95 protein-coding genes, 2 tRNA genes, 2 rRNA genes and 1 riboswitch (1 of these 100 running past the window's edge) are annotated in these 115343 nt (G+C 60.4%); of the genes, 48 read left to right on the top strand and 51 right to left on the bottom strand.

Annotated elements, in window-relative coordinates:
- The 5 genes from ACJ8QI_RS17545 to csrD form a co-directional block, all read right to left on the bottom strand.
- On the bottom strand, nt 1-8 hold the beginning of the coding sequence (locus tag ACJ8QI_RS17545; protein ID WP_004936921.1) for a Maf family protein. 577 nt of this gene lie to the left of the window's left edge; 8 of the gene's 585 nt are visible here — the first part of the coding sequence; it begins with the start codon at nt 6-8; its stop codon lies beyond the left edge, outside the window.
- A gap of 10 nt (nt 9-18) precedes the next feature.
- Complete coding sequence (gene mreD / locus ACJ8QI_RS17540; RefSeq protein ID WP_004936918.1) at nt 19-507, bottom strand: rod shape-determining protein MreD; 489 nt, start codon at nt 505-507, stop codon at nt 19-21.
- The gene (gene mreC / locus ACJ8QI_RS17535; RefSeq protein WP_442532874.1) at nt 504-1523 is read right to left on the bottom strand and encodes a rod shape-determining protein MreC; all 1020 of its coding nucleotides are present in this window, start codon (nt 1521-1523) and stop codon (nt 504-506) included. The genes mreD and mreC overlap by 4 nt, the downstream gene beginning before the upstream one ends.
- A 94-nt stretch (nt 1524-1617) precedes the next feature.
- Nucleotides 1618-2661, bottom strand: a complete 1044-nt coding sequence (gene mreB, locus ACJ8QI_RS17530; RefSeq protein WP_003855260.1) for a rod shape-determining protein MreB — start codon at nt 2659-2661, stop codon at nt 1618-1620.
- A 413-nt stretch (nt 2662-3074) separates the two neighbouring features.
- On the bottom strand, nt 3075-5009 hold the full coding sequence (csrD, locus tag ACJ8QI_RS17525; protein ID WP_442532873.1) for an RNase E specificity factor CsrD: 1935 nt from the start codon (nt 5007-5009) through the stop codon (nt 3075-3077).
- A gap of 204 nt (nt 5010-5213) precedes the next feature.
- Between csrD and acuI the strand changes: the two genes are divergently transcribed.
- The 16 genes from acuI to fis all read left to right on the top strand — a co-directional run bounded on the left by acuI (nt 5214) and on the right by fis (nt 21238).
- On the top strand, nt 5214-6191 hold the full coding sequence (gene acuI / locus ACJ8QI_RS17520) for an acrylyl-CoA reductase (NADPH) (protein WP_102985337.1): 978 nt from the start codon (nt 5214-5216) through the stop codon (nt 6189-6191).
- Between the two features lie 155 nt (nt 6192-6346).
- Nucleotides 6347-7348 carry a protein-methionine-sulfoxide reductase catalytic subunit MsrP gene (msrP, locus tag ACJ8QI_RS17515; protein WP_442532872.1) on the top strand — a complete coding sequence of 334 codons (1002 nt, stop codon included), beginning with the start codon at nt 6347-6349 and terminating at the stop codon, nt 7346-7348.
- Nucleotides 7349-7948 (top strand): protein-methionine-sulfoxide reductase heme-binding subunit MsrQ, encoded by a 600-nt coding sequence (msrQ, locus tag ACJ8QI_RS17510; protein ID WP_047729766.1) that lies wholly within the window; start codon nt 7349-7351, stop codon nt 7946-7948.
- Nucleotides 7949-8235: 287 nt separating this feature from the next.
- Nucleotides 8236-8688: a type II 3-dehydroquinate dehydratase gene (gene aroQ / locus ACJ8QI_RS17505; RefSeq protein WP_004936891.1), complete on the top strand. Its 453-nt coding sequence runs from the start codon at nt 8236-8238 to the stop codon at nt 8686-8688.
- A gap of 32 nt (nt 8689-8720) precedes the next feature.
- Nucleotides 8721-9188: an acetyl-CoA carboxylase biotin carboxyl carrier protein gene (gene accB / locus ACJ8QI_RS17500; protein WP_038879746.1), complete on the top strand. Its 468-nt coding sequence runs from the start codon at nt 8721-8723 to the stop codon at nt 9186-9188.
- A 12-nt stretch (nt 9189-9200) separates the two neighbouring features.
- Nucleotides 9201-10550 carry an acetyl-CoA carboxylase biotin carboxylase subunit gene (gene accC / locus ACJ8QI_RS17495; protein WP_004936886.1) on the top strand — a complete coding sequence of 450 codons (1350 nt, stop codon included), beginning with the start codon at nt 9201-9203 and terminating at the stop codon, nt 10548-10550.
- 419 nt (nt 10551-10969) lie between these two features.
- On the top strand, nt 10970-12037 hold the full coding sequence (locus tag ACJ8QI_RS17490; protein WP_033631991.1) for a cupin domain-containing protein: 1068 nt from the start codon (nt 10970-10972) through the stop codon (nt 12035-12037).
- A gap of 25 nt (nt 12038-12062) precedes the next feature.
- On the top strand, nt 12063-13016 hold the full coding sequence (locus ACJ8QI_RS17485; RefSeq protein ID WP_004936876.1) for a lactate/malate family dehydrogenase: 954 nt from the start codon (nt 12063-12065) through the stop codon (nt 13014-13016).
- Entirely contained in the window at nt 13016-15247 is a 2232-nt protein-coding gene (locus ACJ8QI_RS17480; RefSeq protein WP_442532871.1) for a hypothetical protein, read from the top strand. The genes ACJ8QI_RS17485 and ACJ8QI_RS17480 overlap by 1 nt, the downstream gene beginning before the upstream one ends.
- 47 nt (nt 15248-15294) lie before the next feature.
- Nucleotides 15295-16500 carry an MDR family MFS transporter gene (locus ACJ8QI_RS17475; RefSeq protein ID WP_004936868.1) on the top strand — a complete coding sequence of 402 codons (1206 nt, stop codon included), beginning with the start codon at nt 15295-15297 and terminating at the stop codon, nt 16498-16500.
- Nucleotides 16501-16696: 196 nt separating this feature from the next.
- Nucleotides 16697-16773 (top strand) — tRNA-OTHER (locus ACJ8QI_RS17470).
- A gap of 218 nt (nt 16774-16991) precedes the next feature.
- A complete protein-coding gene (locus ACJ8QI_RS17465) occupies nt 16992-17234 on the top strand; it encodes a YhdT family protein (protein WP_004936865.1) in 243 nt (80 codons plus the stop codon).
- A complete protein-coding gene (gene panF / locus ACJ8QI_RS17460) occupies nt 17224-18669 on the top strand; it encodes a sodium/pantothenate symporter (RefSeq protein WP_442532870.1) in 1446 nt (481 codons plus the stop codon). Before ACJ8QI_RS17465 ends, panF begins: the two co-directional genes overlap by 11 nt.
- An 11-nt stretch (nt 18670-18680) precedes the next feature.
- Nucleotides 18681-19562, top strand: coding sequence for a 50S ribosomal protein L11 methyltransferase (gene prmA / locus ACJ8QI_RS17455; protein WP_033636181.1), 882 nt, complete (start codon nt 18681-18683; stop codon nt 19560-19562).
- A gap of 393 nt (nt 19563-19955) precedes the next feature.
- The gene (gene dusB / locus ACJ8QI_RS17450; RefSeq protein WP_442532869.1) at nt 19956-20960 is read left to right on the top strand and encodes a tRNA dihydrouridine synthase DusB; all 1005 of its coding nucleotides are present in this window, start codon (nt 19956-19958) and stop codon (nt 20958-20960) included.
- The gene (fis, locus tag ACJ8QI_RS17445) at nt 20942-21238 is read left to right on the top strand and encodes a DNA-binding transcriptional regulator Fis (RefSeq protein WP_000462905.1); all 297 of its coding nucleotides are present in this window, start codon (nt 20942-20944) and stop codon (nt 21236-21238) included. The genes dusB and fis overlap by 19 nt, the downstream gene beginning before the upstream one ends.
- Before the next feature lie 127 nt (nt 21239-21365).
- On the opposite strand, the gene ACJ8QI_RS17440 is transcribed toward fis, so the two are convergent.
- Nucleotides 21366-21707, bottom strand: coding sequence for a hypothetical protein (locus tag ACJ8QI_RS17440; protein WP_016930249.1), 342 nt, complete (start codon nt 21705-21707; stop codon nt 21366-21368).
- Nucleotides 21708-21955: 248 nt separating this feature from the next.
- Between ACJ8QI_RS17440 and lpxO the strand changes: the two genes are divergently transcribed.
- From lpxO to ACJ8QI_RS17420, 4 genes are all read left to right on the top strand, one after another.
- Nucleotides 21956-22861, top strand: a complete 906-nt coding sequence (lpxO, locus tag ACJ8QI_RS17435) for a lipid A hydroxylase LpxO (protein WP_442532868.1) — start codon at nt 21956-21958, stop codon at nt 22859-22861.
- A gap of 295 nt (nt 22862-23156) precedes the next feature.
- A complete protein-coding gene (lpxP, locus tag ACJ8QI_RS17430; RefSeq protein WP_442532867.1) occupies nt 23157-24077 on the top strand; it encodes a kdo(2)-lipid IV(A) palmitoleoyltransferase in 921 nt (306 codons plus the stop codon).
- Nucleotides 24078-24193: 116 nt separating this feature from the next.
- A complete protein-coding gene (locus tag ACJ8QI_RS17425; RefSeq protein ID WP_442532866.1) occupies nt 24194-24889 on the top strand; it encodes a CTP synthase C-terminal region-related (seleno)protein in 696 nt (231 codons plus the stop codon).
- Between the two features lie 703 nt (nt 24890-25592).
- Entirely contained in the window at nt 25593-29531 is a 3939-nt protein-coding gene (locus ACJ8QI_RS17420; protein ID WP_442532865.1) for a non-ribosomal peptide synthetase, read from the top strand.
- Nucleotides 29532-29572: 41 nt separating this feature from the next.
- Here ACJ8QI_RS17420 and ACJ8QI_RS17415 read toward each other — a convergent pair whose 3' ends face one another.
- Both ACJ8QI_RS17415 and ACJ8QI_RS17410 read right to left on the bottom strand, forming a co-directional pair.
- On the bottom strand, nt 29573-30262 hold the full coding sequence (locus tag ACJ8QI_RS17415; protein ID WP_004936833.1) for an LrgB family protein: 690 nt from the start codon (nt 30260-30262) through the stop codon (nt 29573-29575).
- A complete protein-coding gene (locus ACJ8QI_RS17410) occupies nt 30255-30677 on the bottom strand; it encodes a CidA/LrgA family protein (protein WP_004936830.1) in 423 nt (140 codons plus the stop codon). The genes ACJ8QI_RS17415 and ACJ8QI_RS17410 overlap by 8 nt, the downstream gene beginning before the upstream one ends.
- A 140-nt stretch (nt 30678-30817) precedes the next feature.
- On the opposite strand from ACJ8QI_RS17410, the gene ACJ8QI_RS17405 reads away from it, so the two are divergent.
- Nucleotides 30818-31705 (top strand): LysR family transcriptional regulator, encoded by an 888-nt coding sequence (locus tag ACJ8QI_RS17405; protein WP_025304429.1) that lies wholly within the window; start codon nt 30818-30820, stop codon nt 31703-31705.
- A gap of 73 nt (nt 31706-31778) precedes the next feature.
- Here the strand turns inward: ACJ8QI_RS17405 and ACJ8QI_RS17400 are convergent, their stop codons facing one another.
- From ACJ8QI_RS17400 to ACJ8QI_RS17380, 5 genes are all read right to left on the bottom strand, one after another.
- On the bottom strand, nt 31779-33428 hold the full coding sequence (locus ACJ8QI_RS17400) for a Na+/H+ antiporter (protein ID WP_025304430.1): 1650 nt from the start codon (nt 33426-33428) through the stop codon (nt 31779-31781).
- Nucleotides 33429-33625: 197 nt separating this feature from the next.
- A complete protein-coding gene (locus ACJ8QI_RS17395; protein WP_004936819.1) occupies nt 33626-34987 on the bottom strand; it encodes an NCS2 family permease in 1362 nt (453 codons plus the stop codon).
- A gap of 332 nt (nt 34988-35319) precedes the next feature.
- Nucleotides 35320-35727 carry a VOC family protein gene (locus tag ACJ8QI_RS17390; protein ID WP_149571916.1) on the bottom strand — a complete coding sequence of 136 codons (408 nt, stop codon included), beginning with the start codon at nt 35725-35727 and terminating at the stop codon, nt 35320-35322.
- Nucleotides 35728-35774: 47 nt separating this feature from the next.
- Nucleotides 35775-36443: a glutathione S-transferase family protein gene (locus ACJ8QI_RS17385; RefSeq protein ID WP_049201475.1), complete on the bottom strand. Its 669-nt coding sequence runs from the start codon at nt 36441-36443 to the stop codon at nt 35775-35777.
- Nucleotides 36440-36883, bottom strand: coding sequence for a lipocalin-like domain-containing protein (locus ACJ8QI_RS17380; RefSeq protein ID WP_033636188.1), 444 nt, complete (start codon nt 36881-36883; stop codon nt 36440-36442). The genes ACJ8QI_RS17385 and ACJ8QI_RS17380 overlap by 4 nt, the downstream gene beginning before the upstream one ends.
- A 196-nt stretch (nt 36884-37079) precedes the next feature.
- Here ACJ8QI_RS17380 and bhsA point away from each other — a divergent pair, with 196 nt between their 5' ends.
- Nucleotides 37080-37340 (top strand): multiple stress resistance protein BhsA, encoded by a 261-nt coding sequence (bhsA, locus tag ACJ8QI_RS17375; protein ID WP_025304435.1) that lies wholly within the window; start codon nt 37080-37082, stop codon nt 37338-37340.
- Between the two features lie 55 nt (nt 37341-37395).
- On the opposite strand, the gene ACJ8QI_RS17370 is transcribed toward bhsA, so the two are convergent.
- Nucleotides 37396-38313 carry a LysR family transcriptional regulator gene (locus ACJ8QI_RS17370; RefSeq protein ID WP_049201481.1) on the bottom strand — a complete coding sequence of 306 codons (918 nt, stop codon included), beginning with the start codon at nt 38311-38313 and terminating at the stop codon, nt 37396-37398.
- 132 nt (nt 38314-38445) lie between these two features.
- Here ACJ8QI_RS17370 and ACJ8QI_RS17365 point away from each other — a divergent pair, with 132 nt between their 5' ends.
- Nucleotides 38446-39195 (top strand): 3-oxoacyl-ACP reductase family protein, encoded by a 750-nt coding sequence (locus tag ACJ8QI_RS17365; RefSeq protein ID WP_060425175.1) that lies wholly within the window; start codon nt 38446-38448, stop codon nt 39193-39195.
- Between the two features lie 63 nt (nt 39196-39258).
- Here the strand turns inward: ACJ8QI_RS17365 and ssb1 are convergent, their stop codons facing one another.
- Nucleotides 39259-39789 (bottom strand): single-stranded DNA-binding protein SSB1, encoded by a 531-nt coding sequence (gene ssb1, locus ACJ8QI_RS17360; RefSeq protein WP_004936793.1) that lies wholly within the window; start codon nt 39787-39789, stop codon nt 39259-39261.
- 277 nt (nt 39790-40066) lie between these two features.
- On the opposite strand from ssb1, the gene uvrA reads away from it, so the two are divergent.
- The 3 genes from uvrA (at nt 40067) to ACJ8QI_RS17345 (ending at nt 45065) form a co-directional block, all read left to right on the top strand.
- Nucleotides 40067-42895 carry an excinuclease ABC subunit UvrA gene (gene uvrA, locus ACJ8QI_RS17355; RefSeq protein ID WP_049201484.1) on the top strand — a complete coding sequence of 943 codons (2829 nt, stop codon included), beginning with the start codon at nt 40067-40069 and terminating at the stop codon, nt 42893-42895.
- A 329-nt stretch (nt 42896-43224) separates the two neighbouring features.
- On the top strand, nt 43225-44031 hold the full coding sequence (locus ACJ8QI_RS17350; RefSeq protein WP_204276035.1) for a MipA/OmpV family protein: 807 nt from the start codon (nt 43225-43227) through the stop codon (nt 44029-44031).
- Nucleotides 44032-44267: 236 nt separating this feature from the next.
- Nucleotides 44268-45065: a M48 family metallopeptidase gene (locus tag ACJ8QI_RS17345; RefSeq protein ID WP_442532864.1), complete on the top strand. Its 798-nt coding sequence runs from the start codon at nt 44268-44270 to the stop codon at nt 45063-45065.
- A 15-nt stretch (nt 45066-45080) separates the two neighbouring features.
- Here the strand turns inward: ACJ8QI_RS17345 and maa are convergent, their stop codons facing one another.
- The 5 genes from maa to ACJ8QI_RS17320 form a co-directional block, all read right to left on the bottom strand.
- A complete protein-coding gene (gene maa, locus ACJ8QI_RS17340) occupies nt 45081-45638 on the bottom strand; it encodes a maltose O-acetyltransferase (protein ID WP_442532862.1) in 558 nt (185 codons plus the stop codon).
- Nucleotides 45639-45789: 151 nt separating this feature from the next.
- A complete protein-coding gene (locus ACJ8QI_RS17335) occupies nt 45790-46143 on the bottom strand; it encodes an MmcQ/YjbR family DNA-binding protein (protein WP_038874311.1) in 354 nt (117 codons plus the stop codon).
- A gap of 4 nt (nt 46144-46147) precedes the next feature.
- Nucleotides 46148-46564: a secondary thiamine-phosphate synthase enzyme YjbQ gene (locus tag ACJ8QI_RS17330; protein WP_004936779.1), complete on the bottom strand. Its 417-nt coding sequence runs from the start codon at nt 46562-46564 to the stop codon at nt 46148-46150.
- Between the two features lie 126 nt (nt 46565-46690).
- Nucleotides 46691-47884 carry an amino acid aminotransferase gene (locus tag ACJ8QI_RS17325; protein ID WP_060440949.1) on the bottom strand — a complete coding sequence of 398 codons (1194 nt, stop codon included), beginning with the start codon at nt 47882-47884 and terminating at the stop codon, nt 46691-46693.
- A gap of 80 nt (nt 47885-47964) precedes the next feature.
- Entirely contained in the window at nt 47965-48438 is a 474-nt protein-coding gene (locus ACJ8QI_RS17320; RefSeq protein ID WP_049201491.1) for an Lrp/AsnC family transcriptional regulator, read from the bottom strand.
- A gap of 215 nt (nt 48439-48653) precedes the next feature.
- On the opposite strand from ACJ8QI_RS17320, the gene ACJ8QI_RS17315 reads away from it, so the two are divergent.
- Nucleotides 48654-49421: a transporter substrate-binding domain-containing protein gene (locus ACJ8QI_RS17315; protein ID WP_060425160.1), complete on the top strand. Its 768-nt coding sequence runs from the start codon at nt 48654-48656 to the stop codon at nt 49419-49421.
- 44 nt (nt 49422-49465) lie between these two features.
- On the opposite strand, the gene alr is transcribed toward ACJ8QI_RS17315, so the two are convergent.
- Entirely contained in the window at nt 49466-50545 is a 1080-nt protein-coding gene (gene alr, locus ACJ8QI_RS17310; protein ID WP_060425158.1) for an alanine racemase, read from the bottom strand.
- Nucleotides 50546-50562: 17 nt separating this feature from the next.
- Complete coding sequence (gene dnaB / locus ACJ8QI_RS17305; protein ID WP_025160134.1) at nt 50563-51987, bottom strand: replicative DNA helicase; 1425 nt, start codon at nt 51985-51987, stop codon at nt 50563-50565.
- Nucleotides 51988-52154: 167 nt separating this feature from the next.
- On the opposite strand from dnaB, the gene ACJ8QI_RS17300 reads away from it, so the two are divergent.
- A complete protein-coding gene (locus ACJ8QI_RS17300; protein ID WP_060425029.1) occupies nt 52155-53138 on the top strand; it encodes a quinone oxidoreductase in 984 nt (327 codons plus the stop codon).
- A 300-nt stretch (nt 53139-53438) separates the two neighbouring features.
- Here ACJ8QI_RS17300 and pspG read toward each other — a convergent pair whose 3' ends face one another.
- The 3 genes from pspG to ACJ8QI_RS17285 all read right to left on the bottom strand — a co-directional run bounded on the left by pspG (nt 53439) and on the right by ACJ8QI_RS17285 (nt 55509).
- Nucleotides 53439-53657 carry an envelope stress response protein PspG gene (pspG, locus tag ACJ8QI_RS17295; protein ID WP_025304448.1) on the bottom strand — a complete coding sequence of 73 codons (219 nt, stop codon included), beginning with the start codon at nt 53655-53657 and terminating at the stop codon, nt 53439-53441.
- Between the two features lie 157 nt (nt 53658-53814).
- Entirely contained in the window at nt 53815-54825 is a 1011-nt protein-coding gene (gene dusA / locus ACJ8QI_RS17290) for a tRNA dihydrouridine(20/20a) synthase DusA (RefSeq protein ID WP_087762599.1), read from the bottom strand.
- 111 nt (nt 54826-54936) lie between these two features.
- Nucleotides 54937-55509, bottom strand: a complete 573-nt coding sequence (locus tag ACJ8QI_RS17285) for a sugar O-acetyltransferase (RefSeq protein WP_064290486.1) — start codon at nt 55507-55509, stop codon at nt 54937-54939.
- Between the two features lie 245 nt (nt 55510-55754).
- On the opposite strand from ACJ8QI_RS17285, the gene zur reads away from it, so the two are divergent.
- Entirely contained in the window at nt 55755-56267 is a 513-nt protein-coding gene (zur, locus tag ACJ8QI_RS17280) for a zinc uptake transcriptional repressor Zur (RefSeq protein WP_015379223.1), read from the top strand.
- Nucleotides 56268-56369: 102 nt separating this feature from the next.
- Here zur and ACJ8QI_RS17275 read toward each other — a convergent pair whose 3' ends face one another.
- From ACJ8QI_RS17275 to ACJ8QI_RS17260, 4 genes are all read right to left on the bottom strand, one after another.
- On the bottom strand, nt 56370-56579 hold the full coding sequence (locus ACJ8QI_RS17275) for a CsbD family protein (protein ID WP_004936743.1): 210 nt from the start codon (nt 56577-56579) through the stop codon (nt 56370-56372).
- A gap of 315 nt (nt 56580-56894) precedes the next feature.
- Entirely contained in the window at nt 56895-58232 is a 1338-nt protein-coding gene (gene dinF, locus ACJ8QI_RS17270; RefSeq protein WP_442532861.1) for an MATE family efflux transporter DinF, read from the bottom strand.
- Nucleotides 58233-58333: 101 nt separating this feature from the next.
- Nucleotides 58334-58942: a transcriptional repressor LexA gene (lexA, locus tag ACJ8QI_RS17265; RefSeq protein ID WP_025160136.1), complete on the bottom strand. Its 609-nt coding sequence runs from the start codon at nt 58940-58942 to the stop codon at nt 58334-58336.
- A 102-nt stretch (nt 58943-59044) separates the two neighbouring features.
- Entirely contained in the window at nt 59045-59413 is a 369-nt protein-coding gene (locus ACJ8QI_RS17260) for a diacylglycerol kinase (protein ID WP_015379225.1), read from the bottom strand.
- A 149-nt stretch (nt 59414-59562) separates the two neighbouring features.
- Here ACJ8QI_RS17260 and plsB point away from each other — a divergent pair, with 149 nt between their 5' ends.
- Entirely contained in the window at nt 59563-62028 is a 2466-nt protein-coding gene (gene plsB, locus ACJ8QI_RS17255; protein ID WP_442532860.1) for a glycerol-3-phosphate 1-O-acyltransferase PlsB, read from the top strand.
- 66 nt (nt 62029-62094) lie between these two features.
- Here plsB and ubiA read toward each other — a convergent pair whose 3' ends face one another.
- Both ubiA and ubiC read right to left on the bottom strand, forming a co-directional pair.
- On the bottom strand, nt 62095-62967 hold the full coding sequence (gene ubiA, locus ACJ8QI_RS17250) for a 4-hydroxybenzoate octaprenyltransferase (protein WP_049201503.1): 873 nt from the start codon (nt 62965-62967) through the stop codon (nt 62095-62097).
- 17 nt (nt 62968-62984) lie between these two features.
- Nucleotides 62985-63500: a chorismate lyase gene (gene ubiC / locus ACJ8QI_RS17245; protein ID WP_038874327.1), complete on the bottom strand. Its 516-nt coding sequence runs from the start codon at nt 63498-63500 to the stop codon at nt 62985-62987.
- A gap of 392 nt (nt 63501-63892) precedes the next feature.
- On the opposite strand from ubiC, the gene ACJ8QI_RS17240 reads away from it, so the two are divergent.
- The 3 genes from ACJ8QI_RS17240 to ACJ8QI_RS17230 are packed head-to-tail and all read left to right on the top strand — an operon-like array spanning nt 63893 to nt 67306.
- Nucleotides 63893-65275: an MFS transporter gene (locus ACJ8QI_RS17240; protein WP_187321813.1), complete on the top strand. Its 1383-nt coding sequence runs from the start codon at nt 63893-63895 to the stop codon at nt 65273-65275.
- A 24-nt stretch (nt 65276-65299) separates the two neighbouring features.
- Nucleotides 65300-66301 (top strand): LacI family DNA-binding transcriptional regulator, encoded by a 1002-nt coding sequence (locus ACJ8QI_RS17235; RefSeq protein WP_110158515.1) that lies wholly within the window; start codon nt 65300-65302, stop codon nt 66299-66301.
- A gap of 21 nt (nt 66302-66322) precedes the next feature.
- Nucleotides 66323-67306 (top strand): nucleoside hydrolase, encoded by a 984-nt coding sequence (locus ACJ8QI_RS17230; protein ID WP_442532859.1) that lies wholly within the window; start codon nt 66323-66325, stop codon nt 67304-67306.
- A gap of 55 nt (nt 67307-67361) precedes the next feature.
- Here ACJ8QI_RS17230 and malM read toward each other — a convergent pair whose 3' ends face one another.
- The 4 genes from malM to ACJ8QI_RS17210 form a co-directional block, all read right to left on the bottom strand.
- Nucleotides 67362-68267, bottom strand: a complete 906-nt coding sequence (gene malM / locus ACJ8QI_RS17225) for a maltose operon protein MalM (protein WP_038874335.1) — start codon at nt 68265-68267, stop codon at nt 67362-67364.
- A gap of 100 nt (nt 68268-68367) precedes the next feature.
- A complete protein-coding gene (locus ACJ8QI_RS17220; protein ID WP_049288181.1) occupies nt 68368-69660 on the bottom strand; it encodes a maltoporin in 1293 nt (430 codons plus the stop codon).
- Between the two features lie 29 nt (nt 69661-69689).
- Complete coding sequence (malK, locus tag ACJ8QI_RS17215; RefSeq protein WP_038874339.1) at nt 69690-70799, bottom strand: maltose/maltodextrin ABC transporter ATP-binding protein MalK; 1110 nt, start codon at nt 70797-70799, stop codon at nt 69690-69692.
- Entirely contained in the window at nt 70792-71763 is a 972-nt protein-coding gene (locus ACJ8QI_RS17210; RefSeq protein ID WP_060425181.1) for an alpha-amylase family glycosyl hydrolase, read from the bottom strand. Before ACJ8QI_RS17210 ends, malK begins: the two co-directional genes overlap by 8 nt.
- Nucleotides 71764-72121: 358 nt before the next feature.
- Between ACJ8QI_RS17210 and malE the strand changes: the two genes are divergently transcribed.
- The 3 genes from malE to malG all read left to right on the top strand — a co-directional run bounded on the left by malE (nt 72122) and on the right by malG (nt 75977).
- Entirely contained in the window at nt 72122-73315 is a 1194-nt protein-coding gene (gene malE / locus ACJ8QI_RS17205) for a maltose/maltodextrin ABC transporter substrate-binding protein MalE (RefSeq protein ID WP_019453233.1), read from the top strand.
- Nucleotides 73316-73497: 182 nt separating this feature from the next.
- Nucleotides 73498-75075, top strand: a complete 1578-nt coding sequence (malF, locus tag ACJ8QI_RS17200) for a maltose ABC transporter permease MalF (RefSeq protein WP_308344833.1) — start codon at nt 73498-73500, stop codon at nt 75073-75075.
- Between the two features lie 11 nt (nt 75076-75086).
- Nucleotides 75087-75977, top strand: a complete 891-nt coding sequence (malG, locus tag ACJ8QI_RS17195) for a maltose ABC transporter permease MalG (protein ID WP_049273304.1) — start codon at nt 75087-75089, stop codon at nt 75975-75977.
- Between the two features lie 155 nt (nt 75978-76132).
- Here the strand turns inward: malG and psiE are convergent, their stop codons facing one another.
- Nucleotides 76133-76540: a phosphate-starvation-inducible protein PsiE gene (gene psiE, locus ACJ8QI_RS17190; protein ID WP_004936694.1), complete on the bottom strand. Its 408-nt coding sequence runs from the start codon at nt 76538-76540 to the stop codon at nt 76133-76135.
- Nucleotides 76541-76765: 225 nt separating this feature from the next.
- Between psiE and ACJ8QI_RS17185 the strand changes: the two genes are divergently transcribed.
- Nucleotides 76766-78199 carry a capsule assembly Wzi family protein gene (locus ACJ8QI_RS17185; RefSeq protein WP_102985349.1) on the top strand — a complete coding sequence of 478 codons (1434 nt, stop codon included), beginning with the start codon at nt 76766-76768 and terminating at the stop codon, nt 78197-78199.
- Between the two features lie 61 nt (nt 78200-78260).
- Here the strand turns inward: ACJ8QI_RS17185 and pgi are convergent, their stop codons facing one another.
- On the bottom strand, nt 78261-79907 hold the full coding sequence (gene pgi / locus ACJ8QI_RS17180; RefSeq protein WP_033639258.1) for a glucose-6-phosphate isomerase: 1647 nt from the start codon (nt 79905-79907) through the stop codon (nt 78261-78263).
- Between the two features lie 229 nt (nt 79908-80136).
- On the opposite strand from pgi, the gene ACJ8QI_RS17175 reads away from it, so the two are divergent.
- The 5 genes from ACJ8QI_RS17175 (at nt 80137) to ACJ8QI_RS17155 (ending at nt 91665) form a co-directional block, all read left to right on the top strand.
- Complete coding sequence (locus ACJ8QI_RS17175) at nt 80137-81945, top strand: cation:proton antiporter (RefSeq protein WP_089186514.1); 1809 nt, start codon at nt 80137-80139, stop codon at nt 81943-81945.
- Nucleotides 81946-81997: 52 nt separating this feature from the next.
- A riboswitch (Lysine riboswitch) is annotated at nt 81998-82192 on the top strand.
- Between the two features lie 108 nt (nt 82193-82300).
- The gene (lysC, locus tag ACJ8QI_RS17170) at nt 82301-83668 is read left to right on the top strand and encodes a lysine-sensitive aspartokinase 3 (RefSeq protein ID WP_219228871.1); all 1368 of its coding nucleotides are present in this window, start codon (nt 82301-82303) and stop codon (nt 83666-83668) included.
- A 138-nt stretch (nt 83669-83806) separates the two neighbouring features.
- A complete protein-coding gene (panS, locus tag ACJ8QI_RS17165; RefSeq protein ID WP_197834575.1) occupies nt 83807-84724 on the top strand; it encodes a ketopantoate/pantoate/pantothenate transporter PanS in 918 nt (305 codons plus the stop codon).
- Nucleotides 84725-85109: 385 nt separating this feature from the next.
- Nucleotides 85110-86789 carry a ShlB/FhaC/HecB family hemolysin secretion/activation protein gene (locus tag ACJ8QI_RS17160; protein WP_412008531.1) on the top strand — a complete coding sequence of 560 codons (1680 nt, stop codon included), beginning with the start codon at nt 85110-85112 and terminating at the stop codon, nt 86787-86789.
- A gap of 49 nt (nt 86790-86838) precedes the next feature.
- Entirely contained in the window at nt 86839-91665 is a 4827-nt protein-coding gene (locus tag ACJ8QI_RS17155; protein WP_442532858.1) for a hemagglutinin repeat-containing protein, read from the top strand.
- A 47-nt stretch (nt 91666-91712) separates the two neighbouring features.
- Here ACJ8QI_RS17155 and ACJ8QI_RS17150 read toward each other — a convergent pair whose 3' ends face one another.
- The 6 genes from ACJ8QI_RS17150 to ACJ8QI_RS17125 form a co-directional block, all read right to left on the bottom strand.
- Entirely contained in the window at nt 91713-93362 is a 1650-nt protein-coding gene (locus tag ACJ8QI_RS17150; protein WP_049201530.1) for a Na/Pi cotransporter family protein, read from the bottom strand.
- A gap of 240 nt (nt 93363-93602) precedes the next feature.
- Nucleotides 93603-94595 (bottom strand): ABC transporter ATP-binding protein, encoded by a 993-nt coding sequence (locus ACJ8QI_RS17145; protein ID WP_442532857.1) that lies wholly within the window; start codon nt 94593-94595, stop codon nt 93603-93605.
- A 4-nt stretch (nt 94596-94599) separates the two neighbouring features.
- Nucleotides 94600-95385, bottom strand: a complete 786-nt coding sequence (locus tag ACJ8QI_RS17140) for an ABC transporter permease (RefSeq protein ID WP_049201534.1) — start codon at nt 95383-95385, stop codon at nt 94600-94602.
- 17 nt (nt 95386-95402) lie between these two features.
- Nucleotides 95403-96248 carry an ABC transporter permease gene (locus ACJ8QI_RS17135; protein ID WP_016930298.1) on the bottom strand — a complete coding sequence of 282 codons (846 nt, stop codon included), beginning with the start codon at nt 96246-96248 and terminating at the stop codon, nt 95403-95405.
- Nucleotides 96245-97054, bottom strand: coding sequence for an alkaline phosphatase family protein (locus tag ACJ8QI_RS17130; protein ID WP_060660189.1), 810 nt, complete (start codon nt 97052-97054; stop codon nt 96245-96247). The genes ACJ8QI_RS17135 and ACJ8QI_RS17130 overlap by 4 nt, the downstream gene beginning before the upstream one ends.
- An 11-nt stretch (nt 97055-97065) precedes the next feature.
- Entirely contained in the window at nt 97066-98127 is a 1062-nt protein-coding gene (locus ACJ8QI_RS17125) for an ABC transporter substrate-binding protein (RefSeq protein ID WP_100397035.1), read from the bottom strand.
- 193 nt (nt 98128-98320) lie between these two features.
- Between ACJ8QI_RS17125 and ACJ8QI_RS17120 the strand changes: the two genes are divergently transcribed.
- A complete protein-coding gene (locus ACJ8QI_RS17120; RefSeq protein ID WP_060425131.1) occupies nt 98321-99031 on the top strand; it encodes a UTRA domain-containing protein in 711 nt (236 codons plus the stop codon).
- A 37-nt stretch (nt 99032-99068) separates the two neighbouring features.
- Here ACJ8QI_RS17120 and metH read toward each other — a convergent pair whose 3' ends face one another.
- Nucleotides 99069-102764 (bottom strand): methionine synthase, encoded by a 3696-nt coding sequence (gene metH / locus ACJ8QI_RS17115; RefSeq protein WP_442532856.1) that lies wholly within the window; start codon nt 102762-102764, stop codon nt 99069-99071.
- A 196-nt stretch (nt 102765-102960) separates the two neighbouring features.
- On the opposite strand from metH, the gene iclR reads away from it, so the two are divergent.
- The 5 genes from iclR to ACJ8QI_RS17090 all read left to right on the top strand — a co-directional run bounded on the left by iclR (nt 102961) and on the right by ACJ8QI_RS17090 (nt 108518).
- Nucleotides 102961-103791, top strand: a complete 831-nt coding sequence (gene iclR, locus ACJ8QI_RS17110) for a glyoxylate bypass operon transcriptional repressor IclR (protein ID WP_004936648.1) — start codon at nt 102961-102963, stop codon at nt 103789-103791.
- 252 nt (nt 103792-104043) lie between these two features.
- Entirely contained in the window at nt 104044-104583 is a 540-nt protein-coding gene (gntK, locus tag ACJ8QI_RS17105; RefSeq protein WP_038874371.1) for a gluconokinase, read from the top strand.
- The gene (gene gntU / locus ACJ8QI_RS17100; RefSeq protein WP_442532855.1) at nt 104580-105917 is read left to right on the top strand and encodes a gluconate transporter; all 1338 of its coding nucleotides are present in this window, start codon (nt 104580-104582) and stop codon (nt 105915-105917) included. Before gntK ends, gntU begins: the two co-directional genes overlap by 4 nt.
- A 98-nt stretch (nt 105918-106015) precedes the next feature.
- Nucleotides 106016-107830: a phosphogluconate dehydratase gene (gene edd / locus ACJ8QI_RS17095; protein ID WP_087762607.1), complete on the top strand. Its 1815-nt coding sequence runs from the start codon at nt 106016-106018 to the stop codon at nt 107828-107830.
- 46 nt (nt 107831-107876) lie between these two features.
- Nucleotides 107877-108518: a bifunctional 4-hydroxy-2-oxoglutarate aldolase/2-dehydro-3-deoxy-phosphogluconate aldolase gene (locus ACJ8QI_RS17090; protein ID WP_060440936.1), complete on the top strand. Its 642-nt coding sequence runs from the start codon at nt 107877-107879 to the stop codon at nt 108516-108518.
- Nucleotide 108519: 1 nt separating this feature from the next.
- On the opposite strand, the gene aceK is transcribed toward ACJ8QI_RS17090, so the two are convergent.
- The 7 genes from aceK to rrf (ACJ8QI_RS17055) form a co-directional block, all read right to left on the bottom strand.
- On the bottom strand, nt 108520-110274 hold the full coding sequence (aceK, locus tag ACJ8QI_RS17085) for a bifunctional isocitrate dehydrogenase kinase/phosphatase (RefSeq protein WP_060425122.1): 1755 nt from the start codon (nt 110272-110274) through the stop codon (nt 108520-108522).
- Nucleotides 110275-110343: 69 nt separating this feature from the next.
- Entirely contained in the window at nt 110344-111651 is a 1308-nt protein-coding gene (aceA, locus tag ACJ8QI_RS17080) for an isocitrate lyase (protein WP_004936630.1), read from the bottom strand.
- A gap of 41 nt (nt 111652-111692) precedes the next feature.
- Entirely contained in the window at nt 111693-113291 is a 1599-nt protein-coding gene (gene aceB, locus ACJ8QI_RS17075; protein ID WP_049201549.1) for a malate synthase A, read from the bottom strand.
- 374 nt (nt 113292-113665) lie between these two features.
- A complete protein-coding gene (metA, locus tag ACJ8QI_RS17070) occupies nt 113666-114595 on the bottom strand; it encodes a homoserine O-acetyltransferase MetA (protein ID WP_049201551.1) in 930 nt (309 codons plus the stop codon).
- A 381-nt stretch (nt 114596-114976) separates the two neighbouring features.
- Nucleotides 114977-115092 (bottom strand): 5S ribosomal RNA (gene rrf / locus ACJ8QI_RS17065).
- Between the two features lie 45 nt (nt 115093-115137).
- A tRNA-Thr gene (locus tag ACJ8QI_RS17060) sits at nt 115138-115213 on the bottom strand.
- Nucleotides 115214-115227: 14 nt separating this feature from the next.
- Nucleotides 115228-115343 (bottom strand): 5S ribosomal RNA (gene rrf, locus ACJ8QI_RS17055).

The following is a 115343-nucleotide window of genomic DNA, read 5'->3' as shown; positions in this document are numbered from 1 at the left end:
GAAGTCATTGAGATACCCTTACTGTACGGCGAACTGACGGCGGATTTTGCGCATCAACAGGAACAACCACGGCCACAAAATGCCGTTTACCACACTACTCCAGAACACCTCTGGGCGGAAAGAGACGTTGATCACTAAAAACTCAGCCCAGAACACCACCACGTCCATCGACAGCGACAGCAGCACGACGATCAGCGCCTGTTGCCACAGCGCCATATTGCGGAACAGTTGGAATTTGAACGCCACCAGGTAGGCGATGATACCCAGCGCCAGCGCGCGCACGCCCAGCGTGGAGCCGAGGATCAGATCCATGATCAGCCCCAGCACGAAGCCGGTGCCGACGTTGACCCGGTGCGGCAAGGCCATTACCCAGTAGATCAGGATCAACACCAGCCAGGAAGGCCGGAACATGTAGATTTGCTCCGGCCACGGCATGATTTGCAGCACCAACGCCACCAGGAACGACAGCCAGATTATCCAGCGCCCGTGGCTGCGGTAGCTGTTCATTGCACCACTCCCGCCGCAGCAGGCTGGGCAGACGCCGGAGCGGCGGTTTGCGGCGCCACGCCGGTAGCCGGAGCCGGAGCCGGCAGCTGAGGCCCGACCGAACCGGCAGGCGGCAGCACCTGCGGCATCATCTGCATCAGGCGTTCATTGGCCACGCGGTGCACTTCGTCCGGCGGCAGCGGCATGTCGCCGTTGCGATCGGCGCCCCACAGCAGCAGCAGGTAGCGCAAGCGCTGAAGACCGGCGGTCGGCCGCGCCTGAATCACGGTGTAAGCGCGCTGGTTGTCGACCTTGACCGAGGAGACCACCGCCACCGGATAGCCTTCCGGGAAACGGCCGCCGAGGCCGGAGGTCACCAGCACGTCGCCAACGCGGATATCGGTGTTGTTCGGCAGGTGTTCCAGCTGCAGATCGTCGGCGCAGCCGCTGCCTGCGGCGATCACCCGAATATCGTTGCGCAGCACCTGGATCGGCAGCGCGTGCGAGGCATCGCAGATCAGCAGCACGCGGCTGGTGACTTTCGCCACCGCCACCACCTGACCGACCACGCCTTTGTCGCTGATCACCGGCTGGCCTTCATAGACGCCGTTGTCCGACCCTTTGTCGATCACCACCTGATCGCTGTAGGGATCGGAACCGGTGGAGATCACCTGGGTCACCATCTTGTGTTCGTCCTGGCGCAGCGGAGAACCCAGCAGCTCGCGCAAGCGGGCGTTTTCCTGCTTGAATTGGCCAAGAAGAAGAATATCGCTGTTTTTCAGCAGCAGTTCCTGCCGCAGAGCTCGGTTTTCCAGCTCCAGCTGTTGGCGGGTGGCCAGCGTTTCTGACACGCTGTCCAAAACTTTACGCGGCCCGTTGGCCAGAAAATAGAAAGGGCTGACTGCGGTGTCCATGTAGTTGCGTATCTTCACGAACGTGCCGAGCCGGCTGTCAGCAACGATCAGGCCAATGGCCGCGATCACCGCCAAAAAAAGTCGCAGTTGCAGGGAAGGCCCCCTGCTAAAAATCGGCTTCATAAATTATGCGAGTTCCTCGACAACAGAAAGAGGAACCGTACCCGATTTTCGCTGTGCGCATTCATCCGATACGATTCCTCCTTCCAGGGGCTGACTATTCTTCGCTGAACAAATCGCCGCCGTGCATGTCGATCATTTCCAACGCCTTGCCGCCACCGCGCGCTACGCAGGTCAACGGATCTTCCGCCACCACGACCGGAATACCGGTTTCTTCCATCAGCAGACGATCGAGGTTGCGCAGCAGCGCGCCGCCGCCGGTCAAGACCATACCACGTTCGGAAATGTCGGAGGCCAATTCTGGCGGGCACTGCTCCAGCGCAACCATCACCGCGCTGACGATGCCGGTCAGCGGCTCTTGCAGGGCTTCGAGGATTTCATTGGAGTTCAGGGTAAAGCCGCGCGGTACGCCTTCGGCCAGGTTACGGCCGCGGACTTCGATTTCGCGCACTTCGTCGCCCGGATAGGCAGAACCGATTTCGTGCTTGATGCGCTCGGCGGTCGCTTCGCCGATCAGCGAGCCGTAGTTACGGCGCACATAATTGATGATGGCTTCATCGAAGCGGTCGCCGCCGATGCGCACGGAAGAGGAGTACACCACGCCGTTCAGCGAGATCACCGCCACTTCCGTGGTACCGCCACCGATATCCACCACCATGGAACCGGTCGCTTCGGAAACCGGCAGGCCTGCGCCGATCGCCGCCGCCATCGGCTCTTCAATCAGGAACACTTCACGCGCGCCGGCCCCTTGGGCGGACTCGCGGATAGCGCGGCGTTCAACCTGGGTTGCGCCGACCGGCACACAGACCAGCACGCGCGGGCTTGGGCGCATGAAGCTGTTGCTGTGAACCTGTTTGATAAAGTGCTGCAGCATTTTTTCGGTCACGAAGAAGTCGGCGATCACGCCGTCTTTCATCGGGCGAATAGCCGCGATGTTACCGGGGGTGCGGCCCAGCATCTGTTTGGCGTCATGACCGACGGCCGCTACGCTCTTTGGGGAGCCGGCACGATCCTGGCGAATGGCAACCACCGAAGGTTCATTCAGTACGATGCCTTGCCCTTTAACATAAATCAGGGTATTGGCGGTACCCAAGTCGATGGACAAGTCGTTGGAAAACATGCCACGAAATTTCTTAAACATAACGAAAGGATAATCCTGCAAGCTGGGGGCGGAAAATAAAATCCGCCTACTTTACCAACCACACGAAGCAGCGACAAGGCGCAAAAACGTTCTACTTCGGTGAAAAATAGTCTGTATTGTTTCTGCTCGAATGCACGGAAATTGGATGAGGCCTGAATTCCCTGAACAAAGGCTCAGTTTACCACCCTGTCAACGCACGAAACGGCGTAACACAGCTCATAAAATCTAACATATTCCCTGATTGCCGCCGATGGTAAGCACCTACCAACGTCAACCAGATAAAAGCTGACAAGAGCCTATCTCAAATAGGCGTCGTTGTCGCAGGCAGATTGGAGAAAACTCCAAAATGACGGGTGACATGGCCCAGATGGATCCGGCACTCATTCTACGTCAATTTTTGTCCGGCAATCAGCTTAAACACGATAACGACGTGAATATTTTTTACGCCCCACGTCGATCGGTTCCGGCGATGCGAAAAAGTCGCCCTGCCCGCCGTGGATACCACGCTCTTTCAGCGTCTGCCACTCGTTGCGCGTGCGTACGCTGGCGGCGAACACCTGCGCGTGCGTGCCCGCGCAGGCGCCCGTCAGGCTCTGCACGAACAGCTGATTTTCGTCCCGCTTATCGATGCTCCGCACCAGCCCCGGGTGGAGCTTGACGATCTCCACCTGCAACGACTTGATATAGGACGTACTGACCACGGTTAAACCCGCTTTGGACACCGCGAGGCGGCAGCCCAGCCCTGACAGCAACTTCAGTACCGGACGCAAACGGTCGATATGTTGACACACATCTGCCTCCGCAAGTTCAATCAGAATTCGCCTACGCTGACTTTTTTCGCACTGCAACAGCGTATCGCGCAGCCAGCGCTGGAAAGAACGCTGCAAAATCGAGTCGACGCACAGCGGAAACGCCAGCGTTTCCTCAGGCCATTGCGCCAGCAAGGGGATGATGCGGCTCACCTGTTGGCGATCGTAACTCTCCGCCAACCCCAGCTGCTGCACCAGCGGCATATATTCCGCCGGCAACAACTCCTGGGAGCCGTCATAAATCCGGCTCATGATCTCAAGATGGTGTACCTCGCCTGCCACGGTCACCGCCGGTTTCTGATACAGCCGCGGGCCGCCGCGCGCCAGTACCTGTTCCAGCAACGTGCGCCACTTGACGCTGCCGCGCCCCTTTTCCGGCACCTGGCTGTCGTACACATACCAGCCGTTTTCTCCCTGCAGCGTCGCGTGGCGCGTCGCCTGCTCCGCGTAATCGATCACCTGCTCCGTGGTTTGCCCGCTGCGGTACGCCACGATGCCGATGTGCAGGAAGGCCTCACGATCGATCAGCGCCGTGGAAGGCAAGGCATCGATGGCGTTGACCAGCTGTGACGCGATGCCGTCGGCCTCCTTCAGGGTTCGATGCGGCAACAGCACGGTAAAATCGCTGTGGAAATAGCGCGCCAGCAGCGCCGAGGGGTAGCGCATCACAAAGGTAGACAGCAGGTTAACCAGCGAATACATCAGCTCCTGGACCGCCACGCTGCCGTGCGTGTCGCGCAGGGTCTCGAAATCGGGCAGCCGCACCATCATCACGATGCCGTGCGAACCTTCGTCTTCCAGCTGAGTGGTCAATTGATTATCGAAGAACAGGCGATTATTCAGCCCGGTTTTGGCGTCCTGCGCGGCGAAGGCGCGGATCAGCGTATCGACCCGGCTGCGCTCTTCCCGCGCTTCCGCCAGATCGGCCAGCAGGCGATCGAGCGCGCCGCTGACGTTGGCCGGCCACTCACGCACGTCGCCCTGCATGACGTTTTCACGCTCGCCGTTCAGAATGCGCCGCGCGCGGCGTTCCAGGCGATCTTCACCGTCGGCCTGCTCACGCAACCAGCGCAGGCTGAACAGCAAAACCACCACCATGACGACGATCGACAGCGTGACGGCGGCGGTGGACTGCAACGTGCGCACGTCGCTGGCGAAGGGATCGAGGTAAGTGATGTACAGCGTGCTGCCCGGATGTTGCAACAGGGGGCGCGAGACCTGACGATAGCCGTTCAGCGTATCCCAGGGCTCTTTTTTCAGCGTCGGCAATTTATAGTTGAGAAACTGGCTGGTGCCGGCCTCTACGCGGATCGACACGATGCCGAGCGGGCGCATGACGATCGGCAACCATTTCTCCTGATCGCGCGGCGATTCGTGCAACATGGTCTGATCGAGAGAGGTAACCAGCGAATCAAAGCGACGCTCCTGGCGATCCTGGGTAACGTAAAAGAAGCTGTATGAGCATCCCATCAGCATCAAAAACATCGCCAGCGCGACCAACAGAGTGATCAATGCAGAGAGTTTGGTGGTAAATCGCATCCCTGTGCCTTGTCCGCTATGGTTAAGTGAGTGTTCACCCTTTAGCTAAAAGGGGCCGTCCAACCCTAACAAGCCTTGCTGAAGAATTAAACCTGCAAGCGCCGTTTTTGTCCTTTATCAGGACTTGGGCCGCTTATTATGCATATAGTCAAATAAATGTGATTCAGCCATTGATAGAAAAGTGTAAACGAGAGGAAGAGTGACATGCGTGCACTGTTATTGGAACAACAAGACGACCAAACTCTGGCTCAAATCAAAGATATCGGCAGCGACCGGTTGCCGGAAGGCGATGTCACCGTCGACATCAACTGGTCCAGCCTAAATTATAAGGATGCGCTGGCGATCACCGGCAAAGGCAAGATCGTGCGCAACTTCCCGATGGTGCCGGGCATCGACTTCGCCGGCACCGTGCGCCACAGCCGCGACGATCGCTTCAAAGAGGGGCAAAGCGTGGTGCTCACCGGCTGGGGCGTGGGTGAACATCACTGGGGCGGCCTGGCCGAGCAGGCGCGCGTCTCGGGCGAATGGCTGGTACCGCTGCCGAACGGCCTGGATGAGCGCAAGGCGATGATCATCGGCACCGCCGGCTTTACCGCCATGCTGTGCGTCATGGCGCTGGAGGAAGGCGGCGTGCACCCGGACGACGGCGATATTCTGGTTACCGGCGCCAGCGGCGGCGTGGGCAGCACCGCCATCGCCCTGCTGGCGGCGTTGGGCTATCGGGTGACCGCCATCAGCGGCCGCGACAGCAATACCGAGTACCTGAAAGCGCTCGGCGCCAAAGAGGTGATGTCGCGCGATGGCTATATCGACACGCCGCGCCCGCTGGAGAAACAGCTGTGGGCCGGCGCGGTGGACACCGTCGGCGACAAACTGCTGGCGCGGGTGCTGGCGCAGATGAACTATAACGGCACCGTCGCCGCCTGCGGCCTGGCGGGCGGTTATCAGCTGCCGACCACCGTGATGCCGTTCATTCTGCGCAACGTGCGTCTGCAGGGCGTGGATTCGGTACATACGCCGCTGCACCGCCGCCAAACCGCCTGGGAGCGGCTGGCCGGTATTCTGCCGGACAGCTTCTATCAGCAGGCCACGCATGAAATCACACTCGAGCAGGCGCCGGCCACCGCCGCCGCGCTGCTGAACAACCAAATCACCGGCCGCACCCTGGTGAAAATCCGCTGACCTTCTCCCCCCGGCAACGGGGGTTCACCCGCTTCTGCGAAATTTCATATTTTCCCGCGTCCCCTCGCTTCCGGCCGGCTTTAGCGCCATGCTTATTTCATGGAGACCCGTTAGCCGCTCGCAGGCGGCGGGAATCAGTCGCGGAGAACATAAGCATGAACAAACACCCGAAATTGACCGAGGCCGACGTCACGCCGGAGAGCGTGTTCCACCAGCGGCGCAAAGTGCTGCAGGCGCTCGGCATCACCGCCGCTACGCTGGCGCTGCCTACCGGCGCACGGGCGGACCTGCTGTCGTGGTTCAAAGGCAACGATCGCCCCAAGGCGCCGCCGGGCAAAGCGCTGGAATTCAGCAAGCCGGCCGCCTGGCAGGCGCAGCTGGCAATGACGCCGGAAGACAAGGTCACCGGCTACAACAACTTCTATGAATTCGGCCTCGACAAAGCCGATCCGGCCGCCAACGCCGGCGGGCTGAAAACCGAAGGCTGGAAAGTGCGCATCGACGGCGAAGTGGCGAAGCCGATAACGCTGGATATCGACGATCTGATGAAGCGTTTCCCGCTGGAACAGCGCATTTACCGCATGCGCTGCGTCGAGGCCTGGTCGATGGTGGTGCCGTGGATCGGTTTCGAACTGGGCAAGCTTCTCAAGCTGGCCGAGCCGAACAGCAACGCACGCTACGTGGCCTTCCAGACGCTGTACGATCCGGAGCAGATGCCCGGCCAGAAAGATCGCTTTATCGGCGGCGGCCTGAAATACCCCTACGTCGAAGGGCTGCGGCTGGACGAGGCGATGCATCCGCTGGCGCTGCTGACCGTCGGCGTGTACGGCAAAACCCTGCCGCCGCAAAACGGCGCGCCGCTGCGGCTGATCACACCGTGGAAATACGGCTTCAAAGGCATCAAATCGATCGTGCATATCCGTCTGGTGCGCGATCAGCCGCCGACCACCTGGAACCAATCCGCGCCGAACGAGTACGGTTTTTATGCCAACGTGAACCCGCACGTCGATCATCCACGCTGGTCGCAGGCCACCGAGCGTTTCATCGGCTCCGGCGGCATTCTCGACGTCAAACGCCAACCGACGCAGCTGTTCAACGGCTATGCCGATCAGGTGGCGTCGCTGTATCGCGGCATGGATTTGCGGGAGAATTTCTAAGTGCGCCTGACGCCTGTTCATATCAAATGGCTGAAAGCCGCCCTGCATCTGGCGGCGTTTTTGCCCTTTCTGTGGTTGGTGCTGGCGGTAGATCAGGGCTGGTTCAGCGCCGATCCGTCCAAGGACATCCAACATTTTACCGGCAGGATGACGCTGAAACTGCTGCTGGCCACGCTGATGATCGCCCCGCTGGCGCGCTACGCCCGCCAGCCACTGCTAATCCGCTGCCGCCGTCTGGTGGGGCTGTGGTGCTTTGCCTGGGGCACGCTGCACCTGATAAGCTACTCCACGTTGGAGCTGGGGCTGAGCAACCTCGGCCTGCTGGGCAGCGAGTTGGTGAACCGACCTTACCTGACACTCGGCATCCTCACCTGGCTGATCCTGCTGGCGCTGGCGGCCACCTCGACGCTGTGGGCGATGCGCAAACTGGGCGCCAAATGGCAAATGTTGCACAACTTCGTCTATCTGGCAGCGATCCTCGCCCCCATCCACTACCTGTGGTCGGTCAAAACGTTTTCCCCCCAGCCGTTCATCTACGCGCTGCTGGCGGTGGCGCTATTGGGCCTGCGTTACAAGAAATTCCGCGCCTGGTGGCGCTGAATCACGCGGCGGCGCGCGTTATTGTCGTTGAAAAACACGCGCCGCCGGCCGGAACTTTTTCTGTGTTCCAGCGCTCATATTCCTGTCACGGATCCCCGAGTTCGTCGATTTGGGGTTGAATATCTTCGCTGATAAGACCAGTATTTAGCTGCGAATTGCTACGATATCGTTATAATGCCCGACCTTGTTTCTGTTCTCAGGGTGAATTGGCCCCTTAACAGGTGACAAATCGATAACATCGGGTTATTTTCTACGATGATGGTTTTATTGCCGGAGATACCAGCACAATGGCGGATAAGTTTCACATTTTGCTTCTGAACGGCCCCAATCTCAATCTGCTGGGGACGCGTGAGCCGGAGAAGTACGGCAGCACGACGCTGACAGAGATTGTTAACGGATTGGAAAACCAGGCATCCGCATTGGATATTACCCTGAGCCATCTGCAATCCAACGCCGAGCATCAGCTGATCGATCGCATTCATCAGGCGCGCGGCAACACCGATTTCATTCTGATAAACCCGGCGGCGTTCACGCATACCAGCGTGGCGCTGCGCGATGCGTTGCTGGCGGTGCAGATCCCGTTCATCGAGATCCACCTGTCCAACGTGCACGCCCGCGAACCTTTCCGCCATCACTCCTATCTCTCAGACGTGGCGGTAGGCGTGATTTGCGGCCTCGGCGCGGATGGCTACGCTTTCGCTTTACAGGCAGCGGTTAACCGTCTGTCGAAAACCCACTAATTGCTCCACAAAAAGAGTACGGAATCACACTCATGGATATTCGTAAAATCAAGAAACTGATCGAACTGGTTGAAGAATCAGGCATTTCTGAACTGGAAATCTCTGAAGGCGAAGAATCGGTTCGCATCAGCCGTGCCGCACCGGCGCAGGCTTACCCTGTCATGCAGCAGGCCTATGCGATGCCGGCACAGCAGCAGCCGGCCCTGGCTGCCGCCGTTGCTACCGCACCTGCGGCAGAAACCCCGGCGGCACCGGCGGCCATGAGTGGCCACGTCGTTCGTTCGCCAATGGTAGGCACCTTCTACCGCACCCCAAGCCCGGACGCGAAAGCCTTCGTGGAAGTGGGCCAGAAAGTGAACGCCGGCGATACCCTGTGTATCGTTGAAGCCATGAAAATGATGAACCAGATCGAAGCGGACAAGTCCGGCGTCGTGAAAGCCATCCTGGTGGAAAACGGCCAGCCGGTCGAATATGACGAGCCGCTGGTCGTCATCGAATAACGAGGCGCCCCCATGCTTGATAAAATTGTTATCGCCAACCGCGGCGAGATCGCGCTTCGCATCCTGCGTGCCTGTAAAGAACTGGGCATCAAGACCGTTGCGGTTCACTCCGCGGCCGACCGCGATCTGAAACACGTGCTGCTGGCCGACGAGACCGTCTGCATCGGTCCTGCGCCATCGGTAAAAAGCTACCTGAACATCCCGGCCATCATCTCGGCGGCGGAAATCACCGGCGCCGTGGCGATCCACCCGGGCTACGGCTTCCTGTCCGAGAACGCCGACTTCGCCGAGCAGGTTGAACGCTCCGGCTTCATCTTCATCGGCCCGAAAGCCGAAACCATCCGCCTGATGGGCGACAAGGTTTCCGCGATCAACGCCATGAAGAAAGCCGGTGTGCCTTGCGTACCTGGCTCCGACGGCCCGCTGACCGACGACATGGATAAAAACCGTGCCTTCGCCAAGCGCATCGGTTATCCGGTGATCATCAAGGCGTCCGGCGGCGGCGGCGGTCGCGGCATGCGCGTCGTGCGCAGCGACAAAGACCTTGAGCAGTCCATCAACATGACGAAAGCGGAAGCCAAAGCGGCTTTCAACAACGACATGGTGTACATGGAAAAATACCTGGAGAATCCGCGCCACATCGAGATTCAGGTATTGGCCGACGGCCAGGGCAACGCCATCTATCTGGCCGAGCGCGACTGCTCCATGCAGCGCCGCCACCAGAAAGTGGTCGAAGAAGCGCCGGCACCGGGCATCACCAGCGAAATGCGCCGTTACATCGGCGAGCGCTGCTCGAAAGCCTGCGTGGAAATCGGCTACCGCGGTGCGGGTACCTTCGAGTTCCTGTATGAAAACGGCGAGTTCTATTTCATCGAAATGAACACCCGTATTCAGGTCGAGCACCCGGTTACCGAAATGATCACCGGCGTGGATCTGATCAAAGAACAGCTGCGCATCGCTGCCGGTCAACCACTGTCGATCAAACAGGAAGAAGTGAAGATCCACGGCCACGCGGTAGAATGCCGTATCAACGCCGAAGATCCGAACACCTTCCTGCCGAGCCCGGGCAAGATCACCCGCTTCCACGCGCCAGGCGGTTTCGGCGTGCGTTGGGAATCTCATATCTACGCCGGTTATACCGTACCGCCGTACTATGACTCCATGATCGGCAAACTGATCACCTTCGGCGAAAACCGTGACGTGGCGATTGCCCGCATGAAGAACGCCCTGGCTGAACTGATCATCGATGGCATCAAAACCAACGTTGAGCTGCAGCAGAAGATCATGAACGACGAAAACTTCCAGCACGGTGGCACCAATATCCACTATCTGGAGAAGAAGCTGGGTCTGCAGGAAACCTAAGGCAGCCACGCAGCATCGTCTGACGAAAGGCCGGTTAATCACCGGCCTTTTTCTTTTCTCGCGCCCGCCTGATTTTTTCGTTCAACCGCGCAAAATAGAATCAAATCTTCACAGATAACTTTCTCTTCACATTCATCCAACCCGCCACCCACATCACCACACAAAAAATAAAAATATGTTTTTAAACAAAAAATATTTAACTCATAGCTTACAAATAAATATTAGCAAGGAAAAAACTCAATCCATCGCATTTTTACACGCCACAAGCTTTAACAAAATTAACGTATTAATTACAAAGCTTGACCCCGATCACATCCGCTCGGTGATAGCCCGTGCTATTGTCGCCGTCGATCGAATGCAGCGCGCTCTTTTTCTCTTTTTATTTATCCTTTTTATTGACTTAGATGAGTAATGTCTTAATGAGCCATGTAACTGAATACGACCGTAAGCCCGTGTTTTCCCTGTACCACCGTGCTGACATGGAAACCATAAAAAGCATTAAGGAAAACGGGATTGAGAAGCTTTTGGGCGAAGTGAAGAATTTCCGCGCCAATGAGGAAATGAACCGCTTTATTCCCGAACGGGCACGCCTGGCAGTAAGCTGGGTGCGTCTGGCGAAAAACGAAAAGCTGGATGTGCATGTTCATCCAATATCTTCGCTGTATATCATTTGTGAAGGGGAAGCGATCCTGCTGGGAGACGGCGTTGACCGCCGGGCCGTTCCAGGCGATGTCATCTGCATTCCGCCAGGCGCGGATCACGGCTTCATCGGCGCAGGCGACAACGGCTACTGGGGGCTGTCAATCCAGTTTGAGGAGCGCGGGCTCTATGAAGATCCCAGCAAGCCGCTGGTGACTTTCGATCAAGATCCCTACGCTTACTACCATCAGCTTAAAGCGCATAACGCCCGCTACATCGAGCGCTACCAGGACAACCCGATCTTTACCGCATTCGCCAAGGATAAAACGTTCTCCGAGGCGAAAAAATCCTTGTTCCTGGACTACCTGCAGATCCTGTCCGATCAGTTCCAAAAAATGGTGCTGCTGCGTAGCGCACTGTGTGAAGACGTTCGCTTCTCGCGTTTCTTCAGTGAACATCTGAAAGAAGAATTCGGCCATGACGAGGTGCTGCGCAACAGCCGCGACAACCTCCAGGTTCGCGAAGACGCGATCTTTGAAGCACTGTGCATCTGGTTCAACCACCAGATGATCACGCTGGATAATCTGGAACAGGCTATCCTGGTGCACTTTGTCATCGAAGGTTCGGCTTTCGTGTTCTATAACAACATCAAACACGTGTTCGATCCGAGCAAACAGAACCATTTCGAGGATCACTCCGAATTCGATGGCGATCATCAAGAAGTGGATAAAGCGTTCTTCAAGGGGATGACCGAAGAACAATTCCAGCGTGTCAAAGCCGTACTCGATAAAGGGTGGAGTATGGTTGAGAAGCAGTATGCAAGACTGGCCGAACTGATCGAAGCATAAGCCGGGCAGGTCATCAGGAGCGGTCATGAAAATTGTTTTATTGGGATTCGGCGGCATTGGGCAAGAGACGCTAAACGCGCTGTTAAGTACGACCGAGCGACGTGGCAGCGTCAATGAAGTCGTGATCATCTGCCGAAATACCGAAAAGTATTCAGCCGTTTGCGAAGATATTCTTGATGGCCTGCTGGCGGAAGCGCTCTTCTCACGCCATAACCGAACGTCTTTACCCAAGATTGTTGTGACGGATGACTACCGCTACATCGACGGGGCTGACGTGATCCTCTGTTGCTATGGCGTGCCTTCAACCTTTCCGATGCATGACCGCCAGGCGTTGCTGGACGATCACGTACGGCTCAGCGAGGCCATTTTTAGCCGAGCCAAACCCTTCATTGCTCCCGGCTGTCACATCATCAATGCGGTCAATCCGGTGGATAGCATCAGCTATTACATCGATAAAATCCTGCTCGACTCTCGCTGCCGGGTGATAGGCATCGGCGCCGCGCACAACACCGCCAGGCTGCTGAAAAGCATCTGCCGCATTTCCGGGATCGACATGCAGCGCATCGACGCGCGTAGCCTGACAGTCTGCGGCGAGCACGGCGCCGGGTTGGTGCCCTTGCTCAGCCAGGTAACAACCGACGAGGGACCGCTGAACCAGCTACTTTCGGCGCAGGCGCTGGCGCAAATCGTCACCGATACCCGCAATCAAGGGTTGGACATATTTCACAAAATGCGGCGCCCTCCTAAATATGGCCCGGCCGCCTCCATTCTTATCTTGCTTGAGCGCATCATCCAACGGGACGAAACCCCCTGCTGCGGTTCGGTCTGGCTGCCGGAACTGGGCGTGTTCATGTCCTGGCCGCTGGCTCTGCGCGACGGCGTCTTTACGCCGCTGTCGCTGATGCCCAATCAGGATGAGCAACAACAAATCCACCAGGCGGCGCTCAAGTTAAAAAACATCATCCAAGGTTTTAGCTGATGACGACCGATCAAACCAGACAGATTTTCCGCGATCTCTACATGCCGTTACGCCCTGAGTATCGTTTTCTTTCGCCACTGTACGGGGTGCTGTGGTGCAACAACGAACTCGCGGAAAAGTATTACCGTTTTCTTGGCGCCGAACACCCGATCGGCCAGGTGGCGCGCGCGTTGTTCTACCGTACTGACCTGGTCGAGTTTGACGTAAGCAAAGAGGTGAAGAATCCGTTCACCTGGTTTTCCCCCTCTACCCTTGCACGGCTGGTGGCTTTCATGAGCAGCCCGCGTTTCACCGACAATGATATCGCCTCGTTATATCAGCATGTACGAGATGAAACGGACTTTCACGCTGCCATTGAGCAGCAACATCGGCTTTCTGTGCAAATACGCCGGCTTTGCGACAGCGTACTGCAACAGTTCGAGGACACAAAAGCGCAGATCGCTGCCGCAGAACGCGAAGCGCTCTCCCTCGGCGCCCATTTGAAAGCGCAAGAAAAAGCGCTGAATCAGATCCTGCAACAGGCGGAAAACGCCGTTAAAGCACAGCAGGCGCCGATCCAACAATGTCGAGCCGCGATCGCCGCGCTCAAAGCCGGCAAAAAAACGCTGGGCAAGAGCGCTGCTGAGAATAAAGAGGCGCAGCTGCTGGCGCTCAATGCCGAAATCACCGAGCTGGAAGCACGCCTGAATGCGGCGCAGCAAGAAGCCGTGCATCAAGCCGGCCTGTTCCCCGCCTGGCAAAACGCGCAGGCCGCCGTCGAACATGCCCGCCAGCAAAAAGATGAAGCCACCTTGCGCGCCAGCATGCTGGCGGAAAATTTTACCGAAAGCACCGTCGCACGGCTGCAAACCGAGGGATTCAGCGCTGACTTCATTGCATTGCATCTGCCTTTCAACAAGTATCACCGCTATCTGCCGCGACGTGTGCAGGATTACGTCGGTATCCACTGTGCCGATCGCGACAGCTTGCTGGCCGAGTTGCACAATTTATGTCGTTTACTGATCGCGGCCAGCCGCACCGCCGAGCACGACAGAGAGGTGTTTCATTTGCTCAACGCGGCGCTGTGGCTGAAATGCAAGGGTAACTTCGGCAAATTGACCGCCTACATGCAGCAACTGCGGGAACTGAGCGGGGAGCTGTTCGGCGAAACGGCGACGGGCGAGACGCACTTCCCCGATCGCTGCCATGACTATTACGATCGCGAAGTGTACGGCCGCTATTTTCCGCCGCTGTGCATCACCAAAACCTGCCGCCCCGCGCCGGATTCTGACGTCTCGTTCTCAGATTGCGGGGAGAGTTCGCTGCGCAACTTCATCAATGTCCTGGTGAAAAACCAAGCAAGCGCGCAGCTTGACGCCGGAATACTCAAACGCAGCGGCCTGGCTGTCGATCCGCGCGTCATCGCGTTCTATGAAAAAAACCCTCGTTTGGAAACGATCAGAAGCCAGGAAGTACATAACCAGTGGGCTGAAATTGCCTCATCACTCAATGCGCGCGACAACCGAATCAAATACCTGACGCCAGGTAAAGACGCCTATTGCGAGTTGGCCGCCGGCGGCAACAACATGCAGCATATGCTGCAAGCGCTATTGGGCGAAGCTGATATCACCACCATTTGCCGCCGAATCGCCTCCTCTTCCGGCATCGATATTCGTTGCGATCTCAGCGACTTCCACCCGGAACGGCACGATCTGGAAGACTTCACCAACGTTGTTCGCCTCGAATTCGACGGCAAATATGTCTTTCACTGGTATTTCCTCAAACAGCATTTCCGCTGCGCTTCGGCAGATCTGTTCAACGAAGAGGAAAATTATGTACGCCACGCACTCGCCATGCTGAATGACGAGATGAAACAGGGCCGTCTGAATCGCGACCAGTTCCGCGCACTGCTCAGTTTCCATCTGAAAGAGAAGCCCGTGGCGCAAGTCAAAATGATATTCGACAGCCTTGGCGCTACCCTCGTCGGAGATGAAATGACGTTCTTGATGTTGGGTAAATTGAACTCCGTCGACTCCATGTTCGAATACTGCATGAACGTTCTGGCGATTCCAACGCTGGCGCATAGCGCGCCAGTCTCGGCGACTGTCGCCGCGATTATTCAAGGCATCAGCCCGCATCCGGTTATCTTCGATCAGCGGAAAAATCTCATCGCGAGAATTAGAGAAGCCGGAGTGACGCCGTTACTCACTCTGGCTAACCGATGGGAAAAGGAAAGTTTGGAAAAGGTGTAATACACTCGGTTCAACAGACGACGAGCAACATTTAAGGAGAAACCGCCTTGAGGTCAACATTCATCCCTTATTTCCCAAAAGAAATATGGGTTATCTTTATCGGGACGTTTTTGACGCGCGCCTGCTTTTTCATGATTTGGCCATTCATTACCATTCTCATGAGAAATAACTACGCGATGACTCCGGTGGAAATCGGCGTCATGATGAGCGTATCACTTATCGTGTCTATTTCTTTCGGCTATCTCTTCGGTGGCGCATCAGACAAATATGGCCGTCGCACGTTGATTATTCTCGGTGCAATTGCCGCTATTATTTCATTTAGCGTACTTGCGTTGGCCAACTCACCGGCGTGGTATTTTGTCGGTATTTTACTCAATGGCATTTCGCGCTCATTGATCGAACCCGCCAGCAAAGCGGTGATCGGCGATATTCTCCATGACAGGCAAGAGCGAGAACGCGCGTTGAACATCCGCTACTTCCTGATGAACGTGGGCGCAGCCGTAGGCCCATTAGTGGGTGTCGCTCTCGGGCTGACCGCGCAGAAGGCCACCTTCTTCGTCACCGCATTGTCGTTCCTTTGCTATTTGCTGCTGGTGCTCGCGGTATTCAAAGCGGGGCACGGTAAAGAAACGCGCAACGCCACCTTCTCGTTCATTGGCTCTTTGCGGATTATCTGGAACGATCAGGCGTTCAAGGTGTTGGTAGTCGCCAACATTTTGGTGATGCTGGTCTACGGGCAGATCGACGTGACGCTGCCGCAATACCTCATGATCAGCCAGGTGTATAACCCCGAATACCTGCTCAGCGTGCTGATATTCATCAATGCAGCCACGGTGATAACGCTGCAGTATTTCACCGAGCGCTTTACCCGCCGCATGTCATTGGCACTGAAAACCAGCCTGGGCGTGTTCTTTCTCGCGCTTTCACAAATTGTCTTCCTGCTGGTTTCCAGTGAAAGCTGGCTGCTGTGGTTGGTCGCCATGTTCCTGCTCAGCCTCGGCGAAGTCATCCTGTTCCCTACGCTCAATATACAAATTGATCGTATGGCGCCGGCTAACCTAAAAGGGGCTTACTTCGGTGCCGCCACGTTTTACGAATTTGGCCTGGCGCTCGCCCCTTTTGTCGGCGGTTTGCTGTTAAAACAAGGTGGCGGTGGCGCCCTGTATGCCGTGATGTTCTTTTTATGCATCGGCGTCATCGTTCTTTATACTATTTCGGAAAGAATATCTGAGAAAAGAACGATAACCGCGTGACATTGTTAACCCGCTAATTAACGCCGCCCTTGTTTAAACGTATTAACGGGGCGGCTTTATCGTGATATTAATCACAGTAAATAACTAGCGAAGGATATGCGGGTCATTATTTAATCGAACGATTTATTTAATGCTAAAAAATAAAAGAAATCTATTTACATGAATGATTAGGAGATGTTATAAATTTGTTTATTGCAGGCGTGTAGCTCAGTGGTAGAGCGCTGTGTCATACTTCACAGAGGTCACCTGGTTCGATTCCGGTTGCGCCAACCAATATAAAGACCATTTCTTTCCTATTCGCTTTAATTATTTTCTCATCGAAATAAACCGGCAAAAATTTATATATTTACCCCCTCTTTTCTTTCCATCGCTCCGTTGCGTTCACCGGAAAGGTGAATAATTTATTAGCCAAACGCCGCACATTCCGTACAATCCTGTTCCTTCATCTGTTCTTGTCACAAGCCATCATCGTAAACCTATGGGGGACACTGATGGACAAACGCTTTATTCAGGCGCACCGCGAAGCGCGCTGGGCGCTGGGGCTGACGCTGCTCTACCTGCTGGCCTGGGGGCTGGCGGCCTACTTGCCGGACAGCGCCATCGGCGTCACCGGCCTGCCGCACTGGTTCGAAATGGCCTGCCTGCTGGTGCCGCTGCTGTTCATCGGCCTGTGCTGGCTGATGGTGCGCACAGTGTTCCGCGACATTTCGCTGGAGGACCGCGATGCAAACTGAAGTGATCCTGCCGCTGGTCGCCTACCTGTTGCTGGTGTTCGGCCTGTCGGTGTACGCCTATCGACGCCGCCAGAACGGAAACTTCCTCAGCGAATATTTCCTCGGCAACCGCTCGATGGGCGGCTTTGTGCTGGCGATGACCCTGACCGCCACCTACATCAGCGCCAGTTCGTTTATCGGCGGGCCGGGCGCCGCCTACAAATACGGCCTGGGCTGGGTGCTGCTGGCGATGATCCAACTGCCGGCGGTGTGGCTGTCGCTCGGCGTGCTGGGCAAGAAATTCGCCATCCTGGCGCGGCGCTACAACGCCATTACTCTCAATGACATGCTGTATGGCCGCTACCAAAGCCGCCTGCTGGTGTGGCTGGCCAGCCTCAGCCTGCTGGTGGCGTTCCTCGGCGCCATGACGGTGCAGTTTATCGGCGGCGCCCGCCTGCTGGAGACCGCCGCCGGCATTCCTTATGACACCGGCCTGTTGATCTTCGGCATCAGCATCGCGCTGTACACCGCCTTCGGCGGCTTCCGCGCCAGCGTGCTGAACGACGCCATGCAGGGGCTGGTGATGCTGCTCGGCACCGTGCTGCTGCTGGTGGCAGTGATCCATGCCGCCGGCGGACTGGACAGCGCAGTGAGCAAACTGCAGCAGATCGATCCGGCGCTGGTGTCGCCGCAGGGCGGCGATCAGATCCTCAGCCTGCCGTTTATGGCGTCATTCTGGATCCTGGTGTGCTTCGGGGTGATCGGCCTGCCGCACACCGCCGTGCGCTGCATCTCCTACAAGGACAGCAAGGCGGTGCATCGAGGTATTCTGCTCGGCACCGTGGTGGTGGCGGTGCTGATGTTCGGCATGCACCTGGCCGGCGCGCTCGGCCGCGCGGTGCTGCCGGATCTCAAGATCCCCGATCAGGTGATCCCGACGCTGATGATCACCGTGCTGCCGCCGTACGCCGCCGGGATCTTTTTGGCGGCGCCGATGGCGGCGATCATGTCGACCATCAACGCCCAGCTGCTGCAATCCTCCGCCACCATCATCAAGGATCTCTACCTGGGCGTGCGGCCGCAGCAGATCCACAACGAGCGGTTGATCAAGCGCTTCTCCAGCCTAACCACGCTGATCCTTGGCCTGCTGGTGCTGCTGGCGGCCTGGCGACCGCCGGAGATGATCATCTGGCTCAACCTGCTGGCTTTCGGCGGGCTGGAGGCGGTGTTCCTGTGGCCGTTGGTGCTGGGCCTGTATTGGGAACGCGCCAATGCTCAGGGAGCGCTTAGCTCAATGGTGTCGGGTGCGGTATGCTATACGCTATTGGCCAGCTTCAACCTGCAGCCGGCGGGGCTGCACCCTATCGTGCCTTCGCTGTTGCTCAGCCTGTTGGCGTTTTATCTCGGTAACGTCGTCGGCGAAAAGCGCCAGGCGGCGTCATCATTACCCTCTTGAAGAGAATTGCTATGCCTTGGATCCAACTCAAACTGAACACCACCGGCAGCCAGGCGGAAGACCTGAGCGACGCGCTGGTGGAAAGCGGCGCCGTGTCGGTGACCTTCCAGGACACCCACGACAACCCGGTGTTCGAACCCTTGCCGGGTGAAACCCTGCTGTGGGGCGATACCGACGTGATCGGCCTGTACGACGCGGAAACCGATATGGCCGAGGTGGTGGCGATGCTGGAACAGCACCCGCTGCTGGGCGCCGGTTTCCGCCACAAGATAGAACAGCTGGAAGACAAGGACTGGGAGCGCGAGTGGATGGACAACTTCCACCCGATGCGCTTCGGCGAGCGCTTGTGGATCTGCCCGAGCTGGCGTGACGTGCCGGATCCCGACGCGGTCAACGTGATGCTCGATCCGGGCCTGGCGTTCGGCACCGGCACCCACCCGACCACGGCGCTGTGCCTGCAGTGGCTGGACGGCCTCGATCTGGCCGGCAAAACCGTTATCGACTTCGGTTGCGGTTCCGGCATCCTGGCAATCGCCGCCCTGAAGCTGGGTGCTGCGCGCGCTATCGGCATCGACATCGATCCCCAGGCCATTCAGGCCAGCCGCGACAACGCGCAGCGTAACGGCGTTTCAGAGCGTCTGGAGCTGTATCTGCCGAAAGACCAGCCGGCAGACCTGCTGGCTGACGTGGTGGTCGCCAACATCCTCGCCGGCCCGCTGCGCGAGCTGGCGCCGCTGATCGGCTGCCTGCCGAAGGCCGGTGGTCATCTGGGGCTGTCCGGCGTGCTGGCCAGCCAGGCCAGCAGCGTTGCGCAAGCCTACGAAGAGAAGTTCACGCTCGACCCGGTCGCCGAGCGTGAAGAGTGGTGTCGCATCACCGGCCGCCGCAAGTAAGCGTCACGGTCTATTGCCCCCTCATCCACCGGCCCTGCGCCGGTGGATTTTTTTTGCCTGGCGATCGGCCTGCGGGCGAGACAAAATTTTATGCAATTTTTCGCCGCTCAACGACGGATCGCCCTGACAATGCACCTTCCAGACAGGCTATCTCGGCAAAAAACGCGGGTGAATGCAGATAATATTCTGCGCAAAGGCGAATATTTTGCCGCACACAAAATAAGCACTTTTCGTCAACTTATTGTAAAATATATATAATATTTTCATGAATCACCGCGTAGCGCATTTTTCGTCCTAATATCGGGCCAATTGGTTAAAGTTTGGCCTTTCATCTCGACGCAAAAATGCGTAATATACGCGCCCTTGCGGACACAGTATGGTCACTCTTTGTCTATGCGCATTGGACACCACCAGCTTACTAATTGCCTGATTGCGGCCCCGATGGCCGGTATTACAGATCGCCCGTTCAGAACCCTCTGTCATGCAATGGGTGCTGGGATGGCTGTATCCGAAATGCTCTCCTCCAACCCGGAGGTGTGGCGGACGGATAAGTCGCGTCTGCGTATGGTGCATAGCGATGAACCAGGGATCCGCTCCGTGCAGATTGCCGGATGCGATCCTGATGATATGGCCGCCGCCGCGCGTATCAACGTGGCCAGCGGCGCGCAGATCATCGACATCAATATGGGATGCCCTGCCAAAAAAGTGAACCGGAAGCTTGCCGGGTCCGCCTTGTTGCAGTACCCGGATCTGGTAAAACGGATCCTCCACGCGGTGGTTGACGCGGTGGATGTGCCGGTAACGCTGAAGATTCGCACCGGCTGGGCACCAGAGCATCGTAACTGTGTAGAGATTGCCCAACTGGCCGAAGACTGTGGTATTCAGGCCCTGACGATTCACGGCCGAACCCGCGCCTGTCTGTTTAACGGCGACGCGGAATACGACAGCATTCGGGCAGTTAAGCAGAGTGTTTCCATTCCGATTATCGCGAATGGGGATATTACTGACCCGCATAAAGCCAGAGCAGTGCTCGACTACACCGGGGCCGACGCCCTGATGATAGGCCGCGCTGCTCAGGGGAGACCCTGGATCTTCCGGGAAATCCAGCATTATCTGGACACTGGGGAGCAGCTGCCGCCGCTGCCGCTTGGCGAGGTGAAGCGCTTGTTGATTGGGCACATTCGGGAATTGCACGGCTTCTATGGCCAAGGCAAGGGATTCCGGATTGCTCGTAAGCACGTGTCCTGGTATCTCCAGGAACACGCTCCGAATGACCAGTTTCGGCGCACATTCAACGCCATAGAGGATGCCAGCGAACAGCTGGAGGCGTTGGAGGCATATTTCGAAAATCTTAGCGTAAAAAAAGAGCTGACAGAACTATGTTCGAACAACGCGTAAATTCTGACGTACTGACCGTTTCTACCGTTAACTCACAAGATCAGGTGACTCAAAAGCCTCTGCGTGACTCGGTTAAACAAGCACTGAAGAACTATTTTGCTCAACTGAACGGTCAAGACGTAAATGACCTGTATGAGCTGGTACTGGCTGAAGTTGAACAGCCACTGTTGGACATGGTGATGCAATACACCCGTGGCAACCAGACCCGCGCAGCCCTGATGATGGGCATCAACCGCGGCACGCTGCGCAAGAAGCTGAAAAAATACGGCATGAACTGATACTAGTCAGTTAACGTGTTGAAAAGGCGCAACCTTGCAAGAGGCGGCGCCTTTTTCTTTTGGGGCATGCCCGTTTTGCAGGCAATAAAAAAGGCCGCAGCGCGGCCCTTGGGGTAAAGCGGAGACCTTATTCGGTCGCTTTGTTCTTGAGGCTTTCCGCCCCTTGCTTGGTCTTATCCCAAGCCTTCTCCGTACCCTGTTTGGTGGAGTGCCAGGCCTTTTGCGAGCCCTCGCTCACTTTGCTGCCGACGCTGTCGCTCTTGCCTTCGGCGGCGTGCTTGGCTTTCAGCTTCAGCTCTTCACCCTTGTCCTGAGACTGGTGCAGCTTTTCTTTGGCGGTATCCGCCCCTTTGTGCGCTTCGGCAACGACCTCGTTGCTGGCGTGAGCGGCGGTGTCGGTCGCGGTCTCAGCGGCGAACACCGGGGAAGCGAGCAGCAGTGCAGACAAGGCAATGATTGATTTTTTCATAAGTCCCTCTTTTCTCAGATACGTGCCATTCGTCATGAAACAAGATGGCATGAAACGCCCCTTGAACGCTTTAAGAATAGGACTAAAACCAAAAAAATCGATATAAAATTTTATTACAAATCATTTTATTGATTTTTTATGCCAACAAGCAGCACACGCAGGGAAAGCGCACGAAAAAGTTAAATTTTTCCTGTCACAAAACTATAATTTGTACGAATTTTTAACAAGCACCAACAGGGATGGATTCTATGGTTGCCGCGATCATTATCGGCATTTTTATCATCAGCTTCCTCTACGCACACTCCCGCGGCAAAGAGAAACAAAAGCTTACCCGTCAGCTGTTCGATCACTCCACGTTTATGGGGCCGATTAACATGTTTATGACCGGTTTCTCGCGTTTGCCCGCCAAACAGCCCTATTTCGACGAAAAAGGCTTTCCGGAACTGCAAACGCTGACCGACAACTGGCAGGTGATCCGCGAGGAAGCGGTGCGCCTGCAGGATCACATCAAAAAGGCGCAGTCGCACAACGACGCCGGGTTCAACACCTTCTTCAAACGCGGCTGGAAACGTTTCTATCTGAAATGGTACAGCGACAGCCACCCTTCGGCACAGACGCTGTGCCCGAAAACCGTCGAGCTGCTCAACCGTATCCCATCGGTCAAGGCGGCGATGTTCGCCGAGCTGCCGCCCGGCAGCCATTTGGGTAAACACCGCGATCCTTACGCCGGCTCGGTGCGCTATCACCTGGGGCTGATGACGCCCAACGACGATCGCTGCTTTATCGAAGTGGACGGCGAGCAGCACAGCTGGCGCGACGGCGAGGCGGTGATCTTCGACGAAACCTACGTGCACTGGGCACAGAACGCCACCGACCAGACGCGTATCATTCTGTTTTGCGACGTCGAGCGGCCGATGAAGTGGCGCTGGGCGCAGGCGGTCAACCACTGGGTCGGTTCAACGCTGATGTCGGCGGCCAGCTCGCCGAACGACGACCAGGACCGCACCGGCGGCATCAACCGCATCTTCAAATACGTCAACGCGGTGCGCGATGCCGGTCAGCGCCTGAAAGCACGCAACCGCCGCGGTTACTACCTGCTGAAATGGCTGGCGATCGCCGCAATTTTCGCCGCTATTATCATTCCCAGCCTGTAAACCGCCGCCGATCTTTAATCCAGGGCATGTGAATGAGAATATTCGCATGCCCCTCTTCCGCCACACCCCGTACCCTGTGTTAACATACACGTTCCTAGAGCCGCCTCCGCTGGCCAACAGCTATCCCTCCGAAGCCTGATAGCAGCGCAAACCGCCCTTCGAATGTAAAGATTTAGTCAATTATGGAATCTGACTAAACCCTGGCCGTCCCCGGGTGTCTGAGTGGTTGTATCGCTATCGAGTGGATCCTTTATGCGCTACAGGTTGCTACCCCCTAACGCATAAACGAGCTGCTATGAAACGCCAAAAGAGATTTCAACTTTCCTTGCTGCACCCACGCTACTGGCTGACCTGGTTTGGCCTCGCCCTGCTGTTCCTGCTGGTCCAGCTCCCCTACCCGTGGCTCTACCGTCTGGGGGTGTGGATGGGGCGCACTTCGATGCGTTTTCTCAAGCGCCGCGTCACCATCACCCGTCGCAATCTCGAGCTGTGCTTCCCCGAGATGGGCGACGCGCAGCGCGAACGCAAGGTGGTGGGCAATTTCGAATCGCTCGGCATGGGCCTGTTGGAAACCGGCATGGCCTGGTTCTGGTCGGATAAGCGCGTCAAGCGCTGGTTCAACGTCTCCGGCATCAACCACCTCAAAATGGCGCAGCGTGACAATCGCGGCGTACTGGTAATCGGCGTGCACTTTATGTCGCTGGAGTTGGGCGGCCGGGCCATGGGCCTGTGCCAGCCGATGATGGCGATGTACCGCCCGCACAACAACAAGGCGATGGAGTGGGCGCAGACCAAGGGCCGCATGCGTTCCAACAAGGCGATGATCGATCGCAAGGATCTGCGCGGCATGGTGCACGCGCTCAAGCGCGGTGAAGCGGTATGGTTCGCGCCGGATCAGGACTACGGTCCACGCGGCAGCGTATTCGCCCCGCTGTTCGCCGTCGATCAGGCCGCCACCACCAGCGGCACCTTCATGCTGGCGCGCATGGCCAACCCGGCGCTGGTGCCGGTGGTGCTGATCCGCCGTGAAGGCGGCCGCGGCTACGATCTGCTGATCCAGCCGGCCCTGGAAGACTATCCGCTCAGCGACGAACAGGCGGCGGCGGCTTACATGAACAAAGTGATCGAGAAAGAGATCATGCGGGCGCCGGAGCAATATCTGTGGCTGCACCGCCGCTTCAAAACCCGACCGGTCGGCGCACCGTCGCTGTACTGATCCCCCTTTTTGCAGCCCGGCCAACGCCGGGCTTTTTTGTGCGCAGCGTTTAAAAAATCTGCGGCTCACGATCCCGCTTTCCTGTAATCTCCTTTTTTACCCGCACAGGAAAGGAAATGATGAAAGCTCAAGTCCGCATTGCTCTGGTCGGTGATTACACCCCGCAAGCCGTGGCCCATCAGGCCATCCCCGTGGCGCTCCAGCTCACCGCCGCCCACCTCGATATCGACGTGCAGCCCCAGTGGCTACCGACCGACACCCTGACCTCCCCCGACGTCCTGCACGATTTCGACGCCATCTGGGTGGTGCCGGGCAGCCCATATCGTCACGACGACGGCGCCTTTATGGCGATCCGTCATGCGCGGGAAAACGACGTGCCGTTCCTCGGCTCCTGCGGCGGTTTTCAATACGCGATCGTCGAGTACGCGCGTAACGTGATGGGCTGGCACGACGCCGGTCATGCGGAAACCGACAGCGGTGGCCGGCTGGTGATCGCGCCGCTTAGCTGCTCGCTGGTGGAAAAAACCGGCGACATCGTTTTTCAGCCTGACACCCGCGCCGCACGGGCCTACGGCAGCCTGAACACCCATGAAGGCTACCACTGCAACTTCGGCGTCAATCCGGAGTTCGTCGTTGATCTGCAACGTTTCCCGCTGATCATCAGCGGCCACGACACCGAAGGCGACGTGCGCGCCATCGAACTGCCGGCTCACCGTTTTTACGTCGCTACGCTGTTCCAGTCGGAACGCGCCGCGCTGCGTGGCGAGCTTTCGCCGCTGGTGGTGGAACTCGTCAAAGCCGCCGTCTGCTAACCTGCTACCTCCCCGTAGGATCGAGCCGCAGCGAGACAGGGTTCTCGTTGCGCCTTTCATTTCGGGTATCACTCGGCATCAACGTTTCACATTTATTATCTCATTAAAGTTAATCCATTAATTGCCCAATAACGGATCATTCATCGCAGTTTAATTGAAACGTCATACTCCTATGAAAGTTAACAGCAGAATTACGAATAAAGAAATGCATGAAATCACAATAAGCTTTACTTCTTATTATTCATTATTATTTCTTTTATAATAATACAACATAAGAGATTCTTTATAATTTTTTATGATTCAGCCTGTTATCTCTTGCAGAGAAGCAACCGAACTTGCCCGCTGAGATACCACTCCGTTATCGCTTACGAACCGCCTCAGCTCCTCCCCCTTTTGCCAAAAATAAAAAAACCACAAATAAAACAATAAATTACATTATTTCACTTACTAATATCACGCATAAAAGCCAGTCAATCGTGATTAACACGCCACAAAAGCAATGGTAAAAAAACCAGTTTGAAAATAAATAAAATACAAAACATTAACGCTAAAATCATTGCATTTATTATAATCAAATAAAATCATTAAAAATATTTAATGTGAAAACAGGCCAACTTAATAATCACCTTTTATAATGTTCGAGTGCTTGGCTGCGACTCACTTTATTTAATTCGATTCATTCCTTATTTGTGGAGGTGGTTCCGTGTCCGCTTATTCCCTGACGACCGTGCAACAAGCCGTGTGGCTAGACCAATCTTTAAACCCCGATATCCCCTTATATAACGTTGGGTGTTTATGGCGCGTAGAGCGCGAGATTTCGCTACCGCTTTTTCAAGAAGCCATACGGCAAATACAGCAACAACATGATGCGTTGCAAACCACGCTGAAAGAAACGCCGCAAGGCATTACCCAGGAAACCTGCGACCGGGCCTATATCGACCTGCATTACCACGATTTTTCGCACAGACAAGATGCCATCAGCCTGGCAGAAACACACCTTCGTTCTCAATTCCTGCAGCCTTATTCACTGTATGACAGCCTGCTTTGGCGCTGCCACCTGGCCAAAGTCAGCGGATCCAGCACGCTATGGCTGCTTGCTTCCCATCACCTGATTGCGGACGGCACCTCAATTTCCCTGCTGAGCAAAATGATCATGGAGCGCTATAAACAATTAAAAGCAGGGATAAAAAACGAAGCCCCCCACTCGCGTTACCAAGACTTCGTCATCAGCGATCGCACCTATCAGCAGTCTCCACGCTACGAGCGCGATCGTGATTTCTGGTTGAAGCGTTTCATCGACGCGCCCCCCTCCATGCTGGAACGCCGCCAAAATCAATGTGAGCAACAAACCTACCCCAGCCATCAGATAATCAAGCGGTTGCCACGCGAGCGTTTCCTACAGTTGGAACAATACGCCGCCGCGCAGGGCGGTTCTGCAATGCATTTTTTTAGCGCTTTGCTGGCCACCTGGTTCGCCCGGATTTGGCAAACCGATCAATTCACGCTGGGCGTGCCGGTACATAACCGCAGTACCGCCGAACATAAGCAAACATTGGGCATGTTTTCCTCGATGATCCCACTGCGCATCACGGTCGATTCACAGCAATCCTTCGGCCACTTACTGCGGCAAATCGGCAGCGAGCTGCGCCAGTGTTATCGTCACCAGCGTTTTCCCATTGCCGAACTCAACCGCCAGTTGAACCTGCATCAGCAGGAGCGGCGCCAGCTGTTCGACATCAGCTTTTCTCTGGAGGTTTTTCCGACCGACATCGAACTGGAAGGCAGCCAGTTCAAGGTGGAAAACCTGCACCACGGTCAGGAACAGCTGCCCCTCGGCGTCTACCTGCGCCATTACCATCCGGGCGACGACCCGCTGTTGGAGTTCAACTTCAATCAGGCCTGGTTCAGTCAGGAAGACGGTGAGCGCATCGCCGCCCGCATGCTGCACCTGCTGAACACGTTACTGGACGGCGATCCGGCGCTGCCGCTGGGGCAGTTACCGCTGCTGTTGCCGCAGGAAAGACAGCAAATCTTCCATCAATGGAATGAAACCCGACAAACCTGGGCAGACATGCCGCAAGGCGTACATCAATTCCTGGAACGGCAGGCCGCACTGACGCCAGAAGCGCCGGCGCTGTGCTACGGGGACCACGAGATCAGTTATCAACAGCTGAATCAGCGGGCGAATCGATTGGCTGCCTTTCTCAGGCTGCAGGGATTACAGCCTGACGATCGCATCGCGGTATGCGTCAACCGCAGCCCGGATATGGTGATTGCCCTGTACGCCATCCTGAAGGCGGGCGCCGCCTATGTACCGCTCGATCCCGACTATCCACAAGACCGCCTGCGCCACATGCTGCAAGATTGCGGCGCCAGATTCGTTCTGATCGACGATGGCGGCGAACACGCGCTGCACCCGCTGCGCGATATCGCCGTGCCGCGATTGCATCTTCAACGTGAGAGCCATCTGTGGCGGCAAGCGCCGGATGGCAACCCGCCGCCGCTGGCCGCCGATCCACAGCGCAGCCTGGCTTATGTGATTTACACCTCCGGCTCGACGGGGAAACCCAAAGGGGTGATGAACGAACACCGCGGGGTGATCAACCGACTCCTGTGGATGCAAAAGGCTTATACACTGACGCCGGATGATGTCGTGCTGCAGAAAACGCCGTTCAGCTTCGACGTCTCTGTCTGGGAGTTTTTCTGGCCGATGATGGTCGGCGCCCGGCTGGCCATCGCCAAACCGGGCGGTCACCAGGAACCGGATTATCTCAGCACCTGCATCGCACAACATGGCGTCACCACACTGCATTTCGTCCCCTCTATGCTGCAACTGTTTCTGCGCCACGGCGATATGGCGCAGTGCGCCTCCCTGAAACGCATCGTGTGCAGCGGCGAGGCGTTGCCGCTCGCTACGGTACAACGTTGCCTGCAGCAGTTGCCGCAGGCGGAACTGCACAATCTCTACGGCCCGACGGAAGCCGCCGTAGACGTTTCCAGCTGGCAATGCCTGCCCGATGATCCTCGCCCACTGGTACCGATCGGTAAACCGATCGCCAATACCCAGCTCCATATTCTGGATGACCAACTGCAACCGTTACCGCCCGGCATCGCCGGCGAATTGCATATCGGTGGTATTCAGGTTGCCCGTGGTTATCTGAACCGCGCGGCGCTGAGCGCCGAGCGATTTATCGCCGATCCTTTCAGCGCCGAGCCGCAGGCTCGCCTGTATAAAACCGGCGATCTGGCCCGCTGGCTGCCGGATGGCAACATTGAGTATCTGGGCAGAAACGATTTCCAGGTCAAAATCCACGGCCTGCGCATTGAATTAGGCGAGATCGAGCAACAGCTCAGACAGTGTTCAGGGGTTGAAGACGCCGCCATTCTGGCACGGGAAGACGAAAGCGGCGGCAAGCGCCTGGTCGCCTATGTCATCGCCCCAGAGCAAACGGCCGACGCCGCCGAATGGCGTCGGCAATTGCAGCAACACCTGCCGGACTTTATGGTGCCGTCCTGTTTTATCCGGCTGGATGCTTTTCCGCTGTCGCCCAACGGCAAGCTGGATCGCAAAGCGTTACCGGCACCGGCCAACATGCAGGAAACCGCTGCTTATGAAGCCCCGCAAGGCGAGCAGGAACAGCAGTTGGCCGAACTGTGGAGCGACCTGCTGGGCACAACGCGCATTGGCCGCGACGATGATTTCTTCGCGCTGGGCGGCCATTCGCTGCACGCCATTCAACTGCTGGTTAAACTGAAGCGACACGGGCATTCGTTAGGCATTAAGACGCTGTTTGCTCACTCGACGCTGCGCGGCCAGGCCCGTATTCTCACCGACGGCGTGCCCGCAACGGCTCCAGCCACCTCCGAACCCCTGCAGCAGCTGTTGACGCGTCTGAATCAGGCCAGTTTTACCTTTAAACAGGTAGAGCGCCTGAACCACGCCATCACCCCCGACAGCGTTTGGATGATCCATCCTGCCGTCACCGGTTGCGATGTTTATCGCGATCTGGCGAACTATTTAGAGAAAGATTTCAATGTGTTAGGCATCAACAATTACAACCTGTTCCAACAGCCGCACATCACTTCGCTACGCGAGCTGGCGGCGTATTATCTCGGCCATATGCGGCTGTCACCGGCGCGCCCCGTCCGTCTGTTGGGTTGGTCGCTAGGGGGCCTGATCGCGCTGGAGATGGCCGCTCAACTGGAAAGCCAGGGCTATCGCGATATCCAACTGTTCCTGCTTGATACCTTCTACCGAACCCCATTCCAGATCCGCAGCGAGCCGGGCATGCTGGCGGCGATGCTGGCCATGTTGGGTATTGACGGCGAGGCCGCCGACCGGGCCTTAAAGGCAGAGCCGACGGAGCTGGCATTGGCGAAACAAACGCTCAGCGCACCGTTGCAACATGCACGCATCACGCTGTTCAAGGCGACCGAAGATGCAAATCTGAATATCACCGGCCTGGGCGATGAGCGGGAACTGCTGGCGATTGCCGACAATGGCCTGTCGGCAATCGGTCAACATCTGCAGGTGCATCCGTTGCCCTGCAATCATCACTCCATTATCTTCAGCCACGAGGAGATAGGACGCGCCTTGCGACAATCATCGCGCACGCCGGCGATGTTAGGCAACCTTCCTTGACGCTCTACGGTCTGCGGCGCAGTTCGCCGCAGACCGCCTCCTTACCACATCAGCCGGCCGATCAGCGGCGCGGCCACCACCGTGATAATGCCGGCCAGCATCATCACCAGGCTCGACACCACGCCCTCCTGCGGCCCCAGTTCATAAGCGCGGGCGGTGCCGGCGCCATGCGACGAGGCGCCAAACCCGGCTCCCTTCGCCAGGCGGCTGCGTACCGCCAGGCGCAGAAACAGAATGTCGCCCACCGCCATGCCGAACACCCCGGTGATCACCACGAACAGCGCCACCAGATCCGGCTGCCCGCCCATCTGTTTGGCGGCCTCCAGCGCGAACGGCGTGGTAATCGAACGCACTGCCAGGCTGCGCTGCACCTCTTCCGGCAGCGTCAGCAGGCGCGCCAGCCACACCGAGCTGTACACCGCCACCAGCACCGCCGTCGTTACCCCGGCGGTCAGCGACAGCCAGTGGCGGCGGATGATGTGCAGATTCTCGTACACCGGCACCGCAAAGGCGATGGTCGCCGGCCCCAGCAGCCACAGCAGCCAGTGGGTTTCGCCAATATAGTCCTGATAGGAGATGTGGGTGACCACCAGCAGCAGCACCAGGATCATCGGCGTCAGCACCAGCGGCATCAGCAGTAACGTGCGGCGGCGGCGGTACAGCTTCTTGTTGGCGAAGTAGAGCGCCAGCGTCGCCAGAAAGCAGGCCAGGCTGAGGATAAAATCATTCATGGCGCTGCTTCCGTCGCTGCAGCCAAATCTCCAGCCGATACACCCTGTCCACCACCAGCCCGGTGGCGCCCAGCGTCAGCATGGTGCTGACCGCGATCACCAGAAAGATCTTCCAGCCCTCGACCATCAGCAGCTGGGCATAGTTGACCACCGCCACCACTGCCGGCACGAAGAACAGCAGCATTTCCGCCAGCAGCCAGCGGGAGCCGGCCTTGACCCAGCTCAGCGGCAGAATGCGCAGCAGGATCAGCGCCAGCAGCATCAGCATGCCGACGATATTGGCGGGGAGCGGCAGGTGGAATTGTTGCACCAGGCGATCGGCGATCAGGAACAGCGCCGCATACAACGCCACCTGAATCGGCACCTGCAAACGGGTCAGCAGGGAAGGGGCAACGCGGCGTAACGCCAGAGACATGGAAGATGACCTCAAACAATAAATTGACGGCCTACAGTATACGCAGCCGGGAAACCACGCCTGAAATGAATTAAAATTATCGACATCATGCCGTCCGGGAATAGTTTCCCGCCGGTAGCGCCCTCAAGGAGAACCCTAACGTGGATGTCCGCACCCTGCGCTACTTCGTTGAAGTGGTGCGCCAGCAAAGCTTCACCCGCGCGGCGGAAAAACTGTTCGTCACCCAGCCCACCATCAGCAAGATGCTGCGGCATCTGGAAGAGGAGCTGGAATGCACGCTGCTGATCCGCGAAGGCCGCAAGCTGCGCCTGACCGACAGCGGCCAGGCGGTGTATCAGCGCGGCCTGACGATCCTCGACGAATTCCGCCAGCTGGAGGCGGAGCTGGAAGACATCAGCTCGGTGAAAAAGGGCGTGCTGCGGCTGGGCATTCCGCCGATGGTGGGCAGGCAGATCGCCGATCTGATCCGCCGCTTTCGCCAGACCTACCCCGGCATCGAATTAAAAATTTCCGAGCTGGGCGGGCTGTCGGTCGAACAGGCGGTGATGTCCGGCGAACTGGATCTGGCGATGACGGTGCTGCCCTTCGATTCGGAACAGCCGCTGACCTTTCTGCCGCTGCTGGGCCATCCGATGTGCGTGGTGGCGCCGCGCACGCCGCAGTGGCTTAACCGCACCCGCATCAATATCGCCGAACTGGCCGACAGCCCGATCCTGATTTATAACGAAGACTTCGCGCTGTACAAGATGCTGATGAAAGCGTTTCGCCAGGCCGGTTTTGAACCGCAAATCGCGGTGCGCAGCGGCCAATGGGACTTCCTCGCCTCGATGGTGCAGGCCGGCGTGGGCATCGCCATGCTGCCGGAGCCGGTCTGCCGCTGGCTGGACAAGGAAAACCTGGTCTGGCTGCCGCTGGAACCGCGCATGGAGTGGAAAATCGGGCTGATCTGGCGCCAGGGCAGCTACCTGTCGCACAGCGCGCAGGCCTGGATCGCCTGCTGCCGCGACTACTGGCCGCCGCTCAAGTAGCCAAAAAACAAGGGCCGCACAGGCGGCCCTTCGGGAAGAAATAAAGAGGAAAACATGATTCCTCTTCTGAGGTTTACCCTTCGCGTTCGATCAGCAGCGCTTCGAGCAAGTCGAGATCGTGCAGCAGTTTTTGCAGCGTCTCGTTGCTGATTTTCTGCGTGGCGCGCAGGTGGTACAGCTCGCCGCGCTCGGCGCGCAGCGCCGTCAGGCGGAAACGCCGCTCGAGGTTTTCCATCGCCAGCGCATTCTCGATATCGTCTTTCGACGCGATGCGCCGCCGCAGCATGCCCGTCACCCGCGAGCTGACCTCTTTCAACACCTGCGGATCGAGGTTCTCTTCGGTATCGGCGACCAGACGCTCTTCCATTTTATTCACGCTCTCGATTGCCACTTCGGCCGCCATGGCGATCGCCATGCGCTCTTCGTGCTTGCTGGCGCTCTTGTCGGCCACCTGCACGCCGCGCAGCAGCAGCGGCAATGCCAGCACGCCGACGATCAACGACAGCAGGATCACCCCGGCGGCGATAAACACCAGCTGATAGCGCGCCGGGAAGGCGGTGCCGTCGCTCAGCAACAGCGGTATCGACAGCACACCGGCCAGGGTAATCGCCCCGCGCACCCCGGCGAACGACGCCACCCACAGCTCACGCGTGCTGTAGTCGCCGAACTGCAGCGGGCGCTTTTTCATAAAGCGGTTGCTGGCCTTCTTCATCACCCACAGCCAGGTGAAACGCAGCACCAGCAGCGCGGCGTAGATGGTGGCCACGTCGGCGAACAGGTACCAGGTCTGGATGGTCGGATCCAGCTCCGCCTGCAGGATAGAGGTTTCAAGAATGCCCGGCAGCTGCAGGCCCAACATGATGAACACCATGCCGTTGAACACGAACTCCAGCATCGCCCATACGCTGTTGGCGCGCAGGCGCATCGCCAGCGGCGCGTTGCGGATCACGCCGGATTGGCTGATGGTCATCCCCGCCGCTACCGCCGCCAGGATGCCGGAGACGCCGATGTGTTCGGCGATCAGGTAAGAAGCGAACGGCAGCAGCAGCAGGAATACGATCTGGGTCGCCGGATCGTCGCCGCTCCAGCGGCTCATCACCCGCAGCGATTTACTGTAGGTCCAGGTGACCGCCACGCCGGCCAGCAGGCCGCCGATCGCCACTTTGAGGAACTCGAGGGTTGCGCCGCCCACGGTGAACACCATGGTGCCCATCGCCACCGCGATGGCGAACTTGAGCGACACCAGACCGGATGCGTCGTTCATCAGCGCCTCGCCTTCGAGCACGCCCATGATCGGCTTGGGAATGCGCCCTTTGCCGACGATGCCGGACAGCGCCACGGCATCGGTCGGCGACAGCACCGCCGCCAACGCGAAGGCCGCCACCAGTGGAATGCCCGGTACCATGGCGTAGATCAGATAGCCGACGCCGACCACGGTGATCAGCACCAGCACCAGCGCCAGGCCGAGAATTTCACGCCCGTGGTGCAGGAATTCGCGCGTTGGCGTTTTCCAGCCGTCGGCGAACAGCAGCGGCGGGATGAACAGCACCAGGAACAGTTCGGGATCAAAGTCGACGTGCAGCCCGAAATGCGGCCAGGCCAACAGGGCCCCGATGGCGATTTGCATCAGCGGCAGCGGCACCTGGAACGGCAACATGCGCGTCACCACCCCGGACAGGGAGACCACCAGGATCAAAATGAGGATTGTAAAAAAGATTTCCATGCTTTCCTTAGACTCTACGATTCAGACGACATCGGCTCAGGGCCTGCGTTGGTCCCGATAGTAGATCACTTTTTTTACAGCCGTTAAAGCTTGTTGTGCCTTTCAAAACGCGGTGCAGAGCAGAAGAAGACTTATCTTAAGAAGGGAAATGCCGTGACAGTTTCCCTCACCCGCCGGGCGAGGGAAACCTGAGGGTCTTAAATCGCCCAGCCGCCGGCGTAGAACGCCACCAGCGCCACGGCGATCAGCACGGTGCCGATGTTCAGCTTACGCCATTCGCCGGAGAAGATGCGGCCGATGACCAGCGAGCTGAAGCCCAGCATGATGCCGGTAACGATGTTGCAGGTCAGTACGATGAACACCGCACACAGCAGGCCGGCCATCGCGTCGACGAAGTCGTTGAAGTCCAGCTTGGTGACGTTGCTCAGCATCAGCAGGCCGACGTACATCAGCGCCGGTGCGGTGGCATAGACCGGCACCAGATAGGCCAGCGGCGACAGGAACAGGATCAGCAGGAACAGAATGCCGACCACGGTGGCGGTCAGGCCGGTCTTGCCGCCCGCGGCGGTGCCGGCGGCGGATTCGATGTAGACCGCGGCGGGCGCGGCGCCCACCAGGCCGGAGAAGATGCTGCTCAGGGAATCCGAGGTCAGCGCCTTGCCGCCGTTGATGATCTGCCCGTCTTTATCCAGCAGGTTGGCCTGCCCGGCCACCGCGCGGATGGTGCCGGTGGCGTCGAACACCGCGGTCATCACCAGCGCCAGCACGCTCGGCAACACCACCGGCTGCAATGCGCCCATGATATCCAGGCTGAAGATCAACGATTTGCCGTCAGCGTCCGCCAGGCTCGGCATGGCGAACAGCCCCTGGTATTTCACCGCCGGGTCGAAGATCAGGCCGATGATGGAAATGGCGATGATCACCAGCAAAATGCCGCCGGGCACGCGCAGTTTTTCCAGGCCGAAGATCACCGCCAGGCCGACCAGCGTCATCACCACCGGGAAGGAGGTGAACGCGCCGAGCGCCACCGGCAGGCCATCCAGCGGGTTCTTCACCACCAGGCCGACGCCGTTGGCGGCGATCAGCAGCAGGAACAGACCGATACCGATGCCGGTGCCGTGCGCCACGCCCATCGGCAGGTTGCGCAGGATCCAGGCGCGGATGCCGGTGACCGAGATAATGGTAAACAGTACGCCCATCAGGAACACCGCACCCAGCGCCACCGGAATGCTGATGTGCTGGCCCAGCACCAGGCTGAAGGCGGTGAAGGCGGTCAACGAGATCGCACAGCCGATCGCCATCGGCAGGTTAGCCCACAGCCCCATCAGCAGCGAGCCCAGCCCGGCCACCAGGCAGGTGGAGACAAACACCGCCGCCGGCGGGAAGCCCGCTTTGCCCAGCATGCTCGGCACCACGATCACCGAGTACACCATCGCCAGGAAGGTGGTTAGCCCCGCCACCACCTCCTGGCGCACGCTACTGCCGCGCGCGGAAATTTTAAAATAGCCATCAAGCCCGCCGGTTGGTTTTGCGGCGTGGTTCGCTTGAGAGTTCGACATAGGTTACTTCCCCTGTGTTTCATGAATCGGCCCGTCGCAGCAGGCCTGTAATCTCGCCCGCGCCCGATCGTCACGTAATCGTTTACGTCACGTTCCGCATCCTTGCCCTTCTGTCGCAGCGCCAACGGCGATGCGCACCAAGGCAAACGTTTAACTCGCAGCGCGCGGTACGGGTGATTTATGGTGGTTTATTCAAGGCAAACGATTATCCTGCCTTCCATAGCGTCTAATCAACTAAAGATCGCGGCAATTTATGCAGAAAGCGGTGGGAATGATGCCAGCACGATAAAACCGGGGCGACGGGCGCCCCGGCGAACGCCGTCGCGGCAGGGTTATTGCGTCTGCACCGCAGCGGGATCCATATACATCAATTCCCAGATATGGCCATCCAGATCCTGAAAACCGTGGCCGTACATCACGCCGTAGTCCCGCGGCGGGTGGTAGGTGTTGCCGCCGCCGACGACCGCCTTGCGCACCAGTTCGTCCACCGCCGCCCGGCTGGGTTGCGACAGACATACCAGCACTTCGGTGGCCTGCTTGGCGTCGCCGATCGGGTTCGGGGTAAACATCCTGAATTTGTCGTGGGTCAGCAGCATCACGTAAATCGTGTCGCTGACCACCATGCACGCGGCGGTGTCATCGGTAAATTGCGGGTTGAAAGTGAAACCCAGGTGGGTGAAGAACGCCATCGAGGCGGGCAGATCGCTGACGGGCAGGTTAACGAAGATTTGCGTAGCCATGGGCTACCTCCGATGAAGAATGACCCCATCGAGTATAGCCCATCCGGTTAGCTCAGCAGGTCGTAAGGGCCGCCCTGCTCCAACGCCCGCTGGTAGGCGGGCCGGGCGTGAATGCGCTGCAGAAAACCGCGCAGTTTCGGGCAATCATCCAACGCGCCGCGCGCCGCCATCGCCTCCAGCGGGAAGCTCATCTGAATGTCCGCCGCGCTGAAGTCGTTGCCGACAAACCAGCTGCCCTTGTTCAGGTGCTGTTCGAGGAATTCGCAGTGCGGCGCGATCTGCTTGTCGAGATATTCGCGCTGCACGCCCTTGCCGATCGCGCCGGCCACCGGCCGCAGCAGCCAGGGGATCGGCGGCTGCCCGAGCCGGCTGAACACCAGTTTCATCACCAACAGCGGCATCAGCGATCCTTCGGCGTAGTGCAGCCAGTAGCGGTATTGCTGGCGCGCGTGGAAGTCGGTCGGCATGAACATCCCTTGCGCGTCATAGGCTTCCTGCAGGTATTCGATGATGGCGCCGGATTCCGCCAGCGTCAGATCGCCGTCGACGATCACCGGTGATTTGCCCAGCGGATGGATCTTTTTCAGCGCCGCCGGCGCCAGCATAGTCTGCGGATCGCGTTCGTAGCGTTGCACCTGATAGGGCACGCCCAGCTCTTCCAGAAACCACAGAATGCGCTGCGACCGCGAGTGATTGAGATGATGAACAATGATCATAAAGAAGCTCCTGTCCGCTGCCACACCAGTTCACCCACCTGCACGCCGTTGCCGAGCTGCAAGGGCACTGTGCGCAACGTCAGCCGATCGCCGCTGAAAGCGTAAAAACGCACCTGACGGCTGCCTACCCAGTTGGGGAACGAACAGCCTTCGACCTGATGCACCACCCGCTGTTCGCTTTCCTCCACCTGATAGCGGCCGAAGTAGCAAATCATATTGATGAAGGCCGCGCGGATCTCCCGCTCGGACCCCTGCGCCAAATCGTCGGCGGCGAAACGCGGCCGCACGGCGCTGTACAGCTGCGCCGCCATCGTGCCGTTGGCCTCATAGTGGATGCGCCCCAGCACCTGCTCACCCAGCGGGTAATTCAGCTCGCCGTCCTGGTTCTCAAATGCCGAGGACACCAGCGCCCAACTGCCGATAAATGCGTTTACCGTCATTACGCTTCTCCGGTTAAGGATCGTCTGTAAAGGGTAGTGGCGATTTTTACCGCGCGCCAGCGGGTGAAAAAACAATCAATTTATTTGACAGAGATACTCAAAACTCTCCGATTTTTTATTCCGCCCCGTCGCACTATTATTTAACATATCGAGAGACAACGGGCTCTCATCCAATCAATACGCTGAGGAACACATCATGAAAAACGTCAAAATTTTTGCTACCGCTGCACTGCTGGCTACCGCTTCTTTTGCTACCTTCGCCGCTGACCTGCCATCCAGCCAACCCGCTGCAGACGCCCAGAAAATCGGCGTAGTCTCCGTTAGCGGCGCCACCAACCTGAGCGCGCTGGAAAGCGAACTGGCCAGCAAAGCCGCCGCGTCGGGCGCCAGCTCATACCGCATCGTCGCCGCCGGCGGCCAGAACAAACTGTACGGCACCGCAGAAATCTTCAACTGATCGTCGAACAGCCAACCGACGGAAGAAAGAAGCCCCGCAAGGGGCTTTTCTCGTTTTAGCGGGCGTCGAAGCGTGTCGCCAGCTTCTGCAGGCGAAACTGCTCGGTGATGAAATCGACAAAAACCCGGGTTTTGGTCGGTAAGAATTTGGTGGTGGGAAAATAAAGGTGCATGCTGCCGCGATCGACATACCAACCCGGCAACACCCGCACCAGGCGGCCGTTTTCCAGATAGGGCACCGCATTCGGCATGGCGATCAAGGCAATGCCCAAGCCCATTTCCGCCGCCCGCGCCGCCGCCTCCGGCTCGTTTACCGTCATGCCGATCGCCATCGCCGGCGCATGCTGCTCGTTTTCCGCATTGCGCAGCGGCTGATGGCGGATGCGCCCGGTCTGTGGCGAACGGATGAAAATCCCGGTGTGTTGCGCCAGCTGTTCCGGCTGCCGCAGCGGCGGCCGTTGCCGCAGATAATCCGCCGAAGCCACCAACACGCCGTGTGCGGGCGCCAGCTCGCGCGCAATCATCCCCTGAGCCAGTTCGATGCCGCCGCCCAACGCGGCGTCGAAGTGCTCGCCGATCAGATCCACCTGGCGATTATCGAAATGCCAGTCCGGCACGATCGCCGGATAACGCGCCAAAAAATCCGGCAACATCGGCAACACGAAATTCAGACCGAAAGCGGTGCCCATGCTGATCCTCAGGCTGCCGGCCGCCACGCCGCCGCTGCTGCTCAGGCCCTTCAACGCGCACTGAATCGACTGCAGGCCACCGCTGACTTCCTGCAAAAAACGCTCGCCCTCTTCGGTCAGGATCAGCTGGCGAGTGTTGCGCTGGAACAGGCGCACGCCAACCAGCGTCTCCAGCCGGGTGACGTTTTTGCCCACCGCCGCCGGGCTGAGGCCCAGCTTGCGGCCGGCGGCGGAAAAGCTGCCGTTTTCCGCGCTGCTGACGAAGCATTCCAGGTGTCCCAGCATACTTTTCCTCTATGGATTTCAAACTAATGGTTTGAACTGATTATAGCTCTTTGTGGCTAGTGGCCGTGCCGGCGATCTCCGATACTGAATGCCGGCACTTTACTTTACCCTCACCCACTTTGGAGAAATAACATGACCACAGCACACCCTCTGCAAGGCAAAGTCGCGTTCGTTCAAGGCGGTTCACGCGGCATCGGCGCCGCCATCGTTAAACGGTTGGCGAGTGAAGGCGCCGCCGTCGCCTTTACCTACGCCGCCTCGGCCGATCGCGCCGAAGCGGTGGCAAGCGCCATCACCGCCGCCGGCGGCAAAGCCCTCGCCATCAAGGCCGACAGCGCCGATGCGGCGGCGCTGCAGCAGGCGGTGCGCCAGGCGGTCAGCCAGTTCGGCAATCTGGATATTCTGGTGAACAACGCCGGGGTGTTTACGCTGGGCAGCACCGAGGAACTGGCGTTGGAAGACCTGGATCGCATGCTGGCGGTCAACGTGCGCAGCGTGTTCGTCGCCAGCCAGGAGGCGGCGCGCCACATGAACGACGGTGGCCGCATCATCCACATCGGCAGCACCAACGCCGAGCGCGTGCCGTTCGGCGGCGCGGCGGTGTATGCGATGAGCAAATCGGCGCTGGTCGGCCTGACCAAAGGCATGGCGCGCGATCTCGGCCCGCGCGGCATCACCGTCAATAACGTGCAGCCCGGCCCGGTGGACACCGAAATGAACCCGGATGCCGGCGAGTTCGCCGATCGGCTCAAGCAGCTGATGGCGATCGGCCGCTACGGCAAAGATGAAGAGATCGCCGGCTTCGTCGCCTACCTCGCCGGCCCGCAGGCGGGTTATATCACCGGCGCCAGCCTGAGCATCGACGGCGGCTTCTCGGCGTAACCGCCCCTGAAATGCAAAAAGCCCCGTGAAGGGGCTTTTTTGTTGGCTGCAAACGGCCGGATATCAGAACGGGATATCGTCGTCGAAATCCATTGGCGGTTCGTTGCTGGTTGCCGGAGCGCTGTTCTGCGCCGGGCGAGACTGCTGCTGGCCGCCGCTGAACTGGTTGCCGCCCTGTGGCTGCTGAGGCTGGCCCCAACCGCCCTGGCCGCCGGCAGATTGACCGGCCGGTGCGCCGCCGCCCTGACGGCCGCCCAGCATCTGCATGGTGCCGCCGACGTTAACCACGATCTCGGTGGTGTAGCGATCCTGGCCGCTCTGATCCTGCCATTTACGGGTCTGCAGGGAGCCTTCGATGTAGACCTGAGAGCCTTTGCGCAGGTATTCGCCCGCCACTTCGGCCAGTTTGCCGAACAGCACGACGCGGTGCCACTCGGTCTTCTCTTTCTGTTCGCCGGTCGCCTTGTCACGCCAGCTTTCGGAGGTCGCCAGGGTAATGTTGGCCACTGCGCCGCCGTTCGGCATGTAACGGACTTCTGGATCCTGACCCAGATTCCCGACCAGAATTACTTTGTTTACGCCTCTGCTGGCCATGAGCACTTCTCCCGATGATTGATTTCTACACAGTATAAACGCGTCAGTTTACCACGCTGAGTGCGAAACCACACCCGTGTTGATAAGTGCGAATTGCATTCCAGAATTGTCTTTTCGATCGACCTTGTTGCATTCGCATACTGGATATTCATTCAGGTTTTTTTGTGTCATAATTATGCGTTTCGACCAGGCTGTGCCGGTTTTTTGCGAGATCCATCACAAAATCCCCCGCAAAAATCGCGACAGGCGCGGTGTATCATCAAGACGGGAAGTGTAAATGGACAATATCGAAGTTCGTGGTGCTCGAACCCATAATCTGAAAAACATCAACCTGATCATCCCGCGTGACAAACTGATCGTCGTCACCGGCCTGTCCGGTTCCGGCAAGTCATCGCTGGCTTTCGATACGCTGTATGCCGAAGGGCAACGCCGCTACGTCGAATCGCTCTCCGCCTATGCGCGCCAGTTCCTGTCGCTGATGGAAAAACCCGACGTCGACCATATCGAAGGCCTGTCGCCGGCGATCTCCATTGAGCAGAAATCCACCTCGCACAACCCGCGATCCACGGTCGGCACCATCACCGAGATCCACGACTACCTGCGCCTGCTGTTCGCCCGCGTCGGCGAGCCGCGCTGCCCGGATCACCATGTGCCGCTGGCGGCGCAAACCGTCAGCCAGATGGTCGATAACGTGCTGAGCCAACCGGAAGGCAAACGCCTGATGCTGCTGGCGCCGGTGGTGAAAGACCGTAAGGGCGAGCACACCAAAACGCTGGAAAACCTAGCCGCCCAGGGCTACATCCGCGCGCGCATCGACGGCGAAGTGTGCGATCTGTCCGATCCGCCGAAGCTGGAGCTGCAGAAGAAACACACCATCGAAGTGGTGGTCGACCGTTTCAAGGTGCGCGACGACATGGCGCAGCGCCTGGCCGAATCGTTCGAAACCGCGCTGGAGTTGTCCGGCGGCACTGCGGTGGTGGCGGACATGGACGACGAGAAAGCGGACGAGCTGCTGTTTTCCGCCAACTTCGCCTGCCCGATCTGCGGCTACAGCATGCGCGAGCTGGAACCGCGCCTGTTTTCCTTCAACAACCCGGCCGGCGCCTGCCCGACCTGCGACGGCCTGGGCGTGCAGCAGTTCTTCGATCCGGATCGCGTGGTGCAAAACCCCGAGCTGTCGCTGGCCGGCGGCGCGATCCGCGGCTGGGATCGCCGCAACTTCTATTACTTCCAGATGCTGCGCTCGCTGGCGGAGCATTATGAGTTCGACGTAGAGGCGCCGTTCAACACCCTGAGCGCCAACGTACAGAAGGCGGTACTGAGCGGCTCCGGCAAAGAGTCGATCGAATTCAAGTACATCAACGATCGCGGTGACACCACCGTGCGCCGCCATCCGTTCGAAGGCGTGCTGCACAACATGGAGCGCCGCTACAAAGAGACCGAATCCAGCGCGGTGCGCGAAGAGCTGGCGAAGTTCATCAGCAACCGCCCTTGCGCCTCGTGCCACGGCACCCGCCTGCGCGAAGAAGCGCGCAACGTGTTCGTCGAAGACACCACGCTGCCGGAGATCTCCGATTTGAGCATCGGCCATGCGATGACCTTCTTCCAGAACATGAAGCTCAGCGGCCAGCGTGCCAAAATCGCCGAAAAAGTGCTGAAAGAGATCGGCGATCGCCTGAAATTCCTGGTGAACGTCGGCCTGAACTACCTGTCACTGTCCCGCTCGGCGGAGACGCTCTCCGGCGGCGAAGCGCAGCGTATCCGTTTGGCCAGCCAGATCGGCGCCGGCCTGGTGGGCGTGATGTACGTGCTGGATGAGCCGTCGATCGGCCTGCACCAGCGCGACAACGAGCGCCTGCTGGAAACGCTGATCCACCTGCGCAACCTCGGCAACACGGTGATCGTGGTGGAGCATGACGAAGACGCCATCCGCGCCGCCGATCACGTGATCGACATCGGCCCCGGTGCCGGCGTGCACGGCGGCCAGGTGGTGGCGGAAGGCACCGTCGACGACATCATGGCGCAGCCGGACTCGCTGACCGGCCAGTTCCTCAGCGGCAAGCGCGAGATCGCCATTCCGGCGCAGCGCGTGCAGGCCGATCCGACCAAGGTGCTGAAGCTGAGCGGCGCGCGCGGCAACAACCTGAAAGACGTGACGCTGACGCTGCCGGTTGGGCTGTTTACCTGCATCACCGGCGTTTCCGGCTCCGGCAAATCGACGCTGATCAACGATACGCTGTTCCCGATCGCTCAGCGCCAGCTCAACGGCGCCACCATCGCCGAACCGGCGCCGTTCCGCGAAGTGACCGGCCTGGAACATTTCGACAAGGTGATCGACATCGATCAAAGCCCGATCGGCCGCACGCCGCGCTCCAACCCGGCCACCTACACCGGCATTTTTACCCCGGTGCGCGAGCTGTTCGCCGGCGTGCCGGAATCGCGCAGCCGCGGTTATACGCCGGGCCGTTTCAGCTTCAACGTCAAGGGCGGGCGCTGTGAAGCCTGCCAGGGCGACGGGGTAATCAAGGTCGAGATGCACTTCCTGCCGGACATCTACGTGCCGTGCGACCAGTGCAAGGGCAAGCGCTATAACCGCGAAACGCTGGAAGTGAAGTACAAGGGCAAGAGCATCCACGAAGTGCTGGAGATGACCATCGAAGAAGCGCGTGAGTTCTTCGACGCGGTGCCGGCGCTGGCGCGCAAGCTGCAGACCCTGATGGATGTCGGCCTGTCGTACATCCGTCTCGGCCAGTCGGCCACCACGCTCTCCGGCGGTGAGGCGCAGCGCGTCAAGCTGGCGCGCGAGCTGTCGAAACGCGGCACCGGCCAGACGCTGTATATCCTCGACGAGCCGACCACCGGTCTGCACTTCGCCGATATCCAGCAGTTGTTGGCGGTGCTGCATCAGCTGCGCGATCAGGGCAACACCATCGTGGTCATCGAGCATAACCTGGACGTGATCAAGACCGCCGACTGGATCGTCGATCTGGGGCCGGAAGGCGGCAGCGGCGGCGGCGAAATCCTGGTCGCCGGCACGCCGGAAACCGTGGCCGAGTGTGAAAAATCGCACACCGCACGCTTCCTGAAACCGCTGCTGGAAAAATAACGGCGGGTTATCCCTCTCAACGAGGCGGCCTATTCCGCCTCGTTGAGCAATCAACATATCCCTTTCTGAAAAACATTAAATCATCTTCTCTGCATCATGCCTTTAAAAACAGGCGCTTTGAGCCCTGCCAATAATAAACTCGCCCAATCATGCCACTCGTTTGGCTGTTGTTTATTCCCCATGCTTTTCACTGTTGCGGTGAAATAACGCCAAGGACGCGCCGTCGTCTGCCAATTAATCAATATAAACCTGGCGTTTATAAATAAGCTGCAATTAATCGCCGGCCTGCGGGCCGTATATTCAATGGGATGATATAAAAGGTGTTTAACGTGGATACTAAACTGGGAACCTCTGTCGCCGCGCTGTTATTTCTGTTTCCCTTCGCCGCTCAGGCGCAGGACGGCGAGGCCTCTTTAACGCTCGCCGGCGGCCTTGCCGTCGCCCCCGCCTATGAAGGCTCTTCTTTTTACAGCATTGAACCCTTGTATCAGGTGAACGCCGGCTATCAAAACGCCAGCTGGGGGGAGTTCAGCGCAGGCAGCGAGGGGGCCCGCTGGCAATTCCCGCTCGCCGGCCCCGTCGGCATCGCGTTATTGCTCAACTATGACGCCGGCCGTGACGAGGAAATCAGAACCTTGCGCGGGCGCAACACCCGACTCAAGGGCATGGGCAAGCTGGGTGGCGCACTGGAGGCCGGCGCCGAACTGAGCTACCAACTCGATCCCTTCCGCGCCTACGTAAAAGGCATGCAGGCAACGCGCAAGCGCAGCTACGGCGGGGAAGAACTGGGCCACACGGCCTATGTGGAAACCGGGCTCACCGGGCAATATCCACTCAGCGAACAGCTGACATTGATCGGCAACCTTTCCACCACCTGGGCCAACAGCGGCTATCAGCGCGGCTATTTCGGCGTGACGTCGCAGCAGGCACAGCGCAGCGCTTTCAGCGCTTATCGGCCGGGCAGCGGCTTCAAGGACGCGACCCTCACCGCCGCGCTCAATTACCAATGGCGACCGAACGTGGCCTTCCAGGCCGGGGTCGGCGTGACCCGTCTGCTGGGCGACGCGGCCGACAGCCCTATCGTCGAAAAAACCACGTCGGGTATGGCCTTCACCAGCGCCAGCTACAGCTTCTGACGTTTTACCCAATGAGAGCGAGCGCGTACGCCCGTCAGATAACGCCATAACGCGGCGGCGAAAAAATAAACTATAGTTTAACGAATTGTGAGATAAACAGGCGGATAATTAAACCATGCCATATTTACCTGACAATATCTGGCGTTGCTCTCCCTTATTAAGGATATTTTATGTGCCAACATCATTCGACAGAATGTCGTAACTTCACGGCATTTCGCCACCGCTGGGAAATGCCCATGATCTGGCTATCGGCGATAATAACGCTTCTCGGTTTTTTATTTGGCATCGCCGCTATCGTCGCGTCCTCGGACGAGACGATTCTGGGATTAGGCACGGAAGCCAAAGAAACATTGGATACGCTCAGTCTGTTCGCCTTATTACCGCTGATCCCTATCGCTTTCTATATTTATCGTTTCTATCTCGCCGCCCAGGCGAAATCCAACGCCTTGCGCGTCGGGCCGGCACAATTTCCCGAGCTGTTCGCGCTGTATCAGGATATTGGCCGCCGCCTGGAGCTCAAGACGCTGCCGAAGCTCTACCTGACCAACGGCAACGGCGTGGTCAACGCCTTCGCGCTGGAATGCAACCGCCGTCAGCGCTATGTGGTGATCCACGCTGAAATCGCCATGCTGATGCCCACCGCGCCGGAGATCGTGGAGTTCGTGCTGGCGCACGAGCTGGCCCACCATAAGCTGCGCCACGTGTCGCTGTGGCGCCTGGCGATCGGCGTCGTACCGCAATCGCTGATGCTGCCCGGCCTGGCGACCACCCGCGCACAGGAGTATTCCGCAGACCGCGTGGCGCTCGCCGTCTGCCCGAATTACGCCGACACGGTGCGGCTGCTGGCCGTCGGCCCCTGGATGCAGCACGGCGTGAACCCGCAGGCCTGGCTGGAACAGTGCGAAGAAGAGAACAAGGAGCTGTTTGTCCGCATCAGCAACCTGCTGTCGGATCATGCGGTGATGGTCAAACGCTTCAAGGCGCTCAAAGACATTGAGATGCACGGCTTCGAGCGCCACGGCAGCATGTTTTAATCCGCCCCGCCGGGCCTACAGCGTTTTCAGCACCCGCGCGGGGTTGCCGCCCACCACGCAGTTGGCCGACACGTCTTTGGTCACCACCGCGCCGGAGGCCACGACCGCATTGTCGCCGATGGTCACGCCCGGGTTGATCACCGCGCGTCCGCCAATCCATACGTTGTCGCCAATCTTGACCGGCTTACCGAACTCCGCGCCGCCGACGCGGGTCTCAGCGTCCAGCGGATGGGTCGCGGTGTAAATATGCACGCCCGGTGCCAGCAGGCAGTTGTCGCCGATATGCACCTCGCACACGTCGAGGATCACGCAGTCGAAATTGGCGTAGAAGTTCTTGCCGAGATAGATGTTATAGCCGTAGTCGCAGCGGAAGGTCGGCTCGATGGTGCCGCCCTGATAGCCGCCCAGCAGCTCACCCAGCCACTGTTTACGCAGTTCGCCCTCTTCCGGCGAGGAGTGGTTATAGCGATGCGTCAGCTGGCGCGCGCGCCGACGCTCGCTGCGCAGCAGGTCATCGCCGGCGTCGTACAGCTCCCCGGCGATCATCTTGCGCTTTTCTTCGCTGATGGCCATGTCGGCCTCCTTATGTTATCCGCGTTTCTTGAATGCCCAAGCGTAGCCGCTTTTGCCTGACGACAAAAAGGGAACGTTCCCAATTCAAAATCACGATCACGCTTTGACACGAAAAAACAGGAGAAAAACGGGCGGCGCCGCCGCCCGGCAATCAGGCGCGCAGTTCCTGGCGCACGTGTTCGGGCAGGCCTTCCACCACCAGCTGATAGGAGCTGTCGATCAGCGTGTAAAACTGCGAGTTCGGCAGGTTGCCGTCGAGAAACACCGTGTTCCAGTGCGCCTTGTTCAGGCCGGCGCAGGCGACGATCTCAGGATGGTGTTCACGCAGGCTTTCCGCCAGCTCCGGGCTGGACTTGACCGCCAGCGCCGGCCGCCCTTCGACCTCGCACACCATGGCGAACATCACGTCGCCTACCTTGATCTGACTGGCCTGCCACTGGTTTTGGTCGCTTTGCTCCGCGCCCGGCTTCGCCATGCAGTACTCCAGCAATGCGCTGTTATTCATTGGGTTACTCCCCCTGTAATGTGGCCACAATACGGCGTGCTCCGCCGTGGATGCGGTGCTCCCCCAGCCAGATGCCCTGCCATGTGCCCAACATCAGCCGCCCGTGCCTGACGGGCAGCGTCAAGGACGCGCCCAGCAGCGAGGATTTGATGTGCGCCGGCATGTCGTCCGGCCCTTCGTAGTCATGCTGATAGGGTGCGTTTTCCGGCACCTGACGCAGGAAATGCTGCTCCATATCGGCTCGCACCGTGGGATCGCAGTTCTCGTTGAGCGTCAGCGAGGCCGAGGTATGCTGCAGCAACAGATGCAGCAGGCCGGTTTGCAGGCGGTGTAAGTGGGTTAACTGGTTGACGATCTCGTCGGTAACCAGATGAAAGCCACGCGCTTTTGCGCTGAGGATTAGCGTTTGCTGATGCCACATGAGTGAGCGCCCCTCAATCAGTATATTCTCTCTCCGGTTTGCGGCAACTTCGGCGGCGCGCCGGCAATAAAAAAGGAGCGATATCGCTATCGCTCCCCGATGAACGTCCGTTCAGGCTAACAGACGTTACTGCACCGCGGCAAACGCCTCGGCCACCTGACGCACGTTGTTGTGGTTCAGGCCGGCCACGCACATGCGGCCGCTGTGGATCAGGTAGACGCCGAACTCTTCACGCAGGCGATCGACCTGCGCCGCGCTGAAGCCGGTATAGCTGAACATGCCGCGCTGCGCCAGCAGGTAATCGAAGTTGCGCTGCGGCAGCGCGCTCTTCAGGGTGTCCACCAGCGCGTGACGCATCTCGAGAATGCGGGTGCGCATGCTCTCCACTTCGTCCAGCCATTGGGTTTTCAGCTGGGCGTCGTTCAGCACCTTGGCCACCAGCTGCGCGCCGAAATTTGGCGGGCTTGAGTAGTTGCGGCGCACGGTGGCCTTCAGCTGGCCCAGCACGCGCCCGGCCGCCTCTTCGCTTTCGCACACCACCGACAGGCCGCCGACGCGCTCGCCGTACAGCGAGAAGATCTTCGAGAACGAGTTGCTCACCAGGCACGGCAGGCCGGCCGCCGCGATGGCGCGAATGGCGTAGGCGTCCTGCTCCATGCCGCCGCCGAAGCCCTGGTAGGCGATGTCGAGGAACGGAATGATTTCACGCTCGGCGATCACCTTGACCACCTCATCCCACTGGGCAGGGGTCAGGTCGGAACCGGTCGGGTTGTGGCAGCACGGGTGCAGCAGCGCGATGCTGTGCTTCGGCAGCTGTTTCAGCGCCGCGAGCATGGCGTCGAACTTCACGCCCAGACTTTCGCTGTCGAAATAAGGGTAGGTATTCACCTTGAAACCAGCGCCGCTGAAAATGGCGACGTGGTTTTCCCAGGTCGGATCGCTGACCCACACCTGCGAATCCGGGAAGTAGCTTTTCAGGAAGTCGGCGCCCACTTTCAACGCGCCGGAACCGCCGACGGTCTGAATGGTGGCGATACGCCCCTGCTGCAGCATCGGGTGCTGCGCGCCGAACAGCAGATGCTGGATGGCGGAACGGTAGGGTTGCAGCCCTTCCATCGGCAGGTATACCGAGGCGCCGTGCTCGACGCTGTTCAACTGCGCCTCCGCCGCGGCGACCGCCCGCATCTGCGGAATGATGCCCTGCGCATCGTAGTACAGGCCGATACTCAGGTTCACCTTGTGCGCGCGCGGGTCTTGTTTGAATTTTTCCATCAGCGACAGAATGGGATCGCCGGCATAGGCGTCAACGTTCTGGAACACGGGGTTTTTCTCCTGGTTTATTTATTGTGGTTTGGGCACAGCGTTACGTTCCTAATATAGACGGAAAACCGCATTCGGTTTTAGCTTTCTCGCGCCACCGGCAATAAACCGTTTTCCTTGATGCGATTGAGCACCACCGCCGTTTTGATATGCGCCACGCTTTTGTGCGGCGACAGCGTCTGGCTGATGAATTCGCTCAGCGCCGGCAGGTCCGCCACCGCCACTTTCAGCAGGTAATCGGCGTCGCCGGTGGTCTTGTAAGCGTCGAGGATCGCATCCACCTCCTCCAGCATCTGATGAAAGCTGTCGATCTGCTCTTGGGCGTGCGTGATCAGGCTGACTTCGATCAGCCCCACCAGCCCCAGGCCGACCGCCTCCGGCGCCAGCCGCGCGTGGTAGCCGCGGATCAGCTGCGCCTGCTCCAGGCTGATGCGCCGCCGCGAACACTGGGAGGCGGAGAGCCCCACCAGCTCGCTCAGCTCCTGATTGGTCAGCCGGCCGTTGGCCTGTAACAGCGTCAGGATTTTCATATCAAAATCGTCAATGTTGTACATAGCCACCTGTAAACTGTGTTAATAAATGTTGACGTTACAGCCTACCAGTTTTTTTACCGTTGCCGACGTCACACCCTGGCGCTTAAATCGCGTACAGCAGCAAAGCCCGGCGTTTTCACCGGTAAGCGGCATAAAAAACGGCTAACTCATGCAGGCAAACGACAATTAACGGCGAAGTAACGCATAAAACCACGAATGTATAAAAAGGACGCCAGATGAAAAAGTTACTCCCTCTCGCGCTGCTGCTCGCCGCCGGCAGCGCCGGCGCGCAATCCCACCTGGATAAGGTGCTGCAGCAAAAGACCCTGGAGGTCTGCACCACCGGCGACTACAAGCCCTATACCTTCCTCAAGGAAGACGGCAGCTATGAAGGCATCGATATCGACATGGCGGAATCGCTGGCCAAGAGCCTGGGCGCGAAAGTGAAGTGGGTGAAGACCAGTTGGAAAACCTTGACGCCGGACTTCACCTCCGGCAAGTGCGACATTGCGATGGGCGGTATCTCCGTCACACTGGAGCGGCAAAAGCAGGTGTTCTTCGCCGACAAGCTGGATACCGACGGCAAAATCCCGCTGGTGCGCTGCACCGACGTGAAGAAATACCGCACTCTCGAGCAGATCAACAAACCGTCGGTGCGTCTGTTGGAACCGGCGGGCGGCACCAATGAAGCCTTCGTGCACGCCTATCTGCCAAAGGCCAAACTGACGCTCACGCACGACAACATGAGCATTTTCCAACAGCTGGTGGACCGCAAGGCAGACGTGATGATCACCGACGCCTCCGAGGCGCTGTACCAGCAGAAGCGCTATCCGAAGCTGTGCGCGGTGAATCCGACCAAACCGATGCAGTACGGCGAGAAGGCTTACATGCTGCCGCGCGACGATCTGAGCTGGAAACTGTATGTGGATCAGTGGCTGCACCTGGCCAAGGCGACCGGCGAATATCAGAAGATTATCGATAAGTGGTTGGCGGTAAAGAAGTAACCCGCTGAGAAACGGGGCCGACGCGCGTCGGCCCCTGCGGCGTTTCAGTCGCCGATGTATTCCATCGCCACGCGCTGCGTGAGCTTGGTGATCAGCTCGTAAGCGCTGATGCCGGTGCAGACGGCGATGCGCTCGACCGGCAGCGCCGGCCCCCACAGCACCGCTTCATCCCCCACCTTATCGGCGGCGGCCGGCCCGAGATCGACCGAAATCATGTCCATCGACACCCGGCCGACGATCGGCACTTCGCGGCCGTTGATCAGGATCGGCGTACCGGTCGGCGCGCTGCGCGGGTAGCCGTCGCCGTACCCCATCGCCACCACGCCCAGCCGGGTATCCCGCGGGCTGACCCAAGTGCCGCCGTAACCGACCGCTTCGCCGGCCTTGTGCTCGCGCACCGCGATCAGGCTGGACTTCAGCGTCATCGCCGGCTGCAGCCCATGCTCGGCGCCGCTGCCGTTATCCAGCGGCGACACGCCGTACAAAATAATGCCGGGGCGTACCCACTCGTTGTGGGCATCAGGCCACAGCAGCGTGCCGCCGGAGGCGGCGACCGAGCGCTGGCCCGGTTTGCCGCGCGCGAACTGCTCGAAGCAGGCGATCTGTTTCAACGTGGTGTCGGATTCCGGCTCGTCGGCGCGGCTGAAGTGACTCATGATATTGACCGGCTGCGCCACGTTGCGGCAGGCGCACAGGCGCTGATAAAACGCCTCCGCGTGTTCGGGGCGCACCCCCAGCCGATGCATGCCGGTATCGAGCTTCATCCACACCGGCACCGGACGCGCCAGCTCGGCCTGCTCCAGCGCTTCGAGCTGTTCGATGCTGTGCACCGCGGTTTCGATGTTGTTCGCCACCAGCACCGGCAGATCTTCGGCACTGAAGAAGCCTTCCAGCAGCAGGATCGGTTTGACGATGCCGCCGGAGCGCAGCATCAGCGCTTCGCCGATGCGCGCCACGCCGTAGCAGTCGGCGTCTTGCAGGGTGTGTGCTGTTTCCAGCAGGCCATGTCCATAAGCGTTTGCTTTCACAACGGCAATCAGGCGGCTTTGCGGCGCCTGGCGGCGCACCTGTTGCAGATTATGTCGCAGAGCGCGGCGGTCGATTACAGCGGTTGCCGCTTTCATTTCAGTTCCTTAGCTGATTATTCGTCATCGTATTGTGGCCCCGCGTAGTTGTCGAAACGCGACCACTGGCCGTTAAAGGTAAGGCGCACGGTGCCGATCGGGCCGTTACGCTGCTTACCGATAATAATTTCCGCGATCCCTTTCAGATCGCTGTTCTCGTGATACACCTCATCACGATAGATGAACATAATCAGGTCAGCATCCTGCTCGATAGAGCCGGATTCACGCAGGTCGGAGTTGACCGGGCGCTTATCGGCGCGCTGCTCCAGGCTTCGGTTCAGCTGCGACAGCGCCACCACCGGCACCTGCAGCTCTTTCGCCAGCGCCTTCAGCGAGCGCGAAATCTCGGCGATCTCCAGCGTACGGTTGTCGGACAGGGCCGGCACGCGCATCAGCTGCAGGTAGTCGATCATGATGAGGCTAAGCCCGTCGTGCTCGCGGAAAATGCGCCGCGCGCGCGAGCGCACTTCGGTCGGCGTCAGGCCGGAGGAGTCGTCGATGTACATGTTGCGCTTCTCCAGCAGGATACCCATGGTGCTGGAAATGCGCGCCCAGTCCTCGTCGTCGAGCTGGCCGGTACGGATGCGCGTCTGATCCACGCGCGACAGCGACGCCAGCATACGCATCATGATCTGTTCGCCGGGCATCTCCAGGCTGAAGATCAGCACCGGTTTTTCCTGGGTCATCGCGGCGTTTTCGCACAGGTTCATGGCGAAGGTGGTTTTCCCCATCGATGGACGGGCGGCGACGATGATCAGATCGGACTTTTGCATGCCCGCAGTTTTCTTGTTGAGGTCCTGATAGCCGGTATCGACCCCGGTCACGCCGTCGTGCGGCTGCTGATACAGCTGCTCGATACGCGATACGGTGTCTTCCAGGATGCGCTCGATGCCCTTCGGGCCTTCGTCTTTGCTGGCGCGGTTCTCGGCGATTTGGAATACGCGAGATTCCGCCAGATCGAGCAGGTCTTCGCTGCTGCGCCCCTGCGGATCGTAGCCGGCGTCGGCGATCTCGTTAGCCACCGAGATCATCTCGCGCACCACCGCGCGCTCGCGCACGATGTCGGCGTAGGCGCCGATGTTGGCGGCACTCGGGGTGTTTTTCGACAGCTCTGCCAGGTAGGCGAAGCCGCCGACCGAGTCCAGCTCGCCTTTCTGCTCCAGCGATTCGGACAGGGTGATGAGGTCGATAGGCTTGCTCATCTCCAGCAGACGCTGCATCTCGGTAAAGATCAGGCGATGCGGGCGGCTGAAGAAGTCGTTGGCGACCACGCGCTCCGCCACGTTGTCCCAGCGCTCGTTATCCAGCATCAAACCGCCCAACACCGACTGCTCGGCCTCCAGCGAGTGCGGCGGCATCTTCAGCCCTTCCATCTGACGATCTCTGGAACGCTCTCTGGTTTCGTCCGCGTTTGTTTTGTTGGTTGGTTTTTTTCCTGCCATGAAACGTAGTCTTTATCCGGTTGCGAATGAAGGATCTTGACGCGAGAGTATACGTGATTTTTGCGTCATAACCGATGCAAAAAAGGTATTGAATCCCGCACGGGTGAACTGGATCTCCGATACTAAAAAGAATAGGGTGAAATCAGACACTCAAACGAGGTAACGATATGGCCAAGCGCATTCAGTTTTCCGCCACCGGCGGACCGGAAGTCTTGCAATACGTTGATTTTACACCGCTCGATCCCGCCGCCGGCGAAGTGCAGATCGAGAACAAGGCGATCGGCATCAACTACATCGACACCTATGTGCGCAGCGGGCTGTACGCCCCGGCGAGCCTGCCGAGCGGCCTCGGCACCGAGGCGGCCGGCGTGGTGGTCAAGGTTGGCGCCGGCGTCAGCGCGATCAAACCGGGCGACCGGGTGGTGTATGCGCAGTCGTCGCTCGGCGCCTACAGCGAAGTCCACAACGTGCCGGAAGAAAAAGTGGCGCTGCTGCCGCACAACCTCAGCTTTGAGCAGGGCGCCGCTTCTTTCCTCAAAGGGCTGACGGTGCACTACCTGCTGCGCCAGACCCACGACGTGCAGCCGGGTGAAGTGTTCCTGTTCCATGCCGCCGCCGGCGGGGTTGGGCTGATCGCCTGCCAATGGGCCAAAGCGCTGGGCGCGCGCCTGATCGGCAGCGTCGGCTCCGACGAAAAGGCCGCGCTGGCGAAACAGGCCGGCGCCTGGGCCACCATCAACTACCACAAAGAGGATATCGCCCAGCGGGTGGCCGAGCTGACTCACGGCGAGAAGGTTGGCGTGGTGTACGATTCGGTGGGGCAAAGCACCTGGCAGGCCTCGCTCAACAGCCTGAAACGGCGCGGCCTGATGGTCAGCTTCGGCAACGCCTCCGGCCCGGTGACCGGCGTCGATCTGGCACTGCTGAATCAGAAGGGCTCACTGTACGTCACCCGCCCTTCCCTTAACGGCTACATCACCAACCGCGCCGAGCTGCAGTACGCCAGCAACGAGCTGTTCTCGCTGATCGGCAGCGGCGCCATTCGGGTGGAGGTGAAAGACGAGCAGAAATTTGCGCTGGCCGACGCCCAGCGGGCGCACCAAGTGCTGGAAAGCCGCGGCACCAGCGGCTCCAGCCTGCTGATCCCCTAATTGCCGCAAAAGAAAAGGGCTCCTTACGGAGCCCTTTCTGTTACTGCGTTTTGTAGGGGTAGAGCAGAGTCCGCCAGAGACAGGGGGTTGCTTCAGCAACACGAATTTTGGTTGTCTCTCACGGTGATGAAATCGGTCGCATCACTGCATCGACAAACATCCTAACAGCCCCGTCCGGCAAAAAACACGCTTTATGTGCCACATCGCGCGGCAAAACTGCCAAGCTGTGATCGCTGCCGCATTAGCGGGGCGGCAAGTTGTGCAAGTTTCATCGCGACTGACTGATTATTCAGCAAAAAATCAGTAACGTCTGGCCTGCGGTTTCTGCATCGACCGGTAAATCCATACCCCGACGACCGCCAAAATCAGCCACGGCAGCAGCTTGATGACCACCGCGAACAACCCGCCCAACAGCATGAACGCCGCCGCCACCAACAGCGCAGCGAAGATCCCCAGCAGCGAGATGCCGGTCACCATCAGCATCACCACAAAGCCAATGAGAAAGAAGATTTCCAACATGATTGCTCCTTTGCAATACAACGTATCTGCTGAGGGAATTACAAGAAGCGTGCCAGAATGGCGGAAGGGCTAACCTATTGAAAAGATGGGGCAGGCATCCGGCAACGCGCCGAATGCCTGGCGAAAAAGACTAACTGTTAGTCAAAATTTTTGTGGGTTACGCCATTTCCACACGCGGCTGACGCACCAGCGCCAGCGCCTGCTCCACCACCCGCGCATCGGCGCCCGGCTTGTGGGCGTTCTCGCTCAGGTGGCGACGCCACTGGCGCGCGCCCGGCACGCCCTGGAACAAACCGAGGATGTGGCGGGTGATGTGGCCGAGATAGGTGCCGTTGGACAGCTCGCGCTCAATGTACGGATACAGCGCTTCGACGATCGCCACGCTGTCCGGCACTGCGGTCTGCGCGCCGAACAGTTCGCTGTCGACCTGCGCCAGGATGCCCGGATTCTGGTACGCCTCGCGCCCCATCATCACGCCGTCCAGATGCTGCAGATGCTGCTGCGCCTCTTCCAGCGTTTTCACCCCGCCGTTGATGGCGATGGTCAGCGCCGGGAAATCCCGCTTCAGCTGATAAACGCGCGGGTAGTCCAGCGGCGGCACTTCGCGGTTCTCTTTCGGGCTGAGGCCGGAGAGCCAGGCCTTGCGCGCGTGGATGGTGAACATGTCGCACTCGCCGCGCCCGGCGACGGTTTGGATAAAGTCGCACAGGAAGGCGTAGCTGTCCTGATCGTCGATGCCGATGCGGGTCTTCACCGTCACCGGGATCGACACCACGTCGCGCATCGCCTTGATGCAGTCGGCGACCAGCGTCGCCTGCCCCATCAAACAGGCACCGAACATGCCGTTTTGCACGCGATCGGACGGGCAGCCGACGTTGAGGTTAATCTCGTCGTAACCGCGCTGCTCCGCCAGTTTGGCGCAGTGCGCCAACGCGGCCGGATCGCTGCCGCCCAGCTGCAGCGCCACCGGATGCTCTTCTTCGCTGTAGGCCAGGTAGTCGCCCTTGCCGTGAATGATCGCGCCGGTGGTCACCATTTCGGTGTACAGCAGCGTTTCCTTGGTCAGCAGGCGGTGGAAGTAACGGCAATGACGATCGGTCCAGTCGAGCATCGGCGCGATGGAGAAACGATTGGCGGCGTAGGTTGGGGCGTGGTTGTCTTTCGTCATGCTGAGTTACTGGCTACCTGAGTCTGTCTGGGTTTAACGAACGGCGCGCGGCCGCAAACGGCTATTATAACGACAATCGGCGCCGTTGGGAAAATCGCCTTCGTTTCCCCCCTATTCCAACGTGCGGATAACCCGGCACGGCTGCCCCAGCGCCAGCACGTTGGCCGGGATGTCGCCGGTCACGATGCTGCCCGCGCCGATAGTCGTGCCGTCGCCGATGGTCACGCCCGGCAAGATCACCACGTTACCGCCGATCCATACGTTGCTGCCGATGGACACCGGCTGCGCCGAGGTGCGGAAAGGAAAGGCCGGGTCGCCGGTAAAGCGTTCGCCGGCCTTCAGCGGGTGGCTCGGCGTGTAGATTTGCACGTTGGGGCCGATCAGCGTGTTGTCGCCGATGGTGATGGTATTGCAGTCGAGGAACACCGCATTGACGTTGATAAAACAGTTTTTACCGATGCGGACATGCTGCCCGTAGTCGCACCAGAACGGCGTTTCGATCCAGCTCGCCTCACCCCAGGCGCCGAACAGTTCGCCGAGCAGGCGGTTTTTCTCGTCCGCCTGATGCGAATCCAGCGTCCCCAGGCTTTTGGTCAACGCCCTGGCCCGATGGTACATCGCAATCAATTCTTCATCGCGGCTGTTGTACTCCAGGCCGCTTAACAGCTTCTCTCTTTCCGTCATCACACAAGGCTCCTGTTCGTCACGCGGGTGAAGCGCGTTATACCGCTCTCGCCAGCGGCTCTCCAGCGCTAAAATCGGCAATGTTGATTTGCCGCCCGGCGGAGGGGAAAAGTTGTGATGCATCTCTCTTTTAGCGACCTCGACGCGCTTTTCCCTGCGCTATCCTCAGGGGAAAAGGGGGCAACTCTCGGCGATTCGCCGTAATCATGGTAAAATCGGCTTTTTTACGTACCGGGATATTTGCGATGAACTCAACCACCCAGGAAAAGCTGCTGGCGCAGGCGGAACGCCTCTGCCAACAACGCAATGTGCGATTGACGCCGCAACGGCTGGAAGTGCTGCGTCTGATGACTCAGCAACCCGGTGCAATCAGCGCTTATGACCTGCTCGATCTGCTGCGCGTCGCCGAACCGCAGGCCAAGCCGCCGACGGTATACCGCGCGCTGGATTTTCTGCTGGAGCAAGGGTTCATCCATAGAGTGGAGTCCGCCAACAGTTACGTGCTGTGCCACCACTTCGAACAGCCGATGCACACGTCCGCACTGTTTATCTGCGACCGCTGTGGCCAGGTGACCGAACGCACGACAGAAGGCGTAGAGGAAACGCTGCAGAAGCTGGCACAGGAAGCTGGATTTGCGCTGCGGCACAGCGTGGTGGAAGCACACGGTCTGTGCGCCGGCTGCGTGGAGGTTGAGGCGTGCGACAGCAAGCATGACTGCGCCGAACACGATCACAGCATCGCCATCAAGAAGAAGTAAGACGAAGTCAGGTACCTCCCTGTACCTGCGGCCGGGGCGCCAGAGGATGAGAGCGACGCCGGCCTGCGCTGGGTAAGCCGCCTTCAATGGCGGCTCTGCAAATCACCAGCGGTGTTTGGTGTGATCTTCCCAGGCTTTCACCTCTTTCTCGGCCGCCTCTTTCTGGTAACCGTAGCGCTCCTGGATTTTGCCGACCAGCTGTTCGCGTTTCCCTTCGATGACCGTCAGATCGTCATCGGTCAGCTTGCCCCATTTTTCCTTCACTTTGCCTTTCAGCTGCTTCCAGTTACCGTCGGCTTGATCTTTATTCATAGTCTCTCCGCTAACCTGTGGTGAATCAGTGATCCCTGTCGCCGGCCGGGATTAACCAGAAATTTTTCTGGCCGATACGCCCTTCACCTTAAGGAATATCGCTCCCCTTCATTCGCCAGCCACATGATTCATTCTAGTTAAAAATGGAAATAAAAAAGCCATATGACAGAATAAAAAACCATTAAAAAATTAAATAAACATAAAAAACGCCAACAAACAACGAGCTAAGCCGAGCAGAACCAGGCTGAAAACATGTAAGCAAACATGAACAAAAACATAAGACAAATTAATAATTAACCCAACAAAGCGCCCGGTTTAGCGTGCGGCAAACCAGCTGCCGCGCACCTGATGGCGGTGCCAAATCCAGCCCAGTGCCAGACCGCGCAGCGCCAGAAACACCGCCAGCGCCAGCCAGAGCCCGTGGTTGCCAAGCAGCGGCACGCTGAACAGCGCCAGACCGTATCCTGCCGCGGCCACCGCCATGCTGTTGCGCATCTCGGCACCGCGCGTGGCGCCGATAAACATGCCGTCCAGCAAATAGCACCACACCCCGACCAGCGGCAGGATGACCTGCCACGGCAAATAGTGGGCGGCCAACGCACGCAGCTCCGGTAAGGAGGTCAACGCCGCCACGATCTGCTGGCCGGTAACGGCATACGCAAAGGCGAAGGCCAACGCGACCAGCCCTGCCTGCCTGCAGGCCGCGTGCCACACCTTACGCAGTTGGCTGTCGTCACGGGCGCCGTAGGCGTGCCCCGAATGGGCCTCCACCGCATAAGCGAAGCCGTCGAGCGCATAGGCGGTAAATGTCAGCAGATTCATCAACACCGCGTTAACCGCCACCACGTCGCTGCCCAGGCGAGCGCCGAAAATGGTCAGCGATGCAAAGCACAGCTGCAGCAGCAATGAACGCAACATGATGTCGCGATTGAGTGCCAGCAGGCGACGCAGATCGCCACGCCAAGCCTGGCACAGCATCGCCAGGGTGATACCACGCAGTCGCATTACCCGCCACGCCAGCCACAGACCAAGCAAGAACGTGGCATACTCGGCGATGGCGGTTGCCGCCGCCGCCCCTCGCACGTTCCAGCCCAGGCCCATCACCAGCCAGATATCCAGCACGATGTTCAGCAGGTTGCCGACGATCAGCAGGATCACCGGCGCACGCACGTACTGCACGCCGAGCAGCCAGCCCAGCAGCACCAGGTTAGCCAGCGCCGCTGGCGCACTCAGCCAGCGGATTTCAAGAAAACGCCGCGCCTGTTCCAGCACCTCGCCATTACCACCGACGATCCGCAGCGCCAGTTCGATCAGCGGATAGCGCAGCAGGACGATCGCCGCCCCGGCCAGCAGCGCCAGCAGCAGCGGCTGCATAAAGGCGCGCGCCAGCGCCTGCGGGTTCTGTGCCCCCAGCGCCTGCGCCGCCAGGCCGGTGGTGCTCATGCGCAGGAACAACAGCAGCATGAACAGGAAGCTGGTCGCCACCGCGCCGATCGCGACGCCCCCCAGATAGATCGGGCTGTCGAGGTGGCCGATCACCGCGGTGTCCACCAGCCCGAGCAGCGGCACGGTAATATTGGAGAAAATCATCGGCATAGCCAGGTGCCACAGGGCTTTATCGGTGTCGCTGGTGAAGGCGGAAATCAAGCGCATGATGAAATGTTCCCGTAGCAGTGGCGAAGGGCAAGGTCAGAAACAAAAACGCCCCAGAACAGGGGCGATTGATACAAGGGGTGGCACTGAGGGTGCGGCGATTAAATCCAGTCGCCGTTGCGGATCACGCCGACCGCCAGCCCTTCGATCGTGAAATTCTGCTGGCGCAGATCGACCACGATCGGTTGGAATTCGTTGTTCTCCGGCAGCAACTCGACCACGTTGCCGTGTTTTTTCAGGCGTTTGACCGTCACTTCGTCTTCGATGCGCGCCACCACGACCTGGCCGTTGCGCACGTCTTGCGTTTTGTGCACCGCCAGCAGATCGCCGTCCAGAATGCCGATGTCGCGCATCGACATGCCGTTCACCCGCAGCAGGAAATCGGCGCTCGGCTTAAACAGGGAAGGATCCACCTGGTAGTGCCCTTCGATGTGCTGCTGCGCCAGCAGCGGCTCGCCGGCGGCGACGCGGCCAATCAGCGGCAGCCCTTCTTCTTCTTCCATCAGCAGGCGGATACCGCGCGAGGCACCGGAGACGATTTCGATCACGCCTTTGCGTGCCAGCGCCTTCAGGTGCTCTTCGGCGGCGTTAGGCGAACGGAACCCCAGACGCATCGCGATCTCGGCACGCGTTGGCGGCATGCCCGTTTGCGAAATATGATCGCGAATCAGATCGTAGACCTCTTGCTGTCTGGTAGTTAGTGCTTTCATTCCGCCCCCTGTTTGTTTATACAGTCTTGCTGTGAGTATATACAGGTAAGCGCGGATTGGGAACCGAAGAATAAATAAAAATCAGTCAGTAGGCGCCTTTCGTCAGCCAAAATGCTGCCACAAGACCGTGCCCCAAACGAACAGCGCCAGTACGATCGCCAGCGACACCGCCGCCGACCCCATGTCCTTGGCCCGTCCGGACAGCTCATGGTGTTCGCTGCCGATGCGATCCACCACTGCCTCGATCGCGCTGTTCAGGATCTCGACGATCATCACCAGCGCTACCGATCCGATCAATAAAATGCGCGCTATCGCACCCACATCCAGCCAGACTGCCAGTATGATAGCCAAGAGGGTGACCACCAGTTCCTGTCGGAACGCCGCCTCGTGTTGCCAGGCGGCGGAAAGCCCTTTATAGGAATAGCCGGCGGCCTTGATGATGCGGGTCAGTCCGGTTGCTTGGTTTGCCATGTTTTCGTGCCTTTCTCAGAGGTCGGTCATAATAAAAAGAGTCTAGAACAGTCCGCGCTGACGGCTCTCGGTTTTCGAACACCACAGATCTGCTACCCGGTTTCTGGTATGCTTGCGGCGCATTGCTAACAAGAGGCTTCACGTTGTTTATGTCAGGTTGGCGTAAAATTTATTATAAAATATTGAATTTACCACTTAAATTGTTGGTAAGAAGTAAGGTCATCCCTTCAGATCCGGTTACCGAGTTAGGGTTGGATCCCTCACGGCCGATTTTGTATGTTTTACCTTACAATTCCAAGGCGGATTTGCTGACGCTGCGCACCCAGTGCCTGGCGCAGGATCTGCCCGATCCGCTCAACTCGCTGGAGATCGACGGCACCGTGCTGCCGAGCTACGTGTTCATTCACGACGGCCCGCGCGTGTTCCGCTACTACACCCCGAAAGAAGAGTCGGTAAAGCTGTTCCACGACTATCTGGATCTGCACCGCAGCAACCCGGATCTCGACATTCAGATGCTGCCGGTTTCGGTGATGTTCGGCCGCTCGCCGGGCCGCGAAGGCCACGGCACGCCGCACCTGCGTCTGTTGAACGGCGTGCAGAAATTCTTCGCCGTGCTGTGGCTCGGCCGCGACAGCTTCGTGCGTTTCTCCAACACCGTTTCGCTGCGCCGCATGGCCACCGAGCACGGCACGGATAAAACCATCGCGCAGAAACTGGCGCGCGTGGCGCGCATGCACTTCTCGCGTCAGCGCCTGGCCGCGGTAGGCCCGAGCCTGCCGGCCCGCCAGGATCTGTTCAACAAGCTGTTGGCGTCCAAAGCGATCGAAAAAGCGGTCGAGGACGAGGCCCGCAGCAAGAAGATCTCGCACGAGAAAGCCCAGCAGAACGCCATCGCGCTGATGGAAGAGATCGCCGCCGATTTCTCCTACGAAACCGTGCGCCTGTCCGACCGCGTGCTGAGCTGGACCTGGAACCGGCTGTATCAGGGCATCAACGTCACCAACGCCGAGCGCGTGCGCCAGCTGGCGCAGGACGGCCACGAGATCGTCTACGTGCCCTGCCACCGCAGCCACATGGACTACCTGCTGCTGTCCTACGTGCTGTATCACCAGGGCCTGGTGCCGCCGCACATCGCCGCCGGCATCAACCTCAACTTCTGGCCGGCCGGCCCGATCTTCCGCCGCCTGGGCGCGTTCTTCATCCGCCGCACCTTCAAGGGCAACAAGCTGTACTCGACGGTGTTCCGCGAATACCTCGGCGAGCTGTTCACCCGCGGCTACTCGGTGGAATACTTCGTGGAAGGTGGCCGTTCCCGCACCGGGCGTCTGCTGGAGCCGAAGACCGGCACCCTGTCGATGACCATCCAGGCGATGCTGCGCGGCGGTACCCGTCCAATCACGCTGGTGCCGATCTACATCGGCTACGAACACGTGATGGAAGTGGGCACCTATGCCAAAGAGCTGCGCGGCGCCACCAAGGAAAAAGAGAGCCTGCTGCAGATGCTGCGCGGCCTGCGCAAGCTGCGCAATCTGGGCCAGGGTTATGTCAACTTCGGCGAACCGCTGCCGTTGACCGCTTACCTCAACCAGCACGTGCCGCAGTGGCGCGAGTCTATCGATCCGATCGAGGCTCAGCGCCCAAGCTGGCTGACGCCGACGGTCAACGATCTGGCCGGCCAGATCATGGTGCGCATCAACAACGCCGCCGCGGCCAACGCCATGAACCTGTGTTCCACCGCGCTACTGGCTTCGCGCCAGCGTTCGCTAACCCGCGAACAGCTGGTCGAACAGCTCGAGTGCTACCTGCAGCTGATGCGCAACGCGCCTTACGCACGTGACGTCACCGTGCCGACGCAAACGCCGGACGAGCTGCTGGATCACGCGCTCAACATGAACAAGTTCGAGGTGGAGAAGGACAACATCGGCGACATCATCATCCTGCCGCGCGAGCAGGCGGTGCTGATGACCTATTACCGCAACAACATCCACCACCTGCTGGTGCTGCCGTCGCTGATCGCCAGCATCGTGATGCATCATCGCCGGGTATCGCGCGCCGAGCTGCTGCGTCAAATCGGCATGATCTACCCGATGCTGAAAGCCGAGCTGTTCCTGCATAACGACAAGGAACAGCTGCCGGAGGTGCTGCAGCCGGTGATCGACGAGTTGATCCGTCAACAGCTGATCTGCGACAAAGGCGACGATCTGGTGCTGAACCCGGCGCGCATTCGCCCGCTGCAACTGCTGGCCGCCGGGGTGCGCGAAACCCTGCAACGCTACGCCATCACCATGTCGATCCTCAGCGCCAACCCGAGCATCAACCGCGGCGCGCTGGAGAAAGAGAGCCGCATCATGGCGCAGCGTCTGTCGGTGCTGCACGGCATCAACGCGCCGGAGTTCTTCGACAAGGCGGTGTTCTCCACCCTGGTGGCGACGCTGCGCGAAGAAGGCTATATCAACGATAGCGGGGATGCGATCCGCGAGCACACCCTTGAGGTGTACAACATGCTGAGCGATCTGATCACGCCGGAAATCAAGCTGACCATCGAAAGCGTCAACATGCCGGCAGAGACCAACGCCCTGCCGCAAGCCGACGCGGAAGAAGAGCAGGACGAGTGATGTCGTCCGGCACCGAAACACAAAAGGCCCCCCCTGGGGTGCCTTTTTTCTTGCTTTGCGAAACCGTTACGCCGGCAGATAGCTCAGCGCGATGCCGATAAATACCACCAAGCCGACATAGTTGTTCTGCAGGAAGGCCTTGAAGCAGGCTTCGCGCTCGCGGCCGGCGATCTGTTTTTGCTGGTGAATGAACAGCGCGCCCGCCAGCAACAGCGACCAGTAAAACGCCCCGCCGAGCTGCGCCAGATAACCGACCCACACCAGCAGCAGCAGCGTCGCGAACTGCAGCAGCCCGACGATCAGCTTGTCATAACGGCCGAACAGGATAGCGGTGGATTTGATGCCGATCTTCAAGTCATCGTCGCGATCGACCATCGCATACAGCGTGTCGTAGGCCACCGTCCAGCAGATGTTGGCCAGCAGCAGCAGCCAGCAGCTGAGCGGCAGCGATTCGCTGACCGCCGCATACCCCATCGGAATGCCCCAGCCGAACGCGGCGCCCAGCACGAACTGCGGCAGGTTGGTCACCCGCTTCATGAACGGATACACCCAGGCCAGCGCCAGCGCCGCCAGCGACAGCCAGATGGTCATCGCATTGAGCGTCAACACCAGGCAGAACGAGATCAGCACCAGCACCGCAAACAGCACCTTGGCCTCTTTCGCGCTCACCCGACCGCTCGGCATCGGCCGCCCGGCGGTGCGTTTCACGTAGCCGTCCACCGCGCGATCGGCGTAGTCATTCACCACGCAGCCGGCGGCGCGCATCAGGAACACGCCGAGCACGAACACCAGCAAAATCGACAGCGGCGGCACGCCTTTCCCGGCCAGCCACAGCGCCCACAGCGTCGGCCACAGCAGCAACAGCGTGCCGATCGGTTTATCAATGCGCATCAAATGGCTGTAAGCCCGCCATTTACTTTGAGTCACGCTTCCCTCCAAGGTCTTGCTCTCCTCTCTTATGCAGGAACCGCTGAATACAGCGGCGAAGCCGGTAAAAACAATTCGGTCAGCAACAGCGGTTTGCCCGCCAGCCGCAGCCGTGAACGGCGCGCCCACAGCGCATCCTGTCGGCCGATATGGATATAGTCGCGGGTCAGATCGCCGCTGCTGAACAGGTAGCGCCCCAGCGGCAGCGTGCCCAGATCCACCAGCGCCTGGTCGGGGCCGGTCAGCGTATTTTCCGGGATCACCGTGCGCCCCAGCAGCCAGGGCTGGTCGTCGCCCAGCAGCACCACTTCGCGCAGCCAGTAGCGCGGGCTGTCGGGCAGGTGGTTCGCCTCGTCGCCCAGCGCCTCGCGCGTGACGAAGCATTCGCGCTGCGGTTCGACGCGCACCTGGGCGCAATGGCGTTCAAATCGGCGGGTCATGGAGCCTAACTCCATCAGCCAGTCGCTGACGGCGGCGGGCGCCGGAGGATCCTGTTCGGACAACCACTCCAGCGGCGGCAGGATGGAATCCCTGATGCCAGACATTGCTTTACTCCTCGCCTGAACCGCGGCCGGTACGGCGCGCCAGACGATACAAACTGTTAACAGGCCCCCATTGTAGCGCAGAAATACGAAAGCAGCAGGCTGATTCGTGGCGAAAACGGCGGTGGCTTCCGCCGGAAAAACCGGGCTCCTGTCATCTTTTTGCCATCCGCGTTCTCTATCTTCGTTCCCCGGCACGATGACGATTCTGTGATCGCCTGCAAAGTTTCATCTTTGTCGCGTTGTTTTATCTACGCGCGTAGATACTCTGACATCGCAGCGTTGAATCGCCATGCGTCCGACATCATTTGTCGGCACACCTTTGTTGCCGGCACCAGGGAAACCATCTTTAACCGCGCCCCTCCAGGCGCAGAACAAAAGAGGATAGCACTGCCATGAGCGAAACAACGCTTGCCACTCCACAGACCGCCGACGCCGCGCTGGCGGCCGATGAACGCCTGGCAACCAAAGAGGGGCGCAGCCAATTTTGGCGCGCCACCTTCTCCTGCTGGCTCGGCACCGCCATGGAATACGTCGATTTCGCGCTGTACGGCCTGGCGGCCGGCATGGTGTTCGGCGACGTGTTCTTCCCCGAGGCCACGCCGCTGGTCGCCCTGCTGGCCAGCTTCGCCACCTACTCCGTCGGCTTCGTCGCGCGGCCGATCGGCGCGCTGGTGTTCGGTTGGATCGGCGATCGCAAAGGCCGCCGCGTGGTGCTGATCACCACCGTGGCGCTGATGGGCCTCTCCACCACGCTGATCGGCCTGATCCCGTCCTATGCGCAAATCGGCGTCTGGGCACCCACCTGCCTGGTGATCCTGCGCTTCGCGCAGGGGTTCGGCGCCGGCGCGGAGCTGTCCGGCGGCGCAGTGATGCTGGCGGAATACGCGCCGGCCAAACGGCGTGGGCTGGTGGCGTCGATCATCGCCATCGGCTCCAACAGCGGCACTCTGCTGGCGTCGCTGGTGTGGCTGCTGGTGCTGCAGCTGGACAAGGAAGACCTGATGAGCTGGGGCTGGCGCATTCCGTTCCTCGCCAGCATTCTGATCGCCGGCGTGGCGCTGTACCTGCGCCGCCACGTGCGGGAAACGCCGGTCTTCGAGCGCGAGCTGCAGCAAAACCACCAGCGCATGCTGGACGCCGCCCAGGCCGCACCGGATACGCGCAGCTACCTGCAGCGCACCAAGGCGTTCTGGGTGATGCTCGGCCTGCGCATCGGCGAAAACGGCCCTTCCTACCTGTGCCAGGGCTTTATCGTCGGCTACGTCGCCAAGGTGCTGATGGTCGATAAATCGGTGCCGGCGCTGGCGGTGCTGATCGCCTCGCTGTGCGGTTTTCTGGTGATCCCGCTGGCCGGCTGGCTGTCCGATCGCTTCGGCCGCCGCGTCACCTACCGGTGGTTCTGCCTGCTGCTGGTGCTGTACGCCTTCCCGGCGTTCTGGCTGCTCGACAGCCGTGAACCGGCGATCGTCATCTCGGTGATCGTGGTCGGCATGTGCATCGCGTCGCTGGGGATCTTCGGCGTGCAAGCGGCCTATGGCGTCGAACTGTTCGGCGTGAAGAACCGCTACTCCAAAATGGCGTTCGCCAAGGAGCTCGGTTCCATCCTCTCCGGCGGTACTGCGCCGCTGATCGCCACCGCGCTGCTGTCCGGTTTCGGTCACTGGTGGCCTGTCGCCGCCTATTTTGTTGTAATGGCGGGCATCGGCTTAATCACCACCTTCTTTGCTCCCGAAACCCGCGGCCGCGATCTCAACCTGCCGCAGGATGCCGCGTAGCGAGAAGGCGAACAGGACCTCAATGTGGATAATCACTCCGCGCGACGCGTTACCCGCGCCGACGTGGCTCGCGTAGCGGGCACCTCCGTCGCCGTAGTCAGCTATGTGATCAACAACGGCCCGCGCCCGGTGGCGGAAGCCACCCGGCTGCGCGTGCTGGCGGCAATCGAGCAGACCGGCTACCGGCCGAACGACATCGCGCGGGCGCTGGCCTCCGGCAGCACGCAAACCTACGGGCTGGTGGTGCCGGATATTTCCAACCCGTTCTTCGCCACCCTGGCGCGAGCGCTGCAGCAAGAGGCCTTCAGCCGCGGCCGCGTGTTGCTGCTGGGCGACGCCGGCGACGACCGGCAGCGCGAGTATGAGCTGATCAACAACCTGCTGCGCCGCCAGGTCGACGGCCTGCTGTATACCAGCGTCGATCGCCATCCGTGGTTCGATCTAATCCGCGCCTCCGGCACGCCCTGCGTAATGATAGACACCATCGACAGCCAAGCCGGCGTCTGCGCCATTCGCGTCGACGAGCGCGACGCCGCCTGCCAGGCAACCCGCCATCTGCTGCAACACGGCTACCGCGATATCGGCATTTTTATCGGCCCGCTGACCATGCTCAACGCACAGGATCGCTTGAACGGCTGGCGCGATGCGCTGCTGGAGGCGGGTATCGCGCCGCGCGACGAGTGGATTTTCGAAGTGCCCTACACCCGCCAGGGCGGTTACCAAGCCACCCAGCGTCTGGTGCAAGGCCCGCGCCCGCACGCCGTTTTCACCTCTAACGAGCAGCAGGCGCTCGGCTGCCTGTCGGCGTTGGCGGAGCATGGGTTACGCGCGCCGGACGATCTGGCGCTGATCTGTTTTAACGGCACGCAGCAATCCGAATTCAGCGTGCCGCCGCTCAGCGCGGTCGAGCAGCCGATCGACGCCATGGCCAAGCGGGCCATCGCCATGCTGGCCGCCGGTGCCGCGCCCGCCGAGCTGCATGAATTCGCTTTTCAACTGCGCATCCGCCGCTCCTGCGGCTGTTAGCGGTTTTTCAGGACACCTTATATGCGTTTAATTATTGATTGCGATCCCGGCAACGGCGTTCCCGGCGCCAACGTCGACGACGGCCTGGCGCTGGCCCTGGCGCTGGCGGCCAAACCGCAGCTGCAACTGGAGCTGATCAGCATCGTGGCCGGCAACACCCCGCGAGAAGTGGGCTTCGCCGTCGCCACCGATCTGCTGGCGCAGAGCGGCTATCAGGTGCCGGTCGCCCTTGGCGCGGCGCGCGCCCTGAGCGAGCCGCCGGAGCCGTGGCGCGCACATCTGGACCGCCCGATCGCCGATCCGAAGCTGGCGGCGCTGTGGCGTGACCTGCCCGCGCCCTCGCTAGCCAACGCGCCCGCACCGGACGCCGCCATCGCCATCGGCGAGCTGATCTGCCGGCATCCCGGCGAGATCACGCTGGCGGCGATCGGCCCGCTGACCAACGTTGCGCACGCCATGCAGCTTTACCCGCAGATGGCGCAGGCGGTGAAAGAGATTGTGATCATGGGGGGCGTATTCAACGTCGACGGGTACATCAAGGACACCAATTTCGGTTTGGATCCGGAAGCGGCGCAGCTGGTGTTGAACAGCGGCGCCACCATCACGCTGGCGCCGCTGGATGTCACCACTCAGACCATGCTGACCCAGGCGGATCTGGCCGCGTTGACCCAGCCGGATACCCCGCTATGCCGCTATTTACGCGCCACCACGCGGCCGTGGATCGACTATTCGCGCCATACGCGGCACCTGCCGGGCTGCTGGATCCATGATGCGTTAGTGATCGCCTGGCTGCTGGCGCCGCAGCTGGTCACCACCGAGATGTTCCATGTGGATGTGGCGCTGGAAGGGGCGTTGACGCGCGGCAGCTCACGCCGCTGGCGGCCGGACAGTCTGCGCCTGACGGTCGGCATGCCGCCGCCGCAGGGCAAGCCGGTGCGTGTCATGCAGCAGGTATACAACGCCCGTCTGTTGGCGTTGATCGGCGCAACGCTGGCCCGCGGATGAAAAAAGGTGCGCCAAAGCGCACCAATCATCGAGCCAGCATCGGCAGCGCCGGGTGTTACCCCTTGCCTTTAACGCTGCTGATAAACGTTTTACGCGCGGTGGTCGAGCCCAGTTTCTCGGCCTCATTCATCAGTTTCAGCGCCTTGTCGATATCGCCCGCCTTCACCGCCTGTTTGATGCCGTTATTGAAGTAGCTTTCGGTATCGTTGAGCATCGGCTCCGCCGGTTTCTCCGGCGCCGGTGCCGGTGCCGCCACGGCGGCAGGGGCGGTCGAGCCCACCACCACCGGCGCCACGGTCGGCGCAGGCTGCAGCATGCCGATCATCACGTTGCCGGTGCCCTGTTCAGCGGTGACCTTAAGCTTCAGCGTGCCGGTCGTCGCGTGGCCGGCGATCGGATCCGGGATATCCGGTACCGCGTTGCCCACGCCCTGCGCATAGGCCTTGGCCGGGTTGGTCAACTGAGTGGTTTTCGCCAAGTCCTGGCGGGTGGTGTACACCAGCAGGTAAATCTGTTTTTGGCCGAGCGCCGGCGTCAGTTTCAGCGTGCCTTCGAGGCGATCGGAGGACATAGCCCCCGGCGGCTGATACGGGAAGTAGCTGCTCGGGTAATACGCCGCCGGGCGCAGATGCTCGTCCAGCACCAGCACGCTCGGCGCATAAAGCGAATTGTTTTTGGCAAGGCTGCTCAGCGTCACTTCCAGCGAACCGCGATCGGCCGGCAGCGTATAGGCAGCGATCGCCCCCTGAATCTCGCCCTGATTGAGCTGCGGGCTGACGGCGTCGAGCTTCACCTCTTGCGACACCGGCGGCTGCAGCGGCTGCCACGGCAGGCTTTGCAGCGTGGCGGCGCTGATGGCCGGCGCGACGGAAACGTTGGCCGGCGTCTCGGCGTTGGCCGCCAAAGGCGCGCCGACGGTCAGCGCCAGCGACAGGCAGAGTGACAGCAGATTCTTTTTCATCGTTATATCCTCTTTCAGCGCCGCGGCGGATCAGGCAAGAGATCCGGCCGCGGCGAATGCGGTTGGGGGAGAGCCGCTGGCCCTCCCCGCCCTGTCGTCGTTACCACCAAATTTCCATCTGGGCGCCGAAGGTGACTTCGTCATCCTTGCCGCGGCTGAAGGTATGCATGCTGGTGTCGTTGTAAGCGGTGCCGGCGTTATACCCGGTGTCGTCACCGGTGGCGTAGCCCCACTTCTCATCCCACTTGGCGTAGGTGGCGAACAGACGGATGGCCGGGCGCGACCAGATGCTGTTGCCGGCCTGCCATTGCTGCGCCAGGGTCACTTTATACTGGCCGTTGCGATCGCCGGTGCGCTGGGATTTGACGTTGTCGTAGCCCGCTTCCAGCAGGGTGCTCATGATCGGCGTCCATTTGTACATCGGGCGCACGCCCACGGTGTACCAGGTGGTGCCGTTGTTGTTGTCGCGGTCGATGTCCTGGAACATGGCGACGTACATCAACGCCCATTGATCGTTGAAGTCGATGGCGCCGTGATCCAGCACGCGGATCATCTTGCCGTTGTTATCGATGGTGGCGCCTTCGTTGCGGCCGTTGTTCTGCGAGGTCATCGAGTCGGTGGCGTACTGCACCACAAACTTGTTGTAACCGTTCAGGATGCTTTGGGTGTGTTCCGCGGTGAACATCCAGCCGTCTTTGCTGGCGCCGTCGGCCAGGTGGTAGTGGTCCTGCGCATTGGCGCGACCGTAGTCCACGCCCAGCTCCAGGGTGCCGCCCGGGTTCAGCTCCAGGCCGGCCAAGCGCACGTCGAAGGTGTCGTTGACGGTCGGACGCTGTTTCCATTCGTTATCCAGGTAGCCGTAAGAGCCGCCGGACTCCGAGTTGCGGGTCACGGCAGCGGAAAGCTTGCCGAAGCCCAGATCGATGTTTTCCAGACCGGCGCCCGGGCCGGAGATATCCCAGTAGTAGAAGTCGATCATGTGAACATCATGACGCTGATAGAAGCGCTTACCGGCCCACAGCGTGGAGCCCGGCAGCCAGTCGATCAGGTTTTTACCCTGCACATTGACTTCGCGGAAGCCCGGGGTCACGTCTTCCCAATCGGAACGTTGCGAGACCGAATAGGCCAGGTTGGTGTCGAAGTAGAAGCTCTTGTCGCCTTCTTTCCACACTTCCTGCCCCAGTTTCAGCTCGGCGTAGGTTTCGCATTCGTTGCCGAGACGGTATTTGCTCGCGGCGCCGGTGGCCTTGAAACACTGTTGCTCACCGCCGCTGCCGGTCCAGCCGATGCCGGAACGGGCGTAACCGTGGAAATCCACGGCCAGCGCCTGGGTAGAGAGAACACCGGCGGCGACAGCCAGTGCCAGAGGAAGTTTGCGCAGAGTAGTCATCATTATTCTCCTGTTATACCGACTTTGGTGCTTTAAACGCCCGGCTCCTGGTGCAGCCGTTTACATGCCGTACCGTCTTCACGGAACAGGTGGCAGCGGTGAGGCGGCAGGCCGATGGCGAATGTGGCACCTTCTTCTACCAGCACCACGTCATTCTGGCGGTACACCAGGTTTTGACGGATAGCCGGGATTTGGATGTGGATTTGCGTCTCGTTGCCGAGTTGCTCCACCACCTGTACGTCGCCGGTAAGCCGCACTTCAGAGGCTTCGCCGGGCAGCAGATGTTCAGGGCGAATGCCCAGTGACAGGTTGGCGCCGGGCTGAACGCCCGCGCCTTCCACCGGCAGCCAGACCAGCTGGCGGTTGGGCAGTTCGACCTGCACCTGTTGCGGCTGCGCCGCGGTCACCTTGACCGGCAGGAAGTTCATCTTCGGCGAGCCGATAAACCCGGCGACGAAGCGGTTGGCCGGGTAGTGGTACAGTTCCAGTGGCTTGCCGACCTGGGCCACGCGACCGGCGTCGAGCACCACGATCTTGTCGGCCAGCGTCATCGCTTCGACCTGATCGTGGGTGACGTAAATCATGGTGCGCTGCAGGCGCTTGTGCAGACGGGAGATCTCGATGCGCATCTGCACCCGCAGCGCGGCGTCGAGGTTGGACAGCGGTTCGTCGAGCAGGAACACGTCCGGCTCAGCCACCAGCGTGCGGCCGATCGCCACGCGCTGACGCTGCCCGCCGGACAGCGCCTTCGGCCGCCGATCGAGCAGGTGTGCCAGCTGCAGCACCTCGGAAACCTGGTTCACCCGTTGATTGATTTCCGCTTTCCTGGCGCCGGCCAGCTTCAGGCCGAACGACATGTTGTCCGCCACCGACAGGTGTGGATACAGCGCATAGGATTGGAACACCATGCCGATGCCGCGCTCGGAAGGCGGCACCTCATTCATACGTTTCTCGCCGATCAGCAGCTCGCCGGAGGTGATGTCCTCCAGCCCGGCGATCATGCGCAGCAGCGTCGATTTACCGCAGCCCGACGGCCCGACAAACACCACAAACTCGCCGTCTTCGATGGTCAGATTGACGTCTTTGGAAATCACGGCCTCACCGAAGGCCTTATAAACGCTGCGCAGTGTGACGCTAGCCATGCGTTACTCCCCTGCTTTCGCAGTTAACATGTCGTGTGAAAATGGCGGAGGCAAAGCCCGCCAAAACCCATTGATGACCCTCTTGCTGCGCGCCGTGCTGCCATGCCAACGGCAAGGTCGCCTCAGACGGCGCGGCCGCCTGAGTATAAGGCTGCAGGTTTATCAGCGCTTCAAGGCATTGATCCTGATGGGTAATAAGTAAGCGCACCACGCCGTCTCGCTGGCTGACCGCGCTCAGCTCGCCGCGCTGGATGAGCGGCGAACGGCGCAGGGCCAACAGCGCCTGGCAGTAACGTAAGGTGGAGTGGCTGTCGTGCTGTTGGCGGCTGATGGCCAACGCGCGGTGTTCGATCGCCACCTGCTGATACCAGCTGATTTCGCCGGCGGTGACCTGTTCGGGGGCCTCATGCCACGGCATCGGCGTTTGCGCGCCGCGCGGATCCTGCAGGCCGGCGGCGTGCGGCAGCCCCAGCTCTTCACCCTGATACAGGCAGATCGGCGCCGGCAACATCGCCAGCAGCGTCAGAAAGGCGGCGGCGGAGCGCAAATCGCCCTGCCCCCAGCGGCTGACCACTCGGGGCTGATCCGCGTCGCCGGTGCTCCACAGGCTGTCCGCCAACGAGGCTCGGCGGGCATGCAGCACCGCCACCAGCTTCTCCGCGCTGAACGGCATCACGTCCAGCGCCAATGCGCCGTGGGCGAACCGCTGCGGCGCGGCCGCATTGCGAACGCGGTTGGCTTCATCGGCGTACCACAGCGTCAGCCCTTCGCCCGTCACCGTCGCCTCGGTCTCCGGCGCCAGCGTCTGCGGCAGCAACAGGCCGTCGATCGACAGCGCTTTCAGGTACGGCAGCGCCGCCAGCATGCCGTGCGCGTCGCCCACGCCGTCCCCGTTTCCGTCACGGAAACTGGCCGGATGGATCCGGTACAGGGTGGGCTGGGTGGCGATAGGCATTGACGACATAAATCCGGTATCCCTGCTGCGCGTGGCGTTGAAAATCAATGGGCCGATAGTGCGGGAGTCGCCGGAAAGGGTAATCATCCGTAACAGGATTTTTCATGGGGGAGGAGACGGGAGGATGAGAGAACGACCACAGCGATGAGAAGTTCCGCGCTTAAGGCAAATCTGTGATCCGGCTGGCAAAAATCGCCCCCCTATTTTGTGCCTGACGCCACAGAATAGAGCGCAACGTTAACTGGATCACACTCCTCATCACAGGGGCGTAGAGGGGGGGAGGATGAGAATATGTCGCGTTGTGACCCACTATTACCGCGAAACGTCTCTCCTTGATTTATGTGCCCACAAAAAGAAGGACTGGATTATGACTCGCAGCATTACCCTCGCCCGCACGCTGGCGCTCTCGGCACTGGCCACCCTGGTGCTCTCTTCTTCCGCCTTCGCCAAGATCGAGGAAGGCAAACTGGTCATCTGGATCAACGGCGACAAGGGCTATAACGGCCTGGCCGAAGTCGGCAAGAAATTCGAAAAAGACACCGGCATCAAGGTCACCGTCGAGCACCCGGACAAGCTGGAAGAAAAATACCCGCAGGTGGCCGCCACCGGCGACGGCCCGGACATCATCTTCTGGGCCCACGACCGCTTCGGCGGCTATGCGCAGTCCGGCCTGCTGGCCGAAATCCACCCGTCCAAAGCCTTCCAGGACAAGCTGTTCCCGTTCACCTGGGACGCGGTGCGCTATGACGGCAAGCTGATCGGCTACCCGATCGCCGTCGAAGCGCTGTCGCTGATTTACAACAAAGACCTGGTCAAACAGCCGCCGAAGACCTGGGAAGAGATCCCGGCGCTGGACAAGCAGCTGCGCGCCAGCGGCAAAAGCGCCATCATGTGGAACCTGCAGGAGCCCTACTTCACCTGGCCTATCATCGCCGCCGACGGCGGTTATGCCTTCAAGTATGAAAACGGCAAATACAACATCAAGGATGTCGGCGTCGCCAATGCCGGTTCGCAGGCCGGTCTGCAGTTCATCGTCGATCTGGTGAAAAACAAACACATCAACGCCGATACCGATTACTCGATCGCCGAAGCCGCGTTCAACAAAGGCCAGACCGCGATGACCATCAACGGGCCGTGGGCCTGGAACAACATCGAGCAGAGCAAAATCAACTACGGCGTGACGCTGCTGCCCACCTTCAAAGGCAAACCGTCCAAGCCGTTCGTCGGCGTGCTGACCGCCGGCATCAACGCCGCCAGCCCGAATAAAGAGCTGGCGACCGAGTTCCTCGAGAACTACCTGCTGACCAACGAAGGGCTGGCGGACGTCAACAAAGACAAGCCGCTGGGCGCGGTGGCGCTGAAGTCCTATCAGGAAGCGCTGGCCAAAGATCCGAAGATCGCCGCCACCATGCAGAACTCGCAAAACGGGGAAATCATGCCAAACATCCCGCAGATGAGCGCCTTCTGGTACGCCGAACGCAGCGCGGTGATCAACGCCGTCAGCGGCCGTCAGACGGTGAAAGCCGCGCTGGACGACGTGCAAACCCGTATCACCAAGTAACGACGTCGTGCGGGATTAACATCCCCGAAATAATTGGAGTTACACCGCGACGGCAAGTACGCACATCCCCGGGAGCATAGATAACTATGTGACCGGGGTGAGCGGACGCAGCCAACAAAGGTGTAGCTTCAAGTATGAAGGGGACAAGTGCCCCGCCGTTGCTTCACAGAAAGGAACGCCCTATGCAATTCGCTCACGCCGGGACGCCTGCGCGTAAAAAATCGAAGTGGTGGCAAAGCGACGCGCTGAAATGGCTGGTGGTCGGCCTGTTCAGCCTGGTGACCTGCTACCTGATTGTGTTGATGTATGCACAGGGTGAATACCTGTTCGCCATCCTGACGCTGATCCTGGTCAGCGCCGGGCTTTACGTCTTCGCCAACCGCCGCGCCTATGCCTGGCGCTATGTGTATCCCGGCGTCGCCGGCATGGGGCTGTTCGTCCTGTTCCCGCTGATCTGCACCATCGCCATCGCCTTTACCAACTACAGCAGCACCAACCAGCTGACTTTTGAACGCGCGCAATCGGTGCTGATGCAGCGCCAATTCCAGAGCGGCAACACCTTTACCTTCGGCCTCTACCCGGCGGAAAACCAGCAGTGGCGCCTGCAGCTGACGCCACCGGACAGCGAACAGCCGCTGATTTCCGAACCTTTCCGCCTCGACGCCGCCGCGCCGCAAACCCTGAAGCTGACGGCGCAGAGCGCCGCGCCGCAGGGCGAACGCGCCACGCTGCGGGCGATCACCCAGAACCGGCAAGCGCTGAGCCAGCTGGTGGCGCAGCTGCCCGACGGCGGGGAATTGCGCATGAGCTCCCTGCGCCAGTTCTCCGGCACCCGCCCGCTGTATGCGCTGGACAAAGACGGCAGCACGCTGACCAATAACCAGACTCAGGTGCGCTACCGGCCGAACGGCGACACCGGCTTCTATCAGGCGATCAACGCCGACGGCGGCTGGGCGCAGGAAACACTGAGCCCAGGCTATACCGTCACCACCGGCTGGAAAAACTTCCTGCGGGTGCTGCAGGACGAGGGCATCAAGAAACCGTTCGTGTCGATCTTCATCTGGACCATCGTGTTCTCGGTGATGACGGTGATCCTCACCGTGGCGGTCGGCATGGTGTTGGCCTGCGTGGTGCAGTGGGAGGCGCTGAAAGGCAAGGCGATCTACCGCGTGCTGCTGATCCTGCCCTATGCGGTGCCGTCATTCATCTCGATCCTGATCTTCAAAGGTTTGTTCAACCAGAGCTTCGGCGAGATCAACATGATGCTCAGCCATCTGTTCGGCATCAAACCGGCCTGGTTCAGCGATCCGCTCACCGCCAAGAGCATGATCCTGATCGTCAACACCTGGCTCGGCTACCCGTACATGATGATCCTGTGCATGGGGCTGCTGAAGGCCATCCCGGACGATTTGTACGAGGCCTCGGCGATGGACGGCGCCAACCCGTGGCAAAACTTCTTCCGCATCACCTTACCGCTGCTGATCAAGCCGCTGACGCCGCTGATGATCGCCAGCTTCGCCTTCAACTTTAACAACTTCGTGCTGATCCAGCTGCTGACCAACGGCGGCCCGGACATGATCGGCACCACCACGCCGGCCGGCTATACCGATCTGCTGGTCAGCTACACCTACCGCATCGCCTTCGAAGGCGGCGGCGGGCAAGACTTCGGGCTGGCGGCCGCCATCGCCACGCTGATCTTCCTGTTGGTGGGCGCGCTGGCGATCCTGAATTTGAAAGCCAGCAAGATGAACTTCGATTAGGGAGAATAACGATGGCCATGGTTCAACCCAAGTCCCAGCGCCTGCGCCTGTGGATCACCCATATTTTGATGCTGTGCTTTATCGCCCTGATCATGTTCCCGCTGCTGATGGTGATCGCCATCTCGCTGCGCTCCGGCAACTTCGCCACCGGCAGCCTGATACCGGAAACCCTCTCCTGGGATCACTGGCGGCTGGCGCTCGGCTTCAGCGTCACCCACGCCGACGGCAGCGTGACGCCGCCGCCGTTCCCGGTGCTGCTGTGGCTGTGGAACTCCATCAAGATAGCGGCGATCACCGCCATCGGCATCGTGACGCTATCCACCACCTGCGCCTACGCCTTCGCCCGCATGCGTTTTCGCGGCAAGAGCACGCTGCTGAAAAGTATGCTGATCTTCCAGATGTTCCCGGCGGTGCTGTCGCTGGTGGCGCTGTACGCGCTGTTCGATCGCCTGGGCCAGTACATTCCGTTTATCGGCCTGAACACCCACGGCGGCGTGATCTTCGCCTACATGGGCGGCATCGCGCTGCACGTCTGGACCATCAAGGGCTATTTCGAAACCATCGACAACTCGCTGGAAGAGGCGGCGGCGCTGGACGGCGCCACGCCGTGGCAGGCCTTCCGTCTGGTGCTGCTGCCGCTGTCGGTGCCGATTCTGGCGGTGGTGTTCATTCTGTCGTTTATCGCCGCCATCACCGAAGTGCCGGTAGCGTCGCTGCTGCTGCGCGATGTGAACAGCTACACGCTGGCGGTGGGGATGCAGCAATATCTCAACCCGCAGAACTACCTGTGGGGCGACTTCGCCGCCGCCGCGGTGCTGTCGGCGATACCGATTACCGCCGTGTTCCTGCTGGCGCAGCGCTGGTTGGTGGGCGGCCTGACGGCCGGCGGCGTGAAGGGGTAATTTGTGCCACTGCAGTGCGTTTGATGTCTTTCCTTATCTTTTACCCTATGGATTTCAAGTTACAGCGAGTGCAGTCAACAACGCTGTAGCTTGAAAGACGACGGGTAATGATATCCTGTGTCTTTGGCGGCCATTGGCCGCCATTTTTATCTCCGCTATTCCCGTTTCAGCCGATCGGTGTTGGCCAGATAGAGCGTCACCACCAGCACCAATATCGCCGCGGCGTAGATCAGAGTATCGATGGGATTCTTGTGGTCCACGATAATCAAACGAATAATCGCGGTAATGCCGATATAAATAAAATAGCGCAGCGGGAAATGATAACCCGACTCAAAATACTTGACGATCAAGGCGATAAATTCAAAGTACAAGAAATAAATCACGATGCCTTCAATCAACAGGTATGAAGAAGACTCTTCGTTGTTGATAAATAACACCTTCGCCAAGTGGAGGGTCTCCTTGACCAGAAACACCACCAGAATTGCCGCCAGCAGCAGCAAACCTACGTTCAGTACCCGCTGCAGCCCTTTCGCTATCATGATCGAACGCGACGTTTTTGCCATAAAACCTCTCTCTGAATACCGCTAATATGATTCAACCGTGCCAATATAGGCATTGTCTTAAAAATTATGCCCCGCGCGAAAGCACTTTAAACCCCATTTAATTCATAAAGTTATAATAAGATGTTTCTGGCTTATAGATTTGTAGCAAATCGAAATGTCAACTATCATGGGTCACAGAGATCTTTACATAAAACCAATAACCTCGAATTAACAAGGGAATTCTTTATGCGCGCTAAACTTAACGGACTGGTCGCTGCGGGCCTGTTTACCTGTGCATTGTCCGGCCACGCCGCCGGCCTGGTAACCCCTGACAACGATCTGCGTAACGATCTCGCCTGGTTGTCTGACCGCGGCGTTATCAACGTCAGCCTGTCCACCTGGCCGCTGAGCCAGGAAGAGATCAGTTCCGTTATCGCGCAGGCCAAGCCGGTCACCAATACCGAGAAAAACGTCATCGACCGCGTGCAGCGCCGTGTCGATGCCTTGAAAGCCAACATCCGCGTCAGCGGTTACGCGTCAACGGATAAACCCGGTACCCCGCAGGGCTTCGGCCAAAATGAGTACGCCGACGATCGCCTGACCATCGGCGCCGGCGCCAACGGCGAGTTCTGGGACGTGCGTCTGCAGGGTTCGGTGGAAGGCGATCAGCGCGTCAGCGATGGCTCCAAATTCAATATGAACGGCTCCTACGGCGCGGTGAAAATCTGGAACCAATGGCTCTCCTTCGGCGAAGTTTCCCAGTGGTGGGGCCCTGGCTACGACGGCAGCCTGATCCGCTCCGACGCCGCGCGCCCGGTGGCAGGCTTTATGCTGCAGCGCGCCGACCAATCGCCGTTTGAAACCCCGTGGCTGTCGTGGATCGGCCGCTGGCAATACCAGCTGAGCGCCGGTCAGCTGTCACAGTACAGTTCAGTCCCGCATACCAAATTGTTTGGCGGTCGTTTCACCATGATGCCGACCGACTTCCTGGAATTGGGGGCGTCACGCGTCATGATGTGGGGTGGTGAAGGCCGTCCGCATTCTTGGCGTTCCTTCTGGGATGGCGTAACCGGCAACGACAACACCGGCGATCCGAAAAACGATCCGGGCAACCAGCTGGGCGGTTTTGATTTCAAACTCAAACTGCAGCCGCTGATCGGCATGCCCGTCAGCCTTTATGGCCAGATTACCGGTGAAGATGAAGCCGGTATGCTGCCATCGCACAACGCCTACCTGCTGGGGCTTGAAGGGCATCCTGAGTGGGGCCCAACGACCATCAACTGGTATATCGAAGGGTCGGATACACGCTCCGACGGCCACGACAATAATGTGATGTATTCCCACTACATCTACAAAGGCGGTTACTATCAACAAGGCTACCCGTTGGGCCACGCCATGGGCGGCGACGGTCAAATGCTGTCCGGCCGCGTCGAGCTGGTGCTGGACGACAGCCAGCGCTGGAGCACCCGTTTAGTGTACGCGAAGGTTAATCCAAATAGCCGCTCGAACAACCAGGCGTTCCCGAAATCCGATACGTTGAAGGGCATTCAGGTCGGCTGGGGTTATACCTTCCCGTCTCAGGTTAAGTTCGATACCAGCCTGTGGTACACCGATAACGATCACAGCACCGCCGATGACGTGGGTGCGGGCGTCAGCTTCGAAGTACCGATCAACCTGTAATTTTTTGCAGACGTAAAAAAACCCGCCGCGGCGGGTTTTTTATTGGCTTCAGCTCAGGCGATTAGCGCCATTCCTTGAAGCGGTTGATCAGCGCATTGGTCGAGCTGTCGTGGCTGCTGATTTTCTCACTGCCCGCCAGCTCAGGCAGGATGCGGTTAGCCAGCTGTTTGCCCAGCTCCACGCCCCACTGATCGAAGGTGAAGATGTTCAGGATCGCGCCCTGGGTGAAGATTTTGTGCTCGTACAGCGCGATCAGGCTGCCCAGGCTGAACGGGGTGATTTCGCGCAGCAGGATCGAGTTGGTCGGACGGTTGCCTTCAAACACTTTGAACGGCGCCACGTGCTTGACCTGCTCAGGGGTTTTACCCTGCGCCGCGAACTCGGCCTCCACCACTTCCAGCGATTTGCCGAACGCCAGCGCTTCGGTCTGCGCGAAGAAGTTGGACAGCAGTTTGGCGTGGTGATCGCCCAGCGGGTTATGGCTGATGGCCGGCGCGATGAAGTCGCACGGCACCAGCTTGGTGCCCTGATGGATCAGCTGGTAGAACGCATGCTGGCCGTTGGTGCCCGGCTCACCCCAGATGATAGGGCCGGTCTGGTAATCCACCGGATTGCCGTTGCGATCGACGTACTTGCCGTTGGACTCCATGTTGCCCTGCTGGAAGTAAGCGGCAAAACGGTGCATGTACTGATCGTACGGCAGAATGGCTTCGGTTTCGGCGCCGAAGAAGTTGTTGTACCAGATACCGATCAGCGCCAGCAGCACCGGCAGGTTTTTCTCCGCCGGCGTTTCGGCGAAGTGCTTATCCATGGCGTGCGCGCCGCTCAGCAGCTGCTCGAAGTTGTCATAACCGATGGACAGCGCGATCGACAGACCGATCGCCGACCACAGGGAGTAACGGCCCCCTACCCAGTCCCAGAACTCGAACATGTTGTCGGTATCGATGCCGAATTCGGCCACCGCTTTGCCGTTGGTGGACAGCGCGGCGAAGTGCTTGGCTACGTGCTGTTGATCGGCGGCGCTGCTCAGGAACCAGTCGCGCGCGCTGTGGGCGTTGGTCATGGTTTCCTGCGTGGTGAAGGTTTTGGAGGCCACCAGGAACAGCGTGGTTTCCGGGTTCAGCGGCTGCAGCGTTTCGGCGATATGGGTGCCGTCGACGTTGGAGACGAAGTGCATGTTCAGGTGATTTTTATAAGGGCGCAGCGCTTCGGTCACCATGTAAGGGCCGAGATCCGAACCGCCGATGCCGATGTTCACCACGTCGGTGATCGGCTTGCCGGTGTAGCCTTTCCACTCGCCGCCGATGACGCGCGCGCAGAACTGTTTGATCTTGGCCAATACCGCGTTCACTTCCGGCATCACGTCTTTGCCGTCGACCAGGATCGGGCTGTTGCTGCGGTTGCGCAGGGCAATGTGCAGCACCGCGCGATCTTCGGTGCGGTTGATTTTCTCACCGGCGAACATCGATTTGATGGCGCCTTGCAGATCGGTTTCTTTCGCCAGCGCCTGCAGCTTCTCCAGGGTTTCCTGCGTGATACGGTTCTTGGAATAGTCCACCAACATTTGGTCGTTGAAGGTCGCGGAGAACCGGGAGAAACGATCGCTGTCCTGGGCGAACAGGTCGGCGATCCGTACGTCTTTCATCTGTGCATAATGTTGCTGCAGGGCTTGCCAAGCAGCGGTTTGACTAGGATTGATATTTTTCATAGCAACACTCTTAGGCTTGAGAATAAAAATGACGCGTTTGTCCGATTGTAGCCTGTTCGACTGTGATTATGATCTCTTTTCTTGCGATAGGCGCTAACTGTCAACGCATTGCCGCCTCGTTTCAGCTTTCACTCTATACTTTGGGCTAACGGCCTGTTATCGGGGTTGCCGAATTGTCATCAGGCTGTGTCATCGTTGCTTATTTCGTCATTTGAAAGGGATCTCGCTTATGGAATTATCCGCCCCGCTCATGTTGGTGCTTATCGGCCTGGCGTCGCTGCTGGCGCAGTGGCTGGCCTGGCTGCTGCGCCTGCCGGCCATTTTGCCGCTGTTGCTGTTCGGCATCGTGCTCGGCCCGACGGTGCATCTGGTGCAGCCGGATCTGCTGTTCGGCGATCTGCTGTTTCCGCTGGTGTCGCTGTCGGTGGCGATCATCCTGTTCGAGGGGGCGTTGACGCTGCGTTTCGAGGAGATACGCGGCCTCGGCGGCGTGGTACGCAATCTGGTCACCGTCGGCATGCTGGTTACCTTTCTGGTCATCAGCCTCGCCAGCTGGTGGCTGCTGGATTTCCCGCCGGAGCTGGCGGCGCTGATCGGCGCGGTGACGGTGGTGACCGGGCCGACGGTGATCGCCCCGCTGATGCGCGTGGTGCGGCCGAACGCCAACATTAACCAGGTGCTGCGCTGGGAAGGGATCGTCATCGATCCGGTCGGCGCCATCTTCACCCTGCTGGTGTTCGAATTCATCGTGCTGAAACAGAATGCGGAGTCCTATACCCACCTGTTTTGGACGCTGGGCGTGACCGCCGCCGTCGGCCTGATCGCCGGCGCGCTGTTCGGCTACCTGCTCGGCCTGGCGCTGCGCCGCGTCTGGCTGCCGCGCTACCTGCAGAACCTGGCGGTGCTGGCGATCATGCTGGCCGCCTTCGGCGTTTCCAACGCCATCGCCGACGAATCCGGCCTGCTGACCGTCACGGTGATGGGCATCTGGCTGGCCAACATGCGCGACGTCGATACCAGCGATATTCTGGCGTTCAAAGAGGAGCTGTCGGCGATCCTGATCTCGGCGCTGTTCATCATTCTGGCGGCGCGGCTCGACATCCAGGCGCTGTGGAACATGGGCTGGCCGCTGCTCCTGCTGCTGCTGGCGGTGCAGTTCATCGCCCGGCCGCTGTGCATCGCGGTGTCGACCTGGCGCTCTTCCCTGCACTGGCGCGATCGGCTGCTACTGTGCTGGATCGCCCCGCGCGGCATCGTCGCCGCGGCGGTCAGCTCGCTGTTCGCGCTGACGCTGCAGCGCAGCGGCTATCAGGGCGCCGACCGGCTGGTCACCGTGGTGTTCGCCATCATCATCGGCACCGTGGTGCTGCAAAGCCTGACCAGCGGCATGATGGCGCGCTGGCTGCGGGTGCAGCAGCAGAAACCGCGCGGCGTGCTGATCGTCGGCGCCAACAGCGTGGCGCGCATGCTGGCGCAGGCGCTGATCAAGCTAAACGTGCCGGTGATCGTCACCGACAGCAGCTGGGAATACTACCGTCAGGCGCGCATGGACGGCATTCCGGCCTACTATGGCCATGCCTACTCCGAACACGCCGAGAACTACCTCGACCTGAGCAATATCGCTCAGGTGTTGGCGCTGTCGCCCAACCGCCACCAGAACGCGCTGGCGGTCTACCACTTCGGCCATCTCTTCGGCGAGGATCACGTGTTTGCCATCCGCTCGGGAGCGCCGTTGAAAGGGCGCGGCGCCAGCGCGGAAAGTTCGCGTTTCCGCCGGCATGAAATTTTATTTAATCAGGAAGCCACCTACGGCCGCCTGAGCAGCCTGCTCGCCAAGGGGGCCACCATCAAAGCGACCAAATTGAACGAAAATTTCGGTTGGCTGGAGTATTTGGAGAAACATCAGGGCGTTATCCCGCTATTCAGCCAAAAGGAAGACGGTTCTCTGCAACCGATTGGCGCCGGTTCCACGCCCGCGATGCCCTGTACGCTTATCGCGCTGGTACAAGATGAAAATCCCTCACCGTCTGTACGTTGACAGAATGGCGATAACCGGCTATTCCTAACAGCCTACTTGCGCACCCGGTGCGCAAGCCAGAAGAGGCGCGTCGCCCAGGTAGAGTGTCAGAGGAGCCGTTTCTCCGTTGACGGCACCCGAGGGGGAGCGACGCCGAGGTACGATAATGGCCGGCCATTATCGTATCGACTACAGGGGCTGAATCCCCTGGGTTGTCACCAGGGGATCGCCCACAGGGCGATCGACAAGGTGGGGCGCTTCTGGGTGTATCGTAGCCTGACCTCTACGCCTGCCCCCTGTTTACCGCTCTCCCCTTGTGCCAAGGCTATGGAATTACAGTGCCCCCAAACGGGCATCCCTGACACGAGGTTTCTAGATGAACCAAGCAGCACCCCAGAATTCCACCGTGGTAGCCAAGTTCGGCGGCACCAGCGTCGCCGACTTTGAAGCCATGAACCGCAGCGCCGACGTCGTGCTGGCCAACCCGCAGGTCCGCCTGGTGGTGTTGTCCGCTTCGGCGGGCGTCACCAACCTGTTGGTCGCCCTGGCCGAGGGTTGCGAGGCCGACAAGCGCAATTACCAGCTTGATGAAATTCGCCGCATCCAGTACGCCATCCTCGATCGCCTCACGGCGCCGGCGGTGATCCGCGAAGAGATCGACCGGCTGCTGGAAAACATCGCCATGCTGTCGGAGGCCGCGTCGCTGGCCACCTCGACGGCGTTGACCGACGAGCTGGTCAGCCATGGGGAGCTGATGTCCACCCTGCTGTTCGTTGAAATCCTGCGCGCCCGCAACGTGCAGGCCGAATGGTTCGACGTGCGCAAAGTGATGCGCACCGACGATCACTTCGGCCGCGCCGTGCCGGACAGCGCCGCGCTCAGCGAACTGGCCCGAGCGCAGTTGCAGCCGCGCCTGCAGGAAGCGCTGGTGGTCACCCAGGGCTTTATCGGCAGCGAGCCGAAAGGCCGCACCACCACGCTCGGCCGCGGCGGCAGCGACTATACCGCCGCGCTGCTCGGCGAGGCGCTCGGCGTTGGCCGGGTGGATATCTGGACCGACGTGCCGGGCATTTACACCACCGATCCGCGCGTGGTACCGGCGGCCAAGCGCATCGACAAAATCGGTTTCGAAGAGGCGGCGGAAATGGCCACCTTCGGCGCTAAAGTCCTGCACCCCGCCACCCTGCTGCCGGCGGTGCGCAGCGACATTCCGGTATTCGTCGGCTCCAGCAAGGATCCGGCGGCCGGCGGCACGCTGGTATGCAACACCACCGAAAACCCGCCGCTGTTCCGCGCGCTGGCGCTGCGCCGCAAGCAAACGCTGCTGACGCTGCACAGCCTGAACATGCTGCACGCGCGCGGTTTCCTGGCCGAGGTGTTCAATATTCTGGCGCGCCACAACATCTCCGTCGATCTGATCACCACCTCGGAGGTCAGCATTGCGCTGACCATGGACACCACCGGTGCCACCTCCGTCGGCGGCAGCCTGCTGACCACCTCGCTGCTGACCGAGCTGTCGTCGCTGTGCCGGGTGGAAGTGGAAGAAAACCTGGCGCTGGTGGCGATCATCGGCAACCAGCTGTCGCGGGCCTGCGGCGTGGGCAAAGAGGTGTTCGGCGTGCTCGATCCGTTCAATATCCGCCTGATCTGCTACGGTGCCAGCAGCTATAACCTGTGCTTCCTGGTACCGGGCGAAGAAGCCGAGCAGGTAGTGCGTACCCTGCACCACAACCTGTTCGAATAAGTCATCCTGATTGCGGGCGCAGCACGCTGCGCCCCTGCATCTAAAAAATCCGTTTAAAACCGGCAGGGGTTCAGCATGTTGAACCCGCAAAAAACACAACCACACCCACCGTTCTAACTCTGGCTAAGGAAAACCTGCATGTTGGCACTCTTCACGCGCTTATTCCCCTTGTGGGCGATACTGCTGTCCGTCACCGCCTATTACACGCCGACTACCTTTACCGGCATCGGCCCCTACGTCAGCCCGCTGCTGATGCTGATCATGTTCGCCATGGGCGTCACGCTGCGGCTGGACGACTTCAAACGCGTGCTGGCGCGCCCCGGACCGGTGGCGGCCGGCATCTTCCTGCACTATCTGATCATGCCGCTGGCGGCCTGGATCCTGGCGATGCTGTTCCGCATGCCGCCGGATCTGTCCGCCGGCATGGTGCTGGTGGGCAGCGTGGCCAGCGGTACCGCGTCCAACGTAATGATCTACCTGGCCAAGGGTGACGTGGCGCTGTCGGTGACCATCTCAGCGGTCTCGACGCTGGTCGGAGTGTTCGCCACGCCCCTGCTGACCCGCCTGTATGTCGACGCCAAGATCAGCGTCGATATCATGGGCATGCTGCTGAGCATTCTGCAGATCGTGGTGATCCCGATCGGCCTGGGCCTAATCGTCCACCACACCCTGACCAAGGCGGTGAAACGCATTGAGCCGCTGCTGCCGGCGCTGTCGATGGTGTGTATCCTTGCGATCATCAGCGCGGTGGTGGCGGGCAGCCAAAGCCATATCGCCTCGGTCGGTTTGGTGGTGATCGTCGCGGTGATCCTGCACAACGGCATCGGTTTGCTCAGCGGCTACTGGGGCGGCAAGCTGTTCGGCTTCGACGAATCCACCTGCCGCACGCTGGCGATCGAAGTCGGCATGCAGAACTCCGGGCTGGCAGCCACGCTGGGTAAAATCTACTTCTCACCGCTGGCCGCTCTGCCGGGCGCGCTGTTCTCGGTCTGGCACAACCTCTCCGGTTCGCTGCTGGCGGGGTATTGGTCCGGCCGCCCTATCAAGAAAAAATAAACCGCCTGTAGGGACGCAAACAATTGCGTCCCCATTATTCTCTGCGAAATTTCGTATTTCCCACTGGTCGGATTGTCATAATTCCTCTCATCCCCTATCATCCGTGAAAAATAAAAATTCAGATTCTTCCTAACCATGCCGATAATGTTGGCAAGAGGAAGAGACGTTCTACTTTTTTTAATTAATTAAGTCGCCAGGGTTGCCCACCATAAAAGAAGCAGCCTAATTATTATTTAGATCTATACCCACCGTCTTATTTGCCGCGGCAAATCAAGATACCTCGCAATGTGCATGTCGCTCATTATTTCGGGCCGGCCGTCGGCCGCCCGTGGTTAACCTCATGGATTGGGCGGGCTGCCCCGGCGGCCTCTCATAATGGATTACAATGATAAAAAAAATAACCGCCTTGACGCTGTTGGTCAGCACGGCCCTTTCCGCCGAAACCCTGCCGGACGCCCACATGATGCGGGATATGTCGATGGGGGAGTCGCGCCGTGCGTTGCAAGACAGCACGCGTGAAGTCAACCAGTTGATTGAGCAACGCCGCTACCAGCAGCTGAAGCAGCAACGCTTGCTGGCGGAGCCGGAACCGCCCGCGCCCGCCCTGCCGCAGTCCGCGCAGTGCCTGCCGATCGCCGGCGTTTATCTGCAGGGCGTCACCCTGCTCTCGCCGACCGATTTATCCGCCCTGAGCGCGCTGCCGGAAAACTGCATCAGCAGCAATGATATCAATCGCCTGACCCGCGAATTAACGCGCCTTTATGTGCAGAAAGGCTATATCACCGCGCGCGTGCAAATTGTTCGCCCTAATTCACAGGGAGAATTGGGGTTAAGCGTCACCGAAGGATTTATCGAGAAAATAGAAGGCGGCGATCGCTGGGTCAACAGCCGTTTATTATTTCCGGGGCTGGAAGGCAAGCCGTTGAAATTAACCGAGCTCGACCAGGGATTGGATCAGGCCAACCGTTTGCAATCGAATACCACCAAGCTGGATATATTGCCCGGCCACCAGGTTGGCGGTTCGGTCATTCGTTTGCGCAATCAACATGCCAAGCCCTGGCTGATTACCGCCGGCACGGATAATTACGGCCAAAAAAGCACCGGCCAGTGGCTGGCGCGCACCACCGCCACGCTGGACAGCCCGTTCGGCCTGTCGGACTTCGTCAGCCTGAACGCCAGCAGCACGCTGGAAAACCCGGCTCACCGCTATAACCGCGCCTATACCCTGCTCTATTCGCTGCCGTACGGCGCGTTCACCTTCAGCGGGTTCGCCAGCTTCTCGTCCTATGAGAACCACCAGCAACTGCCGCACAACGTGGTCAAACTGCACGGCCAGACCCAACAGTACGGGCTGCGCAGCGACTATGTGTTTTACCGCGATCACGATCAGATAGACAGCCTGAGCGGCCAGTTGACCTACAAGCGCATCGACAACTACTTCGAAAGCGTGCGCCTCGAAGTCAGCAGCCCCACGCTGACCCTGGCCGAGCTGAGCGCCAGCCACCTGCAGATTCTGCCCAACGGGGTGTTCAGCGCCAACCTCAGCGTCGAACAGGGTCTGCCGTGGTTGGGGGCCGATCGCCACCCGAGCTCGGTGCACCTCGACAGCCAGTTCACCAAGGGCAAGCTGTTCGCCAACCTCAGCCAGCGCCTTCACCTGGGCGAGGCGACCTATCAGCTCAACAACCTGTTCTATGGCCAGTACAGCCGCGACCCGCTGCCCGGCGTGGAATGGCTGAGCCTTACCGATCGCAGCGCCGTGCGCGGCTTTAGCCGCAGCACCCAGTCCGGCGACAACGGCTGGTATCTGCAGAACACGCTGTCGCGCAGCTTCAATCTGGGCGCCACCACGCTGACGCCGCGCCTCGGCGCCGACGTCGGCCGCATTTTGCCGCGCCAGGACAACTCGGGGTGGCGCAGCAGCGCCGGCCTGAGCAGCGGCGCCACGTTGCGCTATCGGCAGGCGCTGGTCGATCTCGAGGTCAGCCGCGGCTGGATCTTGTCAAATCACGCCACGCCGGAAGATCCCGTTCAGGTACTGGCGCGCTTTTCTTACACCTTTTAATTAATCAGCAGTTTTGCAGGACCCCACGGCAATATACGGAGAGACATGGATGAAAAATAATAACTTCAGGCTTTCAGCAGCGGGCAAACTGGCCGCCGCGCTGGCGATTATTCTCGCCGCTTCCGCCGGCGCCTATGCCGCGGAGATCGTGGCGGCCAACGGCGCCAACGGCCCCGGCGTTTCCACCGCCGCAACCGGCGCGCAGGTGGTCGATATCGTCGCGCCGAACGGCAACGGGCTGTCGCACAACCAGTATCAGGACTTCAACGTCAACCAGCCCGGCGCGGTGCTGAACAACTCCCGCGAGGCAGGGCTGTCGCAGCTGGCCGGCCAACTGGGCGCCAACCCCAATCTGAGCGGGCGCGAAGCCAGCGTCATCCTCAACGAAGTGATCGGCCGTAACCCTTCTCTGCTGCACGGCCAGCAAGAGATCTTCGGCATGGCGGCCGACTACGTGCTGGCCAACCCGAACGGCATCAGCTGCCAGGGCTGCGGGTTCATCAACACCAGCCGCTCCTCACTGGTGGTCGGCAACCCGCTGGTGGAGAACGGCCTGCTGCAGGGCTACAGCACCCTGGATAACCGCAATACCCTGAGCCTCAACGGTACCCTGAACGCCGGCGGCGTGCTGGATCTGATCGCACCGAAGATAGACAGCCGCGGTGACGTGATCGTACAAGACTTCACCCACCGCAACGGCAGCGTAACGCCGGCGGCGATCAACGCCATCAGCGGCCATAACCGCGTGGCGCGCGACGGCAAGGTGCTGGCCAGCGTACAGCCGACCACCGCGCTGGACAGCTACTACCTCGGCAGCATGCAGGCCGGACGCATCAACATCATCAACACCGCGCAGGGCAGCGGCGTGAAGCTGGCGGGCACGCTGGCCGCCCGCGACGATCTCAAGGTGAAGGCCTACGATATTCGCAGCGAAAGCCGCGTTGACGACGCCAGCAGCAACCGCAACGGCGGCGACAACTACCAGAACTACCGCGGCGGCATTTACGTCAACGACCGCAGCAGCAGCCAGAAGCTGACCCGCACCGAGCTGAAAGGCAAGAACATCAGCCTGGTGGCGGATAACCACGCGCACCTCACCGCTACCGATATTCGCGGCGAAGACATCACGCTGCAGGGCGGCAAGCTGACGCTCGACGGCCAGCAGCTGAAACAGACCCAGGGCCACACCGACGACCGCTGGTTCTACTCCTGGCAATACGACGTCACCCGTGAGCGCGAGCAGCAGCAGCAGGCAGGCAGCACCGTCGCCGCCAGCGGCAGCGCCAAACTCGTCAGTACCCGGGAAGACGTGAACCTGTTGGGCGCCAACGTCAGCGCCGATCGGGCGCTGAGCGTCAAGGCGGCGCGCAACGTGCACCTCGCCGGACTGGTGGAGAAGGATAAGTCCACCGAACGCGGCTACCAGCGCAATCACACTTCCAGCCTGCGCACCGGCAGCTGGAGCAGCAGCGACGAAAGCGAAAGCCTGAAGGCCAGCGAACTGCGCAGCCAGGGGGCGCTGACGCTGGAGGCCGGCAACAACGTCGCGACCCAGGGCGCCAAGCTGCACGCCGGCCGCGATTTGACGGTCAATGCCGGCAACCAAATCCAGATCGGGGTGCAGAAAACCGCCAACGCCAAAGCGGTGCGCGATGACAAAACCTCCTGGGGCGGCATCGGCGGCGGCGACAACAAAAACAACAGCAACCGTCGCGAGGTCAGCCACGCCTCCGAACTGACCAGCGACGGCACCCTGCGCCTGAACGGCCAGCAGGGCGTCACCATCACCGGCAGCAAGGCGCGCGGCAAGGAAGGCGGCCTGGTCACCGCCACGCAAGGTGGCCTGCGCATCGACAACGCGCTGAGCACCACCGTGGACAAAATCGACGCGCGCACCGGCACCGCCTTCAACATCACCAGCAGTTCACACAAGGCCGACAACAGCTACCAGAGCAGCACCGCCAGCGAGCTGAAGTCTGATACCAACCTGAAGCTGGTCAGCCGTAAGGATACCGACGTCATCGGCAGCCAGGTCACCAGCGGCGGTGAGCTGAGCGTGACGTCACAGACCGGCAACATCAACGTCAAGGCCGCCGAACAGCAGCAAAAAATCGATGAGCAGAAGACCGCGCTGACCGTCAACGGCTACGCCAAAGAAGCCGGCGACAAGCAATACCGTGCCGGTTTGCGCATCGAACACACCCGCGACAGCGAAAAAACCACCCGCACCGAAAACCGCGCCTCGACCCTCAGCGGCGGTAGCGTGAAGCTCGAGGCGGAGAAGGACGTGACCTTCAGCGGCTCCAAACTGGTCGCCGACAAAGGCGACGCCAGCGTCAGCGGCAACAAGGTCTCGTTCCTGGCGGCCGACGATAAAACCACCTCGAACACCGAGCAGACCAAGATCGGCGGCGGTTTCTACTATACCGGCGGCATCGACAAGCTCGGCAGCGGCGTGGAAGCCGGCTACGAGAACAGCAAAACGCAGGCGCAGAGCAGCAAGGCGGTCACCTCCGGCAGCGACGTCAAAGGCAACCTGACTGTCAACGCCCGCGACAAGCTGACCCAGCAAGGCGCGCAGCACAGCGTCGGCGGCACCTACCAAGAGAACGCCGCCGGCGTCGATCATTTGGCCGCCGCCGACACCGCCAGCAGCACCACCACCAAAACCGACGTCGGCGTGAACATCGGCGCCAACGTCGATTACAGCGCCGTGACCCGCCCGGTCGAGCGCGCGGTCGGCAAGGCGGCCAAGCTGGACGCCACCGGCGTCATCAACGACATCGGCGGCATCGGCGCGCCTAACGTCGGCCTGGATATCGGCGCACAGGGCGGCAGCAGCGAAAAACGCAGCAGCAGCTCGCAGGCGGTGGTCAGCTCGGTGAAAGCCGGCAGCATCGACATCAACGCCAAAGGCGAAGTGCGCGATCAGGGCACGCAATATCAGGCAAGCAAAGGCGCGGTCACGCTGACGGCGGACAGCCACCGCAGCGAAGCTGCAACGAACCGCCAGGAAGAGCAGAACCGCGATACCCGCGGCAGCGCCGGCGTGCGCGTCTACACCTCCACCGGCAGCGATCTGACCGTGGACGCCAAGGGCGAAGGCGGCACCCAGCGCAGCAACAGCAGCGCCAGCCAGGCGGTGACCGGCTCGATCGACGCGGCCAACGGCATCAACGTCAACGTGAAAAAAGACGCGGTCTATCAGGGTACCGCGCTGAACGGCGGCAGCGGTAAAACCACCGTCGACGCCGGCGGCGATATCCGCTTTGATCAGGCCAGCGACAAACAGAGTGAGAACCACAGCGGCTTTAACGTCAAGGCCTCGGCGAAGGGCGGCTTCACCGCCGACAGTAAAAACTTCGGCGCCGGCTTCGGCGGCGGTACCAACAAAGGCGAAAGCAGCGGCAGTACCGCACAGGTCGGCAACGTCAGCGGCCAACAGGGCGTTGAACTGAAGGCGGGCCGCGATCTGACGCTTAAAGGCACCGACGTTAAAAGCCAGGGCGACATCACCCTGAGCGCGGGCAACAAGGTCGCGCTGCAGGCGGCGGAATCGACCCAAACGCGCAAGGAAAGCCAGCTGTCCGGCAATCTCGATCTGGGCGCCGGCAGCAGCGACAGCAAGGAAAAAACCGGTGGCAGTCTCTCCGCCGGCGGCGCGTTCGACATCGCCAAGGTGAATGAGTCCGCGACCGAACGCCAGGGCGCTACGCTCGCCTCAGACGGCAAGGTCACCCTGTCCGCCGGCGGCAAAGGCGATGACGCGCTGCATCTGCAGGGCGCCAAGGTCAGCGGCGGCAGCGCCGCGCTCGAGGCGAAAAACGGCGGCATCCTGCTGGAGTCCGCCAAGAACGAGCAGCATAAGGACAACTGGAGCCTGGGCATTAAAGCCAACGCCAAAGGCGGCCAAACGTTCAACAAGGACGCCGCCGGCAAGGTCGATCCGAACACCGGCAAAGACACCCATACGCTGGGCGCCGGTCTGAAGGTCGGCGTGGAACAGCAGGATAAAACCACCCACGCCAACACCGGCATCACCGCGGGCGATGTGGCGCTCAACAGCGGCAAGGACACCCGCCTCGCCGGGGCGCGCATCGATGCCGACAGCGTACAGGGCAAGGTAGGCGGCGATCTGCACGTTGAAAGCCGCAAAGACGTCGAGAAAGGCGTGAAGGTGGATGTGGATGCCGGGCTGAGCCACAGCAACGATCCGGGCAGCAGCATCACCTCCAAGCTGTCGAAGGTGGGCACGCCGCGCTACGCCGGGAAAGTGAAAGAGAAACTGGACGCCGGGGTGAACAAAGTGGCCGACGCCACCACCGACAAATACAACAGCGTGGCGCGTCGCCTCGATCCGCAGCAGGACACCACCGGCGCGGTCAGCTTCAGCAAAGCCGACGGTAAAGTGACGCTGCCGGAAACGCCGGCCGGCGAGAAACCGCAGGGCCCGCTGTGGGATCGCGGTGCACGCACCGTCGGCGGCGCGGTGAAAGACAGCGTCACCGGGCCGGCGGGCCGCCAGGGGCAGCTCAAGGTCAATGCCGACGTGGTGAACAACAATGCGGTCGGCGAGCAATCGGCGATTGCCGGTAAGCACGGCGTGGCGCTGCAGGTCGGCGGCCAAACCCAACTCACCGGCGGCGAGATCCGCAGCCAGCAGGGCAAGGTGGAACTGGGCGGCAGCCAGGTCAGCCAGCAGGACGTCAGCGGCCAACGTTATCAGGGCGGCGGCCGCGTCGATGTGGCGGCCACGGTAGGCGGCCTGGCCGCCGGTGCGGCGAAACAGGGCGTTGACGGCAACGTGCCGTTCGCCAGCGGCCATGCCTCAACGAAACAGGCGGACGCCAAAGCCGGCGTGTTCAGCGGCAAATAACGCGCCTCTCCTAGGCAATGCCCCCGGTGAAAACCGGGGGCATTTTTTTACAGCGTGCTTGGGGTGTCTTCCCAGTCGCGATCGTCGTCCTTCGCATCCTGATCCAACACGTTGTAAGCCACGGCGCAAAACAGCGAGTTCAGGCGCTTCATGTCCCCCAACAACCCCAAATGCAGCGAACTGGTCTCGATGCTCTGCACGTTTTGCTGGTGCAGGCGATCGACGTGCGCGTGCGCGTAGCGGCGATCCAGAATGCGGAAGCGGTGCTTGGAACGGCGCAGGCGCTTGGCGCTGGTAACGTCGCCGGACAGGAACACCGACAGCCCCAGACGCAGGTTGCCGATCAGCCGCTCGTGCAGCCCATCCAGCTCCGCCAGCCCTTCCGTCGAGAAGGCCCGGCGCGCGGCGTGCGACTTGGCGCCCACGTCGCCGGCCATGCGTTCGATGATGTCGCCCGCCTGTTCCAGGTTGAGCGCCATTTCGATGATCTCCGCCCAGCGGCGCGAATCTTCCTCGCCCAGATCCTCCTTCTGGATCTGCGCCAGATACAGCTTGATGGCGGTGTACAGCACGTCGACGTCGTCATCCAGACGCCGCACCTCTTTATCCACCCCTTGCTTGCCGTGCAGCACTTCGCGCTGCAGGATCATCATGTGTTCCACCACGTCGCCCATCCGCAGCGTTTCGCGCGCCGCGTTGGCCAGCGCCAGCGTCGGCGTGTCCAGCGCGCTGGCGTCCAGATGGCGCGGCCGCATGCGCGGATCGTCGGCCGCCACGTCGACGATTAGCCGCTCGCACAGCGTGGCCATCGGCCCGGCCAGCGGGATCATCACCAGGCAGCGGATCAGGTTGTAGAACACGTGGAAATAGATCACCAGTTCTTCGCTGCCGCCAGGCAACTGAGCCATCACATCCGCCAGATAGGCGACGAACGGCAGCACCAGCACGCACCCCACCAGCTTGAACAGCAGGCTGCCGAGCGCCACGCGCCGCCCGGCGGCGTTCTGGCCGCTGGCGTTGATCATCGCCAGCAGGCCGCTGCCGAGGTTGGCGCCGATCACCAGGCAGAGCGCCACCTTCAGCGAAATCACGCCGGACGCGGTCAGGGTGGCGGTCAGCAGCACCGCCGCCAGGCTGGAATAACTGACGATGGCGAACAGCGCGCCGGTCAGGGCGTCCAGCATCACGTCGCCGGTCAGCGACGAGAACAGCACTTTGACCCCGGCTGCCTGGGTGATCGGCGTGGCGGCGGCCACGATCAGCTCCAGCGCCAACACGATCAGCCCAAGGCCGATCAGGACGCGCCCGATCTGGCCGATCCGCATCTGTTTGCGGCTGAGGAACAGGAAGACGCCGACCAGGATCAGCAGCGGCGACAGCCAGGAAAGATCGAAGGTCAGCACGCGCGCCATCAGCGCGGTGCCGACGTCGGCGCCGAGCATGATCACCAGCGCAGGCGCCAGCCCCACCAGCCCCTGAGCGACGAAAGAGGTCACCAGCAGCGCCGTGGCGTTGCTGCTTTGCACCAGCGCGGTCACGCCAATGCCGGAAACGAACGCCAGCGGCTTTTTCTCAACGCTGTCGCTCAACACGCGCCGCAGATTGGCGCCGTAAACCCGCATGATCCCGGTGCGCACGATGTGGGTACCCCACACCAACAGCGCCACGGAGGAAAGCAGGTGAAGAAGGGTCAGCACGGAAGATACGCTCCATTAACGCCCGGCCAAAGGAGGCTGATACCCGATGCCTGTCAGGCGGTGCGGACGGACGGAACGGTTCTGTTCGCCTTAGCCACAGCCGGTAGGCCAAAAGATGACGGATACAGCGCGCGGTCCCGCCTGCCGGGCGTAGGTCTGGCAGGACAGCGGGCGGGCGGCAGACCGCAGAAAAGAAGGGTTAATGCGGCGGCGGAAAGGCCCCGGCGCCGCGCTGCGAAGTCATGCAACTTCCCGCAATACAACAGGTTCCAAGTGTAGCCCAATTTCCGCGCCGTCGGGCCGCAGGTCGGCCACCGACCGGTTGAGCACGTCAACCAGCAATTCTACACCGCGAACCTGAATCCGATAGCGTACCACATTCCCGAGCAAACTGTGGCCCAGGATCACCCCGCCGATCCCCTGCCCGGCCGGCAACAGGCCGATAGACTCGGGCCGGATCGCCACCTTGCCGGCATAGCTGCGCCCGGTCAGCTGGGCGGCCTGTTCGGCGGTCAGCAGGTTATAGTTGCCGATAAACCCGGCGGCGAAGGCGTTCGCCGGCTGGGTATACAGGGTTTCCGCATCGCCGCTCTGCACGATCTGCCCCTTGTTCATCAGCACGATGCGATCCGACAGGGTCAACGCCTCTTCCTGATCGTGGGTAACGAAGATCGCCGTCAGGTTCAGCTCGCGTTGAATGCGCCGGATCTGCTCGCGCAGGTGTTTGCGGATACGCGCGTCCAGCGCCGACAGCGGTTCGTCGAGCAGCAGCAGCCGCGGGCGGGTGACCAGCGATCGCGCCAGCGCCACGCGCTGACACTGGCCGCCCGACAGCTGATGCGGATAGCGCTTCGCCAGATCGCTCAGCTCCACCAGCGCCAGCACCTCCTGCACCCGCTGGCCGATCTGCCCGGCCGCCAGCTTCTGCATTTTCAGACCGAAGGCCACGTTGCCTTCCACCGTCATATTGGGGAACAGCGCATAGCTTTGGAACACCATGCCGATGCCGCGCTTTTGCGGCGCCAGCGGCACCAGATCCTGGCCCTGCAGCAAAATGTGCCCGCTGTCGACCGGGGTCAGGCCGGCCAGGCAGCGCAGCAGCGTCGATTTGCCGCAGCCGCTCGGTCCCAGCAGGGTGACGAACTCCCCCTCTTCGGCGGTGAAATCGATATCCTGAAACACCTGGGTCTGGCCATAGTGTTTGTTCAGGCGGGTGACGTTGAGATAAGCCATCGGGTTAACCCTTGTTTTTATTCAGCAGGTTCGCCAGCCAGGTGACGAGCAGCACCACGGCGAAATAGGAAATAACCAGCGCGCTGGTGAAATGCCCGCTGCCGTTGCGCATGTTGAACAGATAGACCTGCAGCGTTTCATACTGGCTGCCCACCAGCAGGTTGGCGAACACGAACTCGCCGATCAGGAACGAGAACGACAGCAGCACGGCGATCGTTCCGCCCTTGCGCAGGTTCGGCAGCACCACCAGCAGCGCCGCCTGCCAGGTACTGGCGCCGAGCAGATGCGCGGCGTCCATCAGATCGCGCAGGTTGATCGCCTGCATGTTGTTGCTGATGGCGCGGTAGATAAAAGGCAGCGCGATGGTGAAATAGCAGCCCACCAAAATCCAGGGGGTGCCGAGCAGCGGCAGCGGATCGGCAGCGAACAGCTGCATCAGCCCCACCGCCGACACCACCGGCGGCACGGCGAACGGCAGCAGAATCAGCACGTTCATCACCGCGTCCAGCTTGGGGAAGTAGTAAGCAATCACAAACATCGCCGGCAGGATCACCACCACCGACAGCAGCAGCGTGCCGAAGCAGATCAGCAGCGAATGCCACAGCGCCTGCAAAAAGCGCGGGTCGCTCCACAGCGCCGTCAGCCACTTCAGGGTAAAACCGTCCGGTAAAATGGTGGCGCCCCATTGGGTTGCCAGTGCGTAAATCAGCGTCGCCGCCAGCGGCAGCAACAGGATCAGCAGCAGCAGGCCGGTCACCGTGCGGTGATAGAGGCGTTCAGCACGCGACATTCGCATTCTCCATTCGGTTATGAGCGCGCATTGAGATAGCTCCTGCGCAGCATCCATTGGTGGATCACCGTGATAAACGCCATCATCACCACCAACAGCATCGCCAGCGCGCTGGCCAGGTTCGGATCGAGGGAGATATCCCCCGCCACCAGCGCCGAGATGCGGATCGGGATCACGTTGAAATTGCCGGTGGTCAGCGCGTACACCGTGGCGTAGGCGCCCAGCGCGTTGGCCAGCAGGATGACGAAGGTGCCCATCAGCGCCGGCGCCAGCACCGGCAGGCCGATATGCCGCCAATAGCGCCAGGGGCCGGCGCCGAGCAGCGCCGCCGACTCGCGCCAGTCGGCGCGCAGCGCATCGAACGCCGGATACAGCAACAGCACCCCCAACGGGATCTGGAAGTAGGTATACAACACGATCAGACCGCTCTTCGAATAGAGATTGAAACTCTCCATCAGACCGTATTTGCGCAGCAACAGCGTCAGGCAGCCGTTCAGCCCCAACAGAATGACGAAGGCGAACGCCAGCGGCACCCCGGCGAAATTGCTGGTCATGTTGGTGAACGACATCACAAAGTCATGAAATCGGGTCTGGCCGAGCTGGCGCAGCGAGTAACTGCCCACTAATGCAATCAGCAAGCCGTAGACGCTCGACCACAGCGAGATCTCCAGCGAGAACTGAAAGGCCTGCAGGTAGAACGGCGACGTGAGGATATCGACATAGTTGCCCCATCCCCAACCGCTGCTCTCGCTGAAAAAGCTGTGAACGGCGATCCACACCAGCGGGGCGATCTGAAACGCGCCGAACAGCACGATAAACGGCAGCAGGCACAGCGCGGCGATCCATTTGGTTTTGCTGTTCATCGCGCATCCTGCGCCAGCAGCGCCCGGCAGCGCGGCTTGTCGTGCGGCGCCTGCAACAGATCGCAGATCGTGCCGCACAGCTCGGTTTGCTGCGGATCGGCGTCGTCCAGGCTGAAGCCCGCGCCGAACACGAACAGCGGCACCTGGCGCTCTTCCGGCAACACGCCGCCGTGGCTGCGATCGTCGTTCATGCCGTGGTCGGCGGTAACCAGCACCTGATAACCGGCGGCCAGCCACTCGGGCAGGTAACGCGACAGCGAACCGTCGGCGCGGCGCGCCGCGTTGCGGTACTGCGGCGAAGAGAGGCCAAAGCGGTGCCCGGCGTCGTCGATATTCATCGGGTGGACCAGCAGAAAGTCCGGCTGATGACGCTGGCGCAGGCTTTCGGCGTCGTCGAACAGATGGCTGTCGGGATAGCCGTCGTCGTAATAGAAATGCCCGTGCTGGATCGGCAGCTCAGGCGCGTCGGTATGGCGGTCGCGCGCGGCGTCGAACGGCGTGCGGTTATACAATTCGCTGAACCAATGATACGCGGCGGCGGCGGTGGTCAGCCCGGCGGCGCGCGCGTAATGAAACACGCTTTGTTGATGAGAAAGGCGCGAGACGTGGTTGTGCACCACGCCGCTCTCCACCGGCGTGACGCCGGTGAGGATGCATTCATACAGCGGCCGGGAGAGCGAGGGCAGCTCGCTCTCCAGCAGGTACAACCGTCCGCGTCCCGCCGCGCATTCGGCCTGCAGATAGCCCATGGCGTCGTGCGCCACCCGGTAGTTGAGGCCGTCCAGCAGCACGAGGATCGTTTTCATGGTGCGTTAACTCACTGCTGCATAAACATAATGACGTTTTCCTGCCACAGACGCGGCAGCGCTTTGGCGCTCTGTTCCCAGGCCGCCGGATCGGCGATCGGGTGCGCGTTCTTGTACTGCTCGGCCGGCAGCAGCTTGGCTTTGACGTCGTCCGGCAGCGTCAGATGTTCGGCGCGGATCGGGCGGGCATAGCCGCGCGCCAGGTTGATCTGGCCAGCGTCGGAGAAGATGTATTCGCGCGCCAGCTTGGCGGCGTTCGGGTGCTTGGCGTATTTGTTGATGATGGTGGTGTAGCCGGAGGTGATCGAGCCGTCCGCCGGGATCAGCACTTCAAAGCGGGTTTTGTCGATCTGGTCGCGGTAGTTCAGGCCGTTGAAGTCCCACACCACGCCGACCTGCACTTCCCCTTTCTCCAGCGATGCGATCACCGGGTTACTCAGGCTCAGGCGGCCGGCCTTGGCCAGCTTGCCGAAGAATTCCAGGCCCGGCTTGAGGTTTTTCTCGTTACCGCCCATGGCGTAGGTGGCCGCCAGCACGCCGCTGGCCGCCTGCGACGCAGTGCCGACGTCGCCGATGGTGACCTGATAGCTGCCCTTCAGCAGATCGGCCCAGCTGTGCGGGATATCTTTCACCTGCTGTTTATTGATGATGAAGGCGATGGTGCCGGTGTAAGCCAGCGCCCAGTGGCCGTCTTTGTCTTTCGCCCAGTCCGGCACCTGATCCCAGGTGGAGGGTTTGTACGGCTGCGTTACGCCCTTCTGCACCGCCACCGGGCCGAAGGCCGCGCCGACGTCACCGATGTCCGCCGTGGCGTTGTTCTTTTCCGCATCGAATTTGGCGATCTCCTGTGCGGAGCTCATGTCGGTATCGACATGCTTCAGGCCATATTTGCTCAACAGATCTTGCCAGGTGCCTTTCCAGTTGGCCCAGCTGTCCGGCATGCCGACGCTGTTGACTTCGCCTTCTTTTTTAGCGGCCTGCTCCAGCGCCGCCAGATCGGTATCCGCGGCCCAGCTCATCTGGCTGGATAACACGATGGCACTGGTTAACACAGAAGCGCACAAACGTTTCATAACTGATGCTCCAGGTGATAGTGTGGGGATGGCTGGACTAGTCCAGCAAGGACCAAACCAATCTAACGGACGAATGTGATAATTATATGTCAGCTTAAAAAAGCGACAGTTTTATCACCCATTGCAACGGCGAAAACGCGACGCTGGTCTACCTTAAGGGAGGCCAAACGCACTGAAACGGGACACCCGCTGTATGAGTGAAGCACCGACGACCGTAGCGACCATCTGCCAAACGCTGAACGCCCGCATCACCGCAGGCGAGTTTGCCGTGGGCGGCAAGCTGCCCTCCGAACGCGCCCTGAGCGAACAGTTCGCCACGACCCGCATTACCTTGCAGGAGGCGCTCGGTCAGCTGGAGGCGCAGGGCGTCATCTACCGCCAGGTGCGGCGCGGCTGGTTCATCTCGCCCCCGCGTCTTATCTACAACCCGCTGCAGCGCAGCCATTTTCACGCCATGGCGCAGCAGCAGGGGCGCGCCGCCCATACCGAGGCGATCGACAGCGCGCTAGTCACGCTCGACGCGCCGCTGGCCGGCCGCCTGGCGCTACCCCCCGGCGCCGAGGCCTATCGCATTCGCCGGCTGCGCTATATCGACGGGCGCGCGGTGCTGTACTGCGAGCACTACCTCAACCCGGCCTATTTCCCCGGCATTCTGGAGGAAGACCTGACCCAGTCGCTGACCGCGCTGTACGCCGCGCGCTACGGCATCCACTACGGGCGGGTGCGTTTCGACATGCTGCCCACCCTGCTGCCGCAGCAGGCCGCCGCCATGCTGAAGGTGACCTACGGCAGCCCGGCGCTGTTCATTACGCGGGTGAACCGCGATCAGCACGACCGGGTGATCGATTGCGACCTGGAGTATTGGCGTTACGATGCGCTGCACATCGACGTGGAAGCGCAGTAAATGACAAGGGCGCATCGCTGCGCCCTTAAAGAGGAAATCAGTCGGCGTCGTAGCCGAGGTTAGGTGCCAGCCAGCGCTCGACCTCGCTCACGCTCATCCCTTTACGCACCGCGTAGTCTTCCACCTGATCGCGCTGGATCTGCGCCACCGCGAAGTACTTGCTTTCAGGATGGCTGAAGTACCACCCGGACACCGCCGCCCCCGGCCACATGGCGAAGGACTCCGTCAGCTCCATGCCGGTGTGGCGGTTGACGTCCAGCAGCTGCCAGATGGTCGCTTTTTCGGTGTGCTCCGGGCAGGCCGGGTAACCCGGTGCCGGCCGGATGCCCTGATAGTTTTCGCGGATCAGCTCTTCGTTGCTCAGGCTCTCGTCGGCGGCATAGCCCCAGTGCAGCTTGCGCACCTGTTCATGCAGGTATTCGGCGAAGGCCTCTGCCAAGCGATCCGCCAGCGCTTTGACCATGATTTTGTTGTAATCGTCGTGCTGCGCGTCGTAGGCCGCCGCCAACGCGTCCTCCTCCAGCCCGCCGGTCACCGCGAAGGCACCGAAGTAGTCGGCCTTGCCACTGCTTTTCGGCGCCACGAAGTCCGCCAGGCAGTAGTTCGGGAAGTCGGTTTTTTCCGTCTGCTGGCGCAGATGGCGGCTCACCGCCAGCACCTCGTCACGCCGTTCGTCGCGGTATACTTCCACGTCGTCGCCGACGCGGTTGGCCGGGAACAGGCCGTAAACGCCGCGCGGGTTGAGGCTGCGCTCGGCGGCCAGCCGATCCAGCATCTGATTGGCGTCGTGGAACAGGCGCTTGGCCTCTTCCCCCACCACCTCGTCTTCCAGGATGCGCGGGTATTTGCCCGCCAGCGACCAGGTCATGAAGAACGGCGTCCAGTCGATGTAGTGGCGCAGCGTCTCGATGCCGGCCGCCACCGGGAACACGCCGAGCTGCCGCGGCGCCGGCGGCTGATAATCGGCCCAGTCCAGCGCCATGGCGTTGACGCGCGCCTTCTGCAAATCGACCGGCGGCGTGCGCGGCTTTTTACGCGCGTGCTGAATGCGCACCGTTTCATACTCTTTGCGGGTGCGCGCCACAAACTCGTCGCGCTGGGTGGCGGACAGCAGCGCCGACACCACGCCCACGGTGCGCGAAGCATTCTGCACGTAGGTGGTCGGGCCGCTGTAGTTCTGCTCGATTTTCACCGCGGTGTGCGCCTTGGAGGTGGTGGCGCCGCCGATCAGCAGCGGCAACCTAAAGCCCTGGCGCTCCATCTCTTTCGCCACGTTGACCATCTCGTCGAGCGACGGCGTGATCAGCCCCGACAGGCCGATGATGTCCACGTTCTCCTCGCGCGCGGTGCGCAGGATTTTCTCCGTCGGCACCATCACGCCCAGATCGACGATTTCATAGTTGTTGCACTGCAGCACCACGCCGACGATGTTCTTGCCGATGTCATGCACGTCGCCCTTCACCGTCGCCAACAGGATTTTCCCCGCAGAGGTGCCCTGCTGCTTGCTGGCCTCAATGTACGGTTCCAGATAGGCCACCGCCTGCTTCATCACGCGGGCGGATTTCACCACCTGCGGCAGGAACATCTTGCCCTCGCCGAACAGATCGCCAACCACGTTCATCCCCGCCATCAGTGGCCCTTCGATCACTTCGATCGGGCGTTCGGCCTGCTGCCGCGCTTCTTCGGTGTCCAGCTCGATAAACTCGGTGATGCCCTTCACCAGCGAATACTCGAGCCGTTTCTCCACCGGCCAGCCGCGCCACTCCGCCTGCTGTACCGCCGCTTCGCCGTCTTTGCTGCCGCGGTACTTTTCCGCCAGCTCCAGCAGGCGTTCGGTGCCGTCTTCGCGACGGTTGAGGATCACGTCCTCTACCGCCTCGCGCAGCTCGGTAGGCAGATCGTCATAAATCGCCAGCTGCCCGGCGTTGACGATGCCCATGTCCATGCCGTTGCGAATGGCGTGATACAGGAACACCGCGTGGATCGCTTCACGCACCGGATCGTTGCCACGGAACGAGAACGACACGTTAGACACGCCACCGGAGATCATCGCGTGCGGCAGGTGGGTTTTGATATCGGCGCAGGCTTCGATAAAGTCGACGGCGTAGTTGTTGTGCTCTTCAATGCCGGTAGCGACGGCGAAAATGTTCGGGTCGAAAATGATGTCTTCCGGCGGGAAGCCGACGCGCTCGGTCAAAATTTTATAGGCGCGGCGGCAGATCTCGAACTTGCGCTCGCGGGTGTCCGCCTGCCCCACTTCGTCGAACGCCATCACTACCACCGCGGCACCGTAGCGGCGCACCAGTTTGGCGTGATGGATAAAGGCCTCTTCGCCCTCCTTCATCGAGATCGAGTTGACGATGCCCTTGCCCTGAATGCACTTCAGGCCTTTCTCGATAACGGACCACTTGGAGGAGTCGATCATGATCGGCACCCGGGCGATGTCCGGCTCGCCGGCGATCAGGTTAAGGAAGCGCACCATCGCCGCTTCGGCGTCGAGCATCCCCTCATCCATGTTGATGTCGATGATCTGCGCGCCGCTCTCGACCTGCTGACGCGCCACGTCGAGCGCCTCGTTGTATTTCTCTTCTTTGATCAGCCGCTTGAATCGCGCCGAACCGGTGACGTTGGTGCGCTCGCCGACGTTGACGAACAGGGTGTTGGCGTCGATGGTCAGCGGCTCCAGGCCCGCCAGGCGGCAGGCGACCGGGATCTCCGGCAGCCGGCGCGGCGGCACGCCCTCGACCGCGTTGGCCATCGCGGCGATATGTTCCGGCGTGGTGCCGCAGCAGCCGCCGATGATATTGAGGAAGCCGGCCTGCGCCCACTCCCCGACCTGGCGCGCCATCTCGGCCGCATCCAGATCGTACTCGCCGAAGGCGTTCGGCAAACCGGCGTTCGGGTGCGCGGTGACGTAGGTCTCCGAAATGCGCGCCAGCTCGGCGACGTACTGACGCAGTTCGTCCGGGCCCAGGGCGCAGTTCAGGCCGAAGGTCAGCGGCTTAACGTGGCGCAGCGAATTGTAAAACGCTTCGGTCGTCTGGCCGGACAAGGTGCGGCCGGAGGCGTCGGTGATGGTGCCGGAAATCATGATCGGCAGTTCCACCCCCAGCGCTTCGAATTCGGTTTCCACTGCAAAAGCGGCGGCCTTGGCATTCAGGGTGTCGAAGATGGTTTCGATCATGATCAGATCGACGCCGCCCTCCACCAGCGCGCGGGTCGATTCGCGGTAAGCCGCCACCAGCTCATCGAACGAGATGTTGCGGAACGCCGGATCGTTGACGTTCGGCGAGATGGACGCAGTGCGGTTGGTCGGCCCCAGCACCCCGGCGACGTAGCGCGGTTTTTCCGGCGTGCGCGCCGTCCACTCATCGGCGCAGGCGCGCGCCAGACAGGCGGCCTGATAGTTAATCTCGGCGGACAGCGACTCCATGTGGTAGTCGGCCATGGCGATGGAGGTGGAGTTGAAAGTATTGGTCTCAAGGATATCGGCGCCCGCCTCGAGATAGGCGTAATGAATGGCGGTGATCACTTCCGGCTTGGTCAGCACCAGCAGATCGTTATTGCCTTTCAGATCGCTGCGCCAGTCGGCGAAACGCTCACCGCGGAAATCGCGCTCGTCCAGACGGTAGCTCTGGATCATGGTACCCATGCCGCCGTCCAACACCAAAATACGCTGCGCTAACTGGCGGCGCAGTTGTTCTACTCGATTCGTCACTGTAACCCCTTCCATTGCCATCCAGCCCATCGCTCAACTGCCGCAAAAACCAACGAGTCATCCTAGCACAGCTTGTAGGGACAAAGGGCCGGGCGACAATTGAGAGTTTTTCAGGTTGTGCGCCAACACCTCCGATGAGCTGGCGGCGACTTGCAATTCATCGACAAAAAACGAAAATGAATTCCATCATACGGAAAAAGGAATCTCACCCATGGCCACCCCTGCTCCCGCCAAACGCGGCAAGAAGCCCCGCGCAGCAGCCCCGGCCGCCAGTGCGGCGACCGGCCAGGTACAATCGTTGACCCGTGGCCTGAAGCTGTTGGAATACATTTCGGAAGCCCAGGGCAACGTGGCGCTGACCGATCTGGCGCAGCAGGCCGGCCTGCCGAATTCCACCACTCACCGCCTGCTCACCACCATGCAGCAGCAGGGATTCGTGCGCCAGGTCGGCGATCTCGGCCTGTGGACCATCGGCTCGCACGCCTTTGTGGTCGGCAGCAGCTTCCTGCAAAGCCGCAACCTGCTGGCGATGGTGCATCCGACGCTGCGGCGCCTGATGGAAGAGTCCGGCGAAACCGTCAACCTGGCGGTGCTGGATACCAGCGAGTACCAGGCAATCATCATCGATCAGGTGCAGTGTACGGCGCTGATGCGCATGTCGGCGCCGATCGGCGGTAAACTGCCGATGCACGCCTCCGGCGCCGGCAAGGCGTTCCTCGCCACCCTGCCGGACGATCAGGTGACCAAACTGCTGCACAAGAAAGGCATGCACACCTACACGCCGCACACCCTGACGCCGCACAACCTGAAAGAGGGGCTGGCGCAGATCCGCAAACAGGGCTTCTCCTTTGACGACGAAGAGCACGCGCTCGGCCTGCGCTGCGTGGCGGCCTGTATCTTCGACGAGCACCGTGAAGCCTTCGCCGCCATCTCCATCTCCGGCCCGGTGTCGCGCATCACCGACGATCGCGTGATCGAACTGGGGGCGCTGGTGATCCACGCGGCGAAAGAGATCAGCCTGGCCTACGGCGGCGTGCGCTGATCCTACCCCTCCAAGGGCGCCCCTGCGCGCCCTCTCTCCCGATTCCTTGCTCTGTTGTCAGCATGTAACAGGCTATCGGCATCCTGTTTAGCACACGGGAAAAAAGCTTGAAGCCGATCACAGTTAACGATCCTCACGGCGAAAGCCCATTGCAACCGCTCACACTTCCTTCGACAATGTTACCGATAACATGTTACCGGTAACAATCAAGCTGAACGAAGGTAACGTCACCCGGTGTTTTGGAGCCAAGCCATGACCAACAATCAAAATCGCATTTACGTCGTTATGGGCGTTTCCGGCAGCGGTAAGTCCGCCGTCGCCGCCGCCGCGGCCCGCCAACTCTCCGCCGGCTTCCTCGACGGCGACTTCCTGCATCCGCGCAGCAACATCCTGAAAATGGCCGCCGGCGACGCGTTGAACGACGACGATCGCGCCCCATGGCTGGCCGCGCTCAACGATGCCGCCTTTGCCATGCAGCGCACCAACAACGTGTCGATCATCGTCTGCTCGGCGCTGAAAAAGCAGTATCGCGACCGCCTGCGCGCCGGCAACGGCAACCTGTCGTTTATCTACCTGCACGGCGAGTTCCCAGTGATCGAATCCCGCCTGGCGGCGCGTAACGGCCACTTCTTCAAACCGCAGATGCTGGTCACCCAGTTCGCCGCGCTGGAGCAACCGGGCGCCGACGAAAGCGACGTGATGGCGATCGACATCAACCAACCGCTGGACGCGGTGATCGCCGATACCGTGCGCCATATCCAGAGCTTCCTGCCGCAGGACGTGTGCGCGTGAGTACCGTTACGCTGGTCGGTACCGCAGTCGGCTCGGTTTTACTGCTGTTATTCCTGGTGATGAAGGCGCGCATGCACGCCTTCGTCGCGCTGATGCTGGTGTCCATCGCCGCCGGCATTTTCTCCGGCATGCCGCTGGACCATATCGCAGACACCATGCAAAAAGGCATGGGCGACACGCTGGGCTTTCTGGCGATCGTGGTGGCGCTGGGGGCGATGTTCGGCAAGATCCTGCATGAGGTCGGCGCGCTCGATCAAATTGCGGCGCAATTGCTGAAACGATTCGGACAAAGCAAGGCGCACTATGCGCTCGGCATCGCCGGCCTGATCTGCGCGCTGCCGCTGTTCTTCGACGTGGCGGTGGTGCTCCTGATCGGCATCGTGTTCGCCGTGGCGCGCCGCACCGACGGCAATATCGTCAAGCTGGCGCTCCCGCTGTTCGCCGGCGTGGCCGCCGCCGCCTCCTTCCTGCTGCCGGGGCCGGTGCCGATGCTGCTGGCTTCGCAGATGAAGGCCGACTTCGGCTGGATGATCGCCATCGGCCTGGTGGCGGCGGTGATCGGCATGCTGATCGCCGGCCCGCTGTACGGCAGCTTTATCAGCCGTTTCGTCAACTGGCCAATGCCGCCGGAAGAGAACGAGCCGACGCTGACCAAGGGCAATCTGCCGTCATTCGGCTTCAGCCTGGCGCTGGTGCTGTGCCCGCTGGTGCTGGTCGGCATGAAAACCATCGGCGCGCGGCTGGTCACTCCGGGTTCACAGCTGCAGCAGTGGCTGGAGTTTATCGGCCACCCGTTCACCGCCATCCTGCTGGCCTGCCTGATCGTGATTTACGGCCTGGCGAAACCGCGCGGCATGAGCAACGAACAGACGCTGGCCATCTGCTCCGCCGCGGTGCAACCGGCCGGGATCATCCTGCTGATGACCGGCGCCGGCGGGGTGTTCAAACAGATCCTGGTGGATTCCGGCGTAGGGCCGGCGCTGGGTGACGCCATGATCGGCGCCGGCCTGCCGATCGCCGTGGCCGCCTTTGCGCTCTCCGCCATGGTGCGGGTGATTCAGGGCTCGGCCACCGTCGCCTGCCTGACCACCGTCGGCCTGGTGCTGCCGGTCACCAGCCAGCTCGGATTGAACGGCGGGCAGCTGGCCGCGCTGGCTATCTGCATCGCCGGCGGCTCCATCGTGCTGAGCCACGTCAACGACGCCGGTTTCTGGCTGTTCGGCAAATTCACCGGCGCCAACGAACTGCAAACGCTGAAAACCTGGACGGTGATGGAAACGATTCTGGGCAGCGTCGGCGGCGCTATCGGCATGATGGCATTCACGATGTTTTAAATCCCAAATCGCCCCCGGCCTTGCACACCAGGGCTGCAAATCACCACCGGGGGCACCGCCACAGGCGGCGACTATAACAACAGCAATGTGAGGAAGGCATGATTAACCCAACCTTGTCCCGTGTCACACAGCGCATCACCCACCGTTCCCAGGCCAGCCGTGCCGCCTATCTGGCGCGTATCGAAGCGGCCCGTTCCCAAACCGTCCACCGCGCGCAGCTGGCCTGCGGCAACCTGGCCCACGGCTTCGCCGCCTGTCAGCCCGATGACAAGACGGCGCTGAAAAACATGGTGCGCAGCGATATCGCCATCATCACCGCCTATAACGACATGCTGTCGGCCCACCAGCCGTACGAACACTACCCGCAGCGGCTGAAACAGGCGCTGCAGGCGGTGGGCGCCGTGGGCCAGGTAGCCGGCGGCGTGCCGGCGATGTGCGACGGCGTGACGCAGGGGCAGGACGGCATGGAGCTGTCGCTGATGAGCCGTGACGTGATCGCCATGTCGGCCGCCGTCGGCCTGTCGCACAACATGTTCGACGGCGCGCTGTTCCTCGGCATCTGCGACAAGATCGTGCCCGGGCTGGTGATGGCCGCCCTCTCCTTCGGCCACCTGCCCGCGCTGTTCGTGCCGGCCGGCCCGATGAGCAGCGGTTTACCCAACAAGGAAAAGGTACGCGTGCGCCAGCTGTACGCCGAGGGCAAGGCCGACCGCCTGGCGCTGCTGGAAGCCGAGGCCGCGTCCTATCACGGCATCGGCACCTGCACCTTCTACGGCACCGCCAACACCAACCAGATGGTGATGGAAGTGATGGGCCTGCACCTGCCGGGCGCCTCTTTCGTACATCCGGACACGCCGCTGCGCGACGCGCTGAACGACGCCGCCGCGCGCCAGGTGACGCGACTGACCGACACCGCCGGCAACTACCTGCCGATCGGCCGCCTGGTGGACGAGAAAGTGGTGGTAAACGGCATCGTCTCGCTGCTGGCCACCGGCGGCTCCACCAACCTGACCATGCATCTGGTGGCGATGGCGCGCGCAGCAGGCATCATCATTACCTGGGACGATTTCTCGGAGCTGTCGGAGGCGGTGCCGCTGCTGTGCCGCATCTATCCGAACGGCCCGGCCGACATCAACCAGTTCCAGGCCGCCGGCGGCGTGCCGCTGGTGGTGCGCGAGCTGCTGCAACACGGGCTGCTGCACGAAGACGTGCACACCGTGGCCGGTTTCGGCCTGCACCGCTACACCCAGGAACCCTGGCTGGATAATGGCCAGCTGGTGTGGCGTGAAGGCGTGGCCGGCTCGCTCGACGCCAGCGTGATCGCCAGCGTCGCTCAGCCGTTTGAGCATCACGGCGGCACCAAAGTGATGACCGGCAATCTGGGCCGTGCGGTGATGAAAACCTCGGCGGTGCCCGCCGACAACCAGATCATCGAAGCGCCTGCGGTGGTGTTCGACAGCCAGCACGACATCGTGCCGGCGTTCGAAGCCGGCAAGCTGGATCGCGATTGCGTGGTGGTGGTGCGCTTCCAGGGGCCGCAGGCCAACGGCATGCCTGAGCTGCACAAGCTGATGCCGCCGTTGGGCGTGCTGATGGATCGCGGCTTCAAAGTGGCGCTGGTGACCGACGGCCGCCTGTCAGGCGCCTCCGGCAAGGTGCCTTCCGCCATCCACGTCACCCCGGAAGCCTATACCGGCGGCCTGCTGGCGAAAGTGCGCGACGGCGATCCGATCCGCGTCAACGGCCGCAGCGGCGAGCTGCAGGTGCTGGTCGACGCCGACGAACTGGCCCAGCGCGCGCCATGCCAGCCCGATCTGAGCGCAGAACACATCGGCTGCGGCCGCGAGCTGTTCGGCGCGCTGCGCAGCCAGCTGTCCGGCGCCGAGCAGGGCGCCTGCTGCATCAAATTTTAATCGATAGCCTGGCCGCCTGGCGGCGGCCACAGAGGAGAACGTCATCATGAACCAATGGAAAACAAGTGCCGAGCAGATCCTGACGGCGGGGCCGGTGGTGCCGGTCATCGTGATCAACAAGCTGGAACATGCGGTGCCGCTGGCGAAAGCGCTGGTCGCCGGCGGCGTGCGGGTGCTGGAAGTGACGCTGCGCACCGCCTGCGCCATGGACGCCATTCGCGCCATCGCCCAAGAAGTGCCGGAAGCGATCATCGGCGCCGGTACCGTGATCAATCCCCAGCAGCTGCGTGAAGTGACCGAGGCCGGTGCGCAGTTCGCCATCAGCCCAGGATTGACCGACGAGCTGCTCAAGGCAGCCATCGCCGGTTCCATTCCCTTAATCCCAGGCATCAGCACCGTTTCCGAGCTGATGCTGGGCATGGATTACGGCCTGCGTGAGTTTAAATTCTTCCCGGCGGAAGCCAACGGCGGCGTAAAAGCGCTGCAGGCGATCGGCGGCCCGTTCCCGCAGGTGCGCTTCTGCCCGACCGGCGGTATCTCGCCGGACAACTACCGCAGCTACCTGGCGCTGAAAAGCGTGCTGTGCATCGGCGGCTCCTGGCTGGTGCCGGCGGACGCGCTGGAAAGCGGCGACTACGCCCGCATCACCGAACTGGCGCGCGCCGCCGTCGCGGGCGCCCAGGCCTGATTTACATCGCAGCGGTGGCGGCCGGCAGCGCCGCCCCGCTGCGCTGGCTGAACCGCTGCTTCTTGCGGTAAGCGAACACGTCTTCCACGTGCCCCTCGCGGATGCGCTGCTGCAACCCGCGCCAATACTCAGCGGTAAACAGATCGCTGTGCAACTCCTCAAACACCTGCCGAATGCGCCGATCGCCGCACAGGAAGTGGCGGAACTCCTCCGGGAACACGTCGTTGGGCGCGATGCTGTACCACGGCTCACTGGCCAGCTCGTCCTCCGGATAACGCGGCGGCGGAATGTCGCGGAAGTTAACCTCGGTCATGTAGCAAATTTCGTCGTAGTCGTAGAACACCACCCGCCCGTGGCGCGTCACACCAAAGTTCTTGAACAGCATGTCGCCGGGGAAGATATTGGCGGCGGCCAGCTGCTTGATGGCATTGCCGTACTCTTCGATCGCATCGCGCATCTGCTGATCGTTGGCCTGCTCCAGATACAGGTTCAGCGGCGTCATGCGCCGTTCCATATACAGGTGCTTGATCACGATGCGATCGCCGAGATCTTCCAGTTTGCCCGGCACTTCGCGCTGCAGTTCCGCCAACAGCGCCGGACTGAGGCGCGCCTTGTCGACGACGAAATTCTCGTACTCCTGGGTATCCGCCATGCGCCCGACGCGATCGTGCTCTTTCACCAGCTGATAGCAGGCCATCACCTGCGCCTGCGTCACCTCTTTTTGCGGGGCGAACTCGTCCTTGATCACTTTGAATACCCGGTCGAAAGACGGCAAGGTGAACACCAGCATCACCATGCCCTTCACCCCCGGCGCGATGATAAATTGCTCCTGCGACTGCGCCATAAAGGTCAGGTATTCGCGATAGCATTCGGTTTTGCCATGCTTCTGGCAGCCGATCGCCATGTACAGCTCGGCGGTGGTTTTGCCCGGCAGGATCTCACGCAGCCACTCCACCATCGCCGCCGGCAGCGGCGCGTAGACCATGAAATAAGAACGGGCGAAGCCGAAGACGATGCTGGCCTCAGCCTTACCGGTCAGGCAGGCGTCGATAAACAGCGCGCCCGATTCGCTGTGGTGGATAGGCAGCAAGAACGGATAAACGCCGTCGGCCAGGCGCAGCTTGCCGACCAGCCAGGCGGCCTTGTTGCGGTAGAACAGTTCGTTGGCGATCTGGAAGGTTGCCCCCGCCAGCTGCTGTGCGCTGAAGGCGCGTTGCAGCGCCTGAGTGATGTAGCGAATATCGCGCGTCAAATCCTCCCACGGCAGACGCAGCGGCAGATCGCTCAGTACGCTGCGCAGCATCGCCGGCAGATCGCCATTGGGCGTGAAATCGCGCGCCAGCGGACGCGGAATATCGCGAAAGCGCCGCTCCGGCTGCGAACTGAAGACGAAAAGCTTGTCCGGCGTCAGATCGCGGTGCTTGAACAGCCGGCAGTAGACCGAGTTAAAAAAGCTTTCGGCGATCTCGAAACGCGGATAGTCCGGCAGCAGGTCGATATAGACCGCTTTGACCCGGCTGGGGAAGTCGGCGTCGAAGTATTTCTGCCCGGTGATGCATTTGAGCTGCTCCACCACCAGGCCGACGTGATGGTCGTACAGATGGATGCGCTTTTTCATCGCCTGCTGCACCGCCGGCCAGTCCGCCTGCTCGAAGCGCTGCTGCGCGCCGGCGGTCACTTCCAGAAAGCGGCCATACTGCGCATCGAAGCCCTGCAGGATCGTCTGTGCGATCAACAACTCCAGTTTTGCCGCCATCCTTACCCCCGCCAGAAAAAGAAGCCTGCGCATGCAGGCTCCGGGTGAAACGTCTTCAAGCTTGCCGCATCAGAACTGCTGTTCTTCCGTCGAACCGGTCAGCGCGGTGACCGAAGAGGCGCCGCCCTGAATGATGGTGGTGACCTTGTCGAAGTAGCCGGTGCCCACCTCTTGCTGGTGCGACGCGAAGGTGTAGCCGCGATCCACCGCGGCGAACTCCGCCTGCTGCACCTTCTCGACGTAGTGTTTCATGCCCTCGCCCTGCGCATAGGCGTGCGCCAGGTCGAACATGTTGAACCACATGCTGTGGATGCCCGCCAGCGTAATGAACTGATACTTGTAGCCCATGTCCGACAGCGCCTGCTGGAAGCGGGCGATGGTCTGGTCGTCGAGGTTCTTCTTCCAGTTGAACGACGGCGAGCAGTTGTAGGCCAGCAGCTTGCCCGGGTATTTGGCGTGGATGGCGTCGGCGAAGCGCTGAGCGGCATCCAGATCCGGCGTTGAGGTTTCGCACCACACCATATCCGCGTAAGGGGCGTAAGCCAGGCCGCGGCTGATCGCCTGCTCGACGCCGGCATGGGTACGGAAGAAGCCTTCCGCCGTGCGCTCGCCGGTGACGAAGGCGCTGTCATACGGATCGCAATCGGAAGTCAGCAGGTCGGCCGCATCGGCGTCGGTGCGGGCGATCACCAGCGTCGGCACGCCGAGCACGTCGGCCGCCAGGCGCGCGGCGACCAGTTTCTGGATCGCTTCTTGCGTGGGCACCAGCACTTTGCCGCCCATATGGCCGCATTTCTTCACCGCCGCCAGCTGGTCTTCAAAGTGCACCCCGGCGGCGCCGGCGGTGATCATCGCTTTCATCAGCTCGAAGGCGTTCAGCACGCCGCCGAAGCCGGCTTCCGCATCGGCGACGATCGGCAGGAAATAATCGGTGTAGCCTTTGCTGCCCGGCTCAATCTGGTTAGCCCATTGGATCTGATCGGCGCGGCGGAAGGTATTGTTGATGCGCTCGACGACCTTCGGCACCGAGTCCACCGGATACAGCGACTGGTCAGGGTACATGGCCGCCGCGCTGTTGGCGTCCGCCGCCACCTGCCAACCGGACAGGTAGATAGCCTCGACGCCGGCTTTGGCCTGCTGCAGCGCCTGGCCGCCGGTCAGCGCGCCCAGGCAGTTCACGTAGCCTTTGCGCGCCTTGCCGTTCAACAATGCCCACAGTTTGGCGGCGCCGTTTTGCGCCAGGGTGCATTCCGGGTTGACCGAACCGCGCAGGTTGATCACGTCTTCGGCGCTGTAAGGGCGAGTGATGCCTTCCCAACGGGCCGATTTCCATTCCTGTTCCAGCTGCTGGATCTGTTGAGAGCGAGAGGTAGACATAATTTTTATCCTTTCAGTCGTGTAGGGTTGATTGGGAAAACTCAGGCCAGCAGCTCATAGCCGGGCAGCGTCAGGAAATCGATTAATTCATCTTGCGTGGTGATGCGCTCCATCAGGCGCGCCGCCTCTTCGAACCGGCCGGCGTTAAAGCGCGCTTCCCCCACTTCTTCACGCACCACCAACATCTCTTCTTGCAGCATCTGGCGGAACAGCGCCTTGGTGACCGGACGCCCGTCGCTCAGGCTCTTCTCGTGGTGGATCCACTGCCAGATTGACGTACGGGAGATTTCCGCCGTCGCCGCATCTTCCATCAAACCGTAAATCGGTACGCAACCGTTGCCGGAGATCCAGGCTTCGATGTACTGCACCGCCACGCGGATATTGGCGCGCATCCCCGCCTCGGTGCGTTCGCCGTCGCACGGTGCCAGCAGCTGTGCGGCGCTGATCGGCGCGTCTTGCTCACGCAGCACCTCCAGCTGGTTTTGGCGATCGCCCAATGCTTTGCCAAATACCTCCATCACCGTATCCGCCAGCCCCGGGTGCGCCACCCAGGTGCCGTCGTGGCCGTTGCTGGCCTCCAGCTCTTTGTCCGCCCGTACCTTATTCAACACCCAGTCATTTTTCTCGGCGTCTTTGCTCGGGATAAACGCCGCCATACCGCCCATGGCGAACGCGCCGCGCTTGTGACAGGTTTTGATCAACAGACGCGAATAGGCGCTGAGGAAAGGTTTCTCCATGGTCACCGACTGACGATCCGGCAGCACGCGATCGCCATGATTCTTCAGCGTTTTGATGTAGCTGAAGATGTAATCCCAGCGGCCGCAGTTCAGGCCGACGATGTGGTCGCGCAGGTGGTAGAGAATTTCGTCCATCTGGAACACCGCCGGCAGGGTTTCGATCAGCACGGTCGCTTTGATGGTGCCGCGCGGCAGATCGAAACGATCCTCGGTAAAGCTGAAGACATCGCTCCACCAGGCCGCCTCTTCCCAGGACTGGGTTTTCGGCAGATAGAAATACGGGCCGCTGCCCTTGGCCAACAGTTGGCGATAGTTGTGGTAGAAGTACAGCGCGAAATCGAACAGGCCGCCGGGAATGGCTTCATCACGCCACAGCACGTGTTTTTCCGGCAAATGCAGGCCGCGCACGCGAGCGATCAATACCGCCGGGTTCGGTTTCAGCTGGTAGATTTTGCCGGCTTCATTGGTGTAGGAAATGGTGCCGTTAACCGCATCGTGCAGGTTAATTTGGCCGTCGATGACTTTGTCCCAGCTTGGCGCCAGCGAGTCTTCGAAGTCCGCCATGAATACTTTTACGTTGGCATTAAGCGCATTGATCACCATCTTGCGCTCAACCGGCCCGGTGATCTCGACCCGGCGGTCACGCAAATCTTGTGGAATGCCGCGGATCTGCCAGTCACCTTCACGAATGGAAGTGGTTTCCGAAATAAATCCCGGCAGTTCGCCGCGATCGATATTTTGCTGCCAGCGGACACGCGCCGCCAGCAGCTCGTTGCGCCGCGGCGTGAATTTCCCCACCAGTTCCGCCAGGAATTCAACCGCTTCATCGGTCAACACCTGGCGCTCCGCTGCGGCGAAACCCTGCGTAAACCTTAACTCCGTGCCTGCTATCTGTTGTGTCATGACCTTGCTCCTTCCCATCGTTGCGCTCGCGCGACCGGCGCATTTTCATCAGAAATCACTGTGGATCAGGGTGGATGAAACGATCCTCAACTGGTCAGATCTCATCCCGATAGCTCTAAGAATACTCAACAAAAAATAAAAATCAAAAACCATTTCCATTTTATTATTAAATATTTTATTAACACTTTATTATCAATTGGTTAGATAAAATAACAATAATGACAGGTAAGGAAATCGCTTCCATCATAGTGATAAAGATGCGCTAACGCCTTGTTTAACAATGGACTTTAAGGAGGTGTGACGGAGAAAAAGAGGATCGTTCAGAGGATCAACGGCGCGGCGGCCTCGATTCAGCCGCCGGCGAGCAGAAAAAATCAGTCGAGCGTCGGATTCATATGGCGCAGATCATACGGCGTGATCTGGTAGACGTAATAGTTGAGCCAGTTGGAGAACAGCAGATGGCCATGGCTGCGCCAGGTGGCTTTCGGTGTCAGTGCGGGGTTGTCGTCGGGGAAGTAGTTGAGTGGAACGGCGGGATCGAGGCCGGCTTCGTTATCGCGACAATACTCTCCTGCCAGGGTCAGCGTATCGTATTCCGGATGGCCGGTGACAAACGCCAGGCGTTTGTCCTTGCTGGCAAACAGGTAGGCGCCGGCCTGCTCGGATTCGGCCAGAACATCCAGGTCGGTATATTGACGAATCACCTCGGTCGGGAAATCGGCATAGCGTGAATGCGGCGCCAGGAAGCTTTCGTCGAAGCCGCGTGTCAGCAACGCATGCTGCTGCAGCGTTTGGTGCGGATAAACGCCGGAGAGCTTCACCTCGCGCGTCATCTTGGGAATGCCATACAGAATATTCAACGCCGCCTGTACCGCCCAGCACACGAACAGCGTGGAGGTAACGTGGTGCTTGGCCCAGTCGATCACGCGCTCGATCTGCGGCCAGTAGGCAACATCGCAGAAATCGACCAGCCCCAACGGCGCGCCGGTAACGATCAAACCATCGAAGTTCTCGTTCTGGATATCCTCGAAGTCGCAGTAGAAGTTATTCAGATGCTCGGCCGGCGTGTTCTTCGATTCGCGGCTATCGATACGCAGCAGCTGGATATCAATCTGCAGCGGCGAGTTGGACAGCAGGCGCAAAAACTGGTTTTCCGTTTCGATCTTCTTTGGCATCAGGTTGAGGATCAGCACTTTCAGTGGCCTGATTTCCTGTGTTTTTGCCCGCGAGGATGTCATCACGAAGACATTCTCACCGCGCAAGAAATTGACCGCAGGTAACTCATCAGGAACACGAATCGGCATTGCTTAACCCTCACACATCCATTTATACGTTTAGACTTCTAGATGCCCGAAGATAGCGTTTTTTTCCGTCGATGTCGAGCATTCGGCGAAAAGGTGAAAATGTTTCATTGCGCGCTCTGCGCCAAGATATGAGGAGGGGGAGTAAAGGGACTGAAAAGCAAAAAGGCCATCCTTTCGGATGGCCTCTTGGCTTATTTGATGCTTGGCAGTGTCCTACAGTATTCGTCTCATCCTGAGACTCTCCCCTGCGGGGCCGCCGCAAGCGGCGTTAAGGCCCGTTCCCGACGGGCCTTTCGCATGCCCATGCTCGAGCAGAACACCAAATAACAGACAAAACAAAAAGCCCCATGCTTTCGCATGAGGCTTGTTGTTTTATTTGATGCTTGGCAGTGTCCTACTCTCGCATGGGGAGACCCCACACTACCATCGGCGCTACGGCGTTTCACTTCTGAGTTCGGCATGGGGTCAGGTGGGACCACCGCGCTATTGCCGCCAAGCAAATTCTTTTTTCTGCCGAACTTCTAAACCCACTTTAAATAAAGTGGTGCTGATACCCAGAGTCGAACTGGGGACCTCACCCTTACCAAGGGTGCGCTCTACCAACTGAGCCATATCAGCACGCTTAATTTGATGCCTGGCAGTGTCCTACTCTCGCATGGGGAGACCCCACACTACCATCGGCGCTACGGCGTTTCACTTCTGAGTTCGGCATGGGGTCAGGTGGGACCACCGCGCTATTGCCGCCAGG

The organism is Serratia sp. CY84636 (assembly GCF_052166245.1).
Lineage (GTDB): Bacteria > Pseudomonadota > Gammaproteobacteria > Enterobacterales > Enterobacteriaceae > Serratia > Serratia nevei.
Note: the sequence above shows the minus strand (reverse complement) of the source record. Positions and strands in the feature narration are given on the sequence as shown.

What these genes read in the sequence shown, in the direction of transcription:
- mreD (WP_004936918.1), bottom strand. Translation starts at nt 507, where the DNA reads ATGAACAGCTACCGCAGCCACGGGCGCTGGATAATCTGGCTGTCGTTC.
- mreC (WP_442532874.1), bottom strand. Translation starts at nt 1,523, where the DNA reads ATGAAGCCGATTTTTAGCAGGGGGCCTTCCCTGCAACTGCGACTTTTT.
- mreB (WP_003855260.1), bottom strand. Translation starts at nt 2,661, where the DNA reads ATGTTTAAGAAATTTCGTGGCATGTTTTCCAACGACTTGTCCATCGAC.
- csrD (WP_442532873.1), bottom strand. Translation starts at nt 5,009, where the DNA reads ATGCGATTTACCACCAAACTCTCTGCATTGATCACTCTGTTGGTCGCG.
- acuI (WP_102985337.1), top strand. Translation starts at nt 5,214, where the DNA reads ATGCGTGCACTGTTATTGGAACAACAAGACGACCAAACTCTGGCTCAA.
- msrP (WP_442532872.1), top strand. Translation starts at nt 6,347, where the DNA reads ATGAACAAACACCCGAAATTGACCGAGGCCGACGTCACGCCGGAGAGC.
- aroQ (WP_004936891.1), top strand. Translation starts at nt 8,236, where the DNA reads ATGGCGGATAAGTTTCACATTTTGCTTCTGAACGGCCCCAATCTCAAT.
- accB (WP_038879746.1), top strand. Translation starts at nt 8,721, where the DNA reads ATGGATATTCGTAAAATCAAGAAACTGATCGAACTGGTTGAAGAATCA.
- accC (WP_004936886.1), top strand. Translation starts at nt 9,201, where the DNA reads ATGCTTGATAAAATTGTTATCGCCAACCGCGGCGAGATCGCGCTTCGC.
- ACJ8QI_RS17490 (WP_033631991.1), top strand. Translation starts at nt 10,970, where the DNA reads ATGAGCCATGTAACTGAATACGACCGTAAGCCCGTGTTTTCCCTGTAC.
- ACJ8QI_RS17485 (WP_004936876.1), top strand. Translation starts at nt 12,063, where the DNA reads ATGAAAATTGTTTTATTGGGATTCGGCGGCATTGGGCAAGAGACGCTA.
- ACJ8QI_RS17480 (WP_442532871.1), top strand. Translation starts at nt 13,016, where the DNA reads ATGACGACCGATCAAACCAGACAGATTTTCCGCGATCTCTACATGCCG.
- ACJ8QI_RS17465 (WP_004936865.1), top strand. Translation starts at nt 16,992, where the DNA reads ATGGACAAACGCTTTATTCAGGCGCACCGCGAAGCGCGCTGGGCGCTG.
- panF (WP_442532870.1), top strand. Translation starts at nt 17,224, where the DNA reads ATGCAAACTGAAGTGATCCTGCCGCTGGTCGCCTACCTGTTGCTGGTG.
- prmA (WP_033636181.1), top strand. Translation starts at nt 18,681, where the DNA reads ATGCCTTGGATCCAACTCAAACTGAACACCACCGGCAGCCAGGCGGAA.
- dusB (WP_442532869.1), top strand. Translation starts at nt 19,956, where the DNA reads ATGCGCATTGGACACCACCAGCTTACTAATTGCCTGATTGCGGCCCCG.
- fis (WP_000462905.1), top strand. Translation starts at nt 20,942, where the DNA reads ATGTTCGAACAACGCGTAAATTCTGACGTACTGACCGTTTCTACCGTT.
- ACJ8QI_RS17440 (WP_016930249.1), bottom strand. Translation starts at nt 21,707, where the DNA reads ATGAAAAAATCAATCATTGCCTTGTCTGCACTGCTGCTCGCTTCCCCG.
- lpxO (WP_442532868.1), top strand. Translation starts at nt 21,956, where the DNA reads ATGGTTGCCGCGATCATTATCGGCATTTTTATCATCAGCTTCCTCTAC.
- lpxP (WP_442532867.1), top strand. Translation starts at nt 23,157, where the DNA reads ATGAAACGCCAAAAGAGATTTCAACTTTCCTTGCTGCACCCACGCTAC.
- ACJ8QI_RS17425 (WP_442532866.1), top strand. Translation starts at nt 24,194, where the DNA reads ATGATGAAAGCTCAAGTCCGCATTGCTCTGGTCGGTGATTACACCCCG.
- ACJ8QI_RS17415 (WP_004936833.1), bottom strand. Translation starts at nt 30,262, where the DNA reads ATGAATGATTTTATCCTCAGCCTGGCCTGCTTTCTGGCGACGCTGGCG.
- ACJ8QI_RS17410 (WP_004936830.1), bottom strand. Translation starts at nt 30,677, where the DNA reads ATGTCTCTGGCGTTACGCCGCGTTGCCCCTTCCCTGCTGACCCGTTTG.
- ACJ8QI_RS17400 (WP_025304430.1), bottom strand. Translation starts at nt 33,428, where the DNA reads ATGGAAATCTTTTTTACAATCCTCATTTTGATCCTGGTGGTCTCCCTG.
- ACJ8QI_RS17395 (WP_004936819.1), bottom strand. Translation starts at nt 34,987, where the DNA reads ATGTCGAACTCTCAAGCGAACCACGCCGCAAAACCAACCGGCGGGCTT.
- ACJ8QI_RS17390 (WP_149571916.1), bottom strand. Translation starts at nt 35,727, where the DNA reads ATGGCTACGCAAATCTTCGTTAACCTGCCCGTCAGCGATCTGCCCGCC.
- ACJ8QI_RS17385 (WP_049201475.1), bottom strand. Translation starts at nt 36,443, where the DNA reads ATGATCATTGTTCATCATCTCAATCACTCGCGGTCGCAGCGCATTCTG.
- ACJ8QI_RS17380 (WP_033636188.1), bottom strand. Translation starts at nt 36,883, where the DNA reads ATGACGGTAAACGCATTTATCGGCAGTTGGGCGCTGGTGTCCTCGGCA.
- bhsA (WP_025304435.1), top strand. Translation starts at nt 37,080, where the DNA reads ATGAAAAACGTCAAAATTTTTGCTACCGCTGCACTGCTGGCTACCGCT.
- ACJ8QI_RS17370 (WP_049201481.1), bottom strand. Translation starts at nt 38,313, where the DNA reads ATGCTGGGACACCTGGAATGCTTCGTCAGCAGCGCGGAAAACGGCAGC.
- ACJ8QI_RS17365 (WP_060425175.1), top strand. Translation starts at nt 38,446, where the DNA reads ATGACCACAGCACACCCTCTGCAAGGCAAAGTCGCGTTCGTTCAAGGC.
- ssb1 (WP_004936793.1), bottom strand. Translation starts at nt 39,789, where the DNA reads ATGGCCAGCAGAGGCGTAAACAAAGTAATTCTGGTCGGGAATCTGGGT.
- uvrA (WP_049201484.1), top strand. Translation starts at nt 40,067, where the DNA reads ATGGACAATATCGAAGTTCGTGGTGCTCGAACCCATAATCTGAAAAAC.
- ACJ8QI_RS17345 (WP_442532864.1), top strand. Translation starts at nt 44,268, where the DNA reads ATGATCTGGCTATCGGCGATAATAACGCTTCTCGGTTTTTTATTTGGC.
- maa (WP_442532862.1), bottom strand. Translation starts at nt 45,638, where the DNA reads ATGGCCATCAGCGAAGAAAAGCGCAAGATGATCGCCGGGGAGCTGTAC.
- ACJ8QI_RS17335 (WP_038874311.1), bottom strand. Translation starts at nt 46,143, where the DNA reads ATGAATAACAGCGCATTGCTGGAGTACTGCATGGCGAAGCCGGGCGCG.
- ACJ8QI_RS17330 (WP_004936779.1), bottom strand. Translation starts at nt 46,564, where the DNA reads ATGTGGCATCAGCAAACGCTAATCCTCAGCGCAAAAGCGCGTGGCTTT.
- ACJ8QI_RS17320 (WP_049201491.1), bottom strand. Translation starts at nt 48,438, where the DNA reads ATGTACAACATTGACGATTTTGATATGAAAATCCTGACGCTGTTACAG.
- ACJ8QI_RS17315 (WP_060425160.1), top strand. Translation starts at nt 48,654, where the DNA reads ATGAAAAAGTTACTCCCTCTCGCGCTGCTGCTCGCCGCCGGCAGCGCC.
- alr (WP_060425158.1), bottom strand. Translation starts at nt 50,545, where the DNA reads ATGAAAGCGGCAACCGCTGTAATCGACCGCCGCGCTCTGCGACATAAT.
- dnaB (WP_025160134.1), bottom strand. Translation starts at nt 51,987, where the DNA reads ATGGCAGGAAAAAAACCAACCAACAAAACAAACGCGGACGAAACCAGA.
- ACJ8QI_RS17300 (WP_060425029.1), top strand. Translation starts at nt 52,155, where the DNA reads ATGGCCAAGCGCATTCAGTTTTCCGCCACCGGCGGACCGGAAGTCTTG.
- pspG (WP_025304448.1), bottom strand. Translation starts at nt 53,657, where the DNA reads ATGTTGGAAATCTTCTTTCTCATTGGCTTTGTGGTGATGCTGATGGTG.
- dusA (WP_087762599.1), bottom strand. Translation starts at nt 54,825, where the DNA reads ATGACGAAAGACAACCACGCCCCAACCTACGCCGCCAATCGTTTCTCC.
- ACJ8QI_RS17285 (WP_064290486.1), bottom strand. Translation starts at nt 55,509, where the DNA reads ATGACGGAAAGAGAGAAGCTGTTAAGCGGCCTGGAGTACAACAGCCGC.
- zur (WP_015379223.1), top strand. Translation starts at nt 55,755, where the DNA reads ATGAACTCAACCACCCAGGAAAAGCTGCTGGCGCAGGCGGAACGCCTC.
- ACJ8QI_RS17275 (WP_004936743.1), bottom strand. Translation starts at nt 56,579, where the DNA reads ATGAATAAAGATCAAGCCGACGGTAACTGGAAGCAGCTGAAAGGCAAA.
- dinF (WP_442532861.1), bottom strand. Translation starts at nt 58,232, where the DNA reads ATGCGCTTGATTTCCGCCTTCACCAGCGACACCGATAAAGCCCTGTGG.
- lexA (WP_025160136.1), bottom strand. Translation starts at nt 58,942, where the DNA reads ATGAAAGCACTAACTACCAGACAGCAAGAGGTCTACGATCTGATTCGC.
- ACJ8QI_RS17260 (WP_015379225.1), bottom strand. Translation starts at nt 59,413, where the DNA reads ATGGCAAACCAAGCAACCGGACTGACCCGCATCATCAAGGCCGCCGGC.
- plsB (WP_442532860.1), top strand. Translation starts at nt 59,563, where the DNA reads ATGTCAGGTTGGCGTAAAATTTATTATAAAATATTGAATTTACCACTT.
- ubiC (WP_038874327.1), bottom strand. Translation starts at nt 63,500, where the DNA reads ATGTCTGGCATCAGGGATTCCATCCTGCCGCCGCTGGAGTGGTTGTCC.
- ACJ8QI_RS17240 (WP_187321813.1), top strand. Translation starts at nt 63,893, where the DNA reads ATGAGCGAAACAACGCTTGCCACTCCACAGACCGCCGACGCCGCGCTG.
- ACJ8QI_RS17230 (WP_442532859.1), top strand. Translation starts at nt 66,323, where the DNA reads ATGCGTTTAATTATTGATTGCGATCCCGGCAACGGCGTTCCCGGCGCC.
- malM (WP_038874335.1), bottom strand. Translation starts at nt 68,267, where the DNA reads ATGAAAAAGAATCTGCTGTCACTCTGCCTGTCGCTGGCGCTGACCGTC.
- ACJ8QI_RS17220 (WP_049288181.1), bottom strand. Translation starts at nt 69,660, where the DNA reads ATGATGACTACTCTGCGCAAACTTCCTCTGGCACTGGCTGTCGCCGCC.
- malK (WP_038874339.1), bottom strand. Translation starts at nt 70,799, where the DNA reads ATGGCTAGCGTCACACTGCGCAGCGTTTATAAGGCCTTCGGTGAGGCC.
- ACJ8QI_RS17210 (WP_060425181.1), bottom strand. Translation starts at nt 71,763, where the DNA reads ATGTCGTCAATGCCTATCGCCACCCAGCCCACCCTGTACCGGATCCAT.
- malE (WP_019453233.1), top strand. Translation starts at nt 72,122, where the DNA reads ATGACTCGCAGCATTACCCTCGCCCGCACGCTGGCGCTCTCGGCACTG.
- malF (WP_308344833.1), top strand. Translation starts at nt 73,498, where the DNA reads ATGCAATTCGCTCACGCCGGGACGCCTGCGCGTAAAAAATCGAAGTGG.
- malG (WP_049273304.1), top strand. Translation starts at nt 75,087, where the DNA reads ATGGCCATGGTTCAACCCAAGTCCCAGCGCCTGCGCCTGTGGATCACC.
- psiE (WP_004936694.1), bottom strand. Translation starts at nt 76,540, where the DNA reads ATGGCAAAAACGTCGCGTTCGATCATGATAGCGAAAGGGCTGCAGCGG.
- ACJ8QI_RS17185 (WP_102985349.1), top strand. Translation starts at nt 76,766, where the DNA reads ATGCGCGCTAAACTTAACGGACTGGTCGCTGCGGGCCTGTTTACCTGT.
- pgi (WP_033639258.1), bottom strand. Translation starts at nt 79,907, where the DNA reads ATGAAAAATATCAATCCTAGTCAAACCGCTGCTTGGCAAGCCCTGCAG.
- ACJ8QI_RS17175 (WP_089186514.1), top strand. Translation starts at nt 80,137, where the DNA reads ATGGAATTATCCGCCCCGCTCATGTTGGTGCTTATCGGCCTGGCGTCG.
- lysC (WP_219228871.1), top strand. Translation starts at nt 82,301, where the DNA reads ATGAACCAAGCAGCACCCCAGAATTCCACCGTGGTAGCCAAGTTCGGC.
- panS (WP_197834575.1), top strand. Translation starts at nt 83,807, where the DNA reads ATGTTGGCACTCTTCACGCGCTTATTCCCCTTGTGGGCGATACTGCTG.
- ACJ8QI_RS17160 (WP_412008531.1), top strand. Translation starts at nt 85,110, where the DNA reads ATGATAAAAAAAATAACCGCCTTGACGCTGTTGGTCAGCACGGCCCTT.
- ACJ8QI_RS17155 (WP_442532858.1), top strand. Translation starts at nt 86,839, where the DNA reads ATGAAAAATAATAACTTCAGGCTTTCAGCAGCGGGCAAACTGGCCGCC.
- ACJ8QI_RS17145 (WP_442532857.1), bottom strand. Translation starts at nt 94,595, where the DNA reads ATGGCTTATCTCAACGTCACCCGCCTGAACAAACACTATGGCCAGACC.
- ACJ8QI_RS17140 (WP_049201534.1), bottom strand. Translation starts at nt 95,385, where the DNA reads ATGTCGCGTGCTGAACGCCTCTATCACCGCACGGTGACCGGCCTGCTG.
- ACJ8QI_RS17135 (WP_016930298.1), bottom strand. Translation starts at nt 96,248, where the DNA reads ATGAACAGCAAAACCAAATGGATCGCCGCGCTGTGCCTGCTGCCGTTT.
- ACJ8QI_RS17130 (WP_060660189.1), bottom strand. Translation starts at nt 97,054, where the DNA reads ATGAAAACGATCCTCGTGCTGCTGGACGGCCTCAACTACCGGGTGGCG.
- ACJ8QI_RS17125 (WP_100397035.1), bottom strand. Translation starts at nt 98,127, where the DNA reads ATGAAACGTTTGTGCGCTTCTGTGTTAACCAGTGCCATCGTGTTATCC.
- ACJ8QI_RS17120 (WP_060425131.1), top strand. Translation starts at nt 98,321, where the DNA reads ATGAGTGAAGCACCGACGACCGTAGCGACCATCTGCCAAACGCTGAAC.
- metH (WP_442532856.1), bottom strand. Translation starts at nt 102,764, where the DNA reads ATGGAAGGGGTTACAGTGACGAATCGAGTAGAACAACTGCGCCGCCAG.
- iclR (WP_004936648.1), top strand. Translation starts at nt 102,961, where the DNA reads ATGGCCACCCCTGCTCCCGCCAAACGCGGCAAGAAGCCCCGCGCAGCA.
- gntK (WP_038874371.1), top strand. Translation starts at nt 104,044, where the DNA reads ATGACCAACAATCAAAATCGCATTTACGTCGTTATGGGCGTTTCCGGC.
- edd (WP_087762607.1), top strand. Translation starts at nt 106,016, where the DNA reads ATGATTAACCCAACCTTGTCCCGTGTCACACAGCGCATCACCCACCGT.
- ACJ8QI_RS17090 (WP_060440936.1), top strand. Translation starts at nt 107,877, where the DNA reads ATGAACCAATGGAAAACAAGTGCCGAGCAGATCCTGACGGCGGGGCCG.
- aceK (WP_060425122.1), bottom strand. Translation starts at nt 110,274, where the DNA reads ATGGCGGCAAAACTGGAGTTGTTGATCGCACAGACGATCCTGCAGGGC.
- aceA (WP_004936630.1), bottom strand. Translation starts at nt 111,651, where the DNA reads ATGTCTACCTCTCGCTCTCAACAGATCCAGCAGCTGGAACAGGAATGG.
- aceB (WP_049201549.1), bottom strand. Translation starts at nt 113,291, where the DNA reads ATGACACAACAGATAGCAGGCACGGAGTTAAGGTTTACGCAGGGTTTC.
- metA (WP_049201551.1), bottom strand. Translation starts at nt 114,595, where the DNA reads ATGCCGATTCGTGTTCCTGATGAGTTACCTGCGGTCAATTTCTTGCGC.